The sequence below is a fragment of the Solwaraspora sp. WMMD406 genome, from assembly GCF_029626025.1.
GTDB lineage: Bacteria > Actinomycetota > Actinomycetes > Mycobacteriales > Micromonosporaceae > Micromonospora_E.
In genome coordinates, this window is the sequence record NZ_JARUBF010000001.1 from 2,416,166 (window position 1) to 2,531,508 (window position 115,343).

101 protein-coding genes and 2 pseudogenes (2 of these 103 running past the window's edge) are annotated in these 115,343 nt (G+C 71.1%); 64 read left to right on the top strand and 39 right to left on the bottom strand.

The features are described 5' to 3' along the window. From O7632_RS11030 to O7632_RS11050, 5 genes are all read left to right on the top strand, one after another. Positions 1-1,286, top strand: partial view of a PLP-dependent aminotransferase family protein gene (locus O7632_RS11030; RefSeq protein WP_278113723.1) — the 3' portion only. The gene continues 34 nt to the left of window position 1, outside the view; 1,286 of the gene's 1,320 nt are visible here — the last part of the coding sequence; its start codon lies off the left edge, out of view; the stop codon is at positions 1,284-1,286. Between the two features lie 139 nt (positions 1,287-1,425). Further along, positions 1,426-2,763, top strand: a complete 1,338-nt coding sequence (locus tag O7632_RS11035; protein WP_278113725.1) for an aromatic ring-hydroxylating dioxygenase subunit alpha — start codon at positions 1,426-1,428, stop codon at positions 2,761-2,763. After that, positions 2,756-4,288: a glutamine synthetase family protein gene (locus O7632_RS11040; protein WP_278113727.1), complete on the top strand. Its 1,533-nt coding sequence runs from the start codon at positions 2,756-2,758 to the stop codon at positions 4,286-4,288. Before O7632_RS11035 ends, O7632_RS11040 begins: the two co-directional genes overlap by 8 nt. Before the next feature lie 38 nt (positions 4,289-4,326). Continuing rightward, positions 4,327-5,781 (top strand): aldehyde dehydrogenase family protein, encoded by a 1,455-nt coding sequence (locus O7632_RS11045; protein WP_278113729.1) that lies wholly within the window; start codon positions 4,327-4,329, stop codon positions 5,779-5,781. A gap of 81 nt (positions 5,782-5,862) precedes the next feature. Next, positions 5,863-8,391, top strand: coding sequence for an FAD-dependent oxidoreductase (locus O7632_RS11050; protein WP_278113730.1), 2,529 nt, complete (start codon positions 5,863-5,865; stop codon positions 8,389-8,391). Here the strand turns inward: O7632_RS11050 and O7632_RS11055 are convergent. Further along, on the bottom strand, positions 8,327-9,082 hold the full coding sequence (locus O7632_RS11055) for a GntR family transcriptional regulator (protein WP_278113732.1): 756 nt from the start codon (positions 9,080-9,082) through the stop codon (positions 8,327-8,329). The genes O7632_RS11050 and O7632_RS11055 overlap by 65 nt on opposite strands. A gap of 318 nt (positions 9,083-9,400) precedes the next feature. Between O7632_RS11055 and O7632_RS11060 the strand changes: the two genes are divergently transcribed. The 14 genes from O7632_RS11060 (at position 9,401) to O7632_RS11125 (ending at position 26,008) form a co-directional block, all read left to right on the top strand. Beyond that, positions 9,401-11,443 (top strand): primary-amine oxidase, encoded by a 2,043-nt coding sequence (locus tag O7632_RS11060; RefSeq protein ID WP_278113734.1) that lies wholly within the window; start codon positions 9,401-9,403, stop codon positions 11,441-11,443. A gap of 171 nt (positions 11,444-11,614) precedes the next feature. Beyond that, positions 11,615-13,261, top strand: a complete 1,647-nt coding sequence (locus O7632_RS11065) for an ABC transporter substrate-binding protein (protein ID WP_278113736.1) — start codon at positions 11,615-11,617, stop codon at positions 13,259-13,261. 33 nt (positions 13,262-13,294) lie between these two features. Further along, positions 13,295-14,164: an ABC transporter permease gene (locus O7632_RS11070; RefSeq protein ID WP_278113738.1), complete on the top strand. Its 870-nt coding sequence runs from the start codon at positions 13,295-13,297 to the stop codon at positions 14,162-14,164. Further along, positions 14,161-15,222, top strand: coding sequence for an ABC transporter permease (locus O7632_RS11075; protein WP_278113740.1), 1,062 nt, complete (start codon positions 14,161-14,163; stop codon positions 15,220-15,222). Before O7632_RS11070 ends, O7632_RS11075 begins: the two co-directional genes overlap by 4 nt. Before the next feature lie 7 nt (positions 15,223-15,229). Further along, positions 15,230-15,922, top strand: a complete 693-nt coding sequence (locus O7632_RS11080; RefSeq protein WP_278113742.1) for an alpha/beta hydrolase — start codon at positions 15,230-15,232, stop codon at positions 15,920-15,922. Further along, on the top strand, positions 15,919-16,956 hold the full coding sequence (locus tag O7632_RS11085) for an ABC transporter ATP-binding protein (RefSeq protein ID WP_278113744.1): 1,038 nt from the start codon (positions 15,919-15,921) through the stop codon (positions 16,954-16,956). Before O7632_RS11080 ends, O7632_RS11085 begins: the two co-directional genes overlap by 4 nt. Continuing rightward, complete coding sequence (locus O7632_RS11090; RefSeq protein WP_278113746.1) at positions 16,953-17,969, top strand: oligopeptide/dipeptide ABC transporter ATP-binding protein; 1,017 nt, start codon at positions 16,953-16,955, stop codon at positions 17,967-17,969. Before O7632_RS11085 ends, O7632_RS11090 begins: the two co-directional genes overlap by 4 nt. Continuing rightward, positions 17,966-18,730, top strand: coding sequence for an amidohydrolase family protein (locus O7632_RS11095; protein WP_278113748.1), 765 nt, complete (start codon positions 17,966-17,968; stop codon positions 18,728-18,730). Before O7632_RS11090 ends, O7632_RS11095 begins: the two co-directional genes overlap by 4 nt. Then, a complete protein-coding gene (locus O7632_RS11100; RefSeq protein WP_278113750.1) occupies positions 18,727-19,236 on the top strand; it encodes a hypothetical protein in 510 nt (169 codons plus the stop codon). Before O7632_RS11095 ends, O7632_RS11100 begins: the two co-directional genes overlap by 4 nt. 112 nt (positions 19,237-19,348) lie before the next feature. Then, positions 19,349-20,161, top strand: a complete 813-nt coding sequence (locus tag O7632_RS11105; RefSeq protein ID WP_278113752.1) for a creatininase family protein — start codon at positions 19,349-19,351, stop codon at positions 20,159-20,161. A gap of 70 nt (positions 20,162-20,231) precedes the next feature. Further along, the gene (locus O7632_RS11110) at positions 20,232-20,864 is read left to right on the top strand and encodes a cyclase family protein (RefSeq protein ID WP_278113753.1); all 633 of its coding nucleotides are present in this window, start codon (positions 20,232-20,234) and stop codon (positions 20,862-20,864) included. A gap of 19 nt (positions 20,865-20,883) precedes the next feature. After that, positions 20,884-22,398 (top strand): gamma-glutamyltransferase, encoded by a 1,515-nt coding sequence (locus O7632_RS11115; protein WP_278113755.1) that lies wholly within the window; start codon positions 20,884-20,886, stop codon positions 22,396-22,398. Beyond that, the gene (locus O7632_RS11120) at positions 22,398-24,389 is read left to right on the top strand and encodes an FAD-dependent oxidoreductase (protein WP_278113757.1); all 1,992 of its coding nucleotides are present in this window, start codon (positions 22,398-22,400) and stop codon (positions 24,387-24,389) included. Before O7632_RS11115 ends, O7632_RS11120 begins: the two co-directional genes overlap by 1 nt. Beyond that, positions 24,386-26,008 carry an amidohydrolase family protein gene (locus O7632_RS11125; RefSeq protein WP_278113759.1) on the top strand — a complete coding sequence of 541 codons (1,623 nt, stop codon included), beginning with the start codon at positions 24,386-24,388 and terminating at the stop codon, positions 26,006-26,008. The genes O7632_RS11120 and O7632_RS11125 overlap by 4 nt, the downstream gene beginning before the upstream one ends. Before the next feature lie 127 nt (positions 26,009-26,135). Here the strand turns inward: O7632_RS11125 and O7632_RS11130 are convergent, their stop codons facing one another. Then, positions 26,136-26,360 (bottom strand): antitoxin VbhA family protein, encoded by a 225-nt coding sequence (locus O7632_RS11130; protein ID WP_278113760.1) that lies wholly within the window; start codon positions 26,358-26,360, stop codon positions 26,136-26,138. A 128-nt stretch (positions 26,361-26,488) separates the two neighbouring features. After that, positions 26,489-27,475 carry an alpha/beta hydrolase gene (locus O7632_RS11135; RefSeq protein WP_278113761.1) on the bottom strand — a complete coding sequence of 329 codons (987 nt, stop codon included), beginning with the start codon at positions 27,473-27,475 and terminating at the stop codon, positions 26,489-26,491. A 97-nt stretch (positions 27,476-27,572) separates the two neighbouring features. On the opposite strand from O7632_RS11135, the gene O7632_RS11140 reads away from it, so the two are divergent. The 3 genes from O7632_RS11140 to O7632_RS11150 all read left to right on the top strand — a co-directional run bounded on the left by O7632_RS11140 (position 27,573) and on the right by O7632_RS11150 (position 29,658). Beyond that, a complete protein-coding gene (locus O7632_RS11140; protein ID WP_278113763.1) occupies positions 27,573-28,175 on the top strand; it encodes a TetR/AcrR family transcriptional regulator in 603 nt (200 codons plus the stop codon). 121 nt (positions 28,176-28,296) lie between these two features. Beyond that, complete coding sequence (locus tag O7632_RS11145; RefSeq protein ID WP_255554102.1) at positions 28,297-28,422, top strand: hypothetical protein; 126 nt, start codon at positions 28,297-28,299, stop codon at positions 28,420-28,422. Positions 28,423-28,587: 165 nt separating this feature from the next. Further along, entirely contained in the window at positions 28,588-29,658 is a 1,071-nt protein-coding gene (locus tag O7632_RS11150) for a TauD/TfdA family dioxygenase (protein ID WP_278113766.1), read from the top strand. A gap of 267 nt (positions 29,659-29,925) precedes the next feature. Here the strand turns inward: O7632_RS11150 and O7632_RS11155 are convergent, their stop codons facing one another. Then, on the bottom strand, positions 29,926-30,375 hold the full coding sequence (locus O7632_RS11155) for an NUDIX domain-containing protein (protein WP_278113769.1): 450 nt from the start codon (positions 30,373-30,375) through the stop codon (positions 29,926-29,928). Positions 30,376-30,386: 11 nt separating this feature from the next. Beyond that, positions 30,387-30,869 (bottom strand): AAA family ATPase, encoded by a 483-nt coding sequence (locus O7632_RS11160; protein ID WP_278113771.1) that lies wholly within the window; start codon positions 30,867-30,869, stop codon positions 30,387-30,389. A gap of 67 nt (positions 30,870-30,936) precedes the next feature. Here O7632_RS11160 and O7632_RS11165 point away from each other — a divergent pair, with 67 nt between their 5' ends. Next, positions 30,937-31,236 (top strand): hypothetical protein, encoded by a 300-nt coding sequence (locus O7632_RS11165; protein ID WP_278113773.1) that lies wholly within the window; start codon positions 30,937-30,939, stop codon positions 31,234-31,236. 307 nt (positions 31,237-31,543) lie between these two features. Here the strand turns inward: O7632_RS11165 and O7632_RS11170 are convergent. From O7632_RS11170 to O7632_RS11210, 9 genes and pseudogenes are all read right to left on the bottom strand, one after another. Next, positions 31,544-31,963 (bottom strand): annotated as a pseudogene (locus O7632_RS11170) (class IV adenylate cyclase); the annotation flags it as partial. Next, positions 31,942-32,097, bottom strand: a complete 156-nt coding sequence (locus O7632_RS11175; RefSeq protein WP_278113774.1) for a hypothetical protein — start codon at positions 32,095-32,097, stop codon at positions 31,942-31,944. The pseudogene O7632_RS11170 and the gene O7632_RS11175, both read right to left, overlap by 22 nt. Positions 32,098-32,110: 13 nt before the next feature. Beyond that, the gene (locus O7632_RS11180) at positions 32,111-33,175 is read right to left on the bottom strand and encodes an aldo/keto reductase (protein ID WP_278113775.1); all 1,065 of its coding nucleotides are present in this window, start codon (positions 33,173-33,175) and stop codon (positions 32,111-32,113) included. Then, positions 33,172-33,504, bottom strand: coding sequence for a hypothetical protein (locus O7632_RS11185; protein WP_278113777.1), 333 nt, complete (start codon positions 33,502-33,504; stop codon positions 33,172-33,174). Before O7632_RS11185 ends, O7632_RS11180 begins: the two co-directional genes overlap by 4 nt. A gap of 156 nt (positions 33,505-33,660) precedes the next feature. Further along, the gene (gene amcA, locus O7632_RS11190; protein WP_278113779.1) at positions 33,661-33,819 is read right to left on the bottom strand and encodes a multiple cyclophane-containing RiPP AmcA; all 159 of its coding nucleotides are present in this window, start codon (positions 33,817-33,819) and stop codon (positions 33,661-33,663) included. Positions 33,820-34,270: 451 nt separating this feature from the next. Next, positions 34,271-34,807, bottom strand: a pseudogene (locus O7632_RS11195) (aminoglycoside phosphotransferase); the annotation flags it as partial. Beyond that, on the bottom strand, positions 34,728-35,465 hold the full coding sequence (locus O7632_RS11200) for a hypothetical protein (RefSeq protein WP_278113781.1): 738 nt from the start codon (positions 35,463-35,465) through the stop codon (positions 34,728-34,730). The pseudogene O7632_RS11195 and the gene O7632_RS11200, both read right to left, overlap by 80 nt. Positions 35,466-36,161: 696 nt before the next feature. Further along, positions 36,162-38,384 (bottom strand): cytochrome P450, encoded by a 2,223-nt coding sequence (locus tag O7632_RS11205; RefSeq protein ID WP_278113782.1) that lies wholly within the window; start codon positions 38,382-38,384, stop codon positions 36,162-36,164. Between the two features lie 126 nt (positions 38,385-38,510). After that, the gene (locus O7632_RS11210) at positions 38,511-39,593 is read right to left on the bottom strand and encodes an NAD(P)-dependent alcohol dehydrogenase (RefSeq protein WP_278113783.1); all 1,083 of its coding nucleotides are present in this window, start codon (positions 39,591-39,593) and stop codon (positions 38,511-38,513) included. Positions 39,594-39,666: 73 nt separating this feature from the next. Here O7632_RS11210 and O7632_RS11215 point away from each other — a divergent pair, with 73 nt between their 5' ends. The 8 genes from O7632_RS11215 to O7632_RS11250 all read left to right on the top strand — a co-directional run bounded on the left by O7632_RS11215 (position 39,667) and on the right by O7632_RS11250 (position 50,113). Next, positions 39,667-41,136, top strand: coding sequence for an aldehyde dehydrogenase family protein (locus tag O7632_RS11215; RefSeq protein ID WP_278113785.1), 1,470 nt, complete (start codon positions 39,667-39,669; stop codon positions 41,134-41,136). After that, entirely contained in the window at positions 41,133-42,380 is a 1,248-nt protein-coding gene (locus O7632_RS11220) for a helix-turn-helix domain-containing protein (protein ID WP_278113787.1), read from the top strand. Before O7632_RS11215 ends, O7632_RS11220 begins: the two co-directional genes overlap by 4 nt. Before the next feature lie 188 nt (positions 42,381-42,568). Continuing rightward, positions 42,569-43,588, top strand: coding sequence for a zinc-binding dehydrogenase (locus O7632_RS11225; protein ID WP_278119973.1), 1,020 nt, complete (start codon positions 42,569-42,571; stop codon positions 43,586-43,588). Continuing rightward, the gene (locus O7632_RS11230; protein ID WP_278113789.1) at positions 43,585-45,075 is read left to right on the top strand and encodes an amidohydrolase family protein; all 1,491 of its coding nucleotides are present in this window, start codon (positions 43,585-43,587) and stop codon (positions 45,073-45,075) included. Before O7632_RS11225 ends, O7632_RS11230 begins: the two co-directional genes overlap by 4 nt. 11 nt (positions 45,076-45,086) lie before the next feature. Next, positions 45,087-46,166 carry a BMP family ABC transporter substrate-binding protein gene (locus O7632_RS11235; protein ID WP_278113791.1) on the top strand — a complete coding sequence of 360 codons (1,080 nt, stop codon included), beginning with the start codon at positions 45,087-45,089 and terminating at the stop codon, positions 46,164-46,166. Between the two features lie 94 nt (positions 46,167-46,260). Continuing rightward, positions 46,261-47,901, top strand: a complete 1,641-nt coding sequence (locus tag O7632_RS11240) for an ABC transporter ATP-binding protein (RefSeq protein WP_278113792.1) — start codon at positions 46,261-46,263, stop codon at positions 47,899-47,901. After that, complete coding sequence (locus O7632_RS11245; protein WP_278113794.1) at positions 47,901-49,202, top strand: ABC transporter permease; 1,302 nt, start codon at positions 47,901-47,903, stop codon at positions 49,200-49,202. The genes O7632_RS11240 and O7632_RS11245 overlap by 1 nt, the downstream gene beginning before the upstream one ends. Continuing rightward, entirely contained in the window at positions 49,199-50,113 is a 915-nt protein-coding gene (locus tag O7632_RS11250; RefSeq protein WP_278113795.1) for an ABC transporter permease, read from the top strand. Before O7632_RS11245 ends, O7632_RS11250 begins: the two co-directional genes overlap by 4 nt. Positions 50,114-50,128: 15 nt before the next feature. Here the strand turns inward: O7632_RS11250 and O7632_RS11255 are convergent, their stop codons facing one another. Beyond that, entirely contained in the window at positions 50,129-50,647 is a 519-nt protein-coding gene (locus O7632_RS11255) for a YetF domain-containing protein (protein WP_278113796.1), read from the bottom strand. Positions 50,648-50,835: 188 nt separating this feature from the next. Between O7632_RS11255 and O7632_RS11260 the strand changes: the two genes are divergently transcribed. Further along, the gene (locus tag O7632_RS11260; protein ID WP_278113798.1) at positions 50,836-51,873 is read left to right on the top strand and encodes a sodium:calcium symporter; all 1,038 of its coding nucleotides are present in this window, start codon (positions 50,836-50,838) and stop codon (positions 51,871-51,873) included. 38 nt (positions 51,874-51,911) lie between these two features. Here the strand turns inward: O7632_RS11260 and O7632_RS11265 are convergent, their stop codons facing one another. Further along, on the bottom strand, positions 51,912-52,937 hold the full coding sequence (locus O7632_RS11265) for an aldo/keto reductase (protein WP_278113800.1): 1,026 nt from the start codon (positions 52,935-52,937) through the stop codon (positions 51,912-51,914). Between the two features lie 197 nt (positions 52,938-53,134). On the opposite strand from O7632_RS11265, the gene O7632_RS11270 reads away from it, so the two are divergent. The 3 genes from O7632_RS11270 to O7632_RS11280 are packed head-to-tail and all read left to right on the top strand — an operon-like array spanning position 53,135 to position 54,789. Continuing rightward, the gene (locus tag O7632_RS11270) at positions 53,135-53,581 is read left to right on the top strand and encodes a VOC family protein (protein ID WP_278113802.1); all 447 of its coding nucleotides are present in this window, start codon (positions 53,135-53,137) and stop codon (positions 53,579-53,581) included. Beyond that, on the top strand, positions 53,572-53,979 hold the full coding sequence (locus tag O7632_RS11275; protein ID WP_278113803.1) for a nuclear transport factor 2 family protein: 408 nt from the start codon (positions 53,572-53,574) through the stop codon (positions 53,977-53,979). Before O7632_RS11270 ends, O7632_RS11275 begins: the two co-directional genes overlap by 10 nt. Before the next feature lie 30 nt (positions 53,980-54,009). Next, a complete protein-coding gene (locus tag O7632_RS11280; protein WP_278113804.1) occupies positions 54,010-54,789 on the top strand; it encodes an IclR family transcriptional regulator in 780 nt (259 codons plus the stop codon). Positions 54,790-54,805: 16 nt separating this feature from the next. Here O7632_RS11280 and O7632_RS11285 read toward each other — a convergent pair whose 3' ends face one another. Together O7632_RS11285 and O7632_RS11290 are read right to left on the bottom strand one after the other, a co-directional pair. Then, a complete protein-coding gene (locus O7632_RS11285) occupies positions 54,806-55,666 on the bottom strand; it encodes an IclR family transcriptional regulator (RefSeq protein ID WP_278113806.1) in 861 nt (286 codons plus the stop codon). Between the two features lie 112 nt (positions 55,667-55,778). Further along, positions 55,779-57,110 carry a hypothetical protein gene (locus O7632_RS11290; protein ID WP_278113808.1) on the bottom strand — a complete coding sequence of 444 codons (1,332 nt, stop codon included), beginning with the start codon at positions 57,108-57,110 and terminating at the stop codon, positions 55,779-55,781. Positions 57,111-57,296: 186 nt separating this feature from the next. Here O7632_RS11290 and fdxA point away from each other — a divergent pair, with 186 nt between their 5' ends. The 7 genes from fdxA to O7632_RS11325 are packed head-to-tail and all read left to right on the top strand — an operon-like array spanning position 57,297 to position 62,951. Next, positions 57,297-57,608: a ferredoxin gene (gene fdxA, locus O7632_RS11295; RefSeq protein WP_278113810.1), complete on the top strand. Its 312-nt coding sequence runs from the start codon at positions 57,297-57,299 to the stop codon at positions 57,606-57,608. Further along, complete coding sequence (locus tag O7632_RS11300) at positions 57,608-58,588, top strand: NAD(P)/FAD-dependent oxidoreductase (RefSeq protein WP_278113812.1); 981 nt, start codon at positions 57,608-57,610, stop codon at positions 58,586-58,588. The genes fdxA and O7632_RS11300 overlap by 1 nt, the downstream gene beginning before the upstream one ends. After that, complete coding sequence (locus O7632_RS11305) at positions 58,585-59,601, top strand: fumarylacetoacetate hydrolase family protein (RefSeq protein ID WP_278113814.1); 1,017 nt, start codon at positions 58,585-58,587, stop codon at positions 59,599-59,601. The genes O7632_RS11300 and O7632_RS11305 overlap by 4 nt, the downstream gene beginning before the upstream one ends. After that, a complete protein-coding gene (locus O7632_RS11310; protein WP_278113815.1) occupies positions 59,598-60,785 on the top strand; it encodes a hypothetical protein in 1,188 nt (395 codons plus the stop codon). The genes O7632_RS11305 and O7632_RS11310 overlap by 4 nt, the downstream gene beginning before the upstream one ends. Positions 60,786-60,797: 12 nt before the next feature. Continuing rightward, positions 60,798-61,601, top strand: a complete 804-nt coding sequence (locus tag O7632_RS11315; RefSeq protein WP_278113817.1) for an aldolase/citrate lyase family protein — start codon at positions 60,798-60,800, stop codon at positions 61,599-61,601. Between the two features lie 42 nt (positions 61,602-61,643). Continuing rightward, positions 61,644-62,021 carry a cupin domain-containing protein gene (locus O7632_RS11320; RefSeq protein WP_278113819.1) on the top strand — a complete coding sequence of 126 codons (378 nt, stop codon included), beginning with the start codon at positions 61,644-61,646 and terminating at the stop codon, positions 62,019-62,021. Between the two features lie 9 nt (positions 62,022-62,030). Further along, positions 62,031-62,951 (top strand): ribokinase, encoded by a 921-nt coding sequence (locus O7632_RS11325; RefSeq protein WP_278113820.1) that lies wholly within the window; start codon positions 62,031-62,033, stop codon positions 62,949-62,951. 468 nt (positions 62,952-63,419) lie between these two features. Here O7632_RS11325 and O7632_RS11330 read toward each other — a convergent pair whose 3' ends face one another. From O7632_RS11330 to O7632_RS11340, 3 genes are all read right to left on the bottom strand, one after another. After that, positions 63,420-64,598 (bottom strand): MFS transporter, encoded by a 1,179-nt coding sequence (locus tag O7632_RS11330; RefSeq protein ID WP_278113822.1) that lies wholly within the window; start codon positions 64,596-64,598, stop codon positions 63,420-63,422. 56 nt (positions 64,599-64,654) lie between these two features. After that, positions 64,655-64,984, bottom strand: coding sequence for a hypothetical protein (locus O7632_RS11335; protein ID WP_278113825.1), 330 nt, complete (start codon positions 64,982-64,984; stop codon positions 64,655-64,657). 212 nt (positions 64,985-65,196) lie between these two features. Then, complete coding sequence (locus tag O7632_RS11340; RefSeq protein WP_278113826.1) at positions 65,197-66,303, bottom strand: acetamidase/formamidase family protein; 1,107 nt, start codon at positions 66,301-66,303, stop codon at positions 65,197-65,199. A 285-nt stretch (positions 66,304-66,588) separates the two neighbouring features. On the opposite strand from O7632_RS11340, the gene O7632_RS11345 reads away from it, so the two are divergent. The 6 genes from O7632_RS11345 (at position 66,589) to O7632_RS11370 (ending at position 71,018) form a co-directional block, all read left to right on the top strand. Further along, a complete protein-coding gene (locus O7632_RS11345) occupies positions 66,589-68,010 on the top strand; it encodes an aromatic ring-hydroxylating dioxygenase subunit alpha (protein WP_278113828.1) in 1,422 nt (473 codons plus the stop codon). Between the two features lie 4 nt (positions 68,011-68,014). After that, complete coding sequence (locus tag O7632_RS11350) at positions 68,015-68,539, top strand: aromatic-ring-hydroxylating dioxygenase subunit beta (protein WP_278113830.1); 525 nt, start codon at positions 68,015-68,017, stop codon at positions 68,537-68,539. A gap of 14 nt (positions 68,540-68,553) precedes the next feature. Then, the gene (locus O7632_RS11355; protein WP_278113832.1) at positions 68,554-68,859 is read left to right on the top strand and encodes a Dabb family protein; all 306 of its coding nucleotides are present in this window, start codon (positions 68,554-68,556) and stop codon (positions 68,857-68,859) included. 20 nt (positions 68,860-68,879) lie between these two features. Further along, positions 68,880-69,773 (top strand): VOC family protein, encoded by an 894-nt coding sequence (locus O7632_RS11360; protein ID WP_278113833.1) that lies wholly within the window; start codon positions 68,880-68,882, stop codon positions 69,771-69,773. A gap of 278 nt (positions 69,774-70,051) precedes the next feature. Further along, positions 70,052-70,825 carry a helix-turn-helix transcriptional regulator gene (locus O7632_RS11365; RefSeq protein WP_278113835.1) on the top strand — a complete coding sequence of 258 codons (774 nt, stop codon included), beginning with the start codon at positions 70,052-70,054 and terminating at the stop codon, positions 70,823-70,825. After that, the gene (locus tag O7632_RS11370) at positions 70,812-71,018 is read left to right on the top strand and encodes a DUF397 domain-containing protein (RefSeq protein WP_278113837.1); all 207 of its coding nucleotides are present in this window, start codon (positions 70,812-70,814) and stop codon (positions 71,016-71,018) included. The genes O7632_RS11365 and O7632_RS11370 overlap by 14 nt, the downstream gene beginning before the upstream one ends. A 194-nt stretch (positions 71,019-71,212) precedes the next feature. Here O7632_RS11370 and O7632_RS11375 read toward each other — a convergent pair whose 3' ends face one another. Continuing rightward, positions 71,213-71,647, bottom strand: a complete 435-nt coding sequence (locus O7632_RS11375; RefSeq protein WP_278113839.1) for a hypothetical protein — start codon at positions 71,645-71,647, stop codon at positions 71,213-71,215. 926 nt (positions 71,648-72,573) lie between these two features. On the opposite strand from O7632_RS11375, the gene O7632_RS11380 reads away from it, so the two are divergent. Continuing rightward, positions 72,574-73,227, top strand: coding sequence for a hypothetical protein (locus O7632_RS11380; protein ID WP_278113840.1), 654 nt, complete (start codon positions 72,574-72,576; stop codon positions 73,225-73,227). Positions 73,228-73,231: 4 nt separating this feature from the next. On the opposite strand, the gene O7632_RS11385 is transcribed toward O7632_RS11380, so the two are convergent. From O7632_RS11385 to O7632_RS11415, 7 genes are all read right to left on the bottom strand, one after another. Beyond that, the gene (locus O7632_RS11385) at positions 73,232-74,290 is read right to left on the bottom strand and encodes a serine hydrolase domain-containing protein (protein ID WP_278113841.1); all 1,059 of its coding nucleotides are present in this window, start codon (positions 74,288-74,290) and stop codon (positions 73,232-73,234) included. 301 nt (positions 74,291-74,591) lie between these two features. Beyond that, complete coding sequence (locus tag O7632_RS11390; protein WP_278113843.1) at positions 74,592-74,837, bottom strand: hypothetical protein; 246 nt, start codon at positions 74,835-74,837, stop codon at positions 74,592-74,594. 130 nt (positions 74,838-74,967) lie between these two features. Beyond that, a complete protein-coding gene (locus O7632_RS11395) occupies positions 74,968-76,479 on the bottom strand; it encodes a LamG-like jellyroll fold domain-containing protein (RefSeq protein ID WP_278113845.1) in 1,512 nt (503 codons plus the stop codon). Positions 76,480-76,482: 3 nt separating this feature from the next. Continuing rightward, on the bottom strand, positions 76,483-78,171 hold the full coding sequence (locus O7632_RS11400; protein WP_278113847.1) for a LamG-like jellyroll fold domain-containing protein: 1,689 nt from the start codon (positions 78,169-78,171) through the stop codon (positions 76,483-76,485). After that, on the bottom strand, positions 78,171-79,925 hold the full coding sequence (locus O7632_RS11405) for a pectate lyase (RefSeq protein ID WP_278113848.1): 1,755 nt from the start codon (positions 79,923-79,925) through the stop codon (positions 78,171-78,173). The genes O7632_RS11400 and O7632_RS11405 overlap by 1 nt, the downstream gene beginning before the upstream one ends. Further along, positions 79,925-81,646 (bottom strand): family 16 glycoside hydrolase, encoded by a 1,722-nt coding sequence (locus tag O7632_RS11410; protein WP_278113850.1) that lies wholly within the window; start codon positions 81,644-81,646, stop codon positions 79,925-79,927. Before O7632_RS11410 ends, O7632_RS11405 begins: the two co-directional genes overlap by 1 nt. Positions 81,647-82,025: 379 nt before the next feature. Further along, positions 82,026-82,826, bottom strand: a complete 801-nt coding sequence (locus tag O7632_RS11415) for a TIGR03084 family metal-binding protein (RefSeq protein ID WP_278113852.1) — start codon at positions 82,824-82,826, stop codon at positions 82,026-82,028. Positions 82,827-83,354: 528 nt separating this feature from the next. Here O7632_RS11415 and O7632_RS11420 point away from each other — a divergent pair. The 3 genes from O7632_RS11420 to O7632_RS11430 all read left to right on the top strand — a co-directional run bounded on the left by O7632_RS11420 (position 83,355) and on the right by O7632_RS11430 (position 86,676). Beyond that, complete coding sequence (locus O7632_RS11420) at positions 83,355-83,885, top strand: DUF5987 family protein (RefSeq protein ID WP_278119975.1); 531 nt, start codon at positions 83,355-83,357, stop codon at positions 83,883-83,885. Then, positions 83,882-85,537, top strand: coding sequence for a GMC family oxidoreductase (locus O7632_RS11425; protein ID WP_278113854.1), 1,656 nt, complete (start codon positions 83,882-83,884; stop codon positions 85,535-85,537). The genes O7632_RS11420 and O7632_RS11425 overlap by 4 nt, the downstream gene beginning before the upstream one ends. A 62-nt stretch (positions 85,538-85,599) precedes the next feature. Further along, positions 85,600-86,676 (top strand): carboxymuconolactone decarboxylase family protein, encoded by a 1,077-nt coding sequence (locus tag O7632_RS11430; RefSeq protein ID WP_278113856.1) that lies wholly within the window; start codon positions 85,600-85,602, stop codon positions 86,674-86,676. A gap of 137 nt (positions 86,677-86,813) precedes the next feature. Here O7632_RS11430 and O7632_RS11435 read toward each other — a convergent pair whose 3' ends face one another. Further along, a complete protein-coding gene (locus O7632_RS11435; protein WP_278113859.1) occupies positions 86,814-87,878 on the bottom strand; it encodes an NAD-dependent epimerase/dehydratase family protein in 1,065 nt (354 codons plus the stop codon). A gap of 960 nt (positions 87,879-88,838) precedes the next feature. Between O7632_RS11435 and O7632_RS11440 the strand changes: the two genes are divergently transcribed. From O7632_RS11440 to O7632_RS11475, 8 genes are all read left to right on the top strand, one after another. Further along, positions 88,839-89,585, top strand: a complete 747-nt coding sequence (locus O7632_RS11440) for an AraC family transcriptional regulator (RefSeq protein ID WP_278113861.1) — start codon at positions 88,839-88,841, stop codon at positions 89,583-89,585. Between the two features lie 423 nt (positions 89,586-90,008). Next, a complete protein-coding gene (locus O7632_RS11445) occupies positions 90,009-90,983 on the top strand; it encodes a DUF1702 family protein (protein ID WP_278113862.1) in 975 nt (324 codons plus the stop codon). Positions 90,984-90,987: 4 nt separating this feature from the next. Further along, positions 90,988-92,988 carry a CRTAC1 family protein gene (locus O7632_RS11450; protein WP_278113865.1) on the top strand — a complete coding sequence of 667 codons (2,001 nt, stop codon included), beginning with the start codon at positions 90,988-90,990 and terminating at the stop codon, positions 92,986-92,988. 5 nt (positions 92,989-92,993) lie between these two features. Beyond that, on the top strand, positions 92,994-93,995 hold the full coding sequence (locus O7632_RS11455) for an enediyne biosynthesis protein (RefSeq protein WP_278113867.1): 1,002 nt from the start codon (positions 92,994-92,996) through the stop codon (positions 93,993-93,995). Continuing rightward, entirely contained in the window at positions 93,992-99,799 is a 5,808-nt protein-coding gene (locus tag O7632_RS11460; RefSeq protein ID WP_278113869.1) for a type I polyketide synthase, read from the top strand. Before O7632_RS11455 ends, O7632_RS11460 begins: the two co-directional genes overlap by 4 nt. 6 nt (positions 99,800-99,805) lie before the next feature. Continuing rightward, positions 99,806-100,243, top strand: a complete 438-nt coding sequence (locus tag O7632_RS11465; RefSeq protein WP_278113871.1) for an acyl-CoA thioesterase — start codon at positions 99,806-99,808, stop codon at positions 100,241-100,243. Positions 100,244-100,297: 54 nt separating this feature from the next. After that, entirely contained in the window at positions 100,298-100,804 is a 507-nt protein-coding gene (locus O7632_RS11470) for a flavin reductase family protein (RefSeq protein WP_278119977.1), read from the top strand. Beyond that, complete coding sequence (locus O7632_RS11475) at positions 100,801-102,165, top strand: cytochrome P450 (RefSeq protein ID WP_278113873.1); 1,365 nt, start codon at positions 100,801-100,803, stop codon at positions 102,163-102,165. The genes O7632_RS11470 and O7632_RS11475 overlap by 4 nt, the downstream gene beginning before the upstream one ends. Positions 102,166-102,264: 99 nt before the next feature. Here O7632_RS11475 and O7632_RS11480 read toward each other — a convergent pair whose 3' ends face one another. Beyond that, positions 102,265-103,341, bottom strand: coding sequence for a carboxymuconolactone decarboxylase family protein (locus O7632_RS11480; protein WP_278113875.1), 1,077 nt, complete (start codon positions 103,339-103,341; stop codon positions 102,265-102,267). Positions 103,342-103,647: 306 nt separating this feature from the next. Between O7632_RS11480 and O7632_RS11485 the strand changes: the two genes are divergently transcribed. From O7632_RS11485 to egtD, 4 genes are all read left to right on the top strand, one after another. Continuing rightward, positions 103,648-105,030: a glutamate-cysteine ligase family protein gene (locus tag O7632_RS11485; RefSeq protein WP_278113877.1), complete on the top strand. Its 1,383-nt coding sequence runs from the start codon at positions 103,648-103,650 to the stop codon at positions 105,028-105,030. A gap of 68 nt (positions 105,031-105,098) precedes the next feature. Then, complete coding sequence (gene egtB / locus O7632_RS11490) at positions 105,099-106,421, top strand: ergothioneine biosynthesis protein EgtB (RefSeq protein WP_278119979.1); 1,323 nt, start codon at positions 105,099-105,101, stop codon at positions 106,419-106,421. Then, positions 106,421-107,173, top strand: coding sequence for an ergothioneine biosynthesis protein EgtC (gene egtC / locus O7632_RS11495; RefSeq protein WP_278113879.1), 753 nt, complete (start codon positions 106,421-106,423; stop codon positions 107,171-107,173). The genes egtB and egtC overlap by 1 nt, the downstream gene beginning before the upstream one ends. Next, positions 107,152-108,114 carry an L-histidine N(alpha)-methyltransferase gene (gene egtD, locus O7632_RS11500; RefSeq protein ID WP_278113881.1) on the top strand — a complete coding sequence of 321 codons (963 nt, stop codon included), beginning with the start codon at positions 107,152-107,154 and terminating at the stop codon, positions 108,112-108,114. The genes egtC and egtD overlap by 22 nt, the downstream gene beginning before the upstream one ends. A 32-nt stretch (positions 108,115-108,146) precedes the next feature. On the opposite strand, the gene O7632_RS11505 is transcribed toward egtD, so the two are convergent. From O7632_RS11505 to O7632_RS11540, 8 genes are all read right to left on the bottom strand, one after another. Further along, positions 108,147-108,926 (bottom strand): amino acid ABC transporter ATP-binding protein, encoded by a 780-nt coding sequence (locus O7632_RS11505; RefSeq protein ID WP_278113883.1) that lies wholly within the window; start codon positions 108,924-108,926, stop codon positions 108,147-108,149. Then, positions 108,923-109,747 (bottom strand): amino acid ABC transporter permease, encoded by an 825-nt coding sequence (locus O7632_RS11510; RefSeq protein ID WP_278119981.1) that lies wholly within the window; start codon positions 109,745-109,747, stop codon positions 108,923-108,925. Before O7632_RS11510 ends, O7632_RS11505 begins: the two co-directional genes overlap by 4 nt. Positions 109,748-109,849: 102 nt before the next feature. After that, on the bottom strand, positions 109,850-110,707 hold the full coding sequence (locus O7632_RS11515) for an ABC transporter substrate-binding protein (RefSeq protein WP_278113884.1): 858 nt from the start codon (positions 110,705-110,707) through the stop codon (positions 109,850-109,852). 95 nt (positions 110,708-110,802) lie between these two features. After that, positions 110,803-111,792, bottom strand: coding sequence for an ABC transporter substrate-binding protein (locus O7632_RS11520; RefSeq protein WP_278113886.1), 990 nt, complete (start codon positions 111,790-111,792; stop codon positions 110,803-110,805). Between the two features lie 13 nt (positions 111,793-111,805). Further along, positions 111,806-112,222 carry a ferredoxin family protein gene (locus O7632_RS11525; protein WP_278113888.1) on the bottom strand — a complete coding sequence of 139 codons (417 nt, stop codon included), beginning with the start codon at positions 112,220-112,222 and terminating at the stop codon, positions 111,806-111,808. After that, positions 112,219-113,856 (bottom strand): FAD-binding protein, encoded by a 1,638-nt coding sequence (locus tag O7632_RS11530; RefSeq protein ID WP_278113889.1) that lies wholly within the window; start codon positions 113,854-113,856, stop codon positions 112,219-112,221. The genes O7632_RS11525 and O7632_RS11530 overlap by 4 nt, the downstream gene beginning before the upstream one ends. A gap of 1 nt (position 113,857) precedes the next feature. Next, positions 113,858-114,640 (bottom strand): ABC transporter ATP-binding protein, encoded by a 783-nt coding sequence (locus O7632_RS11535; RefSeq protein WP_278113890.1) that lies wholly within the window; start codon positions 114,638-114,640, stop codon positions 113,858-113,860. A 2-nt stretch (positions 114,641-114,642) separates the two neighbouring features. Continuing rightward, on the bottom strand, positions 114,643-115,343 hold the 3' portion of the coding sequence (locus O7632_RS11540; protein WP_278113892.1) for an ABC transporter permease. 166 nt of this gene lie beyond the right edge of the window; only the last 701 of its 867 coding nucleotides appear in the window; the start codon falls outside the window, past its right edge; its stop codon occupies positions 114,643-114,645.

A 115,343-nucleotide genomic window follows, 5' to 3' on the forward strand; every position in this document is an offset into this window, starting at 1 on the left:
CGGCGGTCGACGACCCGGCGTTGAATTCGATGAATTTCCTCAACGAGGTGGCCCAGCATTACCCGGACGCGGTGTCGCTGGCCGCTGGTCGCCCGTACGAGGAGTTCTTCGACGTCGCGGATCTGCACCGGTATCTGGACCGGTTCTGTCGGCACCTCGCCGACGATCTCGGACAGAGCCGGGAACAGATGCACCGGACGCTGTTCCAATACGGGCGCACCAAAGGCATCGTGCATCACCTGGTGGCCCGCAACCTCGCCATCGACGAGGGGATCGCCGTCGACGAGGAAGCGGTCGTGGTGACCGTCGGCTGCCAGGAGGCGATGTTCCTGGTCCTGCGGGCACTGCGGTCCTCGCCTCGGGACGTTCTGCTCGCCGTGGCGCCCACGTACGTGGGGCTCACCGGCGCGGCCCGCCTGCTGGACCTGCCGGTGCGGCCGGTCGCCAGCGGACCGGCCGGGGTGGACCTGGCGGACCTGCGCGCCCAGGTGCACCGGGCCCGGGCCGAGGGCCTGCGCCCGCGCGCCTGTTACGTGATGCCGGACTTCGCCAACCCGTCCGGGGTGAGCCTTACCGTCGCTGATCGGCGACGGCTACTCGACCTGGCCGCCGAGGAAGACCTGCTGCTCGTCGAGGACAACCCGTACGGACTCTTCCCCGCTGGCGACGGCGAGCGTCCACCCACCCTGAAGGCGTTGGACACCGCACGACGGGTGGTCTACCTTGGCTCGTTCGCCAAGACGGTGCTGCCCGGTGCCCGGGTCGGCTACGTGGTCGCGGACCAGCGGGTGGCCGCGTCGGACGGCACTGTCGGCCTGCTCGCCGACCAGCTCGCCAAGATCAAGAGCATGGTCACGGTGAACACCTCGGCGCTTGCCCAGGCGGTGGTCGGCGGTGCGCTGCTGGAGCACGGCTGCAGCCTGGTGGAGGCCACGGCGCGGGAGCGGGCCGGATATGCCCGGAATCTACGCCATCTGGTCGCCGGCCTGGCCCGGCGCTTCGGCTCCGACTCGCCGGTACGGTGGAACGTCCCGGCCGGCGGCTTCTTCCTGGTGCTCACGGTGCCCTTCGTCGTCGACGACGCCTTGCTGCACCGTTCGGCCCGTGAGTACGGGTTGCTGTGGACGCCGATGGCGCACTTCTACGACGATCGCGTTCCGGTCGACACGCTACGCCTGTCGATCAGCGCGGTCACGCCGGCCCAGATCGACCTGGGCCTGGACCGACTCGCCGCCTTGGTCGCCGACGAACTCGCCCGGGGCGGCGCGGGAGCGTCGACGAACTGAGCCGAGGTGATCTCGGATCGGGGGATGCCGCATCTATCGCTCTGCCGACATCTGTGCCAGGATTGGATCCAATGCAAGCTGGATCGGATGCCTGGCGGGCTGATCGGTGGTCAGCCTCCGTGATCAGGGAAGGGGTGCCATGCTGCGCCGCGAGGAGAACGAGCGGATCACCCGCTCCGGGCCGGGCACCCCACTCGGCCGGCTGATGCGGGCGTACTGGCAGCCGGCCGCCTTGGTCTCGGAGCTGGACCCACAGCGGCAGGTCAAGCCGGTCCGGCTGCTCGGCGAGGACCTGGTGTTGTTCACACGCGCCGACGGCGGCTGGGCCCTGGTCAGCCGGTTCTGCGCCCACCGGGGCGTCGACCTGGCGTACGGCCGGCACGAGGACGGCGGGCTTCGCTGCCTCTACCACGGCTGGCTGTACGGCCCGGACGGGCGCTGCCTGGAGCAGCCGGCGGAGCCGGCGCACAGCACCTTCGCCAGCAAGGTCCGCATCCCCAGCTACCCGTGCGTCGAGCGCAACGGCGTCGTCTTCGCCTACCTCGGCGAGGGCGACCCGCCGCCGCTGCCGCACTACGACTGCTTCCAGGCCCCCGACGAATACACCTTCGCCTTCAAAGGACTGTGGGAGTGCAACTGGCTGCAGGGCGTCGAGGGCGGCATCGACCCCAGCCACGTCTCCTTCCTGCACCGGTTCATCGACTCGGACCCCCGGGACGTCTACGGGCAGCAGTTCAGCGAGGAGGTCGCCGGCACCGGGCAGAAGCTGTCCAAACTGGTCGGCGACGCCTACCGGCCGGACATCGAGGTCGAACAGGCCGAACACGGCCTGCGGGTGTACGCGTTGCGGCAGCTCACTGACGAGATCCGGCACGTACGCATCACGAACCTGGTCTTCCCCAACGCGTTCGTGGTGCCCTTCGGCAACAGCAAGGTCTTCTGCCAGTGGCACGTGCCGATCGACGATTACCACCACTACTGGTACATGATCTTCTACGACTTCGCCGAGCCGACCGACAAGGAGGCGCTGCTCGCCCAGCGGCTCGCCGAGGTCTCCCTGCCCGACTACCGGCCGCTACGCAACCGGGCCAACAACTGGGGCTTCGACCCGGCCGAACAGCGCGACCTGACCTACACCGGGATGGGTCTGGACATCAACGTCCACGACCAGTGGGCGGTGGAGAGCATGGGCCCGATCCAGGACCGGACCGTCGAGCGGCTCGGCGTCTCCGACCGGGCGGTCACCGCCAACCGCCGGCTGCTGCTGCGCGCGATCGACGCCGTCGAAGCCGGCAACCCGCTGCCGGCCCGCCCCGCCGACGACACCGCCGCCGCCGCGCTGACCGGCCCGCTCGCCGTCGACACCATCGCCCCGACCGACGGCTGGGAACAGACCTGGCGCGACCGGGAGGCGCAGCGCCGGGCCGACTCCCCGTGGGCCGCCACCGCGGCGCGGTCGGCGGTCGCCGATGCGTAGCGTCGACGAACGCGCCGTCGCCGACGGCGGCGACGGTCACCGGGCGCTACCGATGCTCGCCGCCGACCGGGGTGGCTTCATCGACCGCCACCAGCTGTGGACCGACGCCCAGTACGCCGCCGCCGGCCAACTACGCCGCGTCGTCGACGAACTCGGCATCGAGCTGATCCGGTTCTCCTTCGCCGACCAGCACGGCGTGCTGCGCGGCAAGACGCTGACCCGTACGGCCGCCAGCGCCGCGCTGCGGTCGGGGGTGACCGCCCCGTCGTCGCTGCTGCTCAAGGACCCGTCCGGGGCGTCGGTGTTCCCGGTCTTCGCCGCCGACCCGCAGGTTCCGGTGACCGGGTTCGCCGGAGCCGGCGACATCGTGCTGGTGCCGGACCCGACCACGTTCCGGGTGTTGCCGTGGGCGCAGCGGACCGGCTGGGTGCTGTGCGACCTGCGGCTACCCGACGGCTCGTCGGTGCCGTTCTGCAGCCGGAGCCTGCTGCGCGGCCAACTCGACCGGCTCGCCGCCGCCGGATACCGGATGACCGTCGGCGTCGAGCTGGAGTTCCACGTCTTCGCCGCCGACGGTCCCGCCGACGGCGGCCTCGACGCCGACCAGGTGGGCCGCCCCACCGCGCCCGGCCGGCCCAGCGGCACCCGACCGCTGAGCCGGGGCGCGCAGCTGCTGCACGAGGACGGCCTGGACCGCGCCGACGAGATCGTCCAGCTGCTGCACCACGGCCTGACCCGGCTCGACCTGCCGCTGCGCAGCCTCGAACTGGAGTTCGGGCCGAGCCAGTTCGAGATCACCATGAGCGCCGGGGACGCGGCGGACGCCGCCGACCAGGTGCTGCTGGCCCGCTCGGCGATCCGGCAGATCTGTCGGCGGCACGGCTACCACGCCACCTTCATGTCCCGGCCGGCCGGAGCCGAGACCGCCTCCACCGGCTGGCACCTGCACCAGTCGCTGCGCGCGGTCGACTCCGGCGCGGCGGTCTTCGACCCGACCGCGCCCGGCGAGGCGCTCTCCCCGCTGGCCGGGCATTACCTGGCCGGACTGCTGGAACACGCCGGGGCGGCGGCCGCGTTCGCCACCCCGACGGTCAACGGCTACAAGCGCTACCTGCCGTTCTCGCTCGCCCCGGACCGGGTGGTGTGGGGGATCGACAACAAAGGGGCCATGGTGCGGGCCGTCGGTGCCGGCTCCGACACTGGCGTACGGCTGGAGAACCGCTGCGGCGAGCCGGCCGCCAACCCGTACCTCTACATCGCGTCGCAGCTGGTCAGCGGCCTGGACGGGATCGAGCGGCAGCTCGCTCCGCCACCAGCGGTGGAGGATCCGTACGCCGCCGACGCGCCCCGGCTGCCGGCCTCGCTGGCCGAGGCGGTGACCGCGTTGGCCGCCGATCCGGCGTTCGCCGCCGCCCTCGGCGACCCGGTGATCTCCTGGTACCTGACCCTCAAACGCCGTGAGTTCGCCCGCTACCTCGCGTACGTCTCCGACTGGGAGCAGCGCGAGTACTTCGACCTGATCTGAACGCGGGCATGTCGACCCGATCTCGAAGGAGCTACCCGATGCCGTCATCCGTCGCCCCGCTGGCCGACCTGGAGCCGTACCACGTCGACGGCGAGTGGATCGTGCCGGGGGAGCGCACCCTGATCGAGGTACGGGACCCGTCGGACGGCACGGTGATCAGCCGGGTCGCCCAGGCGACCGCCGCCGACGTGGACGCCGCCGTGGCCGCCGCCGCTCGGGCGTACGCCGACCGGCGCTGGAGCGGACTGGCCCCGCTGGAACGCACCCGGGTGCTGCACCGGCTGGCCGACCTGATCGAGGCGCATCTCGAAGAGCTGGCGGTGCTGGAGACCCGCGACAACGGCAAACCGATCGAACGATCCCGCGCCGACACCGGCGCGTCGGCCCGCGCCTTCCGACACTTCGCCGGGGCCACCAGCCGACTGACCGGCACTGTCGTGCCGATCGACGGCGGCGGCCACCACGTCTACACCGTACTGGAACCGGTCGGGGTGGCGGCGCTGATCCTGCCGTGGAACTTCCCGATCATGACCGGCAGCTTCAAGATCGCCCCGGCGTTGGCCGCCGGCTGTCCCATCGTGGTCAAGCCGGCCGAGCAGACCCCGCTGACCATGCTGCGGCTGGCCGCGCTGGCCGCCGAGGCCGGCGTACCACCGGGGGTGTTCAACGTGCTGACCGGGGACGGCGAGGTCGGCGCGGCGCTGGTGGCCCACCCCGGCGTGGCGAAGGTGTCGTTCACCGGCTCGACCGAGGTGGGCCGGGTGGTGATGGCCGGTGCGGCACCTACGATGAAGCGGCTCACCCTGGAGTTGGGCGGCAAGAGCCCGAACATCGTCTTCGCCGATGCCGATCTCGACGCCGCCGTGCTGACCGCGATGCGGGCGTCGTTCGGCCACTCCGGGCAGATGTGCACCGCCGGCAGCCGGCTGCTGGTGCAGCGTTCCATCCTGGACGAGATGACCGAACGGCTGGCCGAGGCGACCCGCCGGGTGCCGGTCGGCAACGGACTCGACGGCGGTGTGACCGTCGGCCCGCTGGTCTCCGAGGAGCAGCGGCAACAGGTGCTGTCCTACATCGAAACCGGCATCCGGGAGGGCGCGACGGTCGCCGTCGGCGGCGGTGTGCCGGACCGGCCGGGCTACTTCGTCGAACCGACCCTGTTCACCGGGGTCCGCAACGACATGGTCATCGCCCGGGAGGAGATCTTCGGGCCGGTGACCGGCGTGATCGCCTTCGACGACGAGGACGAGGCGGTCGCGATCGGCAACGACACGGCGTACGGGCTGGCGGCCGGGGTGTGGACCCGGGACCTGTCCCGCGCCCACCGGATGGCCGCCGCGCTGCGGGTCGGCACGGTCTGGGTCAACACCTACAACATCTTCGACCCGGCGTTGTCCTTCGGCGGGGTCGGTGACTCCGGTCTGGGTCGGGACCTGGGCGACGACGCCCTGCACTCGTACTGCGAACGCAAGGGCGTCGTGGTCGCGCTCTGACCGGCGGTACGGCGGTACGCCGGACCGCTGGCGGCACCAGGCCGGTCCGGCGTACCGCCCCGAACACTGATGGGATCCACGTTGGAAGACTCCGCATCCCCGAACGGGTTGGATGTCGCCGCGTTGCGCGCCGCCACCCCCGGAGCCACCCTCGCCCGGCACTTCAACGCCGCCGGCGCCGCGCTGCCCAGCCTCGCCGTGCTCGACACCGTGATCGACCACCTGCGCCTGGAGTCGCGCCTCGGCGGCTACGAAGCCGCCGAAGCCGTCGCCGACCACAGCGCGCGGGTCTACCGACGGGCCGGCGAGTTGATCGGCGCGGCCGCCGACGACATCGCCCTGGTGGAAAGCGCCACCGTGGCCTGGCACCGGGCGATCGACGCGCTCCGCCTCGGACCCGGCGACCGGATCCTCGCCTCGGCCTCCAGCTACGTCAGCTCCGCGCTGCACCTGCTCGAACTGCGCCGGACCCGGGGCATCACGGTGGAGGTGCTGCCGACCGACGACACCGGCGGGGTCGACCTGACCGCCTTGGAGAAGGCCCTCCGCCAGCCGGCGGCACTCGTCACCGTCGCCCACGTACCCACCTCGTCGGCGCTTGTCGAACCGGTCGTCGAGATCGGGGCGCTCGCCGCGTCCCGCGGCGTACCGCTGCTGGTGGACGCCACCCAGTCGGTCGGCCAGCTGCCGGTGGACGTGCGCCGGATGCACGCCGGCGTCCTGGTCGCCACCGGCCGCAAGTTCCTGCGCGGACCGCGCGGCACCGGTCTGCTTTACCTGGACCCGGCGCTGCGCGACATCGCCCGACCGCTCACCCCCGACGTACGAGGGGCCCGGTGGACCGGTGACGAACAGTTCGACCTGCTGCCCGGTGCCCGACAGTACGAGACCTGGGAAGCGTCGCACGCGTTGCGTCTCGGGCTGGGCGCGGCCCTCGGCGAGGTCCTCGCGCTCGGCGTCGCACCGATCGCCCGCTACGTCAGCGGGCTCGCCGACCGGCTGCGGGCCGGGCTTCGTGAGCTGCCCGGGATCACCGTGGTCGACCCGCCCGCCGCCGGCGGCGGGATCGTCACCTTCGTCCGCGACGACCAACCACCGGCCGAGACCGTACGGGACCTGCGCGCGGCCGGGTTCCATCTGGTCGCCGTTCCGGCCAGTCACGGCCAGTGGGACCTCGGCCGGCGCGGCCTACCGGCCGTGATCCGGGCCTCGGTGCACGTCTACAACGAGGCGGCGGAGGTGGACGCGCTGCTCGACCAGCTTTCCCGGCCAGCGGCCACCGCGACCAACGGGTCACCGGTTGCCCCGGTGGCTCGGCCGGTCACGCCGATCGTGGCCGCCGGGTCGGGGCCGACCCCGGTGGCTGGCCCGGCGGTGGCCGCCACCGACCGGCGCGCCGTGGCCACGACGGCGTGGCCGGCCGTGGCCGTCGTGCCCGGTGCCGAGTCGCGGGCCGACGTGATCGTGGTCGGTGCCGGTGTGCACGGGCGGAGCGCCGCCTGGCAGTTGGCCGCCCGCGGCGCGCGGGTGGTCCTGCTCGACCGGTTCCCGGACGGGCACACCGACGGCTCGTCGCACGGCCGGACCCGGATGATCCGCCGTGCCTACCCGTCGGCGGTCTGGGACGGGCTGATCGAGCGGGCCTACACCGCCTGGTCAGACCTGGAGCGGGCGGCGGGACGCCGGCTGGTCACCACGGTCGGCGGCCTCTACGCCCGGCCGGCCCGGGCCAGCGGCGGGCTGCGGGGACCCGGCTGTGTCACCGTCGACGCCAACCAGGCCGCCGGCATCCTGCCCGGCCTGGTGCTGGCCGACGACATGGTCGCCGTACACGACCCGGCGGCCGGCATCATCGACGCCGCCGCCGCGATGTCCGCCCTGACGCGGCTGGGCCAGGCCGCCGGGGTGGACCGCCGCGACGGCTGCCGGGTGCTCGGCTGGGTGCCGGACGGCGCCGGCGTCCGGGTCCGGACCGACGCGGGCAATCTGCTCGCCGACCGGCTGGTCGTTTGCGCCGGACCGTGGACCGCCGAACTGGTCCCGGATTTCGCCGACCTGCTCACCGCCGTACGGATCATCAACATCCACATCGGATCTTCAGTGCCGGCGTTGACGACCCCGCCGGCGTTGGGGCCGTTCTCGGTCGAGGTGTCCGGCGTCGGCCTGCTCTACGGCATCCCCGGCTACGGTCCGGACGCGGTGAAGGTCGGGTTCGACCACGGCCCGGTCGACGACCTGAGCCGGCCGCCCGCCCAGGTCAGCGCCGCCGAACGGGACACCCTGCTGTCGGTGGCCCGCCGCTTCCTGCCGGCGGCCGACGGGCCGGTGCTGGCCGAGGTGGCCTGTCGCTACACGATGGCGCCGGGAAACCGGTTCGCGGTCGGCACGTTGCCGGCACACCCGCAGGTGCTGGTGGCGGCGGCCTGTTCCGGGCACGGGTTCAAGTTCGGCCCGGCGATCGGCGCCGCGCTGGCGGATCTGGCCGCCGGGCAGGCCCGACCGGACCTGGACTTCCTCTCGCCGGCGGTGATGGGGGTGCGCGGAATCATCCCCGGAACACGGTCGCCGATCGCCGCTCGTACCAGCGGGCCAACTGTTCCCCCGCGCTGATCACATGAGCCTGCATCTCGCGGCGCGCCCGCGCCCCGTCCTCGGCGACGAGGGCTTCGATGATCCGTTCGTGCTCGTGGAAGTTGTCGTCGCGGTGTCGCGGATTGTCCTGCAGCACCAGGGCAGACACGTTCCGGGGGAACGCCTCGTTGATTTCCTTGATCACCCGGGCCAGCCAGTCGTTGCCGGCTACCTGGTGGATCAGGGTGTGGAAGCGGTCGTTGGCGGCGTTGGTCGACGTCGCCAGGGCCACCCGCGCACGGGCGACCCCCGGGTCGTCCTCGACCCGCCGGTGCGGGATGTTGCCCCGGGCCGCCTGTTCGGTGCGGCGCAGCAACGAGTTGGCCTCGCGCAGCTCGTCCAGCACGTCGTCGGTGATCCGGCTGACCGCCCGCTCGCAGGCCAGTGCCTCCAGTTCGGCGCGTACCTCGTAGGCCTCCCGGACCTCCCAGGGGGCCGGCACCCGGACCACCGCGCCCCGGTGCGGGACGACCTCGATCAGGCCGCCGGTCTGCAGCTGGCGCAGCGCCTCGCGGACCGGGGTCCGGCTGACCCCGAGCATCTTGGCCAGTTCGGCCTGGCGCAGTTGCGCGCCGATCGGGATCTCGCCGGACATGATCCGGGCGCGGATGGCGGCCGCGGTGGCGTCGACGAGGGCACTGCTGGTGGTTTCGGTCGAGCTGGCTGGCATGCCCGGTGCCCCCGTCTGTTCGGCGTCTGGCGCAGCCGGCCGGATCGGACGCGAGCTGCCATCACATCCACAGTGGTGCGATGTGGCTGTCACGATAGCAAGTCGCCCGTCGGGGCTGCGGGTCCCGACGTACCCGATTTGGATCCAGGTTTTGGATCCAAAGATCCTGCTGTAGTATCCGAGACTACCTTGGCCAGGGAGTTTTCCGAAAGCACCGATGCACCGGAGCCGCACCGAGCCCCCACCGAACGAGTGGGACCACCGTCTCCGGGTCGTCGCCGCCATCGGAATCCTCCCGCGACGGCGACAGGAGCAACCGTGAGCGCGTGCCACCCCAGCGCAGACGTCCGGACCCGACGCACCCATCCGCTCGACCCGCTCGACGCGGCGGAGATCGCCCGCGCGGTCGCCGCCGCCCGCGCCGACGGCCGACTCGGCGAGCGGACCCGATTCTGGGGCGCCACACTCGACGAAGCGCACGCCCGTGCGGTCGTCGCCGGTCAGGCGTCCGCCGACGAGGTACGCGTGGAACTGGTGGCGCTGGACGCCAGCGTCGGTGCCGCCTGGGAGATCGACGTCGCGTTGGCCGGTGACGTCAGGTCGACCAGCGAGCCCGCCTCGGAGCCGGCCGGCGACCGCTGTCTGGACTGGCGTCCGCTCGATCCGCGCCGGCCCGGCATCACCTCCGAGGAAGCCCGCGCCGCCGCCCACGCCTGCCGGCGGAGTCCGCTGTTCCGTGAGGTGCTCGCCAAGCGGGGCATCGACGACGTGTCCCTGGTGATGATCGACGCCGAGTCGATGGGCGGCTTCGAGCCGGAGCGCTACGCCGACCGGCGGCTCACCTGGGGCACCGTCTGGCACCGGGTCGACGAGGGCGACAACGGCTACGTCCGGCCCGTCCAGGGCGTGGTGCCGATCATCGACATGGCCACAATGGAGGTTCTCGACGTCGAGGACCACGGGATGGTGCCGATCTCCGCCGAGGCCGGCCCGTTGGAGGCCGACGCCTGGCCGACCCGGCCCGGCCTCAAGCCGCTGGAGGTGGTGCAACCTGACGGGCCCAGCTTCGACGTCGACGGCTGGCAGGTCTCCTGGCAGGGTTGGCGGCTGCGGGTCGGTTTCACCCACCGGGAAGGACTGGTCCTGCACGACCTGGAGTTCCAGGGCCGGCCGGTGGTCAAGCGGGCCGCCTGCAACGAGATGTACGTGCCGTACCTCGACCCCAACTCCACCCAGTACCGCAAGAACTTCTTCGACTGGGGCGAGTACGGGGCCGGGCCGCTGACCAACTCGCTGGCCCTGGGCTGCGACTGCCTCGGCGTCATCTACTACTTCGACACCGCCTACCTCGGCGGTGACGGCGACCCGGTGACGATCCCGAACGCGATCTGCATGCACGAGGAGGACCACAGCATCCTCTGGAAGCACAACGACCTTCGGCGCGGGGTCAGCCAGGTGCGCCGGTCCCGGCGGCTGGTGATTTCCAACTTCCAGACCGTGGCCAACTACGACTACGGCTTCTACTGGTCGCTCTACCAGGACGGCCGCATCGAGTTGGAGGTCAAGCTGACCGGCATGCTGTCGGCCTCCGGGATCGACGACGGTGACGAGGTCCGTTACGGGCGGGTGGTCGCGCCGAACGTGCAGACCCCCACCCACCAGCACTACTTCGGGCTGCGCCTGGACATGGCGGTGGACGGACCGCTCAACCGCCTCGTAGAGGAGCATGCCGAGGGAGAGACCGATCCGGCGCTCGACCCGTACGGCAACGCGGTGCGCAACGTGCGGACCCCGCTGCTGCGCGAGTCGCAGGCCGCGCGCCGCACCGATCCGGCGTCCGCGCGGCGTTGGCGGGTGGAGAGCGCCACCGAGACCAACCGGTACGGCGAACCGACCGCGTACCGGCTGCTGCTGCCGAACACCACCCGTTCGTTCGCCCGACCGGACTCGGTGATGGCCCGCCGGGCACCCTTCATCCACCAGCACCTGTGGGCCACCCCGTACGACCAGCGGGAGCGGTTCCTCGGCGGGCAGTACCCGAACCACGCCGAGCCCGGCTCCGACGGCGTGCATGTCTGGCAGCGTCGGGACCGGTCGATCGACGGCACCGAGCTGGTGTTGTGGCCGGTGCTCGGCACCCACCACTTTCCCCGCCCGGAGCAGTGGCCGGTGATGCCGGTGGACGCGATCCACATGATCCTGGAGCCGGACGGGTTCTTCGACCGCAATCCGGCGATGGACGTTCTGGATCCGTCGACGGCGACGGCGACGGATCCGGCCATAGCGACGGCCACGGCCGCCGGGCCGGCCGCCGGCAGCACCTGTTGTTCATCCTCAGTAGACACGGCAGCGGCCGATTGACCTGGCCGGTGCGTCGGTCACCGCGCCGGCAACGGGGATCCCCCGCCCGCTGACATCAGACGTTCACATTGGCGATACGGACCCGAATTGGGTACCGATCATCCTGGTTTTGGATCCAATCTTATCGAAATTAAATCCAGCTTCGTCCCATACCCTGCCGAGGAGCGCACTATGTCGGACGATTCACGCAAACTCCCACACCACCTCGTGTCCCGGCGCGCCATGCTGCGCGGAGCCGGACTGCTCGGCCTCGGATTCGGTGCCAGCAGCCTGCTCGCGGCCTGCGGTGTCGCCTCCGACGGTGACGACGACAGCGACGGTTCGACCAGCGGCGGCGGCACGCTGACCCTCGGGATCGACGCCACGAGCGCGGTCAACGATCCCGCCTTCTACACCTCACTGGGCGACTGGATGGCCGTCGACTGCATCTGCCGCGGGCTGACCTTCATCTCCTTCGAGACCAACGACCCGCAACCCGACCTCGCCGAGAGCTGGGACATCTCCGACGACGGGCTGACCTATACCTTCAACCTGCGCCAAGGGGTGACCTTCCACGACGGCACCCCCTTCACTTCGGCCGACGTGCTGGCCAGCCTGGGCCGGCAGTTCAACCCCGACGACCCGACCCTGCCCGAGGGCGCGTCGCGCCCGCTCAACAGCCTCGGCGCCAACGTCGCGTCACTGACCGCCGTCGACGACCACACCGTCGAGATGGTGCTCACCCGACCGGACGCCACCGTGCTCAACCGGCTGTCCGACATCGGTGGCCGGATCATCTCCACAGCGGCCCTGGACGAGTACGGCGCGGACATCGGCAAGAACCTCGTCGGCACCGGACCCTTCCAGTTCTCCTCGGCCACCGCCGGGCAGCAGGTCGTGCTGACCGCGTTCGAGGACTACCGGGGCGGCCGCCCGTCGATCGACCGGCTGGTGCTGCAACAGGTCCAGGATCCGTCGACCATCGTCAGCTCCCTGCTCAGCGGCGACCTGTCGGCCACCCAGTTCACCCCGTACTCGGCGGTCGAGCAGCTTAAGGCCGACGACGCGGTCACCTTCCACGAGACGCCGTACAGCTTCGACGCGATGATGATGATCGACGCCCGGCGGATTCCCGAGCTGGAGGTCCGCCAGGCGATCAACATGGCGATCGACCGGGAAGCGATCATCTCCCAGGCGTTCTTCGGCATCGGCGCGCTACCCGTCGGCTACACCATCCCGCCGTCGCAGAACGGACACGACCCGAGCCTGGCCGACCTGAGCCCGTACGACCCGGACGAGGCCCGCCGGCTGATCGACGCCGCCGGCGCGACCGGGCGGCAGGTCGCGTTGATGGCCGCCAGCGACTCCTGGCACCCCCGGGCCGCGCAGATCGTCGCCCAGAACCTCACCGACATCGGGCTGACCGTGGTCAGCGACTCGGTCGACCCGGCGACCTACTTCAGCCGGCTGCTCGACCCCGACGACCCGTTCCACGAGCTGATGATCTGGGAACGCAACTCCTACATCCCGGATCCCGACAACATGATCGGCGCGATGGGCCTGCCCTCCGGGGTCTACGGCGACTTCACCTCCGGGTTCAACACCCTGCCCGGCTCCGAGGCCTTCGCCGACGATCTCTACGCCGCCAAGAACCTGCCCAACGGTGACGAGCGCACCGCCGCCTACAGCGACATCCAGCGCCGCTTCGCCGAGCAGTACATGGTGCTGTCGATGCTGGCCTACTCCGCCAACCCGGTGGTGACCGGCGCCAACGTCGAAGGCGCCAACGTCGCCGCCCTCGGCAGCCACCGCTGCTTCATGGAGAACGCCAGTGTCTGAGTGGGCCCTTGCACCGACCCCGCCGGAGCGACGGTGACGGTCGCCGGGACGCGGCCGATCGGGCGATGGGCAGCCGCCTACGGGCGGCGGTCCATCGCCCGATCGTGGCTGGCCGCGATCTCCTGGCTGGTGCTGATCGGCTTCATCCTGGTCGCCGTGGTCGGACCACTGCTGATCGGTGCCGACCCGGAGCGGCAGACCAACGTGACCTTGGCCGGGTTCGGCACCGCCGGACACCCACTCGGCACCGACGACCTCGGCCGGGACTTCCTGGCCCGGCTGGTGTACGGTGCCCGGCCCTTGCTCCTGGTCGCCTTCCTGGCCACCGCCCTGGCCGCGCTGCTCGGCACCACGGTCGGGCTGCTCGCCGGCTACCTCGGTGGCCGGTGGGAGCAGCTGCTGATGCGGGTCACCGACATCGGCCTGGCGTTCCCCTCCATGTTGTTGATCATCCTGGTGGTCGCCGCCAGCGGGCCGGGCATGCGCAGCCTCTCGCTCGGCGTCGGCGTGGCGCTCGCCCCCGGCCTGGCCCGCCTCGCCCGCGCCTTGACCGCCCGGGAAGCGTCCCGCGACTACGTGCTCGCCGCCCGGCTCGGCGGCACGCGGTCACCACGGATCATGGTCCAGGAGATCCTGCCGAACATCGCCGGCCCCATGCTCGCCCAGATCGTGATGACCTTGTCGGTCGCGGCCGGATTCGCCGCCGGCCTGTCCTACCTGGGACTCGGAATCCAGCCACCCACCCCGGACTGGGGATACATGGTGCAGGCCGGGCAGGAGTTCATCTACACCGCGCCGCGCCTGGTGGTGCTCCCCGCCGCGCTGACCCTGATCTTCGTGGTCGCCAGCAACTTCGTCGGCGACGACCTGCGCGACGCCCTGGATCCGAGGAGGCGGCGATGACGGCGATGATCCGCCTGCTACGCGGTCGCTCGCTACCCATGCTCACCGTACGGCGCCTCGCCTCGGTGCCGATGGTGCTGCTGATCCTCGCCTCCCTGGTGTTCGTCGCGGTACGCCGGCTCCCCGGTTCCCCGGCCTCCACCCTCGCGGTCAGCGGGACCCAGGGGCTCACCGCCGAGCAGATCTCGGCCAACGAGGCCCGGATCAACGCGGCGTTCGGCCTGGACCGCCCGCTGTGGGAGCAGTACCTCGGCTATCTCGGGGACCTGTTTCGGCTCGACCTCGGCTCCTCCTTCTACGGCGGCAACAGCGTGCTGACCCTGCTCGGCGGAGCGTTGCCGGCCACCATCGAGTTGACCGTCGCCGCCATGGCGATCGCCGTACTCATCGGGGTGATCACCGGGGTGATCGCCGCGCTGCGCAAGGACACCTGGGTCGACACCGCCACCCGGTCGGTCGCCACCGTCAGCTTCTCGCTGCCCTGGTTCGCGCTCGGCGTACTCAGCATCGTGATCTTCGGGGTGTGGCTGCGCTGGATGCCGGTGATCGGTCGGCTGCCCAGCCAGCTCGACTACCGGCCCACCACCAACTTCGTGCTGCTCGACGCGATCCTGCAGGACCGACCCGAACTGGTCTGGCCGTGGCTGCAGTACCTGATCCTGCCGGCCACCACCCTCGCGCTGGCGATGGCCGGCTTCATCACCCGGATCGTGCGCGCCTCGGTGCTGGAGGTCCTCGGCGACGACTTCGTCCGGACCGCCCGGATGAAAGGGCTGCGGGAGCGGACCATCCTGCGCCGGCACGTGCTGCGCAACGCCGGACTGCCGATCGTGACCGTGCTCGGCCTGCAGTTCGGCTCGCTGCTCGGCGGCTCGGTCATCACCGAGACCGTCTTCTCCTACCCCGGCGTCGGCAACCTGCTGGTCAGCTCGGTGCTGCAACGCGACTACCCGGTGGTGCAGGGCGCCGCGCTGGCGATCGCGCTGCTGTTCGTACTGGTCAACGCCGCGATCGACCTGTTCTACCTGGTCCTCGACCCACGCCTGCGAAAGGGATGAGTCCATCATGGATATAGTGTTGGTGCACGGTGCCGGCGGCACCCCGAGCACCTGGTCACGCGTCGCGCCGCTGCTGAGCGCCACCGGCCACCAGGTGCACCTGGTCACCAACCCGATGCTCTCCCTGCACGCCGACGTCGCCAACACCGCCGCCGTCCTCGACGACTGCGCCGGCCCGGTGCTGCTGGTCGGCCACTCGTACGGCGGTGTGGTGATCACCAACGTCGGCCGCGACGACCGGGTGGCCGGCCTGGTCTACGTCTGCGCCTTCGCCCCCGACGAAGGCGAATCGGTGCAGGACATCATCGCCCGCTACCCGCCCGCCGAGGTCAGCCGGCACATGCGGCGCGGACCCGACGGCGAATGGGCCTCCGACCACAGCCCCGAATACTGGGCCGAGATCGGCTGGGACGTACCCGAGGACGAACGGGCCAGCTTCGACGCCGACTCCCGGCCCAGCGCCAACGCCATCTTCGCCGAGACGACCGGCGTACCGGCCTGGCGGACCACACCCGCCTGGTATTTGGTCGCCGCCGATGACAAGACGCTGCGCCCGGACACCCAACGCGACATGGCGGCCCGCGCCGGCGCCACCGTCAGCGAGATCGCCGGCAGCCACTTCACCCCCCGGGTCTGGCCCCGGGAAGTCGCCGACCTGGTCGAACAGGCCGCCGCCAGCCTCACCAAGGTGCCCCGGTGACCTCCCCGCCACCGACCCGACCCGTGCTGACCGTACGCGGGCTGCGGGTCGAGTTCGACGTACCGGCCGGCCGGCTGCCCGCCGTCGCCGGCGTCGACCTCGACCTGTACGCCGGGGAGATCCTCGCCCTGGTCGGCGAATCCGGATCCGGCAAGTCCGCCCTCGCGATGAGCCTGGTCGGACTCAACCGGGCACCCGGCACCCACATCACCGGCGACGTCGACTTCAACGGCCAGAACCTGGTCGCCGCCAGCGAAGCCGCGCTGCGCCAGGTCCGGGGCCGGGACGTCTCGGTGGTCTTCCAGGACGCCCTCGCCGCCCTCAACCCGCTGCACCGGGCCGGCGGACAGGTCGCCGAGATGATCCGTACCCATCAGCGGGTCGGCCGGGCACGGGCCTGGCAGCGGGCCGAGGAGCTGCTGGCCGACGTCGGCATCGCCAACCCGACCCGCAACGCCCGCGCCTACCCGCACCAGCTCTCCGGCGGGATGCGCCAGCGCGTGATGATCGCCATCGGGCTGGCCAACGACCCGACCGTTCTGATCGCCGACGAACCCACCACCGCCCTCGACGTCACCATCCAGGCCCAGGTGCTGGCCACCCTCAAACGGCTGCAGGCCGAACACGGCACCTCCATCGTGCTGATCACCCACGACCTCGGCGTCGTCGCCGAGGTCGCCGACCGGGTCGCCGTCATGTACGGCGGGCGCATCGTCGAGCAGGGCACCCGCGACCAGGTGCTGTACGACCCGCAGCACCCGTACACGATGGGGTTGCTGCACTCGGTGCCCCGTGTCGACGAGCCGGTCGCCGACCGACTGCCGGCCATCCCCGGCAGCCCGCTCACCGGCGTCACCCGCCCGCCCGGCTGCGGCTTCGCCCCGCGCTGCGCCTTCGTCCACGATGCCTGTCACACCGCGCCACCCGAGCTGACCCGCCGGTACGGCGACCCCGCCCACCTCGACGCCTGCCTGCTCGACGCGCCGACCCGCGCCGCCGCGCGCACCCCGGCGCAATCGGGAGGCCCGCGATGACCAGCAGCCTGCCGCTGATCCAGCTGACCGGACTGCGGGTCGAATACCCCGGCCGGGGCGGCGACCCGGTCCGCGCCGTCCGCGACGTCGACCTGGAAATCCGCGACGGCGAAACCCTCGGCCTGGTCGGCGAGTCCGGTTGCGGCAAGTCCACACTCGGCCGGGCCATCCTGCGGGTCACCGAACCGACCGCCGGCAGCATCCGGCTGCTCGGCAAGGAGATCACCGGACTGCGCGGTACCGTGTTCCGGCAGACCCGCGCCGACCTGCAGATGGTCTTCCAGGACCCGTTCAGCTCGCTCAACCCGCGCCGGCGGATCGCCGACATCGTCGCCGAACCGCTGCGGCGCGGTCGGGGCGTCAGCCGGGCCGAGGCCGCCCGCGCCGTCGACGACCTGCTCGACCTCGTCGGACTCGGCCGCGACGCCGGCCGCCGCCGGCCGCACGAATTCTCCGGCGGGCAGCGCCAACGCATCGGTATCGCCCGGGCGCTCGCCCCGTCGCCCCGGTTCATCGTCGCCGACGAACCCGTCTCCGCCCTCGACGTCTCCATCCAGGCGCAGGTGGTCAACCTGCTCGCCGACCTGACCCGCGAGCGCGGCCTGACCATGCTGTTCATCTCGCACGACCTCGGCGTGGTGCGGCACATCGCCGACCGGATCGCCGTCATGTACCTCGGCGAGATCATCGAGATCGCGGACCGGGACGCCTTCTTCGCCGGACCGGCCCACCCGTACAGCGAGGCGTTGCTGTCCGCCGTACCGACGCTGGACCGCGGCCCCGGCCGGGAACGCATCGTGCTCGCCGGCGAATTGCCCGACCCGGCGCACCCGCCGGCCGGCTGCCTGTTCCACACCCGCTGCCGGTACGTCGTCGACCGCTGCCGCACCGAACCCCCGGCGCTGCGGCAGCTCGCGCCGGACCGCACCGTCCGCTGCCACCTGCCACTGGTGCCGGAGAACGTTCCAGCGCCGTCGACCGTCACCACCACCTCCGGAGGCGCACCACGATGATCATCGACGCATACAACACCACCCAGGACGTACGGGGCCGCTCGGACTATCTGACCGGTGCCCGGCCCGGTCAGGCCCCGCCCCCGTACACGCCGTTCGACCCACGCCGCATCCTCGACCGGATGGACGCCGCCGGCGTCGACATGGCGATGGTCTGCTCATTGGCCCAGCGGATCGAGAACGACTTCATCATCGGCCTGACCACGGCCCACCCGGACCGGCTGTTCGGCTTCGGTCAGGTCCGCCCGGCCGACGACGACGCGCTCGACGAGATCGCCCGGATCGCCGACGCCGGCCTCAAAGGGCTCAAACTGCATCCGAGCCTGCACGGCTACCACGTGGCCGACCACGGGCTGCTCGACCCGGTCTTCGACGCCTGTGCCGAACACGGGCTGATGGTGCTGATCAACGCCCTCGACGACGCGTTCTGTGCGCCACTGGCCATCGAGGAGATCGCCAAGGGCCACCCGCAGGTGCCGACGATCATCGCCCATATGGGTGCGGTGTGGAACGTCCCGGAGGCAATCATCGTCGCCGAACGCAACCCGCACATCTACCTGGAGACATCGGCCACGCTGATCAGCGACGTCCGACGCGCCTACGCCCGACTCGGCCCGGACAAGATCCTGCTCGGCAGCGAATGGCCCGGCTCCGACTTCGACCTGGAACGGATGAAGATCGCCAAAGCGATCCCCGACGCCGCCGACCGCGCCCTCGTCGAGGGCGGCAACATGGCCAAACTGCTCGGGATCGCCCCGTGACCAGCGACGACGTCGGGGACGCGGGTCGGCGCCACGACGTCGGGGACGCGGGTCGGCGCGACGACGTCGACCCGGTGCCGCCGCCGGCCGACATGACCCCGGCCGACATCGAACTGCTCGACGTCGCCCAGCGACTACTGCTGCGCGTGTGGGTCGCCGGCCGACACGAAGTCGCCACCGCGCTGCGCACCCCGGACGGTGCCATCCACACCGGCGTCCACCTGGAAGGCTCCTGCCGGCGCAGCTCCATCTGCGCCGAAGGCGTCGCCCTCGGCGCGGCCCGCGCCGCACTCACCGCCGGTGAGCCGTTGACCGTCGACAGCGTCGTGTCCGTGCAGATCAAACCCGCCGGCCGGTTCCGGATCATCGCCCCGTGCGGGGTGTGCCGCGAACTGATCAGCGACTACAGCCCGCAGACCCGGGTCTGGATCACCGGAGTCGACGGTGGCGTCACCGCCATGGACGCCATCGACCTGCTACCGGAGAAGACCCGCCGCGCCTGGTGACCACTGTCCGGTGACCGCCGCTCGGTGACCGCCGACCGTCGATCACCGGAGGGTGACCGCCGACCGTCGATCGCCGACCGCGTGGTCCGGCGACTCGTGAGGAGACAAACCCGTGTCCGTACCGTCCCATCCCGACCTCGACCGAGCGGCGCTCGCCGCCGAACTCGGCGGCCCCGGCACCCCGGTCACCTGGGCCGACCTGACCTGGCCGGACGCCGGTCAGACCGCCACCGCCGTCGACGCGGTGATCATCCCGGTCGGTGCCACCGAACAGCACGGCCCGCACCTGCCGCTCGCCGTCGACACCCTGATCTGTGACGCCATCGCCCGCGACGTCTCCGCGCTCACCGGCGTACCGGTGGTGCCACCGATCGGCTTCGGCGTCTCCGCCTCACACGGCGACTTCGCCGGTACCATCGCGCTGCGCCCGGAAACCCTGATCGCCGTCGTCGAAGACGTCATCGACTCGCTGCACGCCAGCGGCGTCCGGCAGTTCGTTCTGTTCAACGGACACATGTGGAACAGCGGGTCGCTCGACGTCTCGGCCGAAAAGCTGCGGGTACGCCACCGCGACGCGCGGGTGCGGTCCCTGGCATACGTCACCATGTACCCCGGCCCGGAGGTCGACGGGCACGTCTACCACGGGCGCGGACTGATGCACGCCAACTACTTCGAGACCTCGGTGATGCTCCACCTCTACCCGGACCTGGTCCGGATGGACAGGGCCACCTCGCACCGCGACGTCGACTCGTTCTGGGACTACCGGATGGACCAGGTCAGCGACACCGGCGTGTGGGGCCGCGACGTCGCCGACGCCACCGCCGAGCACGGCCGCGCCGAGTACGACCGCTGCGTGGCCACCACCGCGCGGGCGGTGGCCGCAGCCGTACGGGAACCCTGGCCCGACCCCACCCACCGGCCCTGACCGTCTGTCGCCCACCGGCCCTGACCGTCCCGCCCACCGGCCTGACCGGCGTCGCGAAGGAGCACCCCGCGTGAAGATCTACGACATCACCCTGCCGATCCACCCGAAGATGCTGCACTGGGGTCGTAAACCCGAAGTGGAGATCGTCGAGTCGCTGGCCAACGGCGACCCGTCCAACGTCACCCGGTGGCGGCTCGGCGCACACACCGGCACCCACGTCGACGCCCCGGCGCACTTCGTCGACGGCGCCACCCCGATCGACCAGGTGCCGCTGGAGACCCTGGTCGGCCCGGCGACCGTCGCCGACCTGACCGGCGTCGACGGTGACGTCACCGTCGCGCACCTGGTCGCCGCCGGAGTGTCCGGCGCGAAACGGATCCTGCTCAAGACCGCCAACTCGGCCGGGCCGCTGCGCGAAACCGAACGCGCCGAGTCGTGGGTCGGGCTCAGCCCGGAAGCCGCCCGCTGGCTGATCGAGCAGCAGGTGGCCCTGATCGGCATCGACTACCTGACCATCGAAAGCCACCAGCGCACCGACACCTGGGACGCCCACCACGCATTGCTCGGTGCCGGCGTGATCATCCTGGAGAACGCCGACCTGGACGCCGTCCCGGCGGGGGAGTACGAACTCGTCTGCCTACCGACCAAGCTGGTCGACGCCGATGGCGCGTTCGCCCGGACGATCCTGATCGACCGAGACTGACACCGGCGAGACTTGTCAGATGACGCTCGACATCGCGCTCGCCGCACCGCATCCCGCCGCCCTCGACGCCGCCGCCGACATCGTCACGGCCGGCGGTGGCGCGGTCGACGCCGCCCTGGCCGCGGCAGCCGCGCTCACCGTCGCCTACCCGCACCAGTGCTCCGCCGGGGGTGACCTGATCGCCCTCATCCGTACCCCGGCCGAAAGGGTGCGGGCGGTGATGTCGGTCGGCGCGGCCGCCGCCGGCATCGACGTGGCCGCGCTACGCGCTGCCGGGGACCGGATGCCACCGATCGGGCCGCTCACCGTCACCGTGCCCGGCGTCGTGGCCGGCTGGGCGGCGCTCGCCGAACTCGGCGGCCAGCTGCCGTTGGCCCGGATCGTCGCGCCGGCGGTCGAGTTGGCATCCGGCGGCGTACCGGTGAGCCCCGGCCTGGCCGCCGCGATCGTCCGCCGGTGGGACGTGGTCCGTGCCGATCCCGGCCTGGCCGCCCTGCTACTCGACGGCGACGGGGCGCCGCTGCCGGCCGGCGCGGTGCTGCGCCAACCCGCGTTGGCCCGCACCCTCGGCGCGGTCGGTGCCGACTGGCGCGACTACTACCAGGGTGAGCTCGCCGAACGGCTGGCCGTCGGGCTGGCCGCGCTCGGCAGCCCGCTGACCGCCGCCGACCTCGCCGGACACGAAGCCGAGCTGGCCGACCCGCTGCGCCACACCACCGGCTCCGGGGTGACCTGGTCGGTCGCTCCGCCGCCCAGCCAGGGAGCCACCCTGCTGGCAATGCTCACTGCTCCCGACGGCGGACCGGCGGGCACGCTGCACACCGCCTACCGCGCCGCGCAGCGCCGCGACGCCCTGCTCGGTGACCCTCGGATGAATCCGATCGACCTCGACGGACTGCTGCTGCGCGCCGACCACCCGGACCGCCCGGCCTCGCCGGCCTCGCCGAAGCCAGCCGGGGACACCGTCGCCGTCACCGCCGTCGGCAGTGACGGCACCGCCGTCACCCTCATCCAGAGCGTGTTCCAGACCTTCGGTGCCGGCATCTGCGAACCCGACACCGGTCTGGTGCTGCACAACCGGGGCTCGGTGTTCAGCCTCGACCCGACCCATCCTGGCCGGCTGCGCCCCGGAGCCCGCCCGCCGCACACCCTCTGCCCGTCGATCGCCACCGGACCGGACCGGGTCGTCGCCCTCGGCTGCCAGGGCGGCCGGGCCCAGCCGTGGATCCTCGCCCAGGTTGCCGCCGAGGCGCTGACGACCGGCGACCCGGCCGGGCTGCTCGCCCGGTCCCGCTGGGTGATCGGCGTCCGCGACGTCGGCCAGGCCCAGCCGAGCCTGCTGCTGGAACCCGACACGCCGGCCGCCGACGCGCTGGCGGCCACCGCCGCCGACCTCGGCCTGCGGGTGGTGCGGCTGCCGCAGCGCCACGACGACGCCGGGCACGTCCAGCTCGCCCGGCTCACCCAGGCCGGTCTCGACGCGGCCAGCGACCCCCGCGCCGACGGTGCCGCGCGAGTGCTGCGGAGCGGCTGATGGAGCCAGCCGAAACAGCGACACCGGACGCGGCCGCTGCGGCGACGCCAGCCGCGGCCGAAGCAGCCACGGTGCTCGCCAGCCCGTACCGGCTCGGGCCGGTCGCGCTGCGGTCCCGGATCGTCAAGGCACCCACCTCGACCGGGGCGGCCGACGCCGCCGGGTTCGCCCAACCGTGGCACCTCGACCACTACGCGCGGGTCGGCCGGGGTGCCGCGTTGACCATCGTGGAGTTCACCGCGATCGACGACGGCGCCGCCCGTGGCTTCCCCGGTCACCTCAGCATCGCCAGCGACGACCACGCCGCCGTGCTCGCCACCGTCGCCGAGCGGATCACCGCCCACGTCGGGGTACCTGGTCTGCAACTCGCCCACGCCGGCCGACAGCGGACCCTGCCCGGCGAAGCCGTCGCCGCCTCGGCGGTGCCGTGGCCGACCATCGAACGCCGGCTCGGGCTGCGCCCCCGCGCGATCACCGTCGACGAGATCGCCGAGGTCGTCGACAACTTCGGCCGGGCCGCCGGCCGCGCCGCGCGGGCCGGGTTCCGACTGGTGGAGATCCAGGCCGCCAACGGCTATCTGCTCGCCGGGTTCCTCTCTCCGCACACCAACCGGCGCCGCGACGGCTACGGCGGCGACCCGGTCCGACGCCGCCGCATCCTGCTGGAGGTCGTCGCCCGCTGCCGGGCCGCGCTACCCGCCGAGGTGGCGCTGACCGTACGGCTGTCCGACCGCGACCACGAACCCGGCGGCCAAGAGCTCGCCGAAACCGCCGCCCTGGTCCGGACCCTGGCCGCCACCGGCCACGTCGACGCCGTGCACGTGTCGTCGGGCAACCACGAGACGCGGGTACGGCAGGTGCCGCCGGCCGCCGTGCCACCCGGTGCCGCCTGGCGGTCGGCCCGCGAACTGCGGGGCCACGGGCTACCGGTCATCGCCTGCGGCGGCATCACCGATCCGGTGCGGGCCGCCACGCTGATCCGGGACGGCAGCGCCGACCTGGTCGCACTCGGCCGGGCGTTCCTCGCCGACCCCGACTGGGCCGCGAAAGCCCTGGGCGGTGCCACCGAACGGATCCGCCCCTGCGTACGCGGCAACGACGGCTGTCACGCCCGCGCCGCCCTGATCGGCCGTCCGGTCGCCTGCACCGTCAACCCGGCGCTGACCCGGCCGCCCCCCACCCCGCCGCCCCGGTCCACGCTGGATCGTCCGGTGATCGTCGCCGGGGCCGGCCCGGCCGGTCTGGAAGCCGCCAACACCCTCGCCGAGCACGGCCATCGGGTCCGGCTGTACACCGGCGGCCGGCTCGGCGGTGCCCTGCGGGACGCTGTGGACAGCGGAGTGCACGACAGCTTCAATCCGTACCTGAGGTGGCTGACCGGCCGGCTGGCGGCCAGCGACGTCGAGGTCGTCGACGCCCCGCTGCACCCCGGTGAGCTGGGCGGCCAGTGGGCCGGGCTGCTCGTCGCCACCGGCAGCGACCAACTGGTGCTGCCCGGCGTGGTACCGGCGCTCGACGTGCTGCGCGGCACGGTGCCGCCGCCGTCCGACGGTCCGGTGCTGGTGATCGGGGCCGGCCGGACCGGCACCAGCACCGCTGCCGCGCTGGCTCGCCGGGGTGCCGACGTCACGCTGATCGGCGACACCACCCGGGTGCTCGACACCGAACCCCCTGACGACCCGCCGACCTGGACCGACCTGCTCGCCTCCCTCGGCGTCCGGCTCGTGCTCGGCGGCCGGGCCACGATCATCAACACGCGGCGGGTACGGGTGAACGGCGAGGCTCTGCCGGCCGGGCTGATCGTCGCGGCGGTCGGCCGCGAGCCCCGCCACGACCTGTCCGACGCCGCCGGACTGGTCGCCGCCGGGCGTCCGGTGCTTCGCTGCGGCGACGCGCTGCGCCCGGCGCGGCTGCACGACGCCGTGCACGCCGGGGCGGACACCGCCCGTACGCTGCACGAGGCACTGGCGACCCGGCAGGTGGCATCGTGACCGACGGTGACCTGCTCGTCGTCGGCGACGTGCACACGCTGGACCCGGCCGCTCCGCGCGCCGAGGCCGTGGCGGTGCGCTCCGGTCGGATCGTCGCCGTCGGCGACCTGCGCGCCGTCCGAGACGCCGTCCCCACCGGTACGCCGCAGCTCGCTCCGTCCGGCGGGATCGTGCTGCCCGGCTTCGTCGACAGCCACGTGCACCTGATCTGGGCCGGCCGGGCCGCCGCCCGGGTCGGCCTCGACGACGCGACCAGCGTCCGCGACGTCTGCGACCGGATCACCGCGTACGCCCGCCGGCATCCCACTCGCCGGTGGATCGAGGCCGACGCCGGCTTCGACCCAGGTGACCTGGCCGAACGCCGCCTGCCGTCGGCCGCCGAACTGGAGGCCGCCGCCCCGGGCCGGCCGGTGCTGCTGGACCGCAAGGGCCACGACGGGATCGCCAACCTGACCGCGCTGCGGCTGGCCGGGATCACCGCCGCCACCCCGGACCCGCCGGGCGGACGGATCGACCGGTACGCCGACGGCACCCCGACCGGGTTGCTCGTCGAACACCCGGCGGTCGCCCTGGTCCGTGCCGTTGTTCCGGAGCCGGACCAGGGTACGAGGATCGACTGGATCACCGCCGGCCAGGCGGAACTGCTCGCCCACGGCATCACCACCGCCGTCGATCCGGCGGTGCCGGCCGCCGAACTGGCCGCGTACGCCGCTGCCGGGCGCTCCGGTGCGCTGCGGCTGCGTACCGTCGCGATGCCGCTCGGCGGCGACGACGTCGACGACGCGCGGATTCGGCGTACCCTCGATGAACTTGATCTTGACCGCGCCGCACCCGCGTTGTTGCGCGCCGGGCCGACGAAGCTGTTCCTCGACGGCGGCGGGTCCCTCGGCACCGCGCTGCGCTCGTCGCCGTGGCCGGGCACCGACGGCTACCACGGCAACCAGAGCCTGCGCACCGAGACGCTGCGGGCGCACTGCGCGGCGGCGGCCGCGCACGGTCGGGGCGTCGGCGTGCACGCCGTCGGTGACGCCGCGATCGACCTGACCCTGTCGGTCTTCGCCGAGGCTGCGGCCGGTACGCCGATCGCCGGACTGGGCTTCCACCTGATCCACGCCTACCTCGGACCGGGGCCGGTGGCGATGGCGACCGCCCGCCGGCTCGGTGTGCCGGTGTCGGCGCATCCGGCGCTGCAGTGGGCGTTCGGGCTCAACCTGATCGAACGGCTCGGCGAGCCGGCCGCCGCAGCCGCCAACCCCCTACGGTCCTGGCTGGACGCCGGGGTGACGGTCGGTGGCGGCTCCGACGGGCCGGGACCGCCGATGTCGGTGCTGCACGGCATCTGGCAGGCCCGCACCCGTCGGGTCCGGGGCCGCGACGAGCCGCTCGGGCCGGATCAGGCGGTGACCGCCGCCGAGGCCCTCGCCATGTTCACCACCGGTGCGGCGCGGGTCGCCGGCAACCTCCGGGCTGGCTGGGGCGGCGGCGTGCTGCGGGTCGGCGAGCCGGCGGACCTGGCCGTGCTCGACGTCGACCCGCTCACCCCGGACGCCGACGCGCTGCTCACCGGCACCGTACTGGCCACCGTGGTCGCCGGCGAGGTCTGCTACACGGTGGAGTGAGGCGGGCTCTCGCGCAGACCTCGACGACTGTTGACCGCGTCACGGGCTCACCAGCTGCGCCGGGCCTGGGATTCCCGGCCGGTTGCGCAGCACACCCCCGTCGCCGGATCGAGGTACGGATCGACGATCACGCCGCACCGTAGAGCCGCCGGACCAGATCGCGCATCTGCTCATCGCTGATCTCGCCGCGAGTCCACCGCTCCATGACGGTCTCGACGTCGGCGTTCGCCGTCAGCCCTTCAGCCCGCGCTGAGGCCGCCGCCTGAGTCAGTGACCGGGCCCGCTCGCCAGTCAGCTCGTCGAAGACCTCCACCGGGACCATGACAGCCTCGGTCTTACGGTGCGAACCCACGCCTACCAGCGTACGGTCGCCGTTACGGAAGCGTTCGAGAACACTGGGCAGTTGCTCAGTACGCCGGTATCGGTGGCGCAGTAGTGGGTCGACGTGCTGACGCCCGACGCGATGGCCAGGACCACGCCCTACCGGCCGGACGCGGCGAGGAAGTCGGCGATGTCGTTGGCGACCCGGTCCGGGTGCTCGCCGTTGATCGCGTGCGAGGCGTCCGGGTAGACGATCACCGTCGCTTCGGGCAGCGCGCGCTCGGCGACCTCCACCGCCTCGGTGGTGTCGTGCATCCGGGACTCGCTGGCGAGCAGCGCCAGCGTCGGTGTCCGTACCCCGGCCAGGTCTTCGGGTGTGATCCGGTGCGGTGCCGACAGCTTCAGCGCGTACGTCTGCATGCCGGCTTCGATCATCCGGGCGACCGGTACGTCCTCGACGGGCGCGTCGTTGGCGGTCCAGCTGGCGAAGTCGTCGCGCCAGGACTTGGGAAACCAGCGGACGCTGGCCGGGATCGACCGCAGGATCGCCTGCCAGGACAGGTCGGCGAAGACCAGGACCGGGTCGAGCAGCGTGACACTGGCGATCTTCTCCGGCTGGTGCACGACGAGGTTCGTCGCGGTCCAGCCGCCGATCGACAGCCCGACCAGATGGACGGCCGGCTCCGGCAACTCGACCAGCACCTCGTGCAGCCACTGGGCGTGGTCTTCGGGCGTGTCGATCGGCCGCTGTTGGACGCTCATGCCCGGCTCGCCCAGCAGGTCGATGGTGTAGACGCTGCGCAGCCGCAGCAGCGCGGGCAGGTTGTCCGCCCAGATCGGTGCGGCCGAGGCCCGCCCCGGCACCAGCAGCAGCGGATCGGCGTCCGGGTCGGCGCCGGTGAACCGGTAGAGCCGCACCACGCCGTAACTGGTTCGTACGTCGAGGGTCTGATCAGGCTGCGGCAGCTCCGCCATGGCCTGCCGGTAGGCGGCGAGGAAGCGGTCGTGTGCGGCGGTCGAGGTGAAGTAGCCGACCGGTGCGGGGGTCCGCATGGCGAAGGCGGCGATCAGGAGTACGGCGGCGATCAGGGCGGCTCCGCCGACGACGAGCCAGCGGCGGCGCGGGCGGGGGAGTGGACGGCGCATCGGTGTCCTCCGGGCAGGGCTCGGGTCAGCTACTTACCGTACGGTCAGAAGTCTAACCAAACGGTAGAATTTTTGCCCGTTGGGTAAGCTCGGCCCCATGGCAGCAACCGGTCCCGACCTCGTCGGCAAGCCGTTGACGATCACCGAACGGGCGCGGCGGGCGCAGTTCGTCCAGGTGACCATCGACCTCGTCGCCGAGCACGGGTATCCTGGCGCGTCGCTGGCCCGGATCGCCGAGGCCGCCGGCGTCTCCAAAGCGGCCGTGCTCTACCACTTCCCGACCAAGGACGCGGTGGTCCGAGCCGCCTACCAGACGGTGATCGGCGCACTCACCACCGCGGTCGGCGCGGCCGTGGCGGACCATTCGAGTGCCGCCGCCCTCTACGCCTACGTCCGTACGCTGGTCGGCCACCTCGCCGCCCGGACCGACCACGCACGCATGATCATCGAGGCGATCACCGCTGGTGCCGGGATCACCGACAGCCCGGACGACCGGGGTCGCCGGGCGGCGGTCGCGGGGCTGATCGACGCGGCGAAGGCGGCCGGCGACTACCGCGCCGACGTCGATTCCCGCAGTACGGCCGTGATCGTCAACGGGGCGATCGACGCGATCGTGGCCCAGCGGCTCGCGGATTCCGGGTTTGACGCGGTCGGGGCCGCCGACACCCTCGTCGACCTGCTCGACAGGTCGTTGCGCTAGCGGCCCGGTACACCCGCCGACTCGACCAGAGCGATCATATTGCGAGACGGCGTCTCTGTTGACGGTCGAGGCGGTGCTGGCTTAGGCTGGCGGTACGACCACATAGCCGCAGGAGAACGCCATGATCCGAGTTCCGCAAGGCTCTGGATTGCTGGTGCGCGGTTACGAGGAGCCGCTGCGGGTCCACCCGCCGCGCGAGGGCATGCGCCCCGGGACCGCTGCCGGGGACCCGCAGACCCCGTTCTGATTTCCAGAGTCCCGCCGACCCGTCGCCCACCCGTCACGTGTGCGCCGCCGGTCCGGCGGGAAGCCACCCTGTCTGACACACCGGTACAGCGGACGCCACCCGCGTCGCACCGGGACACCGGCAACTCTCTTCCATCAGAATCGACGACCCTCGGAGCGCATCACCATGACGACCGCAATCGACCTCGCCCCGATCTCCGGCCCGTCCGCCTGGCGCGGCGACGAGCTGGCCACCACCACCGAATGGATCTACCAGCTCAGTGACGCCGAGCGGACCGAGTTGGAGACCGTCGGCCGGCAGTTCGTCGCCGACGACCCCGACCTGCGTACGGTCACCGCCGCCGACTACCCGCTGCCGGTCTGCGCCGGCCTCAACGCCGAGTGCGCGCAGCAGATGGACTCCGGGCGCGGCTTCATCCTGGTGCGCGGGCTGCGCACCGAGGAGTACGGCGACACCCTCGCCGGTGCCATCTTCTTCCTGATGGGCCTGCACCTCGGCGTACCGATGGCGCAGAACCAGATGGGCGACGTCCTCGACCACGTCATCGCCACCTCCAACAAGACCCTCGACGACCCGTCGGCGCTGCCGTCGCGGGTCCGGGACCGGCTGCCGTTCCACTCCGACAGCTCCGACGTGGTCGCGCTGATGTGCCTGCGCGCGGCGAAGGATGGCGGGGCGAGCAGCCTGGTCAGCGGCACCACCATCTACAACGAGATCCTGCGCCGCCGGCCGGACCTGGCGCCGCTGCTGTTCGAGCCGTGGCATTGGGACTGGTACAAGCAGGACCACGACGCCCCGGCGAACACCTACCTGTCGCCGATTTGCAGCTACGTCGACGGCATCTTCAGCACGTACGCCGGCAGCTCGATGATCTTCTCGGCGCAGGACTACCCGGAGGTGCCCCGGCTCACCGAGGCACAGATCGAGTTGCTGCACCTCTACGACGAGATCGCCCAAGAGCCGGGCCTGGCCCTGGACATGGACTTCCAGCCCGGCGACGTGCAGTGGCTGCTGAACTACGCCGCCCTGCACTCGCGGACCGGCTACGTCGACTTCCCGGAGCCGGAGCGCCGCCGCCACCTGTTGCGGCTGTGGCTCAAGCGCGACGTCGGCCGGCCGCTGGTGGACGGCTTCGGCAAGAACGTCGTCACCGACCGGGGCGCGGCCGACGTGGTGCCGGGCGGTCGGTTCCAGATCGCCGAGGCGGTCGTGCCGAACTTCGAGTGGGGCAACTGACCACTTCCGATACGTGGACGGTCCGCCGCGCTCCAAAGTCGTAGCGCGGCGGACCGCCCGCATTTCTGCAACCCTGCCATCCGCTCTACGGGCCATGAAATTTGAGTGGCGTGAACGGGCTGGAGTGCGGTTACGCGCCAATGGGGACGATCTATCCGTCGCTTGTGCCTTGCGGTCTGCCAGCCGTCCGTTCGGTGCCGGTGGCTTTGCTCCGGCCAAGCTGGGCGGCCACGACTGCGCCTGCATGGGCTGCGCAAGTAACCCAAACTATGACCAGCCGCTGAGTGCGAAAGGTGCCCGGTCCTGGAACGCATTTACGCAGGCGGCGGTGTACGGGTAGGTGTTGGTCGGCAGCATGTCAGCGGGAAACCATGCGATCTTGGCGCACTTGTGCGGTTCGGCGTTGACCGGCTCGCCGTGCCGGCTTTGGTCGAAGGCCACGGCGAAGGCGAGGCCGACGCGGGCGAGGCCGCTGGAGTTGCGGTGGTGCACCGTGGTGACCAACTGTGGCTCCGAAGGGCTGAGGCGCACACCTATTTCCTCATCGGCCTCGCGGACGATGGCGGTGACCGCGTGTTCGCCTTGCTCCAGCTTCCCGGATGGAAGATTCCACTGGCCGTCCGCGTAGCCGGTTCCTTCGCGCAGCGCGAGTAAGAGATGGTCGGCGCGGGTGAGTAGGAGCAGCACATCAACCGGGTGCGCGGGGAGGGCGGTCACGCTGGCCGAGGTTAGCCGGTCGTGCCAGGTAGTAGTGGGTCGACCCGCCGGGCGATCCATGCCACGCGGGCGGCGGTGTCGATCCCGGTGGGCACGTCGGTCAGCGGTAGGTTCACGTTGGCGCAGGTTGCGCGGAGTGCCTCGGCGGTTTCGGCTTGGAGGTGGGCGACCTTGGCTCGCATCGGGTCGTTGGGATGGTCGAAGCGGTCGGATAGGTAGAAGACCGCGTCGTAGGTAGTAGGTGCCCATGTGCGGCAGAACGTAGCTATCGCGTCGAGTACGGCGGCGTCAGGGCTGCCGGGTGCGGGGGCGAGGATCATGCGGGCGTAGGCGAGAACGTCGACCACCGTCTTGTCGCAGATGAGGAGCTGTTGATGGCGGGCGGCGCGCAGCGTCGTGGACAGGTGCGCGGCGAACAGGTCCACTTCGCAGGTCAGGTCGAAGTTGCCCTTGCCGTGAATGACGTTTCCTCGATGAAGGGCCCTCCCTGTCACGCTTAGATGAGACAGCCCGTTGACCGTTGACACTCTTCCTGGACGGTCGCGAGGAGAGATCATCAGCATGACGTCGAAGCCCAGTGAGAGCCCTGATCCGGACGCCCGGCCCCAGCGGCGGACATTCAGCGCGGAATTCAAAGCCGGGATCCTGGACGAGTACGACGCGGCCCCGGACGCGGCGGCTCGCGGGGCGATCCTGCGCCGGGAACGGCTGTATGGGTCACCCATTCTGGACTGGCGCAAGGCCCGGGACGCCGGAGCCGCGGCCGGCCTGACGGACCGCCGTCAAGCGGCCGCGCGGGCGGCGAAGAAGACCGAGAACGCTGAACTTGCCCGGCTGCAACGGCAGAACGCCCGACTGTAGGCCGAACTGTCCAAAACCAAGACAGCTCTGAACATCATGGGGAAACCGCACGCGCTCTTGGAACTGCTCTTCGAGAGCGCGGATTCCCCGCCGATGCCCAGCCCGTCCTCGTCGAGGCGTTCGAGGCGTTGACACCGGTGTGGGGCATCGCCCGAGCGTGCCGGCAGGCACCACGAGTCGGCCGCTTAGCTCCCCGGAAGAGCATCCCGGCTGGTCGCGAGGGCGGCGGCGCGTTCGTCGAGCCGGCTCATCAGAAGAACGCGTGGGCGGCGAACTCGGCGTGGGTGGCCGCCGCAGGTCCTGGCGGTCAGTGGTCGCGGCCGAGAAGGATGTGTGGATAGCCCTTGTTCACCGGTTGGCCCAGTTCGATATCGAGGGAGGCGATGAACGCGTCCAGGCGCTGCGTGGCGTCGCCGACGTCCACGGCCTCACCCTTGAACTCGAACTCGACGAAGTCGCCAGCGTCCACCACGTGGTCGAGGACGATCTCCACGTCGGGCAGGGTCCATGCCTCGCGGGTCTTGTCAACAGTCACGAGAGGTTGGAAGTCCAGCGATTCCAGCAGGAGGCGGACGGCCTCGGCATCCCCGACGCGGGTCTCGTACTCGTCGGCATGGGTCTTGACGATGGCAGCAACGGGGTGCCAGCGCTTGAAGTTGATCGATGCTCCGTGGTCTTCGTTGCGGATACGCAGCCACTCGGAGATCACCGTCGGAGCGAGAAAGTCGCGGTGCGGGGCGTTGTAGTAGGCGTCGACCTGTCGGGTGGGCTCGGCGGGTTCGCGCCGAGTTCGGTGAGCCTGGCCCTGAGGACCTCGGCGTCGGCCAGGCGGTACTTCTTCTCGACCTCGATGTAGCGCACGGTGTTGTTCCTATCAGTCGATGTACGGGTTGTCGTGGAGCACGGCGCGGATCTGCGTGATGTCGTCGGCGTGGAGTGGATGGTCTAGGGCGGTGAGGACGGTGTCGATCTGCTCAGCGTTCCGGAAGCCGACGAGGATCGCGGCGTCAGGGGAGTGGTGCAGGGCGTACTGCACGCAGAGCCGCGCCATGTTGGCGGGGCTGTGTCCGTATCGGTGGCGCAGGGGCGCGAGGCGGGCGTGGAGCTGACGGCGGTTGTCCGGCGTGAAAGTTGGGTCGGCGCGGCGGTGGTCGCCAGTGCTGTACTGCCGCTGGTCAGGGTCGGACCCGGCTTGGAGCAGAAGGCCCTGCCCGAGGACTTGCTTGATCAGGACGCCCAGGCCGTCGCGGCGGGCGAAGCGGAAGATGTCGGTCTCATGGTCGGCGTAGAGCGGGCTGAGGAGGTTGTAACGGGTGGTGATCACGTCGGGGCGCAACTGGTCGTACAGGTGCAGCCAGCGGCGTGTCTCGGCCGCTTGCGGCCCGTCGGTGGCGGCCCATTCCTCGGCGAATCGGTGTGGTGCGCGCATGCCGACCGCGTGGATCACTCCCTGGGCCCGCCAGGTCTGAATGAGGTCGGCCGCGTCAAGCAGGTACCGGTCGTCAGGGCCGAAGTCGCTGCTGTGGAGGAAGTAGATGTCGAGGTGGTCGGTGCCGACGTTGTCCAGGGTGGTGGCGAGTTGCGCGCGCATCTGCGCAGGGTGGTAGGCGTGGCGGGCGGTGCCGGCGAAGTAGCCGACCTTGCTGGAGATGGTCAGGTCCTGCCGAGGGACGAGGCGGAGAAGCCGGCCAAGGAGGCGTTCGGAGTGGCCAAGGCCGTAGACGTCGGCGGTGTCGTAGAGCGTTACGCCTCGTTCCAGGGCGTGTACGAGTCCGGCGAAGGCTGCGTCGGGGTCGACGTCGTCCCAGCCGATCGGGGCGCCTCGGTTGGTGATGGGGCCGCCGATGGTCCAGCAACCGGCCCCGATGACGGAGACGTCGGCGTTGAGGCCGACGAGAAGGCGGCGCGGTAGGAGGATCATGGTGTCGGATCCGCTCATGTGCCGCACGGATCGGTTGCGTTGATCAGCTGCCAGCTGCGGGTGGCGGTCCAGCGGCGGTGTTCGTGCCGGAGGACGTCCCGGCGGTCGGCTGGGAGGGCTGCGGCGACTGCGGCGACGACCGGTTCCAGGTCGCTGCGCAACTGGATCAGGCGGGCATCGGCTGCGGCTTGGCATCGCGCGTCGAGCTCACCATCGTCTGCGTCGTACGGATCGGTGCTGGGCAGGTCGTCGAGCATCGCGCCGAGTAGCTGGTAGGCGGCGTCCTTCAGCAGCCGGCGCAGGTCGCGGACCATGGTGTAGGGCTGGCCGGTGAGGATCTTCTCCAACGACTTGAGGGTGTAGTCCAGCGCGAAGTGCGAGCCGCGCCTTTCCGCAGGGCCACGGCTGCCCGCAACGGCGGCACAACCAGAGCGGACGCAGCGGCAGATGCTCCGTCGGTACTGCCCGGCCCAGTTCCGCCGGGCTTGCTCCGTTGCCGATCATCAGCGGTCGCGCTTCCGCGCCTGCTGCTCGAACACGATTCGCCAGACGTGCGTCAGCAGCGGCAGATCGGCCACCGGCCGTTCCACCGGTTGATCGCAATCCGTGAGGTCGCGGGACAGTTCACCGGTCGCGGCATACCGCGAGATATACACGGTCATGGCCGACCCCGGACCGGCGCTGGCCCCGGTGCGTGGTGGGCTTGCCTACGCGCCGACAAGCCCACCACGGTCGGCCAGCGGCAGGGAGCGGACCGCCGGTCACCAGCCCTCGCAGCCTCGGTGGCAGTACGCGAACGGGGAGTCACCCGTGCGGCCGACGGGGTGCCGGGCGTGAGCACTTGCCGGTGGGTCGGGTCGCCTTCCGACCTGCCGCCCAATGGCACGTCCATCTGGATCTCCCTGGCGTGTGAGTGCCGCTGGCCCGTCGGCGTGCCATGGAGTCGAGGTGAACCTGGACTGGCCCGCCGACGTGTTCTGCGTTAACGATCGCCGGAATGTCAGGGCGGAAATAGACGCACGGTGGTGGGCCACGGTGCACATCACCGTGTCTGAACTGGGCTGACGCCTAGGGGACGGGCGGCACACGTCCCCTAGACCTGGAAGGCTCGCTTCAGAGGATCCGCCACTGGCGCAGATCCGCCCCGTCGTCAACGAGGCCGGCAATCCGGCGATGCACTTCGTAGGCGGCCTCGGTTCCGGGGCGGGACTTTCGGGCGTTGGTAGCGATCATTTGCAGCTCGCGTAGCTGGCACAGCTCCTCGAACTGGGACCAGGAGGTGACATCCCAGCCGTAGGCGGCGGTGAAATCGGCGAAGGCTCCCTGGCCGGGCGGGTCGAATCGGCGGCAGTGGACAGCGACCGTAGCGATGTCCCACTCCCTGGGTCCGAGGGCGGCACCGTCCCAGTCAGCCAGTACGGGCGTACCGTCGAAGCGCCGCAGCGCGTTACGGATCTGCGGATCAGCCTGGATCAGGCTCGTACCCAGGGGAAACCGCATTGCTTCCCAGCTCACCGCCAGCGTCTCAAGCCGGCCCATCAGCAGATCCTGTTCCTTGCCGTTCAGGACCTCAGACCGGGCGACGGACCATTCGATGCTGCGGATCGGTCGCAGTACCGGCAGCGGCACCGGCGGAGCCGGCAGGGCGTGCCTCAGCCACATCTCCGAGCCGCATCAACGCATCAGCGCACATCGTCGCCAGCAACGCCGCCACCCCGGACAGCCGGGACTGGACCGCCGCCGGCTGCCGCCGCAGCGACAGCATCTGAACCTCGCGGCAGTCGGCAGCCAGAAACGACAGCATGACCTCGGGCGAAGCCGAGGGGTAGACCCTCATGTGCTCGCTGGCGGACTCTTCGATCAACTCTAGTTGTGGAGGAGCGACGCTCGACGCCGCCAGAGCCTCGTCCAATCCCAGACGAAGTCTCACCATATCGCTGACCTCCACGCTGGTACCCACACCGGCCAGCGACCGGTCCGCTCCACCCTCCACGGCGACACGGCCAAGGTCAACAGGCACAACAGCGTCCTCGTCGCGGCCGAGCCCCATCGCCGGACGCGGAATGCTCAGACCGTCGGCTATCCGTTCCAACACCTCGTAGGCCGTGACCTGCCGGACGCCCTTGGCTATCTCAGCAGCGCGGTTGGACGAGACACCGACAAGAGCTGCGATCCTGCCGTACGACACGCCCCGCGCGTGGAGGAAGCGGAAGACAGCAGTGACATCGCGCCGCCGCAGAGACTCGCTGATCGGTCGGCCGTTCCACAATCCCGAGTTCCACCACTCAGGGTCCACCTGCACGGCCACGAGCACCCCCGATCAAACGACGGCCACTCGCCAGCACAGCGCATCCGCGCCGTCACATCAAGTCAAGGCGGCCAAGTCGACGGCATCCACCCCAGTGTCGGCACATGCAGCAACACCCGGAACACCCACGATGGGCCCTCACGATGTCGCCACCTGGAATCAAGCAACCAGCCTGCCCTACATCGAGCGCAGGACCTCCCTAACTGGACGTGTCATCCTGATTCACCTTTGCCGTTTTGAAGCTCTTGACCCCATATGGGCGGGCCAGCCGGGCGACGCATGAGGGTGCCGACCCTGTGGTTGTGCCGGCACCGTTAGCGACTTGTAGACAAACCCAACCAGACACTCATAGCGATCTAAAAGCTCTAAAGTTGGACGTTCGCGAATGCTGTCGATCGGGGTGGAATCATAATGAAACCGCAGTTGTATCAACGATCTTCACTTATCGGGCCGGGCTAATCGGGCGCAACGTGAACAAGACGTCCAGCAATTCAGGGGTCGCTGTTGTGGGGTAACGATTGGTGAGTCACAGGTGTCGGCACTGGCTGAGTTGCTGTGGCGCGAGTTATCGATCTCATTGCCGTCGATGAACTTGGCCGGAGGGCTCGACGTTGACCTTGACGACGCCGTAGCCCTCACGGCCCTCCAAAGAGCCGCTGGCAGCTCGCTAGGAACGCTCTCCGTACTCGGCTTTGGTCAGAGGTCGAGCACCAAGCGGTCGGAGCCGCACCGGCCGACGCAGATCATCATGCTGCGGCCGGCGGCCCGTTCGTCGGCGGTGAGCAGCGAGTCGCGGTGCTCCGGCGTGCCAGCGAGCACCCGGGTCTCGCAGGCGCCGCAGTAGCCCTTCTCACAGTCGTAGGTCAGGCCGGGCACCGCCTCGCGCAGCACCTCGATCATCCGCTTGTCCTTCGGCACCCGCAGGGTGACCCCGGTGCGGGCCAGGTGCACGTCGAACTCGGTGTTGGCGGCCGGGTCGAACGGCACCTCCAGGTCGTCGCCGGCGGCGAAGCGTTCCACGTGCAGTTGCCCACCACGGCCGGCCTCGGCGCACACTCGCTCCACCGCGTCGATCATCGCGCCGGGTCCGCAGCAGTAGACGGCGGTGCCGTCGCCGGTGCCGTCGATCAGCGCGGCCAGGTCGGGCAGTCCGGCCTCGTCCTGCGGCAGCAGGACGGCCCGGTCGCCGGCCAGGGCGACCAGTTCGTCGGTGAAGGCCATCGAGGCCCGGCTGCGGCCCCCGTATACGACGCGGAACGGTGTGCCGCGTCGGACGGCTTCGCGGATCATGGCCAGGATCGGGGTGATCCCGATGCCGCCGGCCAGGAAGAGGTACGCGGGGGCGTCGACCAGTGGGAAGTGGTTGCGTGGGCCCCGTACGGTCAGCGTCGCGCCGGTGGCGGCGACGGTGTGCAGCTCGACGGATCCGCCCCGGCCGGCGGCTTCCCGCAGCACGCCGATCCGGTAGTGGCCGGTGTCGTCCGGGTCGCCGCAGAGCGAGTACTGCCGCACCCGGCCGGACGGTAGCCGTACCTCCAAATGGGCGCCGGGTGCCCAGGTCGGTAGCGGGGCACCGTCGGCGGCGGCCAGCCGTACCTCCCGCACCTGCTCGGCGACGGCGGTGACCGCCTCGACGACCAACTCCCGGTCGCCACCCGGGCGGCTCGCCACCGGGGTACCCCCGGTCGCCGCGTCGGCGGCGCGGCGACCGGGGGTGAACACGGCCGGGATCGCGTCCCAGCCGGTCTGGTTTCCCTTGGTGGGGTAGCCGACGAGGCCGTCTTCGACGACCTGGTAGTCGGGCAGTCGGGTCAGCACCTGGGTGATCATCTCGCGGAACATCAGCCGGGCCAGGTGCGCGCCGGCGCAGCGGTGGCTGCCGATGCCGAAGCTGAGGTGGCGGGTGGCGTCGCGGTCCAGCCGGACCTGTTCGGGCTCGGGGAAGACCGCCGGGTCGTGGTTGGCGGCGACCCAGGGGATCAGCACCCGTTCGCCGGCGCTGACCGGGCAGCCGCCGACCTCGGCGTCGGTACGGGCCGTGCGGGCCATCGACTGCGACGGTGCGAAGACCCGCAGGAACTCCTCGGTGGCGCTGTCGAGCAGGTCGGGGGAGTCGATGAGGCGCTGCCGCTGCTCCGGGTTGCGGCTCAGGTGCACCAGGGTCGACCCGGTCAGCGACGTGGTGGTGTCCACGCCACCGGCGACCAGCAGGCCGATCACCGAGACGAGCTCGTCGACGCTGAAGGGTTCGCCGTCTGGGCGGCGTTGGGCGACAAGGTAGCTGACCGCGTCGTCGGCGGGCTCGGCCCGCCGGTCCCGGATCAGGTCCCGAATCCGTTCGTCCAGGTACGCCAGGCCCTGCGCGCCACGGACGGCGCGGTCGCTGCCGGGCAGCGCGGCGAAGATGTCGTGGATCGGCTTGGCCAGCTTGGCCCAGTCGGATTCGGGGAAGCCGAGCCAGTCGAGGGTGACGGCGGCTGGCAGCGGGTTGGTCAGGTCGCGGACGAAGTCGACGGAGCCTTCGGTGATGAAGGCGTCGATGACTCGGGTGGTGTGTCGGGCGATCATCGGCGCGAGTGTCGCCACCGCGTCCTGGGTGAGCAGCGGGTTGATCAGGTCGCGGTAGCCGCTGGCGGCCGGCGGGTCTAGCTCGATCGGGTACTGCTCCAGGCCGGGTCCGCGCGGGATGACGATGGCGGTGCCGTCGCCGCCGGCGGTGGCGCGGGCGGAGGAGAAGGTGTCGTCGTCGCGGGCGACGCGGACCACGTCGGTGTAGCGGGTGGTGTAGACGAATCCGCCGTGTGCGGCGGTTCGCCCGACCGGGCATTTTTCCCGGTACGTCCGGTAGTAGCCGACCGGGTCGGCGTTACACGCGGCGGAGTGGTGGTCGAACTCCGTCATCTGGTCGAAGTCAGTCATGGCGCACGAGCTCCACGGATGCTGGCTGCCGCGCGGTGTTTCCCAGCCGCGCCACTGGGTGTCTGTGGCCGAGGGTAATCCCGTTCACATTACGAGACAACGTTTCGCTTCGAGTCGCCGAACGGGTCAGAAGGTGAGGACGGCTTTGCCGACCGTACCGCTGCGGACCGCCGCCACCGCGTCGTTGATCTGCCCGAACGGGTAGTGGCTGAGCAGTTTGTCGACCGGGAACCGCCCGGCGGTGTGCAGGTCGAGCAGCTTCGGCAGGAACACCTGCGGCAGGCTGGCGCCACCGATGATGCCGGTGACGGTGCGCCCGTTGAGGATGCTGCGCCAGTCGAAGCTCATCTGCTCGCTGGGGCCGACGCCGACGACCCCGCACCGGCCCAGCGGACCGAGCGCCTCGACCGCGGTCCGCGCCACCTCCTCGCGCCCGGTGGCGTCGATGGCGAGGTCGAAGCCGTCCGGGGCGATCGCGGCGAGCCGTTCCGTGGTGTCGCCGTCGCGCGAGTCGACGCCGTGGGTGGCGCCGAGCAGCCGGGCGGTGTCCAGCTTGTCGGCGTTGACGTCCACGGCGGCGATCGTGGAGCAGCCGGCGACCCGGGCGGCGAGGATCGCCGCGACGCCGACCGCGCCCGCGCCGAACACCACGATCGACGACCCGACCGTCGGGCGCAGCACGTTGAGCACCGCGCCCGCGCCGGTGCCGAACCCGCAGCCGAACGGACCCACCACCCGCAGGTCGATCTCCTTGCTGATCGGCACCACGGCGCGAGCCGGGGCGACGACGTGGCTGGCGAACGACGACTGGCCGAGGAAGTGGCCGTTGACCGGTTGACCGTCGCGCGACAGCGCGCTGCTGCCGTCGGGTCGGCGGCCGGTGAAGTTGACCGCGTCGAAGCTGCGGCAGTAGGCCGGGCTGCCGGTCAGGCAGAGCGAGCAGGTGCCGCAGGAGGTGAAGCTCATCGCCACGTGATCGCCGACCGAGATGCCGGCGACCCGGTCGCCGACCTGTTCGACTACTCCGCTGCCCTCATGGCCGAGGACGGCCGGGGTGGGGAAGAAGGTGGCGAACTCCAGGTCGGTGCCGCAGATGCCGACGCTGTGCACGCGGACCAGCACCTCGTCCGGGCCGGGCTCGGCCAGGTCGATCTCCTGCAGGGTGAACGGCCCACCCGCGTTGTCCAGAACCGCTGCCGTGACCCGCACACACCCTCCCCGGTAACTCACAAAGCGAGACTGCATCTTGACATGCGGAACATGAAGGGTCAAGGATTCCACCATGGCTGACCTGCGCGTTCCCGCTGCCCGCCAGCTGATCGACGGTGCCTGGGAGGCCGCCGCCGACAACGGCGAACTACCTGTCCTGGACCCGGCGACCCGCCAGGTCATCCAACCGGTGGCCCGCGCCCGGGCCGCCGACGTCGACCGGGCCGTGGCCGCCGCCCGCCGGGCCGCCCCCGCCTGGGCCGCCACCTCGCCGAGCGAACGGGGCGCGACGCTGCGCCGGTGGGCCGACCTGATCGCCGCGCACGTCGAGGACCTCGCCGCGTACGAGGCCCGTGACGTGGGCAAACCCCGCTCCGGCGGCCGGCTCAACATCTACATCGCGCACGGCATCGTCGACTACTTCGCCGGTGCCGCCGACAAGCTCACCGGCGTCACGCTGCCCACCCGTACCCCGGACTACTTCGGTTACACCCGGCCGGAGCCGTACGGGGTCTGCGCGGTGGTGATCCCGTGGAACGTGCCGGCCGTACTGACCGCCGCGAACGTCGCGCCGGCGTTGGCCGCCGGCAACACGGTGGTGCTCAAGCCGTCGGAGATCGCGCCGCTGGCCCCGTTCGCCCTGTCTGAGCTGGGCCTGCGGGCCGGCCTGCCGCCGGGGGTGCTCAATGTCGTCACCGGGCTCGGCCCGGAGGCCGGGGTGGCGCTCACCGGCCACCCGGACGTCGATCACATCAGCTTCGTTGGCTCCACGGTCACCGGCCGCGCGGTGATGCGGGCCGCCGCCGAGCACCTGGTCCCGGTCAAACTCGAACTCGGCGGCAAGTCGCCGAACGTCGTCTTCGCCGACGCCGACCTGGACGCGGCGATCCCGGCGATCGTCGCCTCGATCACCGAGAACGCCGGCCAGAACTGCTACGCCGGGTCCCGGCTGGTCGTCGAGGAGTCGATCCGCGCCGAGGTGGTCGAGCGGGTCGCCGCCGCGATGGCCGAGATCCGGGTCGGCTCCTGGGACCAGGATCTCGACATGGGTCCGCTGGTCAGCCAGGCTCAGTACGAGCGGGTCCGGGGCTTCCTGGCCGAGGCGCCGGCCGCCGGGGCGCGGCTGGTCACCGGCGGGGAGCCGGCCACCACCAGGTTGGGCGACGGCTGGTACGTCGCCCCGACGGTCTTCGACGACGTCGATCCGGGTGCGCGGCTGGCCCGCGAGGAGATCTTCGGACCGGTGCTGGCCATCCAGGGTTTCCGGGGCACCGACGAGGCGGTGGCGATCATGAACGACACCGACTTCGGCCTGCTGACCTGCGTCTGGACCTCGGACGTCTCCCGGGCGCTGCGCCTGGCCGGTCAGGCCCGCAGCGGGCAGGTGGCGGTCAACCAGTTCCACGACGCGGGGGTGATCGGCTTCCCGTTCAACATGCAGAAGGAGAGCGGGTTCAGTCGGGGCGGCGGCTACGCGGCGCTGCGCGAGTACACCCAGGAGAAGGCCGTCGCGGTCCGGCTGCTCGATCGACCGCCGACGTGACCGGCCCGGCCGAACGCCCGATGCCGGCCCGGCCCCGGCTGTCGGTGGCGGCCGAGCCGACACCCGGGCAGTTCGCCCAGTGGCTGACCGACCTGGCGTTCGGCGGAGCGGGCTGGCCGGTGCTGCTGGCCCGGCTGGCCGAGGCCACCGGTGTCGGATGTCGGCTGCTCGCCGTCACCGGTGAGCTGCTGGCCGGCAGCGACGACAACCCCGGCGACCGGTCGGACGGCGCGTCGGGGGCGCGGAGAGCGGACCAGTCGGGGGCGCGGGGTGCGGACCCGGCCGCGTTGCGGGCCGAGCGGGTCCGCTGCGCCGACGGCTGGGTCGGCCGGTCGGTGCCGGTCGGCACCGGTAGCCGCCGGCTCGGCGTACTGCTGCTGGCCGAGCCGGTCGACGGACGCCAGCTCGACTACGCCCGCGCGGCGGTCACCGCGCTGCTGATCGAGGCGGTACGCCGTGAGCCGCCGCAGCCGCCGCCACCGGTGGGTGCCGAGGCGGTGCTGCGGGCGTTGCGCGACGGCACCGGTACGGCGTCGCCGGCCGAGCAGGCCGACCTGGTGCGGGCCGCCACGGCGTACGGCTGGCGGCTGGACCAGCCGCACGTCGGGGTCGCCCTGGCGTACACCGGGTCGCAGCACCGGCGCTGGGCGTCGGCGATCACCTGGCTTGACCGCCCGGTGCTGGCCGATGGCCGCCACGGCTGGACGCTGCTGCAGGGCGACGCCCAGCGGGAGGTGACCCGGCTGCGCCGCCGGTTGGAGCAGATCGTCGGCACCGGCCAGGTACGGGTGGCGTGCGGCCGGTCGGTGACCGGGCCGGGCGGTACGCCGGAGTCGTTCCGCGACGCCCGCCGGCTCCTGCGGTTGCTGCGGCACCATCCGGGTGGGCCGGTGGGCTCGGTACCGGACGCGGCCGACGCCGAGTTGCCGTTCGACCGGGCCGGCCTGGCGCAGCTGCTGCTGGCGGTGCCGGACGAGCGGCTGCGCTGGTACGTGGACCGGCATCTGGGCCCGATCGTCGAGCGGGACGACCTGCTGCGCACGCTGGACCATTGGCTGGCCAGTGGGGGAAGCAGGCAAGCTGTCAGTGAGCAACTGCATTTGCACCGTAACTCGGTCGGTTACCGGGTGGGGTTGATCAAGCGGCTGCTGGGCGTGGATCCCCTCGATCCGCCGACCGCCGCGGTGCTGCGCGCCGCGCTGGTCGCCCGACAGCTGCTGATCACCGCTCCGGATTGCGAATAACCGCAGGTCGATAGCTGTCCGACGGTCGTTCGGGTGTCGGCGGATCACAGGCACGTTACGTCGCTGAGCCAGTTTCGGTCGAGGCGTTGACAGGTCGCCGGCCCGCAGGCAAAGTACGTCGCTAAGCAACCTGAATCACAATGCAAGACGCCATATCGTTTGGTAGACCGGAGGGTGTTGTGCGAGCGATGGTCCAGACCGGCTTCGGCGGGCCCGAGGTCGTGCGCCCGCACGACCTGCCCGACCCGGAGCCCGGTCCGGCCGACGCCGTCATCGCCGTCGACACCGCCACCCTCAACCGCCTCGACCTGCTGCAGCGTCGCGGCCCCGGACTGCTGCCCGGCTTCGCGCTACCACACATCGCCGGCATGGACGTCGCAGGCCGGGTGGTCGCCACCGGAGCCGACGTCGGCGACGTACGCGTCGGCGACCGCGTCGTCGTCGACCCCACCATCGGCTGCGGGCGCTGCGCCAGCTGCCTCGACGGCGCCCCCGGCTACTGCGCGTCGCTGCGCGTCGTCGGCGGCAACCGGCCCGGCGGATTCGCCGAGTACGTCGCCGTACCAGCCGCCGTCACCCACCGCGTCCCCGACCACGTCGACCTCGCCGACGCCGCCGCCCTGCCGACCGCCTGGGTGGTCGCGTGGCACGCCCTGCACCGGGTCGGCCGGCTACGCGCCGGCGAGACCGTACTGATTCCGGCCGCCACCAGCGCGGTCAGCATCGCCGCCCTGCAACTCGCCCGCCGGGCCGGGGCCACCGTCATCGCGCTCGCCCGCACCGACGCCAAGCGCTCCGCCGCCGCCGACCTCGGCGCCCACGTCGTCCTCGATCTCGACGACCACACCGCCGCCACGGTCCGCGACCACACCGACGGCCACGGCGTCGACCTGGTCCTGGACCACGTCGGCGCGGCCACCTGGAACACGTCGCTGACCAGCCTGCGCATCGAAGGCCGGCTGGTTCTGCTCGGCAACACCAGCGGCGACCAGGTCAACCTGTCCCTGGCCAACGTCTACCACCGGGGCCTGCGGCTGCTCGGCGCCGGCGCCTACGCCCCGGCCGACTTCGCCGCCATGCTCGACGCCTTCTTCGCCGGCGGCATGCGAGTGGTCCGGGCCGCCGAATACCCGCTCGCCGACCTCGCCGAGGCGTACGCCCGGCAGGAATCCGGCGACCTCGTCGGCAAGATCCTGGTCCGGCCATGACGACGACGCCGATCCCCGCCCCGACCCCGGATCCGACCCTCGCCGGCACCGGAGCCAGCCGCGGCGTCGCCGACCTGCTGATCGTTGACGCCGACATCGTCACCATGGCCCCCGACCGGGCGGTCGTGACCGGCGGCGCGATCGCCATCGCCGACGGCCGGATCGCCGACATCGGGCCGGCCGACGCGCTGCGCGTCGGGTACCCGCACACCCCGGAGCTCGACGCCGCCGGCTGCCTGGTCGTCCCCGGCCTGGTGAACGCCCACCAGCACACCACCGCCGACCCGCTGATCCGCAGCGGCATCGGCGACCACGTCCCCGCCCGGCAGGCCATCTTCGACTGGATCGTGCCGCTGCACGCCTCCGTCACCGGAGACGATGACGAACTCTCGGCCACCCTCACCGCCGTCGAGGCGCTCAGCTACGGCGTCACCACCCTGCTGGAGCCGGGCACCGTCGCCCACCCGCTGCGGGTCGCCGCCGGACTGCGTACCGCCGGAATCCGGGCCCGGGTCGGCCGCTGGGGCTGGGACGCCCCGGACGCCCCGTACGCGATGCCGGCCGCCGACACCCTCGCCGCCCAGGCCGAGACGGTCACCGCCCTGGCCGGCGACCCGCTGGTCACCGGCTGGATCACCCTGGTCGGCCACGACCTGGTCAGCGACGACCTGTTCACCGGCGCGGCCGAGCTGGCCGAGCGGCTCGACGTACCGATGACCTGGCACCTGTCGCCCAGCGCCGACGACCCGGCCGCGTACGCCGTCGCCGGCCGCCCCCGGCCGGTGCTGCACCTGCGCGACCTCGGCGTACTCGGCCCCCGGCTGCTGCTCGGTCACGCCGTCTGGCTCGACGACGACGAACTCGACGCGCTCGCCGCCAGCGGCACCGCCGTCGCCTCCTGCCCCGGTGCCTACCTGCGCCTCGGGCAGGGCGTCACCCGGGCCGGCCGGCACACCGAACTGCTGCGCGCCGGCGGCCGGCTGGCCCTGGGCTGCGACTCGCACAACGCCGGCGACACCCCGGACGTGTGGCGGGCCGCCCGACTGTTCGCCGGACTGGACCGCGACCGGGGCGCGCCCGACCCGCTGCGCGCCGACGAGGTCTTCGCCCTGGCCACCATCGACGGTGCGACCGCCGTCGGGCTCGGGCGACTGACCGGCTCGATCGAGGTCGGCAAGGCCGCCGACCTGGTCGTGCTGGACACCCGCACCATCGCGTGGACCCCGCGCGGTGACCTGGCCACCCAGCTCGTCTGGGGCGCGGCCAGCCACACCGTGCGGGACGTACTGGTCGACGGCCGGCCGGTGGTCCGGGATCACCGGATCACCACCGTCGACGTCGACGCCCTGCGGACCGAGGTCGCGTCGCGCGGCGCGGACCTGCTCCGCCGGGCCGGCATCGACATCCCGCATCGCTGGCCTGCCGTGCCGGCGACCGAGTACCGCGCGCACCGGACCGGACCGGCCGGCGTGACGCCCCCACAGTGAGAGGAACCGCAGTGACAATACGGATCGGAAAAGGCGCGGCGGCGTTGCTCGCCGGCGCCGTCAGCCTCGCCCTGGTCGGTTGCGCCGACAACGACGCGACCGCGCCGAGCCCCTCCGGCAGCGAAAGCGGCGGCACCGTCATCGCCGGTCAGCCCGACGTCAACGGCGACGGCAAGGTGCTGATCGGGGTGCTCAGCCCCGGCGACATCAACGACAACGGCTACTACGAGAGCTTCGTCGCCGAGGCCGAACGCTTCGCCACCGAAGAGGGCTGGGAGGTCATCAAGCGCGGCTCGGTGCCGCCCACCGAAGCGCTCAGCGCCGCCCGCGCGCTGTGCCAGCAGGGCGTCGACATGGTCGCCCTGGGTGCCTCCGAGCTCAAGGACGCCATCCCGGCCTCCGAGGAGCCGGCCTGCGAGAACGTCGCCTGGTACGTGCCGTCGTCGGAGAACATCCCGCAGACACCGAAGATCGTCATCTCCAGCGACGACCCCAACCAGAGCATGCTCGCCGCCGGCTACGCCACCGGCCTGCTGATGCAGGAAAACGGTGACACCAAGGCCGGGTTCGTCACCGGCATGGAGGTCGACTTCGCGATCAACGCCGCCCGCGCCTTCCAGGCCGGCATCCGGATGGTCGTGCCCGAGGCCGACCTGGTGATCACCTACACCGGTGACTTCAACGACTCGGCGAAGGCCCGGGAAGCCGTGCAGGCGCAGATCGACCAAGGCGTCAGCGTGGTCTACCCGTACCTCGGTGGTGCCACCGACGCCGCTGCCGCGCTGGCTAACGAGAACGGGGCGCTGACGCTGACCCCGGGCACCGACCGGTGCGAGTCGACCGAGCCGGAGTTCGACATCTCCGTCATCTTCGACCCGGGCGCCTACTTCGCCGCCGCGCTGACCCTGTTCGCCGACGGTGAGCTGGAGATGGGCACCACCAAGGTGTGGCAGATCGGCGTCGACCCGTACCCGGCGATCAAGATCTGCGACCCGACGCCGGAGCAGACCGAGAAGATGGACGCGTTCGTCGCCGACGTGGCGGGTGGCACCATCGACACCGCCGCCGAGGTGGAGCGACTGGGCAACTGACGCCCGACCGTCCGACGTACGCCCTCCTGCCACCCCGCCGCGATCCCGCTGCCAGAGCCGACAACCCAGAGCCGACAACGAGGTGAAACGGACTGTGCACACCGACGGCCAAAAGGCGCCGGCGCTCACCCTGCGCGGAGTGAGCAAGCGCTACGGTCCGGTCGTCGCCTGCGACGCCGTGGATCTCACCGTACGACCCGGTGAGATCCACGGCCTCCTCGGCGAGAACGGGGCCGGCAAGTCGACGTTGATGAAGATCCTGCTCGGGCTGGTGCACCGCGACGGCGGCACGATCGAGCGGGACGGCCGACCGGTGGAGATCGACACCCCGCAGGCGGCGGCCGACCTCGGGCTGGGCATGGTGCACCAGCACTTCAGCCTGATCGAGCCGCTCAGCGTCTGGGAGAACGTCATCCTGGGAGACACCGGCCGGGTCGACAAGGCGGCGGCCTGCGCCCAGGTCGAGACCGTCGCCCAGCGGTACGGCCTGCCGATCGATCCGCTGACCCGGGTGGACCGGCTCTCCGCCGGTGAACGGCAACGAGTCGAACTGATCAAGTGCCTGCGTCGGGATCCGTCGGTGCTGATCCTCGACGAGCCGACCTCGGTGCTCACCCAGGCCGAGTCGGCCGAGTTGTTCACCGTGCTGCGCCGGGTGGTGCAGGCGGAGAACCGGGCGGTCATTCTGATCAGCCACAAACTGGCCGAGATCGTCGCGGCCACCGACCGGGTGACCGTGCTGCGTCGCGGCGCGGTCGTCTTCCACGGTGCCACCGCCGACACCACCCCGCAGTCGCTGGCCCGGCAGATGGTCGGCCGGGAGGTGTCGCTGCGGGCCGAGAGCGCCGCGCTGGGCCTGCTGCCGGTCGAGCGGACGTCCGACGAGTCCGCAACGCCCGCCGAGCCCGCCACATCCGACGCGGCGGCGGACCGGCCGGCGACCGTACCACCGGACCAGCCGGCGGCGGACGGTTCCGCGTCGCCCGCGACCCCACCGGCCCTGCGGCTGCGCGACGTCACCGTTCTCCTCGGTGACCTGCCGATCCTCGACACCCTGAACCTCGACGTGGCAGCCGGCGAGATCGTCGGACTGTACGGCGTCGAAGGCAACGGCCAAGCTACCCTCGGTGACCTGCTTTCCGGCCTGGTCGTCCCCGACTCGGGCGGCGTCGAACTCGCCGGCGCACCGGTCGATCTGGCCGCGCCGGGCGCGCTGCACCTCGCCGGCCTGGGCATCGTGCCCGAGGACCGACACCGATCCGGGGTGGTGCTCGACATGACGATCGCGGAGAACCTGGCGATGAAGTCGCTGGCGGCCGTCTCCGGCTCCGGCGGGCTGCTCAACCGGCGCAGGATGCACCAGATCGCCCGGCAGCGGATGGCCGAGTTCAACATCGTCGCGCCGTCGCCGGACACCCCGGTGCGCAGCCTCTCCGGCGGCAACCAGCAGCGGGTCGTCCTGGCCCGGGAGCTGTCCGCCGGACCGAAGGTGCTGGTCGCCGCCCAACCGACGCACGGCCTGGACGTCGGCGCCATCGAAGACATGTACGTGCGGCTACGTGCCGCCGCGGCGGAAGGAGTGGCGGTGCTGCTGATCTCCACCGAACTGGAGGAGGTGATGGCCCTGGCCGACCGGATCGCGGTGATCTCCTCCGGCCGCATCGTCGGGGTGCTCACCACCGAGCAGGCCACCGCCGAGCGTCTCGGCATGCTGGTCGGCGGGGTGAGTCACTGATGGCCGTGACGACCGGAGGCGACGCCGCCGGCCGGCGGCTGCTCGCCCGGCTCAACCCCGGCGTCGGCGGCTGGCAGGTCGCCGCCGCGACAGTGGTCACCGTGGCCGCCGCGCTCGGCCTGTCCGCGCTGCTGATCGCCGTCACCGGCGGTTCCCCGTCCGCCTCGGTCCAGGCGCTCTACCAGGGCAGCGTGTCGAGCCCGGCGGCCTGGAGCAACTCCCTGCTGTACGTCGCGCCACTGCTGCTGGTCGCGGTCGGTGCCTGCGTCAGCGCCCGGTCCGGCTTTTTCAACATCGGCCAGGAAGGGCAGGTGCTGATCGGCGCGCTGGCCGGTGCCTGGGTCGGTCTGCGGCTCGCGCTGCCCGGCCCGCTGCTGCTGGTCGTGGTGCTGCTCGCCGCGTTGCTCGCCGCCGGCGGCTGGGCCGGGCTGAGCGCGCTGATGTACCGCTTCCGGGGCGTCAACGTCGTCGTCAGTACGCTGCTGATGACCTTCCTGGCCCAGCAACTCGTGGCTTTCGCCGTCAACACCCCGTGGCTGCTGCAGGAGTCCCGGTTGGGCAGCGGCGTCGTCTCGCCGCAGTCCAACCCGCTACCGGAAAACGGCCGGCTCGCCTCCCTCGGCGACTACCCGAACCTGCAGGTCAACGGTGGCCTGATCCTGGCGATCCTGGTCGCGGTCGCGCTCAGCCTGGCGATGACCCGTACCCGATGGGGGTTCCGGCTGAAGATGCTCGGCCTCAACCCGGTCACCGCCCAGCACGCCGGCGTACGGGTCGGTGCGCTCGGCGGCATGGCGTTGGCCATCTCCGGCGCGTTCGCCGGGCTCGCCGGCGCGCTGCTACTGACCAGCCCGGTCGGCAGCCACCGCCTGCAGCCCGGCATGTCGCTCAACATCGGCTGGGACGGCCTGCTCGTCGCGCTGGTCGCCCGGAACAATCCGCTGCTGGCCATCCCGGTCGCGGTCCTGTTCGGGGTGCTGCGGGCCGGCGGAAGCTTCCTCGCCGCCACCGGCGTCCCGTCGTTCCTGGTCGACGTGGTCAAGGCGCTGCTTGTCCTGGCCTTCGTCGCACCGCCGGTGGTGATCGGCATGCTGCGGCGGCGTCGGGCCGGCGGGCAGTCGGCCGGCACCCCGCCGCCCGCCGCCGGCCTGCCTGTCCCGACCACGCCGTCCGACGACCCGGCCGCGCCGGGCCGCGACGTACCGGCGATCGACGTACCGCCGGCCGACCGATCCCACGACGGGGCTCGCCGTGGCACCAGCGGCAACGAGGAGAACGCCATGGAAGGGAAGCCGGCATGAGCGCCGCCGACAACATCGCCACCATCCTGTCCAGCGGCGCGCGGTTGACCATCCCGCTGGCCTTCGCCGCCTGCGGCGAGTACGTCGCCCAACGGGCCGGCACCCTCAACATCTCGGTCGAGGCGATGATGCTCGGCGCCGCGTTCGGATCGATCGCGGTGGCCAGCGCCACCGGCAGCGCCACGATCGGGTTGGCCGCCGGTGCCCTGGTCGGGGTGGTGATCGCCGTGGTGCACGCCAACCTGTCGCACCGGGCGCAGATCAACACCTTCGTCGTCGGCTTGGTGCTCAACGCGCTCGTCCTGGGTCTGACCAGCTATCTGATCACGGTCAGCACCTTCACCGGCCACCAGGTGTGGCGGGTGGACATCCCGGTGCTGCGCGACATCCCGGTCATCGGGCCGGTGCTGTTCGTCCAGCGCTGGCCGGCGTACCTGCTGCTGATCGCTATCCCGCTCACCTGGTGGTTGGTGGAACGCAGCCGGTGGGGTCTGGAACTGCGGGCGGTGGGGGAGAACCCGCAGGCCGCCGACGTCAGCGGCATCAAGGTCAACCACCGGCGGCGGCAGGCGCTGCTGTTCTGCGGGCTGCTCGCCGGCCTCGGCGGCGCCTACCTCGCGGTCGGTGAGGTCGGCTCGTTCAACCAGAACATGACCGCCGGCCGCGGCTACCTGGTGATCGCGGCGGTGATGTTCGGTGCCTGGCGACTGGGCCGGACGATGATCGGCTGTGCCGTCTTCGGCCTGGCCGACGCGATGCGGCTGGCGCTGCCGGCCCTGGGCGTGACCATCAACTCGCAACTGCTGATCGCGGCGCCGTACCTGCTGGCCTTGCTCGCCATGCTGGTCTTCGCCACCCAGCACCGAGAGCCCAGAGCCCTGGCCCAACCGTTCCAACGCGGCACCACCTGACGGCACCCGCCCGACTCAGCGGGTCGCGCCGCGCGTGACGTCTTCCAGCGCGGTGCCGTCGCCCAGCTGCTGACGCGTGATCACGCTGAACGAACCGTCGGTTTCCAGCACCACGGCGGCCACCTGGGCGATGTCTCCGACGCCCTGCGATCGGACCGCCTGGCGGATCTCGTTGTCGGTGACCCGTTGCCGGCGCATCGACGCGGTGAGCAGCTCACCGTCGCGCAGCAGCAGCGTCGGAGTGGACTTCAGCGCCGACCGCAGCGGTGCCCACCGCACCGACAGCCAGGTCGCGGCGAACTGGAGAGCCACCAACAGGATCAACGCCGCCGCGCCTTCGGCGAACGAGACGTCGCCGGAGAGCAGGATGGTCGCCAGGGTGGAGCCGAGCGCGACCGTGACGACCAGGTCGAAGGCGTTCATCTTCGCCAGGGTCCGTTTGCCGGACACCCTGAGCACGCCGACGAGAAGGACATAGGTCAGGACACCGACGGCGGTAACTCGCCACAGGTCTCGCGGGTCGTCGAGTAACATGCCGCTCGGATACCCGAGACGGCTCCCCGCTACCCCGGCGACCGGCTCACCGGCCGGACTCCTGGGCCGATGATTCGCCGCGACGGCGATCGGGTAGCGATGGCGGTCATGGGATCTGATCGGACGAAAACGGCTCGGCTGTGCGCACCGTCACCGGGTCACCCACGAAGAGGTGGCGGTGTGCTGCGGTGACCGGCTCCGTCTGGCCGCTCGGTCCGAGCGTCGCCGCACTCGTGGTCGCCCTGGTCATCATCGTGGCCGCCGGCAAGTCGCTGGCCACGACCGCTGACACCCTGGCCGACCGGACCGGCATGGGCGAAGCGGTCGCCGGCGCGCTGTTGCTCGGCGCGGTCACCTCGCTGCCCGGGATCGCCACCACGGCGCTCGGCGCGTGGCAGGGCGACGCCCAGTTCGCCATCGCCAACCCGATCGGTGGGATCGCCGTACAGACGGTCTGGCTGGCCATCGCCGACCTGCTCTACCGCCGGTCCAACATCGAGCACGCCGCCGCCTCGCTGGAGAACATCATGCAGGCGTTGGTGCTGGTGGCGCTGCTCTGCCTGCCGATCGTCGCCTACGCCACCCCCACCCTCACCGTCGGCTGGATCCATCCGGTGAGTCTGCTCATCCCGGTGTTCTATCTCTACGGGCTGTACCTGGTGCGGCGGCTGCGCGACAACCCGATGTGGCGGGCCGAGCAGACGCCCGACACCCGTCAGGACGTGCCGGACGAGGCCAACGGCGAATCCGAGGGCGGGCCGAGCACCCGCCGGCTGTGGCTGCGGCTGGCCGCGCTCGCCGTCCTGGTCGGTGGCACCGGTTTCCTCATCGGGCAGGGCGGGCTCGGGGTGATCGCGGCGACCGGGCTGCCCAGCGGCTTCGTCGGCTTCACCATCACCACCGCGATCACGTCACTGCCCGAGTTGGTCACCTTGATCGCGGCCGTACGCATCGGCGCGTTGACCCTCGGAATCGGCAACATCCTCGGCGGCAACGCCTTCGACTCGCTGATGATCTTCCTTGCCGACGCCACGTATCGGCCCGGCTCCGTCTATTCCGACGCCGCCAGCGCCGGACTTCTGCTGGCCGGGTCCACCGCCCTGATGACGGTCACCCTCGCCGCCGGGCTGATCATGCGGGAACGCCGGGGCGTCGGGTTCGAAGGCGTCGCCATTCCAGTGATCTATCTGGCCGCCGTCGTGCTGCTGCTGATCCGGGTGGCCTGACAGCGGTCCACGTCAGCGCCGCCGCAGCGCCGGCTCGGTCAGCGCCGGCGCAGCGCCGGCTCGGTCAGCGCCGGCGGCTGGTAGCCGGCGTCGACCGGATTCACGTTGCTCCCCGGCGGCACCAGTTCGTCGATCCGGTCCAGCACGTCGCCCGGCAGGGTCGGCAGGTCACCGGCACCGAGCTGGCTGCGCAACTGCGGCAGCGTACGCGGGCCGATGATCGCGGACGTGATGGCCGGATGGCTGAGGACGAAGCCCAGCGCCAGCTCGATCAGGGTCAGCCCGGCCTGCGTCGCCAGCGTGTCCAGCTCGCCGACGACGTCCAGTTTGCGCTGGCGGGCGGCGGCGTCGCGGAAGTCGAAGTGGTCGCCGTTGCGCCCGGCCCGCGAGTCGTCCGGCACGTCCGCCGAGCGGTACTTGCCGGTCAGCCAGCCACCGTTGAGCGGGCTGAACGCGAGCACCCCGAGCCGGTGCCGCTGGCAGGTCGGCAGCACGCCGGCCTCCACCCCCCGAGCCATGATCGAGTACGGCAGCTGCTCGGTGGTGAACCGCTCCCGCTGCCGCCGCCGCGCCACCCACTGCGCCTCGACGATCTCCTCCGCCGGGAACGCCGAGCTGCCGATCATCAGCACCTTGCCCTCCCGTACCAGATCGGACAGGGCACCCAGGGTTTCGTCGACGTCGGTGTCCGGCGCCGGCCGGTGCACCTGGTAGAGGTCGATCCGGTCGGTGCCGAGCCGCCGCAGGCTGCCCTCGACGGCCTGGCGGATCCAGCGCCGCGAGTTGCCGCGTCGGTTACGGTCGTCGCCCATCGGCTCGTGGAACTTCGTCGCCAGCACCACGTCTTCGCGGCGACCACGCAGCGCCCGGCCGACGATCTCCTCCGACTCGCCGTGCGCGTAGACGTCGGCGACGTCGACGACGTTGATCCCGGCGTCGAGCGCTTCGTCGACGATCCGGTGGCATTCGGCCTCGTCAGTATTGCCCCAGGCGCCGAACATCATGGTGCCGAGGCAGAGCGTGCTGACCTCGACTCCGGTGGCACCCAGCTTGCGATAGCGCATGACGACGACCTTCCCGATCCGGTGCCGACCACACCGGCACGGATGCCACGCTCGCACGCGGGGTACGTCGCCGGCACCGTACCGCCGGATCGAAGCACGGTCGCCGGGTTTGTGTCCCCGGCACATGGCCGCCGGCTACCGTGCTGAATAGCCTGGTAGACGCGGTAGTACAGACTTTTCGGCAACTGGAGGTTCCTGTGGCGACCGGCCTGACCCACGCCCGATGGACGCACGTGGCACTGCCCACCGGCGACCTCGACAAGGCCATCTCGTTCTACACCTCGCTCACCCCGCTGGTGGTGGTCGAGCGGTTCGCCGACGCCGACGGTGAAAGCGTCTGGCTCTCCAACGACAAGCAGGTCGAGACGCCGTTCGTGCTGGTGCTGGTGTCGTTCAACAAGGACAAGGGCGGCCAGCTCGGGCTGCTGCACCCGTTCGCGCACATCGGCATCGAGGTGCCGAACCGCTCCGACGTCGACGAGATCGCCGATCGCGCCCGCGAGCTGGGCTGCCTGCACTGGGAGCCCCGGCAGATGCCGCCGCCGGTCGGCTACATCTGCGCGTTGAAGGACCCGGACGGCAACGTCATCGAGATCTCCCACGACCAGCAGGTGTTCGACACCGTACGGCGGCTGTGGGCCTGACCGACGAGCGCACCCGCGAGGCGGTGCTGCGCTACCTGGCCGCGCTCAACGCGCGGGACGCCGACGCGGTCGCCGGCTGCGTCAGCGTCGGCTTCGTCAACGAGCACACCGCCGCGTTGGGGCGTACCGTCACCGGCCGGGCCACGTACCGGGCCCGACTGGACGGGTTCCTGGCCGAGTTTGCCGACCTGCGCTACGAGGTCGAGGAGCTGCTGGTCGACGCCGACCGGGCGGCGGTGGCGTACCGGATGTCGTTCCGGCTGGTGTCGGCCGGCAAGGCACCGGTACGCATCCGGGGCATGTTCCGCTTCCGGGTGGACGTCGACGGGCTGATCGCGCATCGGGTCGACTACTGGGACAGCGCCGAGGTGCACCGGCAGATCGCCGCCGCCAGCTGATCCCGGCCCGGGGGTGGGTAGAGTGGCGCCGTGGTGGTCACGGGGCGACCGGCGAGCGCGACCGACGAGGTGACCGGCGACGGGCCGGCCATCCAGACGGTGCAGCGCGCCGCGACGATCCTGCGGGCGTTCACCGTCGAGCGACCCCGGCTCACCCTGGCCGAGCTCACCGCTGATCTGGCCATCAGCCGGGCCACCGCGCACCGGTACGCGCGGGCGTTGCGGGCCGCCAACCTGTTGCGCTTCGACGTCGCTACCGCCACCTACACTCTCGGCCCGCAGATCCTGGCGATGGAGGCGGCGGCCCGCGCCGCGCTGCCGATCGTCACCGCAGCCGAGCCTTATCTTGATCGGCTGACCCGGGCGACCAATCTGACGTCGGTGCTCAGCGTCTGGAACGGCGAGGCGCCGACGGTGGTCCGCTGCATGGACAACACCAGCGGCGACGTCCGGCTCAGCGTCCGTACCGGCTCGCCGTTGGACCTGACCCGGTCGGCGCAGGGCCGGGTCTTCTGCGCGTTCCTGCCGCCGGGGGAGAACCCGGTGGTGGCCCGGCAGTTGCGGTTGTCGGCCGCGCTGCGGGAGGTGGTCGCGCAGGTCCGCCGGGACGGCGTCGCGGTCAACTCGCCGGAGGATTTCGGGGTACGGGTGATCGCCGCCCCGGTGTTCGAACGGACCCAGGTGGTGGCCGCGCTCGCGGTGCTGGGCACCAGTGTGGCGTTGGGCGGCGCGGCGGAGACCGCCGCGGCGGACACGCTGCGGCGGTTGTCCGGTGAGCTGTCCGAGGCGCTCGGCGCGATCGCCGGTTAGCTGGCGCGACATCCGGTCAGCGGCTGCCGTTGCCGTTGCCGCCCTGACCCCGGCCGCTGCCCTGGCTCCGGCCGTTGCCGTTGCCGTCCGGACCGCCGGCGACGCTGCCCAGCTCGGCGGTGACCACGCCGGCGGTCCGTTGCAGGGCGGCGGCCAGCGGGCTGTCCGTACCCTCCGGCACCGACGTGGTGGTGCCGACGATCGCCATCGCGGCGATCAGCGTCTGGCCCCGGAAGATCGGCGCGGCGATGCTGCGGACCCCGTTGACCGACGGGGTGTTGGCGGAAATGCCGGTCCGCCGGATCTTGTCGACCTCGTGGCGCAGCTCGGCCGAGGCGGCCAGGTCGGCGGCGAGTCCGGGTACGTCGTCGGCCGGCAGGAAGGCGCAGAAGACCCGGCCCTGGGCGGATTCGGTGCGCGACAGCCGGGAGCCGGTGCGGACGCTGACCCGGATCACCCGGTCGGTGTTGTCGTCGGCGCGGACCACCACCGCCGTGTCGCCGTCCCAGACGCTGAGCACCACGGTTTCGTCGACCTCGCGGACCAGCTGCTGCATGTGCGGCCCGGCGATGCTGATCACCGGCATCGCGGCGCGGGCGGCGGCGGACAGGGTGAGGATCTGCGGGCCGAGGGAGTAGAGGCCCTCTCGTTCGTCGTAGCGCAGCAGGTTGCTCTCCCGCAGCGCTTTGGTGTAGCGGTGCGCGGTGGCCTTGCTGGTGCCGAGGCTGGCTGTCAGCTCGTTGAGGCTCAGCCGGGGGCGGGCGGCGGTGAACGCGTTGAGGATCACCGCGGCGCGCTGCACGGTCTGGATCGCCGGCGTGCTCGGCTCGACCGCCGCCGAAGGGCTCGGCTCGACCGAGGGGCTGTCATCCGCCATCTGGCTTTCCTAACGGGAGGCGGGGCACGCACGGCGGGCGAAGCGTCGGGTGGAGCGTCGAGGATGCCGTAACGTGCGCGGAGAATGAGACAGCATCATGGCATACGGTACCTTACGTTGTCGATGAGCCCGAGTGCCGTACCGCCACATCGGCGTAGAGGTCGGCGAACCGGACCAGATCCGCGACGGCGTACCGGTCGAGCCGTGGGTCGTCCGGGTCCGGCCCGCGTGACGGCGGTCCCAGCCGTACCGTGGGCACCCCGCGACCGCGCAACACCACCCCGTCGGTCGACCCGGTCCAGCCGGTGACCGGGCGGGGCGGCTCGCCGTGGGCGGCCGTCCAGGCGGCGTACGCGTGTCGGGCGATCGGCGCGTCGGCGGCGGTGGCGGCGGCCGGGTGGACCAGCCGGCCGTCGACGGTCACCGGGCAGTCCCGCAGCGGCGTACCGGCCAGCGTCTCGTCGAGCACCGCCCGAAGCCGGGCGCGGATCTCGCCTGGATCGTCACCGGGCACGGTCACCAGGTAGAGGTGCAGCTCCAGCCGGCCCGGGAGCAGATCCGGCTTGCCGGGCGAGCCGGCGGCCACCGCGCCGATGCCGACTTCGGCGCCGACCGGCGCCGCCGGGTCGGTCCGACGGTCTGCCAGATGCCGTCGCCGGAACTCTTCCAGCGCGGCGATCACGGTGCCGAGGTGGGCGATCAGACCCCCCGGCGGTACGGCGGACTCACGGGCCAGCGCCGGATGGAAGCTGCTGGTCAGCCGTACCCGCAGGAACATCGCCCCGGGTTCGGCGGTGAGCACGCCGGCCGGGCCGGTCTTGGCCACCACCGCGGCGGCCGGCGGCGGGTGCCGGTCCAGGTGGTGGGTCACGCCGCTGGGGGTGAGGCCGGACGGGTGGTGCCGGTGGGTGCCGGCGGCGGCCAGCAGCAGGGTCAGCCGGTGGGGACGGCCGGTGGCGCGGAGTCGGTCGGCGGCGAGGGTGAAGCCGACGAGGGCCGACGCGGCGGCGGCCCGGGCAACGCCGAGGCCGAAGCCGGTGACCAGTGCGGCGTCGTCCGGGGCGGTGGCCTGGCGCAGACCGGCGAGTTCGGCCCGGGACCCGGTGACCGGCTCGTCGGCGTCGGGGTCGCCGGTGAGCGAGGTGTCGAGGTGGGAGTAGATCAGCAGTTCCGGCGCGTCACCGAGGTGTGCGGTGGCGAGCAGGTTCGCGGCGTTTGGGGCCTCGGCGGTGGCGGGTAGCGGATCGACCCGCCAGGTGGATCCGGGCCAGCGGTCCGCCGCCCAGGCGGCGACCCGCTCGGCGGTGGGCCGTTCCCGCCCGTACGGGGTCGGTCCGGCGGTCAGCACCGTCAGCGCGTCGACGATCCGCTCCGGCGCGGCGACGCTCCGGCGCGGCGCGATGGCGGTCCGCTCCGGCTCCGTGCTCGTCGAGTCCTCGCTCATCGCCTCATCCCACCAGTCTGGGTGACAGTTATACAAGATGACATCTCGCATGTTGACATAGCCGGGGCATGGTCTCTAGCGTGACGGGACATCAAGAGGTCACCCGCCCGTCTCGATAAGCGCAGGTCGCAGGGGGGTCAGGCCTAGGCAGGCCGGACGACGGCCGACTGCGACGCAGGAGGACCGATGACCTACGTGGTCACCGACGAATGTGTGGACGTGCAGGACCGCTCGTGCGTCGAGGAATGCCCCGTGGACTGCATCTACGAGGGCGACCGGATGATGTACATCAACCCGGACGAGTGCGTCGACTGCGGCCGCTGCGAACCGGTCTGCCCGGTCACCTCGATCTTCCACCTGGACGACCTGCCCGCCGACCAGGCCCACTTCGGCCCGATCAACGCCGAGTTCTTCACTGAGATCGGCACCCCCGGCGGGGCTCGCAAGATCGGCCGGGTCGGCCACGACCACCCGGCCGTCGGCGGGAGCGCCGGCTGATGACCGTCGAGCACGACGTCGACCTCGCCATCGTCGGCGCCGGCCCGACCGGGCTCTACGCCGCCTACTACGCCGGCTTCCGAGGCATGACCGTAGCGATCGTCGACTCCCTGCCCGAACCCGGTGGGCAGATCGCCGCCCTCTACCCGGAGAAAGACATCTTCGACATCGCCGGCCTGCCGGCGATCAAAGGACAGCAGCTCGTCGACGCCCTGCTCACCCAGGCCGCCACCGCCAAACCCGCCTTCGTGCTGGGCGAGAGCGCCGTGGAGCTGACCAACGCCGACGACCACGTCCGGATCGGCACCGATGCCGGCAGCCAGGTCCGCGCCAAAGCGGCCCTGCTGACCGCCGGCATCGGCACGTTCACCCCCCGCGAGCTGCCGGTCGGCTCCGACTACCTCGGTCGCGGACTGCGCTACTTCGTGCCCCGGCTGGAGGAACTAGCCGGCCAGGACGTCGTGGTCGTCGGCGGCGGCGACTCCGCCGTCGACTGGGCGCTGGCCTTGGAGCCGTACGCCACCAGCGTCACCCTGGTGCACCGCCGGCCGCAGTTCCGCGCCCACGAACGCAGCGTCGAGCAACTGCACGCCTCGACCGTGCGAATCGTCACCCCGTACGAGGTCAGTGGCATCGCCGGCGACCCGCAGCTGACCTCGGTCACCATCAGTGAGGTACGCGGTGACGGGCGCGAGGAACTGCCCGCTCAGGCGGTGGTCGCCGCCCTCGGCTTCATCGCCGACCTCGGCCCGATGCAACAGTGGGGGCTGGAGATGACCAACCGGCACATCGCCGTCGACCGGTCGATGCGGACCAACCTGCCCCGGGTCTTCGCCGCCGGCGACGTCACCGACTACCCCGGCAAGGTACGGCTGATCTCGGTCGGCTTCGGCGAGGCCGCCGCCGCCGTGAACAACCTGGCGCCACTTGTCGACCCGGCGTTGAGCACCGTTCCCGGCCACTCCTCGGACGCCGCGTGAGCGCCCCGGCCGCCGACGCCCGGCGCAACCCTGACAGCGTCCCGGCCGCCGACGCCCGGCGCACCCCCGACAGCGCCCCGAACGCCGACGCCGAGGCGGCGGCCGGGCCTCATCTGCTCGCCACCCGGCGCGGCCTGGCCCGGGTCTGCGGCGACGGCACCGCCGAACTGCTCGACCTGCCGTACCGGGACGTGGCCGAGCTGCTGCGGGCCGGTGCCGGGCTCGCTCCGGCCGCCGCCGCGCCGGCCCGCGACCGGCTGCCGCTGGACACCATCACCGCCGAGCTGGTCGCCCCGCTGGGCAGCACCCGGGCGGTCTGGGGAGTCGGCCTCAACTACCACTGCAAGGCCCGGGTCGCCGGCCGGGCCGCCCCCACCGAACCGGTGCTCTACCTCAAGTCGGCCAGCGCCGGCTCCGGCCCGGACGCCACCGTCGCGCTGCCCGACTCGGTCAGCGCCCAACCCGACTACGAGGGCGAGATCGCCCTGGTCATCGGGGCACGGATGCACCGTACGCCGGCCGAACAGGCCTGGTCGCACGTTGCCGCGATCACCGCCGCCAACGACCTGACCGCCCGGGACGTGATGGCCGCCTCGGCCAACCCGACGCTGGCCAAGAGCTTCCCCGGGTACGGCGCGCTCGGTGCCTCGGTGCTCGACATCGCCGCCGTCGCCGACCGCGACGCCATCCCGGTACGGACCACGGTCAACGGCGAGGTACGCCAGGACGCCACCAGCGCCGACCTGATCTTCCCGGTGCCGCAGCTGCTCGCCTGGATCACCCGGTACGTGATCCTGGAACCGGGCGACGTGGTGCTCACCGGCACCCCGGCCGGCACCGGCCAGGACCGGGGCTGCTTCCTGCGCCCGGGTGACCTGGTCGAGGTCTCGGTCGGCGGGGTGCTGCCCCTGCGTACCCGGTTCCGCGCCGAATCGTCCGCCGACCAGCCCGACGGGAGATCCCACGCGGTGCCGCCGTCCGCTCCTTCGCACAGAAAGTCCGCTGACCGATGACTGACAACGCTCCCCGCTACGACCTGGTGCTGGCCGGTGGTGAGGTGTTCGACGCCGCCACCGGGGCCAGCCAGATCGCCGACGTCGCGGTGACCGGCGACCGGATCGCCCGGATCGCTCCCGGCCTCGCCACCGACGCCCGCGAGGTGATCGACTGCGCCGGCCGGTACGTGCTGCCCGGCCTGGTCGAGGGGCACACCCACATCTTCGCCGAGGTGTCCAAGGTGGGTGCCCCGCCGGACGAGGCGCACCTGCACCGGGGTGTCGTCGCCGCCTGCGACGCCGGCACCGTCGGTGCCTCCACCTTCGCCGCCTTCGAACGCTACGTGGCCGCCCCGGCGCGGATGCGGCTGGTCAACTTCCTCAACGTCAGCGTGCTCGGGCTGATCGACTTCCGGTTCGGCGAGCTGATGAACCCGGACACCCTGGTGATCGAGGACGCCCTGGCGGTCGCCGCCGACAACCCGCACCGGGTCCGGGGCTTCAAGATCCGGCTCTCCGAGGACGTCGTCGGGCACCACTGGCGGCCACTGCTCAAACGCTCCCTGGAGCTGTCCGCCGACGCCGACCTGCCGCTGATGATCCACATCGGGGAGACCCCGGAGCCGCTGCCGGCCGTGCTGGAGATGCTGCGTCCCGGCGACGTCGTCGCGCACTGCTATACCGGCAAGCCGTACGGCATCATGGCCGACGGCAGGGTGCTGCCCGAGGTGTACGCGGCCCGCGACCGCGGCGTGCTGTTCGAGTCGGCGCACGGCAAGAGCAACCTGAGCTTCACGGTCGCCGAGCCGGCGATCGCGCAGGGCTTCTACCCCGACGTGATCACCTCCGACACCTCGGCCCGCAACTGGCGCGGCCCGGTGTTCGACCTGGTCACCAGCATGGCCAAGCTGCGGGCACTGGGCATGACCATGGCGCAGATCGTGCCCCGGGTGACCAGCGCCCCGGCCCGGCTGACCGGCCTGGACGCCGAAGGCTACGGCAGCCTGGTCGAAGGCGGCCCGGCACACGTCACGGTGCTCGCCGACGCCGACGAGGCGGTGCTGCCCGACGCGGCCGGCAACCAGATCACCGCGCCCCGGCTGGAGCCGGACGTGGTGCTGCTCGCCGGTGAGCGGGTGCCGACCGTACCGTGGCGCGGCCTGCCCGCCGGCCAGGCGGGCGCTACCGGCCGGGCCGGCTGAGGTCGGACACTGATGGGTACCGGCACCGGGGTGCACACCGGCCGGGCCGCGCTGCGCGAGCGGCTGCGGCGCGGCCGGCGGGTGGTGGGCACGTTCTGCAAGCTGCCCGGCACCGACGCGATCGAGCTGGCAGCCCAGGCCGGTCTCGACTTCGTCGTGGTCGACCTGGAGCATTCCGGGTTGGACGAGCGGACCGCCGCCGGGCAGCTGCGGCACGCCGCGCTGCTCGGCCTGCCGGCCCTGGTACGGCTGGCTGCCGTCGATACGGCGCAGGTCAACCGGCTGCTGGAGGCCGGCGCGGCCGGGGTGCAGCTGTCCACCGTACGCGGTCGGGCGCAGGTCGCCGCGCTGCACGCCGCCGTCCGGTATGCCCCCGCCGGTCGGCGCAGCATCAGCCTGGCCCACCCGGCCGCCGGGTACGGGGCCACCGGCCTGGACGCCTACCTGGCCGCCGAAGCCGCCGACCCGCCGCTGCTGGTCGCCCAGATCGAGACCGCCGACACCGACGACCCGCTGTCCGACCTGCTGACCGGCGCCCACGGCGCGCCCGGCGTCGACGTGGCCTTCGCCGGCACCACCGACCTGGCGGTCAGCCTCGGCCTGGCCACCACCGACGACCCGGCACCGCTGCTGCGCCGGGTCGGTGAGATCACCGACGCCGCCCGCGCCGCCGGTGTCACCCTGGGCGGGTGGGTGCCGGGCCGCGCCGACGACACCCTGCGGCGGTACGGGCTGACCAGCGCCACCTACCTGGTCGCCGGCTCCGACCTGCAACTGCTCGGTGCCGGACTGCGCCAACTCGCCACCGACAGCTGAGGCCACCGACGACTGAACCAGCCCCTCGAAGGGAGTCCGGACGTGCTGAACCCGCTGCTCTACCGCACCTCGGTCAACTGGGACGACATCCCGGCCACGCAGGTGCGTCCCGGCGTGCGACGCAAGGTGTACGCCACCGACGAGGTGGTGCTCGCCTGGCACGAACTCGCCGTCGGCATGACGCTCAACCCGCACACGCACGACGACTTCGACCAACTGGTGATGATCCTCGGCGGCCGGTGCAACTACTACGTCGACGGGGTGCCGCACGACCTGGGCGCGGGTGCGATGCTGCTGGTGCCGCGCGGCGCCGAGCACTACGTCGAGCCGACCGAGGGTCCGTGTATCAACCTGGACGTGTTCGCCCCGCCGCGCGCCGATTTCCTGGCGCACGCCTGGCGTCCCACCGCGCAGGGCTGAGCGGCCGCGATGACCGACATCGTGGTGGTGGGCAGCCTCAACGTCGACGTGGTGGTGCCCCTCGACCGTCTGCCCGACCCCGGGCAGACGGTGCTCAGCGCCGCCGACCATTCCCGGGCCGGTGGCGGCAAGGGCGCCAACCAGGCGGTGGCCGCCGCCCGGTTGGGCCGTTCGGTGGCGATGGTCGGCGCGGTCGGTGACGACCCCGAGGGAGAGTGGCTGACCGGGCTGCTGGCCGCCGAAGGCGTCGACACCTCGCCGGTGCTGCGCGCGCCCCGCCCCACCGGGCAGGCGATCGTCCTGGTCACCGCCGACGGCGACAGCACCATCGCGGTCAGCTCCGGGGCCAACATGTGGCTCGCACCGGAGCATCTGCGGCCGTACGCCGACCTGATAGGTGCCGCTGCCGCCGTACTGCTGCAGCAGGAGATCGACGCGACGGTGGTGGACGCGGCGGTGGCCGCCGCCCAGGGCCTGGTCGTGGTGAATCCGGCACCGGCCCGACCGATCGACGCGGCGACCCTGGCCAGGGTCGACGTGCTGGTGCCCAACCGGGGCGAACTGGCGGCGCTGGCCGGTGCGGCCGTGCCGGCCGGCGGCGGGACCGACGTCACCGGCGAGGTCGCCGCGCTGGCCGCGATGGCCCGGGCGCTGGGCACCCGGGGGCCGGTGGTGGTGACCCTCGGCGCAGACGGCGCTCTGGTGGTGACCGCCGACCGGGAGCAGTTGGTGCCGGCCGAGCAGGTCGACGCGGTGGACGCCACCGGGGCGGGGGACACGTTCTGCGCGGCGTTGGCCGACGCGTTGCTCGACGGGGCGTCGATCGAGGTCGCGGCCGGCTGGGCGTCCCGGGCGGCGGCGGTGACGGTGACCCGGCCCGGCGCGATGGCCAGTGCCCCGCGCCGGCCCGAGGTGCTCGCCGTCGGCTAGGTGGTCAAATCTGGTCGGTCGTCGGTGGCCCGTCGTCGGTGGCTGCCACGGGGCGGACGGCATAGCGCGACGATGACTGTCGCGGCGGCGGCGACGAGGATCGTCGGGGCGAGGAGCAGCAGTCCTTCGTCGCCGGGGACCGTCCACGACCAGATCGGTCCTTCGTGCAGGTGAACCCGGCTCGATCCGGCGGACCGAGACCTCGAACCAGCCGCCACCGGTCGGCTCCAGCGCCTGGTAGGCATTGGCGAAGGTCAGCAGCCAGCCGGCTTTCGTCGCGGTCAGGATCTCGGCCGTACGGCGGTCGGCGTGTCCCGGGTAGGAGACCGGGCCGAGTCGCCAGCCGGCGGCGGTCAGCCGCTCGGTCTCGGCGGCCAACCGGTCCAGCGCGGCGTAGAGCGTCGCGGCCAGCAGCCGCGTTTCACCCCCGGACAGCTTGGTGACCTGCTGAATAAACAAATGATTTGACTATCGTGCCAGTGGGTCGACCGCAACGAGCGCGTGCCGCCGGCCCACCACCCACAGGGTCAGGGCGAAGCAACTCAGCCCCACCCCGGCCAGCGACACCGCCGGCCAGCCGCCCGCCGACCAGAGGATCGCGGCAGCGGCCGAGCCGGCGGCGCCACCGAGGAAGTTCGCCGTCATGTACGCCGTGTTGAGCCGACTGCGTGCCTCATACGAGACGGCCAGCACCCGCAACTGGTTGAGAATCCCGTTCGCCTGCAACGCCGCGTCGAGCACGATCACCACGACGATCACCAGCAGGACGCTGCGCCCGGCGAAGAACGCCGTGATGAACGAGGCCAGCACCAGGACCCAGGCCGCGCCGGTCGCCGGCAGCGACCAGCCCAGGTCGTGCAGCCGGCCGCTGCGCTGCGCGGCGACCGCGCCGGCCAGCCCGGCGAGGCCGAACAGCCCGATCACCGACACCGGATAGTCGAACGGCGGACCACTGAGCAGGAACGTCAACGCCGTCCAGAACATGGTGAACGCGGCGAAGCCGGTGGCGGACAGCACCAACGTCCACCGGACCGAGCGGTCGCGGGCGACCACCACGGCGACGGACGCGATCAGCGCCGGGTACGCCAGCCGGGTCTTCGGCGCCAGCGACGGGATCGCCCGGTACATCACCACGGCGAAGCCGACCGCCACCACCGCCGCCAACAGGAAGATCGCCCGCCAGCCCGCGACGTCGGCGACCAGCCCGCTGATGGTCCGCGAGGCCAGGATGCCGGTCAGGATCCCGGCGACGACCGTACCGACCGCGCTGCCGCGCCGGGCGTCGTCGGCGAGATCGCTGGCGAGCGGGGTGAGCAACTGCCCCGAGACGGTCGCCACCCCGAGCACGCTGATCGCCACGAGCAGTACACCGAACGACGGCGCGAGCGCGCACAGCATCAGCGCGCCCGCCGCGCAGAGCATCAGCACCGGTACCAGCTTGCGCCGGTCGAGAAGGTCGCCCAGCGGCACCAGGAAGAGGATCCCGACCGCGTAGCCGATCTGGGTGGCGGTGACCAGTAGACCGGCGGTCGCGGTGGTGACGTCGAGGTCGGCGGCGATGAGGTCGAGCAGCGGCTGCGCCCAGTAGAGGTTGGCGACGGCGGCACCGGCGGCCACCGCGAACAGGAACGTCAGCCCCCGGCGCACGGCGTACCCGGGTCGTCGTCGAAACAGATCACGCCCGACCGTACGCCACGAGTGGATCAGATCAGCGTGACCGGGTTGGTGAGGGCGGCCAGCCGCCCGTCGGGGTGGCGCACCTCGACCCGGACGGTGGCCGTGGCACCGCCGGTGTCGAGTCGCTCGCCGGTGTCGGCGCTTCGGTCGCTGGTCGAGACGGTCAGCGACAGGTCGACGTCGGTCGAACCGGCGATCCAGCTGTGGCCGGCCGCGATGCCGGCCAGTAGCGCCTTCACCGTGTGCTCACCGGCGCGGACGACGGTGTGCGGAGTGCCGATCTGGCCGGCGAGGTGGGTCGAGCCCGCTCGTGGGGCCGGCTCCCGGCCTGGCGACGATCCGTCCGAGGTGGGCACAGGCCCACCCTAGTGAACGGTCGGCCACCCGTGAGAAACGGACTGAGCGTTACGGACTGAGCGTTCGCGGGCGGGCGGTGACGTGTCCGGGACCGATGTCCCGCCGGAGGCGAATGTCCCGCCGGGCGTGATCCCGTACGGGGATCATGATCCCCGTACGGGATCACGCCCGACAGCATTGGGTGCCAGGGGCAGGCCGTGGGCACACCACCTCAGATCTGGGTCGGGAAGTCGGCCTTGCGGATCATGCAGTGCACGCCCTTGACCGCGTCGACGACCTGACTGACCTCGAAGTCGGCGGCGGCGCTCAAGTACGCCAGGGCGGTGTCGCGGGGCATGCCCTGGGTCCGGGCCAGGAAGTCGACCGCTGCCCGGACCGCCCGGCGCATCGCCTCGTTCAGGTCGGCGTCGAGCCCGACCGGAATCCAGTGGGTCGCGGTCTCGGCCAGCGGGGCCTCACCGGCACCGACCAGCGTCGCGGCCTGCGCCGCCGGGATCACGGTCAGCCGTACGGTGGCCCGCAGCGGTGCTTCGAGGGCGGTCAACGCCACCTCGCCGTCGCCCTGCGCGTAGTGCGGGTCGCCGGCGTAGAAGCCGGCATCGGGCAGCTGGACCGGCAGGTAGAGTCGGGAGCCGACCTGTAGTTCGTTGATGTCCAGATTGCCGCCGTGCCCGCCGGGCGGCACCGAGTGCACCATGTCGTCGGTGTCGACGGCGACGCCCATCAGGCCGAGGAACGGCGCGAGCGGGAACCGGGCGGCCCGGCCCTCGCCGAACGGCAGGACGCCGTACAGCCGGCCGCCGCTGGAGACGACCTCGGTGAAGTGGCAGACGCTGCCGTACTCGCGGGGGTCGCTGTCCGCCCCGGTGTCGATCGGGGTGAGCGGGAACTCGCCGGGCAGCGCGCCGTAGCCGTGCCGGCTGCTGACGAAGCCGTACGGAGCGCGGATCGTCAGGTCGAGCACGTCGACGCGGAGCAGATCGCCGGGCTCGGCACCGTCGACGCTGATCGGGCCGGTGACCACGTGCGGGCCGTCGTCGTCGTAGTCGTGCGCGACGTCGGAGGCGGCCAGGTCACGGGCGTCGGTGAGGACCTGATCGGCCGGTACGTCGTACTGCTTGAGGTAGCCGACCGGGTCGCGGCCCTGGTCTTCGAGGATTCCTTCGTGGCTGAGGGTGTCGATGGTCACGGTCTCGCCGGATCGCACCCGCAGCACGGGGGCGTGGGTGCGGTTGGGTAGCCGACCCCACAGGCAGGTGTCGGGCGTGGTCGGCAGGTAGTGGGCACCGGCGATCGGGCCCTGGTGCGGCTGGAGCATGGCTTCCTCCGGGAGGGGTACGCGACCGGACGTTCGGTGGCGCGCGGCCGGGTCGGACGTTCGGAAGCGTTGCCGGTGAAACCGCCGCTGAATATTGCTGTCCTGTTAACAGTCGGTAACCCGCCTGTGGTGTATTCCCTGGTCTTGACAGGTGCGCTGCCTGGTAGCAGCATCGTAGGACGAGATGCTGTCTCGCATGACGTGGATCGGCCGAAGCGGGCAGAACCACTGAAACGGGCGGAACCGCCGAGCTCGGCGGACAGACGAGAAGAGGGCGGTGGGGTGATGACGCAGCAGACGCCGGTGCGACCGCTCGGCGGAGCCGACGGTGGCGCGCTGATCGACGAGGACTGGGAGGCGATGCGCTTCCGGGTGCACCGCTCGGCGTACCGCGATCCGGTCGTCTTCCGCGACGAGATCGCCCGCATCTGGGGACACACCTGGCTCTACCTCGGCCACGAGACCGAGATCCCCACGGCCGGCGACTTCAAGACCCGTACCCTCGGTGGTCGGCCGTTGATCTTCTGCCGCGACTCCGCCGGCGAGGTCAAGGTGTTCCTCAACGCCTGCACCCACCGCGGCACCATCCTGTGCCGGCACAACGAGGGCAACACCAAGTTCTTCCAGTGCTTCTACCACGCCTGGGCGTTCAGCAACTCCGGTGACCTGGCCGCGCTGCCCGGCGACGAGAGCTACCCCGACGACCCCGGCTTCCGTGAGTCGATGCGGCTGCGTGAGGTGCCCCGGCTGCAGATCCACGAGGGCTTCGTCTTCATCGCCTTCGACCCCGACGTGCCGGATCTGCTCACCCACCTCGGCCCGGCCGCCCACTACATGTCGCTCACCGCCAAGATCGGCCCGCATGGCATGCAGACCCTGCCCGGCGTGCAGCTCTACAGCGTCAAGGGAAACTGGAAGCTCGCCGTCGAGAACGCCATGGACGGCTACCACTTCGCACCCACCCACAACACCTTCGTCGGCTACCTGCGGGAGACCGGCTTCGCCGTCACCGACGACGACCAGTACGCCTACGACCTCGGTGGCGGCCACGGGCTGCTCGTGCTCACCGGACACAACGGCCGGATCGGCATGGTTTGGGAGCCGCGCTTCGGCGACGAGGAAAAGGCCCGTACGGTCGCCAAGCGCAACGAGATGATCGCCCGCCTCGGACCGGACCTCGCCGCCGAGATCTCCGACGCCAGCCGGATCCTCTTCGTCTTCCCCAACCTGCTGCTGTTCGACCTGGAAGCGCTGACCATCCGCCAGCTCGAACCGGTCGCCCCGGACCGCACCGACGTGCGGGCCTGGCAGTTCGTCGAGACCGGCGAGCCGGAGTCGGTGCGCGCGCTGCGGATCAAGACCATGGTCAGCTTCGTCGGACCGGGCGGCCTGGCCACCCCCGACGACATCGAGGCGTACGAGGCGGTGCAGCGCGGCATCGTCGCCACCGCCGACTCGGCCGACCCGGCCCACGACTGGTCCGACATGTCCCGTGGCATGGCCAACGAGAAGCAGGGCAACCAGGGCCGTTCGATCGACGAAGGCGCGATGCGCAGCTTCTGGCGGCACTGGGCCGACCGCCTCGGCGTGGCGACCGCCGTCGCCGGTGACCCACCGGCCGACCCCGGGGCCCCCGGCCCGTCCACCGTCTTCGCCACCGGATCCGCGCCGGCTGGCGAATCCGCCGCCACCAGCGGGAAGGAGTGACCCGATGTCCTCGACGACCAGCGGAGCAGTGGTCAGCGTCGGCCCCCGCGAGGTGACCCGGGCGCAGGTGGAGGACTTCCTCTACCGGGAGGCGCAGCTGCTCGACGAGTGGCGACTCGACGAGTGGTTCACCATGTTCGAGGAAGACGGCCGGATGGAGGTGCCGACCACCGACTGGGCCGGCTGGGACGCCACCACCGCCGGGTTCTTCGTCTGCGACGACTACGACCTGATCCGGGCCCGGGTCAAGCGGCTCAAGAGCCGCAAGGCGCACGCCGAGAACCCGCACTCGCGTACCCACCGGATGGTTTCCAACGTGATCCTGCTGGAGGCCGGCGCGGAGACCGTGTGGATCAGCGCCAACTTCCTCATCCACCGCTACCGCGACAACGGCGCCTACACCTACGTGGGCCGCTACGAGCACGTGCTCAAGGTCGACGACGACGGCGGGTTGCGGTTCCGGGTCCGCCGCTCCATCCCGGTGATGGAGTCGATGGACCCCGGTGCCCGACTCAGCTTCATCCTCTAGCCGGGGCCGCCGTCGTGATCACCCACATCCTCGCGTTCGCGTTCCGCGACGACCTGGAGCCCGGCGTCGCCGAGTCGGTCCTGGCCGAGCTGGACACCTTCCCGCAGAAGTATCCGGCGATGCGCAACTGGCGCAGCGGGGTCAACGTCAGCACCCGCGACACCACGATGACGCACGGCTTCGTCGTGGAGTTCGCCACCGAGCAGGACCTGCTCGACTACCTGCACAGCGAGTCGCACGAGCGGTTCGTCCGGGAACGCTGGCGTCCGGTCGTGCAACGCCAGGTCATCGTCAGCCTCCCCACCGCCGGGGACGCGTAACCATCATGAAGGGGTCGCAGATGTCCACCGAGGCCACCACCCGCCGTCGCGGGCCCTACGGCATGGAGTACGCCCGGATCGAGGTGCCGGATCTGGCCGCCTCCATCGAGTTCCTGCAGTACCACGTCGGGCTGCAGTTGGAGCAGCACGACGACGAGTACGCGTACCTCCGCGCCGACATCGAGCATCACAGCATCGAGCTGATCGCCGCACCGCAGCGCACCGAGTCGTGGACCACCGCGATCGGGTTCAGCGTCGAATCCGACGAGGTCCTGGACGACCTGCGGGAGCGGGTGGTCGCCGCCGGCCACGAGGTGCTCGAACTGCACGAGCGGATGAAGGGCCTGTGCCAGCGCGGGTTCGCCGTACGGGATCCCAACGGGCTGATCGTGGAACTGTTCACCGAGTTCGTCGAGTACGCCGAACCGCCGCTGATCGAGCTGCGCCCTGAGGATCTGGTGCACCCGTTCCTCGCCACCGACAAATATGAAGAGTCGCTCGACTTCTACACCAACGTCCTCGGTTTCCTACCGAGTGACTACGTCGGTGACGTGACCGTGTTCCTGCGCTGCGAGGACCGCTACCACCACAGCCTGGCGTTGCAGCGCAACAAGGAGTTCTACGTCGCGCATCTGTGTTTCAAGATGAAGAGCTTCGATCACGTGATGCGGGGTCGGGCGCGGGCGCAGTACAAGAAGGTGCCGATTGCCTCCGACCTGGTCAACCATTCGGCGTCGACGTCGATCGCGTTCTACATGCACGATCCTAGGCACGGGCCGCGCTACGAGCTGTGTGACCGGCACCGGGTGTTCACGCCGGAGGAGCACGCGACGCACCGGGCCCGCCGGATGGCCGTCGACCCGCGCAACATCGACGTGTGGCGGCCGGCCGCCGACGACTGGGGTCGTTTCTGACCGTCGCCGTACGCAAAACGTGAACGACCCTCGGGAATCACTCCCGGGGGTCGTTTTTCGCGTCGGTCGTCGCCGGACTGGGTGTCCGAGCAGCCCGGAGGTTACGGGCGATCCTTGATCCCGTGTCGTTGCCAATTCCATCGTCGTTCCTCACTGGGTCCCCCTTGGAGCAATCGTTCGAACGAGTTGTCCTTCCGCCCTGGACTGTTCGCCTCGATCGGCGGAGGATGACTACCGCCTGCAACCACCACACCAAGACACCTCAGGGATGATCGAACGTGAGTGAACTCAGCGTCGAGATCCGGCGACTTCGTCTCGCCGGTGGAATGAATCAGACTCAGCTTGGCGCCGCGCTGCGCGTGTCCAAGTCGCTCATCGCGGGATTCGAGACGGGGCGGCACATCCCGCAGGCGGACACCGCGACCAACCTGGACCAGCTCTTCGGCACCGATGACAAGTTCGCCAAGTTGTCGTTGGAGGCACGGGAAGACCGATACCCGTGGATGCGTCCGTGGGTCGAGCACGAGCGCCGCGCGCTGCTGTTACGCACGTACGAGCCGCTGCTCATCCCCGGACTGCTGCAGACCGAGGGCTACATGCGGGCGGTGTTGGCGACCTCCACGATGAACGACGGGCGGATCGACGACCTGGTGCGCACCCGGCTGGAGCGCCAAGCCGCGACATTGGGCCGGGACAACCCGGTGGTGATCTCGGCCATCATCGGGGAATTCGCGCTCAGCCGTAGCCCCCGCGAGGTGATGAAGGACCAGCTGGGCCACCTGGTCGACCTCGGCCACCGGCCGTCGGTCAAGGTCCGGGTACTGCCGGATGAGGCCGGACTGCACCTTGGCCTCGGCGGCGCGTTCGTGATCGCCAGCCTGCCGGACGGTCGGCGCTGTGGCTATCTGGACAACCAGTTGAAGGGCACCGTGGTGTCCAGCCATGGCGAAGTGACCGAGCTGGAACTAGCCTGGGAATCCGTGGACGGACTCGCGCTGCCGGTGGTGCAGTCCCGGGATCTGATGCTGAGGATGATCGATGAGCGCAAGTGAACCGCGCTGGCGGAAGTCCAGCCGATCGGCCAACGGCGGTAACAGCTGTGTTGAGGTGGCCGACAACCTTCCCGGTCGGGTCCTGGTCCGGGACACCAAGGACCGTGCCGGCGGTACGTTGACCTTCGGCCCGGCCGCCTGGTCGTCGTTCGTCGAGTCGACCAAGGACACGAGCACCACCGCCACCGCCTGACCCGCTTCCCGCAATGCTCCCCGGAACCCCGGTCACCCTCGTACGAGGTGGCCGGGGTCTCTTCGCTGCGTCGCTCGTGGACCTGCGATGGAAGCTCGCCGGGAACCATATTGTCGTTCGTGGTTGATCCCGTAGGGGGATCATGATCCCCCTACGGGATCAACCACGAACGCACTACAGGTCCGTACGGGCGCTCAGGTGCTGTGGGCGGGAACCTTAGTGTTGCCGCCCTGAATCTCATACGTTCCGTCGCCGCCCAGGTCACGCGAGTTCAGCAGAGCCTGTGCCCGCCACTCGTCCGACGGCCATGTGGTGGCCATCGACCATCGGACACCAGCGAGAGACACCCCACCCAGATCCACATCGCTGAGATTGGCATCCGTGAAGTCGCTCCGGACGTGGTCGAGGGCGCGGCTGAGGTTGCGAGTGAGGGTGCGGTCGCTGGTGGGGACGCGGTCGAGGTTGAGGGAGCGGGTGAGGCCGACGGCACGGGTGAGGTCGAGGGTGATGAGATTGCGGTCGATGGCTCGGTTGGTTGCCGCTGCATTGGTGATCGCCAGGATGAGAACGAGGGCGACAATGGCCGGGTGGTTGCGGAGAGCTAGGCGGCTGGCGATGTCCAACGACATCAGTCGAGCGGCGACCGCACCCTGAAAAATCTGACCGGTCGGGAGTCGCGCCGGGCTGTTCGGGATCTACGGCCGGTGAACAGATCGTCGTGGTTCATGTGGCACCCCCCGCTCGGCGGAGGTGTTCGGCGAGCGCGCGGCGGACGAGCTTCAAGCTGGCCCGTACCGCCTCGGGTGTGACGTTCGACGGCGATCTCCTGCGGCTGGTAGCCGTCGAACGTCCACGCCATGACCTGCCGTTGTCGCCAGGGAAGTGTGGCCGGCAGCCGTAGGACGTCATGTCGCTGCTCCCAGGCGGAGATGTCGGCGGAGGCCGAAAGCAACGGGCTGAACAGCTCCGGCTCGGTAGCCACCTCCTGGCCGAATTGTCGACGGCCGTACCGGCGGGACGCGACCCGCCGGGCCACGCGCGCGGATGCCGGATCGACGGCCAGCTCTGGTACGCCTCGATCATCGTCTCTTGGGCGATGTCGGTGGGGTCGGCAAGTCCGGCACCCATCCAGAGCAGGAAGTTGACCAGGGCTTTGACCTCTGCCCGGTAAAGGCGCTGTAGGCGGCGACATCGACCCGGGGTGGGTCCGGGTCGTGGTGACCCGGCACGCCGGTCGCGGTCGTGGGCAACGTACGTCCCGGTTCGTCGGGAGGTTCCAGCACGTGATTCATCAGCACTCGTTTCGGGTTAGCGCGGTAGCCGTCTGCAGGTAGTCGCGCAGCTCCCGCTCCTGGCGCAGTCGGGAGTGCAGCCATAGCCTTTCGCCTGTCTGCTGTGCTCACTGCTAAGTGGCGCGAGGACAGCCCTGGCGTGAACTTGAAGCCAAGAACTTTACGGCCTGCATGCACGCACGGCCGCGCTCGATGACGTCTGCTTTGGATCCGTGGTTAGATGCCGGACCATGGGTGGGATCTGGCGTTGGATCGTCGGCTTCGTGGGACTGGTCCTGCTCGTTGCGGGGGTGTGGCAGACCGTGCGGGTCCCGGACAGCGGCGGTGGTGTCATCGCCGTCATCGCGGCGGGCGGGTTGTTGGCCGTCAGCCCGCTCGTGGTCGAGCGGTTGACCGTGTTGGCGATCGGACCGGACGGAGTGAGCGTCGGCCTCGTCTCGGACATCGAGAACGTTGCGCCCCAATCGGCAGAAATCATGCGACAGACCGAGCTGATCGGTCTCGCGGAGTCCTACGCGCTCGTGCACGAGGAGCTGCGTGGCGCGGAGCACTATGCGGCCAGGGTCGCGTTGCAGGGTCTGCTCGTGAAGCGCGCGGCGTCTCTGGCATTGCGCCGGAAGTTCGACCCGCTTGAGGTCAGGCGGCTGTTCGCGGAAGGGGCTCCGGTCGTCCGGGTTCTCGTGCTCGGGTTGATGAGAGGCGACTCGTCGTTGACTGATGTGAACACCATTCGCGCGGCTGTCACCGAGTCCCGGTCGCGCAACGAGCAGTATCAGGGCCTGCTGCTCGCCGAAGCGGAGTGGCGCCGATTGAGCGCGTCTGACAAGTCCTTGATCTTGGCTGCCATCGACGCTGCCCGGCTCGAAGCGGGCAGTGACCGAGCGTCCATCGCTGAACGGCTACGGTCGCGTACCTGAGGTCTCAGGTGTGCGGCATCGATTCGTCGAACAGCCGGACCAGCGGCCAGATGGTGTCCTCGCCGACGCCGAGCATGGCCAGCGTGACGCCGTCGCCCGTGCCGTGGCCAGGGTAGTGCCGCAGTAGCGCACTGACGCCGACGTTCACGCCCTCCTTCTCGTAGTAGCGGACCCGGCCCTCGGCGTCGGTCCTGAACTCCAGCCCGTACCCGGTCGCCAGGTAGCCCTCTGCCTGCGCGTACGGGATGAACATCGCGGCGGTCGACTCCGGTCCCAGCAGCCGGCCCTCGGCGAGCGCCCGGTGGAACGCGGTGAGGTCACCGACGGTCGTGTACGCGCCGCCGGCCGGGTCGCCGACCGGCGGGTACGAGAAGATGTTGCGCCGCCAGCCGGTGATCTCGCCGTCGGCGTCCCGGATCGCCTCCACACCTTCGGCGACGTCCGAAGCGACGACATCCATGCGCAGAAACGCCGACCGGCTCATGCCGGCGGGCTCGAAGACGTTGGCGTGCACGTACTCGCGGTAGGAGCCGCCGGTGGCGCGCTCGACCATGAGGCCGAGCAGGAGGTAGCCGACGTTGCAGTACCGGCAGGCCTCGCCCGGCGCGAACCTGGGCGGTTTGGTGACGAAGTGCGGCAGGTGGTGCGCGGTCTCGGTGAACGCGTACGTCGGCTCGTCGACGAACAGGTCCTCGTACCGCTCGCCGTCCGACTCGTCGGCGTCGTCGGCGATCCCGGAGGTGTGGGTGAGCAGGTGGTACGGGGTGACGTCCGGCGAGATCGTGGTGCCGGTAAGCCCGAGGTACTCGACCGCCGAGGTCTCCAGCGCGAACGCGCCGCGCTCGATCTGTTGCAGTACGGCGACGGCGGTGAACAGCTTCGTGACCGACGCGGTGTCGAACCGGGTGTCCAGGGTGCACGCTGTGCGGCAGGCCCGGTTGGCGTACCCGTACGCGCCGGCGAGCAGCCGTTGGTCTCCCAAGGTGACCAGGACCGAGCCGGTGAACTCGTCGCGCGCGGCACGTTCGCCGAGCGCGGCGGAAAACGTCGAGAGGTCGGGCACGGTGGTGAGCATCGCAACCGGAGACCGGTGCCGCCACCGATTTGCCGGGGTACGGGCGACACCTGCGCTGCCGGCTGGTCCGCGACCAACCGGTTCGTGATCGGCCGCCCGGCCTTCGTCTGGTCAACCGCCTCCGGCTCGCCGTACCCGGTCGGCTGGTCGACTACGTCGTTGCCCTGCTGCTGGCCGTCTTCGGGACCGGGCCGGTCGTGGCCTTCGCCGGCATGCTGGGACTGCTCGTCGCCCTCGATCGGGTCGGCGGCCTGCCGGGTCGGCGGCCGCTGTGGCACGCCGGTGTCGGTCACGCCGCTTCCGGGTCCAGACTCGGTACGTCCAGCCCGGCGGCACGCAGCGCCGACGTCCGGTCGTCGCGGGTCAACTCCTCGCGGGCGAGCAGGCTGGCGTACTCGGCGACGCCGGCCGGGTCCGGTACCGTGCCCATCCGGTCGAGGAAACGCGCGATCTGGGTGGCTGCGTCGGCGTGGGCCCGCGCCGCCCGTACCGCCTGCGCGAGCGCGGCGTCGCCCGCTCCGTCGTCGTCAGTCATGTGACCCCCCGGGTACGTCGCTCCTCAGCCAGTCGAGGCTCTACCCGTTCGCCGGCCGATCATGCGGGCCCGACCGCGCGGGCGGCCGGGAGGTGCCGTGGCGACACCTCCCGGCCGGGGCGGGGCCGGATCAGCCGAGCATGCCGGCGCCGGCTCCCGCGCGTACCAGGGCTGGCACGTCTGCCGCCGGATCCAGCTGGTACGGGTAGTAGGTGCGCGGTTCGACCACCGAACCGGTGGTCTCCGGCACGCCCGAGTCGACGAAGATGTTGGCGCGTTGCACCGCCCGGCCCGGTCCGCTGTCGGCGTAGCCGCTGGCGGAGAAGATCGGGAACGGCACGTTCTCGAAGTAGTTGCCCTCGACGAGCACGCCGGCGTTCTCGGTCGACGCGACACCGTACAGCTCGTTGTCGAGGAAGTAGTTGTTGTAGACGTGCACCGGTTCGGCGAAGCGCACCCGAGGGTGGCGTTGCCGGCTGTGGTCGAAGAAGTTGTGGTGGATGCTGACCTTGAGTTTGCCGGTGTCGGTCGACCCGGCGCCGTCGGAGTGGCTGATCAGCATGCTCTTGTCGGCGTGGTCGAAGTGGTTCCAGGAGATGGTCACGTAGTCCGCGCCGCGTACGACGTCGATCGAACCGTCCACCGCGCCGGAGAAGGTGTTGTGGTCGATCCAGATGTGGTGTGACTCCTGGCCGACGTTGATCGCGTCGTCCTCGGCGTCGGTGAAGTGGATGTTGCGCACGATCACGTTGTACGAGCGGTAGAAGTCCAGCCCGCCGCCGGTGATCTCGGCGTCGTCGCCGAGCCCGACGATGGTCTTGTTCGGCCGTACGCCTTTCTTGCTGCTGATCTGGATGGTGCCCCGCACCTGGATGACCAGCGGGCCGATGGTGTCGATGTAGGACAGGAAGTCCGTGGTGTTGGTGGCGGTCACCACCGGTCCGCCGGTGCCGCCGGTGGTGCCGGCCTGACCGAGGGCGTCGACGCTGGCGAACCCGTTCGGTCGGTCACCGGCGACCGGCGGCGGGCTGGTCGGTGGCCCGGTTGTCGGTGGCCCGGTCGGGGTCGGCACCGGGTCGATCGTGCTCACCACGACGTCGTCGACGTTGGCGCTGGCGTTGAAGGTTGCCACCCCGACACCGCCGCTGACGTACCGGGTGTCGGTCGCGGTCAGCGTCGGACCGCCGTCGACCTGTCCGGTCAGGGTGGTGCCGGCGACGGTGAGCCGCAGCGTGTACCAGGTGCCGGTGTCGACGGGCAGGCTGGCGCTGGCCAGCGTGGTGCTGGACCCGCCGACCAGGCGTTTCAGCTCGACCCGGTCACTGCTGCGCAGCGCCAGGTAGTAGTAGCTGGTGGTGGAGGCGACTCGGGCGAGGACGGCCACGAACCGGTCACTGCCGTTGAAGGCGGTCGGCTTGACCCGTACGGCCACTGTGTAGTCGGTCCAGCCGGGGTCGCCGGCCACCGCTCGGGCGTTGGCGCTGGTGCCGCCCTGGCGCAGCACCGGTCCGGCGTCGTCGGTGAAGTCGTCGGCGAGCAGGGTCGCCGCCTGCGCGCTGCCGGCGATGGTGAGCGTGGCTGCGGCGACCAGCGCGGCCAGTCCGCCGGCGAGCAGGGTGCGGGTCGCGGTGCGTGGGCTCATCGGTCAGCCCAGCTTTCCGGCACCGGCGCCGGCCGGGACGATGGTCGGTACGTCGGCCGCGTCGTCGAGTCGGTAGCCGTAGTACTGACTGGGCTCGGGGACGGTGCCCCGGGTCTCGATCGGGTGGTTGCAGTCGACCAGGATGTTGCCGCGTTCGACGATGCGGCCCTGGTCGCCGCTGAAGATCACCCGGCCGGGGTTGTTGACGCTGTAGAAGTAGTTGTTCTCGATCAGCACGGCCGCGTCGTAGGTGGAGGCGACGCCGTAGCTGTTGTCGAAGTAGTAGTTGTTGTAGACGTGGGTGGAGGCGGAGAAGCGCACCCGTGGATTCCGCTGGTCGGACCGGTCGAAGAAGTTGTGGTGGTAGGTGACCCGTAGCCGGCCGATGTCCTGCGGGCCGGCGTCCTCGTCGTGGCCGAGCAGCAGCGTCTTGGCATGGTCGAAGAAGTGGTTCCAGGAGACCGTCACGTAGTCGGATCCCCGCTTGATGTCGACCGCGCCGTCGTCGCCGTTGGAGAACGAGTTGTGGTCGATCCAGATGTGATGGCTGAACATCTGCACGTTGATCAGGTCGTCGGTCGCGCCGGTGAGGTGCAGGTTACGGATGATCACATTGTGCACCGCGTTCGCCGGGGGTGCGGTGACATCGTCGTCGATCGGCAGGCCGATGTTCAGCCCGCCGCCGGAGAGCGTGGCGTCGTCGCCGAGGCCGACGATCGTCTTGTCCGATGCCACGTCGTACATCCCGTCGCTGGTGCCGGTAGGCAGCGTGATGGTGCCGGCGACCTGGATGACGTACGGCCCGGGGCGGGCGATGTGATCGAGGAAGCCGGCGGTGTCGCGGACGGTGACCACCGGCCCGCCGGCACCTCCGGTGGTGCCGGCGGTGCCGAGGCCCGCGACGCTGGCCCAGCCGTCCGGTTGCCCGGCCGGCGGTGGCGTGACGGTCGGGGGTGGCGTGACGGTCGGCGTGGCCGTCGGTGACGTCGAGGGCGAGGGAGTCGCGCTCGGAGTCGCGCTCGGAGTCGGGCCGGGACTGGCTGTCGGGCTGGGCCCGGGTGGTGCGCTGACGACGGTGACGTCGTCGAAGGCGGCGGCCGTGTAGCGGGACAGCAGCGCGATCTGGCCGGTGCCGTAGCTGTCGTCGGCGGCGGCCACGGACGGCCCGCCGTCGACCGCGCCGGTCAGGCCGCTGCCCGACACGGTCAGCCGGAGCGTGTACCAGGTGTCGGTCTCCACCGGCAGCGTGGCGCTGGCCAGTGGGATCAGCGTGCCACCGGCCCGTCGGCCCAAGGTCAGTGTGTCGTCGCCGCCCAGCGCCAGGTAGTAGTAGCTGGTGCTGCCCTGGGCTCGGGCGGCCAGCCCGGCGAAGCCACCGGTGCTTCCGTGGTCGGTCGGCCGCACCCGGGCGGACACGGTGTAGTCGGTCCAGGTCGCCTGCCCGTCGCGCATCCGGGCGTCGGCGCTGGTGCCGCGCTGCGCGAGCGCCGGGTCGCCGTCGATCGGCTCGACCCGCCAGGACCCGCCGGAGGAACTCCAGCCGTTGTGGTTGCCGTCGGTGAAGTCGTCGGCGAACAGGGTCGCCGCCTGGGCCGGCGTGGTGCCGGTCAGGACCGTCGCGGTGAGGAACGCGGTGGTGAGCAGGCCGGCCAGGCCGGCGGCGGTCAGCGGACGCCAGTGTCCGATTCGCATCAGTTGATCCTTCCCACGCCGGCACCCGCCGACACGATCTGCGGCACCTGGGCGGCGTCGTCCAGGGTGTACGAGTAGTAGCTGCCGGGTTCGGCGACGGTTCCGTTGGTCTCGCAGACCCCGGACCGGACGAAGACGTTGTGCCGTTGCACCAGCCGGCCGGGACCGGAGTCGGCGTACCCGCTGGCCGAGTGACACGGGTAGGCGACGTCGGCGAAGTAGTTGCCTTCGACGAGCACGCCGGCGTTCTCGGTGGAGACCACGCCGTAGAGTCCGATGCCCCGGTAGTAGTTGTTGTAGACGTGCACAGGCTCGCCGAACCGCACCCGTGGGTGCCGCTGGTGGGACCCGTCGAAGTAGTTGTGGTGGTAGGTGACCTTCAGGTATCCGATGTCGTCGGTGAACGAGTCGGAGTGGCCGAGCAGCATGCTCTTGTCGGTGCCGTGGAACCGGTTCCAGGAGACCGTGACGTAGCTTGATCGTCGTTTGACGTCGACCGACCCGTCGTAGCCCGGGTAGAACTCGTTGTGGTCGATCCAGACGTGATGGGATCCGTTGTGGACGCTGATCGAGTCGTCGTCGGCGTCGCGGAAGGTGATGTTGCGGACGATCACGTTGTTGCCGGGCCGGGTGGTGGTGCCCAGCTGCAGCCCACCGCCGACGATCTCGGCGGTGTCGCCCAGCCCGACGATCGTCTTGTCGGCCACCACGGTCACCATCCCGGAGACCTGGATCCGTCCGGACACCTCGATCACGTACGGGGTGTTGGCCCCGGCGTACTGGGCGAGTTCAACCGCGGTGGTGACGGTGACGGTCGGGCCGCCGACCCCGCCGGTGGTGCCGGGAAGACCCATCGCCGGTACGGCCGCGTACCCGTCGGGCTGGCCGGGTCGCGGCACCGGCGGCGGGCTGGTCGGTGTCGGCGATCCGGTCGGAGTCGGAGTCGGGGTTGGCGGTCCGGTGGGAGTCGGTGAGATCGTCGGTGCGGGGGTCGGCGACGGCGTGCCGCTCGGCTCGGGCGTCGCGCTCGGCGACGGACCCGGTCCGGCGCTGTCGGTGACCGTGACGTCGTCGAAGGACGCGCTGGCGTAGTAGGTCACCAGCCCGACCCGCCCTGATCCGAGGGTGCTGTCGACCGTGCTGAGCAGGGCCCGGCCGTCGACGTAGCCGCGCAGATCGGTGCCGAACGCCTCCAGCCGTACGGTGTGCCAGCTCCCGGGCGTCACGGTGGTCGGCGCGCTGGCCAGTGTCGTGTAACCACCCGAGCCCCGGCGGCCGAGCACGACCTGCCCGTCGGCGCGCAGCGCCAGGTAGTAGTAGGTGGTCATGTTCCGGGCCCGGGCGGCGACGCCGACGAATCGGTCGCTTCCGCCGAAGGCCAGTGGGTTGACCCTGGCCTGTACGGCCTGGTCGGTCCAGGTCGCGCCGGCCTGGGCCTTGGCGTCCGAGCCGGTGCCGGACTGCCGGTAGACGCCGGATCCGTCGGTGACCACCGACCAGCTGCCGCCGGAACGGGTCCAGCCGGCGGCCGAGCCGGTGTCGAAGTCGTCACTGAACAGCGTCGCCGCGTGTGCCACGCTCGCCAGCGAAACGGCGAGGACGATGGCGAGCGAAACGGCGAGGGCTGCGGCCAGCGCGGTGGCCACAGCCGTGGCCGGTGTGGTGGCACCGTGCCCGGCGGTGACCCGCGATCCGGTACGGCCGGCGCGCGGCCGGATGTCCGTCCGGGTGGACGTCGTGTTCCGCCCGGTCATCAGATCCTGCCCACGCCGGCACCGGCGATGACGATCGTCCGCACGTCTGCCGGATCGTCCATCTGGTAGCTGTAGTAGTCGCGGGGTTCCTGCACGGTGCCGCTGCACACCGGTTGGCCCGGTTCGTTGCCGGCGTACACGTTGTCGCGGGCCACGCAGCGGCCGGACGGCCCGGCGTACCGGTTGGTGATCGGTTCTTCGACGCTGTCGAAGTAGTTGCCCTCGACCATGCAGCCGGCATTGGCCTGACAGGCGACTCCGGTGTCGGTGTTGCGGTAGAAGTAGTTGTTGTAGATGTGCACCGGCTCGCCGAAACGGACCCGGGGGTTGCGCTGCGGGGCGTCGTCCAGCCAGTTGTGGTGGTAGGTGACCTTGAGCCGGCCGATGTCCTGGGCGCCGTTGTCGTCGTCGTGGCCGAGCAGCATGTTCTTGGTGTGGTGGTGGAAGTGGTTCCACGAGATCGTGACGTACGACGAGCCGCGTTTGACGTCGAGTAGACCGTCGTAGCCGTGGGCCAGGTCGTTGTGGTCGATCCACACGTGATGCGAGAACATCTGGATGTTGATCGAGTCGTCGGTCGCGCCCCGGAAGATCATGTTCCGGATGATCACGTTGTGGACGGCGTCAGCCGGTGGGCTGGTCATGCTGTTGTCGATCGGCAGGCCGATGTTGAGGCCACCCCCGGTGATGCCGGAGTTCGCGCCGATGCCGACGATCGTCTTGTCCGAGGTGACGTCGTGCATCTGCGGGGTCGACGGCAGTTGGATCATGCCCCGTACGCAGATGTTGAGCGGTCCGGCCTGGCCGATCGCGGCGATGAACTCGGCGGCGGTGTCGACCTCGACGGTTGGTCCGCCGGCCCCGCCGGTCGTGCCGTCCTGCCCCCAGGCGTCGACCGAGGCGAATCCGGTCGGCCGGCCCGAGGTGTCGCAGGTTCCCGACGGCGGCGGAGACACGGTCGGGGAGACCGACGGTGACGGAGACGGAGACGGGGTCGGGGTGACGGACGGGCTCGGTGTCGGCGTTCCGGGTCCGCCGGGTGCGGCGTCGTCGGTGACCAAAAGGTCGTCGAAGGAGGCGCTGGCGTAGCGGGTGTAGAGCCCGACCCGGCCGTTGGCCAGGCTGGCATCGGTGGCGTCGATCACCTCGGTGCCGTCGAGGAAGCCGCGCAGACTGGTGCCGAACGCTTCCAGCCGCAGCGTGTACCAGGTGCCGGGGGTGACGGTGGCGGCGCTCGACGCGATCACCTGTGGACTGCCGCCGGTGCGTTTGCTGAGCTGGATCCGACCGGTGTTCGTCAGGCCGAGCTGGTAGTAGCTGGTCATGCTCTGGGCTCTGGCCAGCACTCCGACGCTGCGGTCGGTGCCGTTGAACGCGGCCGGTCTGACTCTGGCCCGCACGCTGTAGTTCGTCCAGGCGCTCGATCCGCTCTGCGCTTTGGCGTCGCTGCCGGTGCTGGACTGGTGGTAGACCCCGGAGCCGTCGCTGATCACCGACCAGCTGCCACCGGATCTGGTCCACGAGTTGCTGGTGCCGTCGTCGAAGTCTTCGGAGTAGAGGGTGGCCGCGTGCGCGGTGCTCGCGCTGACGGCGATCACGGCGACGGCGATCACGGCGACGGCGATCACCGCGGCGATCGCGCCGCCGGTGCGGGCCGTGTCGAGTCCGGCGGCTGTGATCGGCCGACGGCGGGAGAACCTCGATCGTCTGGGCAAAGGCATGGATGTCGCCCTTTCCGCTGCCCACCGGCTGCGCGGCGGGGTGGGGGTGGGGCCGGTGGCGTGGGTGCCGGGCCGCCGGCCGACCGGTTCGCGGGTACGCCGAGCACCCCTGTCGGTGTCCGGGAGGGTGCGTGTCCCGAACGGTGCAGGGGTTGGTGGTGGGGGTGGGATAAGCGGTTGTAACAGCGACGTAACCGACTGTTCTCAACGTAGGGAAAGGGCTTTCCTTGCGTCAAGGGGATCGATGTGCAGGAATTTTGCAGCGGTCCGGACCGCGCCACCTACCGCCCAGACGGCGACAGCCGTACGGGCCCGTGGTCCCCGATGGATCTCGGGAACCACGGGCCCGTACGGCCTGATGGCTCTGGTGCGGGCGGGCTCAGCCCAGGTCGGCGAACTGGCCGGGCTTGCGACCGGGACCAGCCGGACCACGGTAGGCCTGGGCGATGTCCAGCCACTGGTCGGCCTGCGCGCCCTCGGCGGTCAGCGCCAGGTCGGCCCGGTGCCGGCGACGGGTGACCAGCAGACAGAGGTCCACGGCCGGCCCGGTGATCCGCTGGGTGGAGTCGGCCGGACCGTGTTCCCACAGCCGCCCCGACGGGCCGGTCAACTCGAAGCGCAACTGCACGTCCGGCACCTCCAGACCCCGCGCCAGGTAGCCGAAGTCCCAGGTCCGGACCGCGAAGCCGACCAGGAAGCCGACCCGTTCGGTGCGTTCGATCCGAACCTTGAGCGCGTCGGCGATGTCCTGACCGTGGCCGAACAGCTCCATCATGCCCGCCATTGCCAGCACTCCCGGCGGCAGCGGGCGGACCAGCCACGGCACGACCTGGTCGGCAGGTACGGCGGCCAGCGCCTTCTCCGCGGCTTCCCGTTCGCTCCGCCACCGGGCGAGCAGCCCCGACGGCGTCTCCACCAGATATTCGGTCAGGGCCCGTTCCACGTTGGCGTTGAAGTCGGGGCCGAGTCGGGCGGTGAGCGCGGTGAAGCCGTCCGGGTCGGCGGCGGCCATCCCGGCCAGGCGGAAGGTTGCGGCGAGGTGGGCGATCTGGTGGGCGATCGTCCACCCCGGAGCGGGGGTCGCCATCCGCCACTGTTCGTCGGTCAAGCCACTGACGAGTCGGTCGACGACCGCGCCCTCGGCGGAGAGCGCGGAGATCACGTCCGGTTGCTGGGCCATGCCATTTCCCTTCATTGCGGTCTCCGGCGCACCGGCTGATGCATTCACGGCGTTTTCCGATACGTTGCGGTCAACGGCCAACGGCCAACGGCCAGCGACCCGGCCCGGGTCGTGGCGTACGTGTCCGGTGCCGAGTCCGGATGTGTGCCACGCCGGCACCGGGGCTTTCCAGAGCCGACCGTGCGGATCGAGCGTAAACGAGTCTCGGATAGACGTACGTCTCCCAGCGTGCGGACCCGAAGGGCCGTATGCCGGTCCTGGGTCGATCGATCGCTACATGCGACGGTGATCCGTCGTTGCCGATATTGCGGTTCTCTTCCTTGTTAAGTACGGCTGGAGCGAAGCAATCACGGAGATGCCGGCCTCGGTCGGCGGCCCGCACGATGGATGGCGGACGAGTGGAGGAATGTGTCCGCGTGGAGCTCGACGACCGCCGGAGACGACTGCCGGAAATGAAGACAACGCCAGGTATCCAGAGATTACGGGAGGCGCATCGTGCATTCAGATCCGGCGGCCGACGAGACGACCATGACGTTGGAGGCGTACGCCGACACCATCCTGCCGGGCGAGAAGCGGTGGCCCGGCGACCGGGCGATCGCGGGCGTTTCCGTCGGCGGTGGGGCCGTGGTCTGCGGTGCGTTGGAGGTGTTGCGCGGTGAGGAAGGCGGCATGGCGCCCCTGCTGGAGGAGCTGGCTGTCGGCCTCAACGACCACGCAGGCGAGTACGCCGAGACCCACGGCCGCACTCTCGACGACGACGTCCCGCCCTTCGTCGCCCTCGACTATCCCGACCGGGTCGCGCTGATCCAGCAGCTCACGTCGGTCGACTTCGAGGAACGCGAACTGTGGATCAGTTTGGCGATGTTCAACACCATCGCCTTTGACGCGGCCTCGCACATGCACACCACCGACGCGTTCGCCCAGGGGCATCCAGGCCTGTTGACACTCGGCTACTTTCCGCCGGACCAGGATGGCCTCTGGCGTTTTCCTGCCTATTCGTACGGGCGGGCCTTGGCCGATCTGCACCCCGACACCACCCCCTCAGGGAGCCCGGCATGACGAGTATCGAATCAACTGACGTCCTGGTGATCGGAAGTGGATTCGGCGGAGCGATCACCGCATATCATCTGGCGGCCGGGGGCGCTCGCGTCGTCATGCTGGAACGCGGTCCGTGGCTGACCGGACCGGAATTCGACCAGGATTTCAAGTTCGGTTCGTCGACGACCCGGGCGTTCGACTTCGTCATCGGTGACGGCATGAGCGTGCTCGGCGGCAACTGCGTCGGCGGCGGCAGCGTGGTGTACTTCGCGGCGATGCCGCGCGCCCCCCGGTTCACTTTCGACCGCCAGGGCAGCATCGGGCGCCGGATGTGGCCGGCGGCCATCTCCCGCGACACGCTCGACCCATGGTACGACCGGGTTGCCGAGGCGTTGCCGATCACGCAGACGACCTGGGACAAGGTGCCCTACGCCGGTGGCCTGTTCGCCGCCGCCTGCCGGCACTCCGGCCGGACGGCCAACCCGGTCCCGGTGGCGATCGACGACGCCAAGTGCACCAACTGCAACTGGATGATGTCCGGGTGTCGCTTCGACGCGAAACGGTCGCTGCTGCTCAACTATCTGCCGGCGGCGATCAGCCACGGTACCCAGATCCGGCCCATGCACGAGGTACAGCATCTGACCCGCAACGACGACGGCGGCTACCGGGTGCATTACTCGGTGATCGACGACGTCGACTACCGGGTCGAGGTCGGCAGTGGAGCGATCGACGCCAAGATCGTCATCGTGGCCGCCGGTGCCGCCGCGACCCCGGTGATCCTGCAGCGGTCCGCACCGCATCTGGGCACCATGCCGGCAGCGGTCGGCCGCTACTTCTCCGGCAACGGCGAACGGCTCAACACCGCGATCATGAACGAGGACCGGATCCGTGACGTGCTCGGCCTTTCCCGCGCCGAAGGGATCGCCTACCAGGCGTACCAGATTGGTAAGGGGCCCACCGTCGCCAACTGGGACCGGTTGGACGGATCGCTCCCCGAATACCACCGCTACTCGCTGGAGCAGCTCTATTTTCCGCCCGGCTTCGGCACGATCCTCGCCCAGGTGCCGGACGCGACCGGTCCGACCTGGTTCGGTGCCGAAAAGAAGGAGATCCTGCGGCGCTGGCAGTCGTGGCTGACGGTGTTCACGATGAGCGAGGACGACAACGAGGGCGAATTCGGCACCCCGCCGCCGTCGGGCAACGCGGTACGGCTGTCCCAGCAGATGCTGTCCCGGGGGCCGCTGCGGTACCGGCCGACCGCCAATACGCTGCTCGGCTGGCAGAAGTCCGACGCCGAGGTGCGCGACATCCTGGAGCGCGACGGCCTGTCGCGGGTGCTGCCGTGGACCAACGAGCTGGTGGGCGCCTACACGGTGCACCCGCTCGCGTCATGTCGCATCGGCGACGACCCGGCGACGTCGGCCTTGGACGATCGGCACGAGCTTCGGGGCCATCCGGGAATCTTCGTCACCGACGGTTCGGCGGTGCCCGGCGCGTTGACCGTCAACCCGGCGATGACGATCAGCGCCCTCGCAGAGCGGGCGGTTCCCGGCATCGTCGAGGCCGCCCGGCAACGGGGTGTCCAGGTGACCTACGGCGCGCCGGCACCGAGCGGGGAGACCGCCGGCCGTCGCGGTGTGCTTCAGCACGCGGTCACCTCGACCGCCCACTGAACAGGGCCGAGTCCACCACTCAGGACGGCCGTCGCGGCGGTGGTCCAGGTAGGCAGGAGCGCATGCGCGGCTGGTTGATCCGTACGGGAGTCAAGCGGTCCTTCACCGACGTGCGGTACGTGACACCGGTGGCACCGGGGGCGGCCGTCGGGCTCGTCGCCGATGTCTACCGGCAGGTGGAGCGGGAGTTCGGCATCCTGGCGCCGCCGCTGGCGCTGCATTCGCCGGATCCCCAGGTGTTGGCCGCCTGCTGGGCGATGCTGCGCGCGACCCTGGTCGCCGACGGTCACCTGGAGCGGGCGGAGAAGGAAGCGATCGCCGCCGCCGTATCGCTGGGCAACTCCTGTCCGTACTGCGTCGAGGTGCACACGACGGTGTTGGCGGGGTTCGGCGGCGGCGAGGCGGCGCAGCTCATCTCCGCCGGCCGGCTCGACGCGGTGCCCTCGGCGCGGCTACGGGCGCTCGCCGAGTGGGGCCGGCACAGTGGCAGCGTCGGCGGGCCCGCTCTGCCGGCTACCGGCTCGTCAGCGGCCGACGCCGAGGCGATCGGTGTGGCCGTCACGTTTCACCTGCTCAACCGGATGGTCAACGTGTTCCTCGGGTCGTCGCCGATCCCGGCGGCGGCCCCGGCGCCGGTCCAGCACACGATCCGTCGCCTGCTCGGGCAGGTGATGCGGGCGGTCGCCGAACGCGGTGGCGATCCGTCCCGGTCGCCGCTGTTGCCACCGGCGCCGTTGCCGGCGGACCTGGGCTGGGCCGCGCCGGCGCCGCTGATCGCCGACGCGTTCGGTCGGGCCGCTGCAGCGATCGAGGCGGCCGGTGTCCGGAGCGTGCCGGCGCCGGTCCGCGACCACGTCACGACCGGGTTGGCCGGATGGGACGGCCAGAGCTTCGGACTCAGCCGGGCCTGGGCCGACCAGGCGGTACGTGAGCTACCAGTGGAGCATCGGCCGCTCGGGCGGTTCGTCCAGCTGGTCGCGTTCGCCGCGTACCAGGTGGATGAGACCGTGGTCGAGCCGGCCCGATCGTCGGCCGGCGGCGACGAGGCGTTGATCGGCGTCGCCGGGTGGGTCAGCTGGCGTGCGGCCCGCCGGATCGCCAGCTGGTTGTCCCGCTCGGTGCCTCCACTGCCGCGCTGACCTTTCTGGCTGACCTTTCTGGCTGACCTTTCTGGCTGACCTTTCTGGCTGACCTTTCTGGCTGACCTTTCTGGCTGGCGTCGACCCTTCGTAATGGTGCTGCCCGGGCGACTCGACCGCCCGGGCAGCACCAATGCCTACCGGGGGCTGACGTCCGGTTCGGGAGTGGAGTGCGGATCGCCGAGTGCGTCGGCGACTCTGGCGTCGCCGGCCTGCCGATCGGATATCGCCCCGGTGGCGTGCAGCCACCGGACGGTGTCGGCCATCGACTGGCGTAGCGGAATCGCCGGCTGGTCGAGCAGATCGTCGGTTGCCGACCCGTCCACCGGGCGGCCGATCCGGCAGATGTAGACCGCACCGTACTGCACCGGCAACGGGGTGGGGAGCAGCCGCTGAGCGGCGCTGGCCAGCCGACCGACGGGCAGCACCGCCGCCGACGGCAGCACGATGGTCGGTAGCCGCCGGCCGGTGACCTCCCGCAAGGTGCCGACGAACTCCCTGGTGGAGACGTAGCGTCCGGGGGCGAAGTAGCGTCGAGGTCCTTGGCCGGCGCGCAGTAGCGCGGCGTGCAGGCGGGCGACGTCGCGTACGTCGCCGACCGGGAAACCGCCGTCGGGCCAGATCGGCAGCAGACCCCGGAGGACGTCGCGGACCCTGCTGGCCTGGTCGCCGAGGTGCGGATCGTGTGGACCGAGCGAGGCCATCGGATAGGTGATGACGACCGGCGCGCCGTCCGCCTGGTGCTGCCGGGCGATCGTGTCGGCCCGTGCTTTGGTCCGCAGGTACGTTTCCCGAGGTGCCCCGACCGGCGACTGTGGGGTGATCGACGTGTCCCGGCTGGGCAGCAGCGCGCCGAAGGTCGACACGTGCACGATGGGATCCGCTCCGGCCCGCCGGGCGCGGGACAGGACGATCTCCGTACCTCGGATGTTGCTGGCCGCCATCGAGCGGTGTCGGCGGGAGTCGAAGCTGTAGACCGACGCGGCGTGCAGCACGGCGTCGCATCCGTCGACTGCCGCGTCGACGGTACTCGGGTCGGTGACGTCACCGACCACCACCTCGACGTCGTCGGCCGGTACGCCGAGCGGCACCAGCGCGGGCGCGAGCCGACGTGGATCGCGGACCAGCAGCCGCAGGCGGTGGCCGGCGTGATGGATGGCGGCCGCCGAGTGCGCGCCGATGAAGCCGGTACCTCCGGTCACCAGGACAAGCACGTCTCCTCCTCAGGATGGCTGCGCCGGGCCGCGGTGCTCAGGATGACCGCGCCGGGTTCGGCGCTCGGGTGGGCGTCGCGGTAGTCGATCGACATCGCATCGATAGCGACCCAGTGCCTCTCGGTCAGTGTTCCACGGCGGTGGGCCCCGGTTCAGCTTGTCGGATGCGCGATGGTCTCGATCCGTAGGCCTTGGTGGCAGCGACGTGGATCGTGGTCGCACAGGGCATATGACGGTGGTTGCCGGCATATCCGAAGGAGGCAGACTATTCCTTTTAGCCATGTTGAGGAGGCTGCCGCTCCGCCCGCTGCTTTCTTCGATATTGCCGAAGGTGTAACTACGAGTTACCTTGGGTCACTTTTTTTGGGCCAGGACCACTGCGGAGTGTGAAGCGGTGACGGCGGTGTCTGGTTTCGGCAGTCGGGTCGCCGAGGGTTGACGAGCGGTCGGTGAGGGCTCCGGTAGGCAGCCCTGGATGGGCGGAATTTCGGGAAAAGCGGTGGATGCCGGCGTGCGGTTGAGTGCTGCCGGGTGGACCGCGTGATTCGCGTAAATCAAGGCTCTTGTCTGATCTGTTGCGATATACCGCCGTGACCGTTCGGGTTGCCGGACGTTTGCTTGGTCAATGACCGAGCGGATAGCGGGAATCTCTACCAACCATTATCCAGACGGCATTGACCGCAGCAAGTGATGTCTTCCCTGGTAGTGGTGTCACTCATGGTGATCCGGCCCTCGATCAATCGTTGCTAGGGGTGGAGTAGGTGGGCTAGCATCGACTCGGTCGCGGTTAGTCATTGCAGATGGTGCACCTGTTCTGGTGAGGATCAGGGTGTTCGCGTGCGATTAGTTGACATGTCGACGACAGATCTTTTGATTGGCGGACCGCTGGGGCCGCCAATCCGCAACCTTCTTGGCAGAACGAGTTGGATTTCTTGACGTCACTGACAGATGGGAGTCGCGGTGGAAGGTGCAATCGAGAAGGCTGCGGTGCGGGCTATCGACTACATGCGAGCGCATCTCGGTGAGCAGTTGACCGTTGATGACATGGCCCGCGCGGCGCTGTTCAGCAAGTTCCATTTCTCCAGGACGTTCCAGCAGGTCACCGGAGTCTCGCCGGGCCGCTTCCTCTCCGCGTTGCGGATCCAGCGGGCCAAGCAGCTCCTGCTCGCCACGTCGATGAACGTGGCGGACATCAGCATCCAGGTGGGGTACGCCAGCGTCGGCACCTTCAGCTCAAGATTTTCCCGAAGTGTCGGACTCTCGCCGACTGCCTTCCGACGCACCGGGGGCTACGCCATAGATGTTCCGACAGTCGATCGGATGGTGCTGGCCCGCCGGATGACCGGCGGAGCACGGGGCCGCATCCGGGCGCTCGACGCCGGGCAGAGTGGGCCGGTGTTCATCGGTCTCTTCCCGGAGCGGATCCCCGAAGGGCGTCCGGCTCAGTGCGCGGTCTTGGACGGGCCGGGTGAATACCGGCTGGACAAAGTCCCGGTCGGCGCCTGGTATCTGCTCGCCCACTGGATGACCGACCCCGACGACCCCGGTGCGGCCTGGGTGGGCAGCTGTGGCCCGCTGGTCGTACGGCCCGGCATGGTGGTCGAGGCGGACGTCCAACTCGACCCGATGACCAGCCTGCATCCGCCGGTTCTGCTCGCCCTGCTGGACATCCGGCAGGACGCGCTGGCCGCCTGACCCGACCGAACACGTATATGTGACGGGGGAGTGGGCGTCGCCCTCGGTGTCATTCGTCCGACGACGGACGGCACCGACACGGCTGGCGCCCTTGTCCTGTGGCCCTGACGCCGTTGTCCGTGGGCTGACCTCGTTCGTGGGCTGCCCTTGTCCGTAGGTCCCGACACCGCCGCCGACCCGGCATAACGGAATCCGGCCGGCATTCCGGAATTCGGCCGGCGTCACGCGTACGGGCCAGCACCGCGCATCCCGTATCGCGCTCGTCGCATCTCGCGTGACGCGGCGCGCGCCCGATGGTACCGGTCTTCCTTCTCCTCTCTGAAACATGCCGAGTCACGGCAATCTGCGAGAACAATACCGCCACCGGCGCTGGCAGTATTCACGAATATCGCTGGTGTCCGTTGATCTAAGTGGGGGATAGAATTGGCCACACTCTGGCGCGCCATGCGCCGCCAAATCCTCACACCAAAGGTGTCCGAGACCACGTTGGAAACCCGTGGTTTCTACGAGAAGGACGCCGCCGCCCGAGATGTTCTCGAGACTGTCGGCCAGTCCTTTCTCGCCGGCTACGCGGCTGCGATGGAAGCCCCTACGCCCGAAGCCGTAGCCGGTCCCCTCGACGACCTTCCGGTGCGGTTCCGGGGCTTCGCCTACGAGGGTGCGGCCATGGCGTTCGGTGTCCTGGACGGTCTCCCCTTCGGGGGTGGCGGCCGGCTGGCCCGATTCCTCGACGGTCCCGGATCCGCGCACGTCTACATGGCCTACGTCGGCATCGGCTGGGCGATGGCCCGGCTGCCCCGGTTCCGTTGGTCCACCCTGGCCGCGCCGGACCCGCTGCTGCGCTGGCTCGCGCTCGACGGCTATGGGTTCCACCAAGCCTACTTCCACACCGACCGGTACGTCGGCGGACAGTACGAGGAGACGAACTTCCCGTGGCCGGTCGGCGGCCCCCAGTGGTACGCGGCGCGCGCGATCGATCAGGGGGTGGGCCGGGCGATGTGGTTCGTCGGCGGCACCGACCCGGACCGGGTGGCCGGACTGATCGACGCCTTCCCGGCCCGCCGCCGGGCCGACCTGTACAGCGGTGCCGGGCTTGCCGCCACCTACGCCGGTGGTGCCAGCGAGGACGAACTGCGCCGGTTCTGGGAGCGCGCCGGCGACCATCGGCCGCAGGTCGCCCAGGCCAGCGCCTTCGCCGCCGAAGCCCGGATCCGGGCCGGGCTGCTCGTACCGCACACCGCGCTGGCCACCGAGGTCTTCTGCGGCATGTCACCGGCAGACGCCGCCGAGGTCAGCCGACGGTCCCGCCCGGACGTCGCGGCCCGCAGTCAATTGCCGTCCTACGAGATCTGGCGGGAACGCATCGCCAGCGAGTTCGTGTCCCTTGGGAGGTGTTAGTTCCGTGTCGTCGACAGTTGGTTGGCTTCGCCGGCAACTTGCTGGAATCGTCGCCGTACTGCTCGTGGTGACGTTGTTCTTCATCGCACGTCAGCCCGGTGCCGCAGCCGATACACGATCGGAGCTGGCGAGCGGGTACTCCTTCACCCCGATGTCGATCGCGATGCCGGGCGGGTTCCCGCAGCAGTCGATCCGCAAGGTCAACCAGGCGTACCGGCACATCGACGCCTGGATCTCCTCGGTCGGTGCCGGCATCGCCATGAACGACCTGGACGGCGACGGGCTCGCCAACGACCTGTGCGTCACCGATCCCCGGATCGACCAGGTCGTGGTCACCCCGGTCCCGACGGAGGGCACCCCCCGGTACGAGCCGTTCGCCCTGCGGCCCGACGGACTGCCGATGCACGAGGCGATGGCGCCGATGGGTTGCGTACCCGGGGACTTCAACGCCGACGGCCGGATGGACCTGCTGGTCTACCTGTGGGGCCGGACCCCGATCATCTACCTCGCCCGAGCCGGCGTCGACGAGCTCAGCATGGACCGCTACCTGCCGACCGAGCTGATGCCGGGCTCCGGCGGACGGGGCTACACCGGACCGGAATGGAACACCAACGCGGTCACCGTCGCCGACTTCGACGGAGACGGCTACGACGACATCTACGTCGGCAACTACTTCCCGCACTCGCCGGTGCTCGACGACACCGTCGACGGTGGCGTGCAGATGAACCACTCCATGTCCTACGGCCTCAACGGCGGGCCTGACTACATCTTCCGCTGGACCGGCGCGACCGCCGGCACCAACCCGACGGTCAGCTACGAACGGGTCGACGACGCCATCCCGGAAGAGGCCTCCAACGGGTGGGTGCTCGCCTCCGGCGCCAACGACCTCGACGGCGACCTGCTGCCCGAGCTCTACCTGGGGCACGACTTCGGCCCCGACCGCCTGCTGCACAACAGGTCCACCCCGGGCAACATCGACCTGGCCATCGTACGGGCGGTACGCAAGCCGAACGTACCCAAGTCGTTGCACCTCGGTCGGGACTCCTTCAAGGGGATGGGTGTCGACTTCGGCGACATCGACGGTGACGGCATGTACGACATGTTCGTCAGCAACATCACCACCACGTTCGGCATCATCGAAAGCAACTACGCCTTCGTCAGCACCGCCGCCGACCACACCGACATGCGTCGGCGGCTGACCGCCGGCGAGGCACCGTTCGAAGAGCGCAGCGCCGACATCGGCCTCGCCTGGTCCGGCTGGGGCTGGGACACCAAACTGGCCGACTTCGACAACAGCGGACGCACCGTCGTGACCCAGTCACTCGGCTTCGTCAAGGGCGAGGTCAACCGCTGGCCGCAGCTGCAGGAACTGGCCACCGCCAACGACCAGGTGCTGTCCGACCCGCGCTGGTGGCCGCATGTGACGGCCGGTGACGACGTCGCCGGGGGTCAGACGCTGCGGTTCTTCGTGCCCGGCGAGGACGGCCGTTACATCGACCTCGCGCACGAGTTGGGCCTGGCGATCCCGGTGCCGACCCGGGGCATCGCCACCGGCGACGCCGACGGTGACGGTCTGCTGGACTGGGCGGTCGCGCGGCAGTGGGCCGAGCCGGTCTACTACCACAACGTGAGCCCGTCGCCGGGGGCGTTCCTCGGGCTGCGGCTCGTCCACCCGGTCGACGCGGCGGCAGCCGGCGGCGAGACCCCGGCCGGCGGCGAGACCCCTCCCGGCGGCGAGACCCCGGCCGCCGGGACCCCGGCGACGGGTGCCCAGGTCGTCGTCACCACCCCGGACGGACGCACCTTCATCTCCCGCGTGGACGGTGGCAGCGGCCACTCCGGCAAGCGCAGCCACGAGGTACACATCGGTCTCGGCGACGTGTCCGGACCAGTGCAGGTGCGGGTGACCTGGCGTGACCGCACCGGCCAGGTCCACGAGGCGAACCTTCAGCTGACCCCGGGCTGGCACGACGTGCAGCTCGACTCCCAGGCAACGGTGAGGTGACCACGATGACCACGACCACTCTCGATCAGCCGCGCACCGCGCCACGCCACGACCCGAAGGTCACCACGGCGCTGCGACGCTTCGCCATCTCCATCTCCGTGTTCAACATCCTCGGCTACACCGTGCTCGGGTTCGAGCAACCCTGGATCTGGCCGTTCATCGCCCTGGCCACCGCCTACAGCATCGAGATCGGCCTGGAGGTACTGGGCGCCCGCTCCGAGGGCCGCGCGCCGCGCTTCCTCGGCAACGGCGTCCGGGGCCTGGTGGAGTTCCTCTACCCGGCACACATCACCGCTATCGCGGTCAACATGCTGACCTACGTCAACGACCAGGTCTTCGCGATGATGTTCGGCGTCGCTGTCGCCATCGGTGCCAAGTGGGTGCTGCGCGCCCCGGTACGGGGCAAGCTGCGGCACTACATGAACCCGTCCAACTTCGGGATCATGGTGATCCTGGTCGTCTTCCCGTGGGCCAGCATCGCGCCGCCGTACCACTTCACCACCAACGTCGACGGCATCATCGACGTGGTGATCCCGCTGGCGATCATCACCCTCGGCACCATGCTCAACGCCAAGCTGACCGGCCGGATGTGGCTGATCGCCGCCTGGCTGAGCGTCTTCGCGCTGCAGTCGATCGTCCGAGGCGTCATCCTCGACACCTCGATCATCGGCGCGCTCGCCACGATGACCGGTGTCGCCTTCGTACTGTTCACCAACTACATGATCACCGACCCGGGCACCACCCCGTCCAAGCCGGCCTCGCAGATCGCCTTCGGCGGCGGGGTGGCCCTGGTCTACGGCCTGCTCACCGGTGCCGGCATCGCGTACGGCCTGTTCTTCGCCACCGCCGCCGTCTGCGCGATCCGGGGCGGCTTCCTCTGGTCGGTACACATCGTCAACAAGGTGCGCGAGGAACGGGAAGCGGCGATACCCGTCTCCCCGGCCGTCGAGGCCACCCCGCCGGCCGCCGCGCCGTCGTCGAACACGAAGGAGGTGGTGGTGGCATGACCAGGATCGCCGTCGTCGGCATGGCCTGCCGCTATCCGGACGCCACGTCACCACGTGAACTCTGGGAGAACGCGCTCGCCGGCCGCCGGGCGTTCCGCCGCCTCCCCGACGTGCGGATGCGGCTGGACGACTACTGGGACGCCGACCCCGCCACCCCGGACCGGTTCTACGCCCGCAACGCCGCCGTCGTCGAAGGCTACGAATTCGACCGTATCGCCTACAAGGTCGCCGGCAGCACCTACCGATCCACCGACCTGACCCACTGGCTGGCCCTGGACGTCGCCGCCATGGCGCTGGCCGACGCCGGTTTCCCGATGGCTGAAGGGCTGCCCCGCGAACGCACCAGCGTGGTCGTCGGCAACAGCCTCACCGGCGAGTTCTCCCGGGCCAACCAGATGCGGCTGCGCTGGCCGTACGTGCGGCGGATGGTCGCCGCCGCGCTCAAGGAGCAGGACTGGGACGACGAACAGCTGGCGACGTTCCTGGCTGACCTGGAGACCAGCTACAAGGCGCCGTTCCCGGCGATCGACGAGGACACCCTGGCCGGTGGGCTCTCCAACACCATCGCCGGTCGGATCTGCAACCACTTCGACCTCAAAGGCGGCGGGTACACTGTCGACGGTGCCTGCTCGTCGTCGCTGCTGTCCGTCGCCACCGCCTGCAAGACGTTGCTCGACGGTGAGGCCGACGTGGCGATCGCCGGCGGCGTCGACCTGTCCATCGACCCGTTCGAGATCGTCGGGTTCGCCAAGACCGGCGCGTTGGCCCGGGGCGAGATGCGGGTCTACGACAAGGGTTCCAACGGGTTCTGGCCCGGCGAGGGCTGCGGCATGGTCGTGCTGATGCGCGAACGCGACGCGGTCGAAGCCGGCCACCGCAGCTACGCGACCATCGCCGGCTGGGGCATCTCCTCCGACGGCAAGGGTGGCATCACCCGCCCCGAGATCAGCGGCTACCAGCTCGCGCTGCGCCGGGCGTACGACCGGGCCGGTTTCGGCATCGACACCGTCGGCCTGTTCGAAGGCCACGGCACCGGGACGGCCGTCGGTGACACCACCGAACTCAAAGCGCTGACCCTGGCCCGGCGGGCCGCCGACGCACGGGCACCCCGCGCCGCGATCAGCTCCATCAAGGGCATGATCGGGCACACCAAGGCCGCCGCCGGCGTCGCCGGTCTGATCAAGGCCGCGCTGTCGGTGCACCACGAGGTGCTGCCGCCGGCGATCGGCTGCGTCGACCCGCACGACGAACTCACCCGCGACGACGCGATGCTGCGGGTACTGCGGCAGGCCGAACCGTGGCCGACCGAGGTGCCGGTGCGCGCCAGCGTCACCGCGATGGGCTTCGGCGGCATCAACACCCACGTGGTGCTGGAGAAACGCGAACCCCGGCTGCGGGCCCGGCTGGACAGCCGGACCCGCTCGCTGGCCACCTCCGGGCAGGACGCCGAACTGCTGGCCGTCGACGCGTTCTCCCTGGCCGAACTGCGCGACCGGCTGCAGCGCCTGATCGACTTCGTGCCGACCGTGGCGTACGCCCAACTCGCCGACCTGGCCGCCACCCTGCACCGCGAGCTGCGGGACCTGCCGTACCGGGCCGCCGTCGTGGTCACCTCACCGGAGGACGCGCACCGGCAGCTGACCCGGATCATCGACGCGGTCGACGCCGGCGACACCCGGCTGCTCGCCGCCGACGGACGGGCCTTCCTCGGCTACGTCAGCGGGCCGGGCCGGATCGGTTACCTCTTCCCCGGCCAGGGATCCGGGCGGGGCACCAGCGGCGGGGCGCTGCGCCGCCGGTTCGTCGAAGCGGACCAGGTGTACCGGCGGGCGGCGCTGCCGGTGACCGGCGACATGGTCGCCACCGACGTCGCCCAGCCCCGGATCGTCACCGGCTCCATGGCCGGTCTGACCGTGCTCGGCAACCTCGGCCTGGAAGCCACCGTCGCGGTCGGCCACAGCCTCGGCGAGATCGCCGCCCTGCACTGGGCGGGCGCCATCGACGAGGACACCCTGCTGCGGATCGCCCGGGTCCGGGGCCGCACCATGAGCGAACACGCCTCGTCCGGCACCATGGCCAGCGTCAGCGCCGCCCCGGACGCCGTCGACCCGCTGATCGCCGGACGGCCGGTGGTGATCGCCGGCTACAACGGCCCGCAGCAGACGGTCGTCGCCGGCCCGGTCGACGAGATCGAGGCGGTCTGCCAGGCCGCCCGGCGCTCCGGCGTGGCCGCCACCCGGCTGGCCGTGTCGCACGCGTTCCACTCGCCGCTGGTCGCCGCCGCGGCCGACGCGTTCGGCAAGCGGCTCGTCGGGGAACGGCTCACCCCGGTCGCCCGTACGGTGATCAGCACCGTGACCGGCGACGCGCTGCCCGCCGAGACCGACCTGCCGGCCCTGCTGCACCGGCAGATCACCGACCCGGTGCTGTTCGCCCAGGCGGCCACCATCGCCGCCAAGGACGTCGACCTGCTCGTCGAGGTCGGCCCCGGCCGGGTGCTCAGCAACCTCGTCGCGCAGATCACCGACGTGCCGGCCTTCGCCCTCGACACCGACGACCAGTCGCTGGTCGGACTGCTGCGCATCGTCGCCGGCGCCTTCGTCGTCGGTGCCGGCAGCATCCACAGCGGACTGTTTCACGGCCGGCTCACCCGCAACCTCGCCGTCGGCACCGAGTTCAAGTTCTTCACCAACCCGTGCGAATCCGCGCCGACCGTACCGGCCTCCCTCGTCGCCGTGGCGGCACGGCCCGGCGCCGGTGCCGGCACCGACACCGAGGCACCGACCGGCGGCGGGCCGGCCAGCACCGTCGCCGACGGCGCCGAAACCAGCCTGGAGCTGCTGCGCCGGCTCGCCGCCGAACGCGCCGAACTTCCGGTGGAGATGGTCCGCGAGGACAGCCTGCTCCTCGACGACCTGCATCTGAGCTCGATCACCGTCGGCCAACTGGTCAACCAGGCGGCCGCCCAGCGGGGCATCGCCGCCAGCGCCACCCCGACCAACTTCGCCACCGCCACCCTCGCCCAGCTCGCCGAAGCACTCGACGAACTCAGCACCACCGGCCAGGGCGAGGAGCGCGGCACCGCCGCCGTGGCCGGAGCCGCGGTCTGGGCGCGCGCCTTCCAGATCGACTACGACCTGGTCGCGGCACCGGCCGCACCGGCCGCACCGGGCGGTGCCGGCCCGGCCGGGACCTGGCAGGTGTACGCCCGCGACGACCATCCGCTGGCCGAGCCCCTTCGGCTGGCTCTGGAACAGGCCGGTGTCGGCAGCGGGGTGCTGGTCTGCCTGTCGGCCGGCAGCACCGAAGCGGAACTCGAACTCGCCCTGCGGGCGGCCAAGGCGGTTCTGAGCGGCACCCACGGCGACCGGTTCGTCCTCGTCCAGCAGGGCCGGGGAGCCGCCGGGCTGGCCAAGACGCTGCGCCTGGAAGCCCCACAGGTACGGGTCACGGTGCTCGACGTACCGCTGATCCGGGAAGCCCTGCCCTGGGTCTGCGCCGAAGTCGCCGCCACCGACGGCTTCACCGAGGCCCGCTACGACGCCGACGGCGCGCGCCGGGTGCCGGTACTGCGCCCCATGCCGGTCCGGCCGGCGCGCACCGAAGCGGCGCTCGGCTCCGATGACGTGCTGCTGGTCACCGGCGGCGGCAAGGGCATCACCGCCGAATGCGCGCTGGCGTTGGCCGGCGACAGCGGTGCCCGGCTGGCGGTGCTCGGCCGATCCGACCCGGCCGACGACCAGGATCTGGCCACCAACCTGCGGCGGATGCGCGACAGTGGAGTGACGGTCCGCTACCTGCGGGCCGACGTGACCGACGCCGGGCAGGTCGCTAACGCCGTCGCCGAGGTGGTACGGGAATGGGGTCCGGTCACCGGCGTGCTGCACGGCGCCGGCCGCAACGAGCCGGCCGCGCTGACCAACCTGGACATGGCCCGGTTCCGGGCCACCTTCGCCCCCAAGATCGACGGGCTGGACGCCGTCCTCGACGCCGTCGACCCGCAGGCGATGCGGCTGCTGGTCACCTTCGGCAGCATCATCGGCCGAGCCGGGCTGCACGGCGAAGCGCACTACGCGACCGCCAACGAATGGCTCGCCGCCCGGACCGCGTCCTTCGGCGAGCAACATCCGCAGTGCCGGGCCATCTGCATGGAATGGTCCGTCTGGTCCGGCGTCGGTATGGGCGAACGCCTGTCGGTCGTCGAGACACTGCACCGCGACGGCGTCATTCCGATCTCGCTCGACGACGGGGTGGCCCTGATGCGCCGGCTCGTCGTTGACCCGCAGGTGCCGCCGGTCGTGGTGATCAGCGGGCGGACCACCGGCATCGACACCGTCGCCTACGACCTGCCCGAACTGCCGCTGCTGCGGTTCGTCGACAAACCACTGGTCCACTACCACGGAGTCGAACTGGTCAGCGAGACCATCCTCGACCCCGGCGGCGACCTCTACCTCAACGACCACCGGCTGGACGGCAACCTGCTGTTCCCCGCCGTGTTCGGCATGGAAGCCATGGCCCAGGTGGCGACCGCCGTCACCGGCGCCGACACCGTACCCCGTATCGAACAGGCCGAGTTCATCCGGCCGATCGTGGTCCCCCCCGACGGCAGCACCCCCATCCGGGTCGCCGCCGTCGTCACCGACGACGACACCGTCGAGGTCGCCATCCGCAGCGCCGAGACCAGCTTCGCCGCCGACCACTTCCGGGCCACGCTGCGCTTCACCGACGACGCCGCCCCCGCCGGAGCACCCGACCAGGTCGCCGACGACCTGCCGGTGGTGCCGCTCGACCCGGCCCGTGACCTGTACGCCGACACCATGTTCCAAGGGCCCCGGTTCCAGCGGCTGCGCCGCTACCACCGGGCCGCCGCCCGACACATCGACGCCGACGCCGAAGCCGTACCGCAGACCGCGTGGTTCGCCGGCTACCTGCCGGCCGACCTGCTCCTCGGCGACCCCGGCCTGCAGGACACGCTGATGCACGCCAACCAGGTCTGCGTGCCGGACGGCACCCTGCTGCCCGCCGGCATCGACCGGATCCACCCCGGCGGCCGGCGGCTGACCGGCCCCGGCGACTTCCGGTTCTGCGCCAGCGAACGGAGCCGGGACGGCGACACCTACGTCTACGACATCGCCGTCCGCGACGGCGACGGCACCGTGGTCGAACGGTGGGAAGGTCTGCGGCTGCGGGCGGTACGCAAGAAGGGCGGCGCCGGCCCCTGGGTCGCGCCGCTGCTCGGCTCCTACCTGGAACGGTCGGTGCAGGACCTGCTCGGTGGCGACACCGCCGTCGTCGTCGAACCCGGACCGGACGCCGACGAACCCGCGGTACGCCGGACCCGTACCGCGCTGGCCGCCGGCCGGACCATCGGAGCGCCGGTGACCGTCGACCACCGGCCGGACGGGCGTCCGGAACTGGCCGACCGGGCGATCTCCGCCGCCCACGGCGCCGGAGTCACCCTCTGCGTCACCGGCAGCGGCCCGCTCGGCTGCGACGTCGAACCGGTGGCGCAGCGCTCCGCCGCCGACTGGGCCGGCCTGCTCGGCGGACACCTGCCGCTGGCCGAACTGCTCGCCACCGAACTCGGCGAAAGCCTCGACACCGCCGCGACCCGGGTATGGACCGCCATCGAATGCCTGCAGAAGGTCGGCCGGCCCCAGCCCGTACCGCTGACCCACCTGGCCGACGGACCCGTCGGCTGGACGATCCTCGGCAGCGGGGGGATGCGGATCGCCTCCCTCGTCACCTCGCTGCGCGACCACGCGGGCCCGGTGGCGTTCGCCGTGCTCGTCGAAGGGCGGTGAACGAACGTGTCTGACTACTTCGAGTACCGCCACGTGGTCGGCTTCGAGGAAACCAACATGGTCGGCAACGTCTACTACGTCAACTACCTCCGGTGGCAGGGCCGGTGCCGCGAGATGTTCCTCAAGCAGCACGCCCCGGACGTCCTGGTCGACCTGCAGGCCGACCTGAAGCTGTTCACCCTGCGAGTGGACTGCGAGTTCTTCGCCGAGATCACCGCGTTCGACGAACTCGCCATCCGGATGCGGCTGGTCGACCTGGCCCAGACCCAGGTCGAGTTCAGCTTCGACTACGTACGGCTGGACGCCGGCGGCGAGCTGCCGGTGGCCCGGGGACGGCAGCGGGTCGCCTGCATGCGCGGACCCAACACCCGGACCGTTCCGACCCGGGTACCCGAGGCGTTGCTGCGCGCCCTGGCCCCGTACAGCGCCCTGGCGCGGGTGTAGCCACGGCCGTTGAAGGAGGACGACGTGAACGTCGATCATCAGCCATCGCACGAGCTGCTGGATCCCACGCTGCTGCGTCAGGTGTTCGGCACCTTCGCCACCGGCGTCACGGTGCTGACCGTCGGAGGCGCGCAGCCGCACGGGATGACCGCCAACTCCTTCACCTCCGTGTCGCTCGACCCGCCGCTGGTGCTGGTCTGCGTCAACCGGCAGGCGGTCATGCACGACTCGCTCGTGGCGGCGGGCACCTTCGGGATCTCGGTACTCGCCGCCGACCAGGAAAAGGTGGCCCGACATTTCGCCAACCGGTGGCGGCCGCTCGGCCGGGCCCAGTTCGACGACGTCGACTGGCAGCCCGGCCGGGTCACCGGCGCGCCCCTGATCGACCGGGCCGTGGCCCACTTCGAGTGCGGGCTGTGGCGCACCTATGACGGCGGTGACCACAGCATCTTCACCGGTCACCTGCTCTCGGCCCAGCAGTACAGCGACGACGAACCGGTGCTGTTCCTGCACGGGCGGTTCCGCCAGCTCAGTCCGGAGCGAAAGGAGGTACCGACGTGACCACCACCCCCATCACCGCGGTCCCACCGGGGCCGACCGGCGCGGCGTCGCTGGGCACCCTGTGGAAGTTCGGCCGCGACCGACTCGGCGTGATGAGCTCGTCGGCGAGCCGCCACGGCGACGCGGTACGGCTGGCCACCTGGCCGTGGCCGTTCTACTTCTTCAACGACCCGGAGCACGCCAAACACGTGCTTGCCGACAACAACCAGAACTACCACAAGGGCATCGGCCTGGTGCACGCCCGCCGGGCGCTCGGCGACGGGCTGCTGACCAGCGAAGGCGAACTGTGGCGGGAGCAGCGGCGGGCGATGCAGCCGGTGTTCCAGGCCAAACGGATCGCCGGCCAGGCCGGCGTGGTTGCCGAAGAGGCCGCCGGGCTGGTCGAACGGTTACGCGCCCGGGCCGGCGGCCCCCCGGTGGACGTCGTACGGGAGGCCACCGCGCTGACCCTCGGCGTCCTCGGCCGTACGCTGCTCGACACCGACCTGGCGGAGTACTCCTCGATCGGGCAGTCGTTCGAAGCCATGCAGGACCAGGCCATGTTCGAACTGGCCACGATGAGCATGGTCCCGATGTGGGTGCCACTGCCGCAGCAGCTGCGGTTCCGCCGGGCCCGGCGGGAGCTGCAGACCATCGTGGACCAGATGGTCGCCGACCGGACCCGACGCGACGGTCCCGGCGGCGGCGGTGACGACGCGCTGTCCCGACTCATCCAGTCCACCCGCAAGGAGGCCGACCCCCGCCGTGGCCAGCAGCGGATGCGCGACGAGCTGGTCACCTTGCTGCTCGCCGGACACGAGACGACGGCCAGCACGCTGAGCTGGAGCTTCTACCTGATCGACCAGCATCCGCAGGTACGTCAGCGGTTGCACGAGGAAGCCGTCGACGTGCTCGGCGACCGACTGCCCACGTACGAGGACCTGCGCCGGCTCACCTACACCTCGATGGTGATCGAGGAGGTGATGCGACTGTATCCGCCGGTGTGGATGCTCTCCCGCATCGCGCAGGGCCCCGACACCATCGGCGGGTACGAGGTACCGGCCGGGGCGAACGTGCTGATCTGCCCGTACACCCTGCACCGCCATCCCCGCTTCTGGCCGGACCCGGAGCGGTTCGACCCGGAGCGCTTCGACCCGGGCCGCCCCACCGACCGCCCCCGGTACGCCTACGTGCCGTTCGGCGCGGGTCCCCGGTTCTGCGTCGGCAACCACCTCGGCATGATGGAGGCCGTCTTCGTGCTCGCCCTGGTCAGCCGCGAGCTGCGGCTGATCAAGCCGACCCGTTACCGGGTCGTGCCGGAGCCCATGCTGTCGCTGCGGATCCGGGGCGGGCTGCCGATGCGGGTCGAACCCGCGCGCTGAGCCACGGCACGACAGAGTCGACCCCGGCGGCCAAGGCCGCCGGGGTCGACGTCGTGGTGCGTCGTACCGTCGCAGGTGGTGTCGGCGGCGCGGCGGCGGTCAGTGGGCCGGATGCGGTAGCGCGGCCGGCACCTGCCACCGACCGACCTGGCGGGCGGCCAGGAAGCTGGCCCACGCGGCCACCTCGACCAGTTGGCTGTCGTCAGGATGGTGGCGCCGGAACTCGTCGACCACCTCGGCGTCCACCTGGTACGAGGCGAGCGCGGTGAGCAACGCCAGCCGGGCAGCCGCCCGATCGGCGTCGGGCAGGCCGTCGATCAGGTCCTCGCACCACTGCCGGCTCAGCCCGGTCTCCTCACCCCGCCAGCGGGACAACCGGTTCTCCACCACGTCGCGCACCTGCGGGGAGACCGCCTGCCGCCCGACGGCGTCGAACGCGGCGTAGGCCCGGGCCACGGCGTCGGCGACGTTCGGATCGGCGGCGGCCCAGGCCGCGTCCGGCGGCAGTACGGCGGTCGGCAGCAGCGGCAGCGACCGTCCCGGCGTCGGCTCGTCGCGCAGCGCCGGATCGAGCCGTCGGCTGATCGCCCGCTTGAGCCGCCGGCGGGCCGGCGGATGCAGCCCCGGCGGCAGCAGGAAACTGGACAGGAAGACGTTCACCATCCGGGTCAGGTAGTGGAACGCGACCACGACACCGACGAGTTCCGGCAGCTCCGCCGCCGGGTACGGCGAACGGCTGGCCGGGTCGTCCGGCAGATGGGCTGCCCGGGCCCAGGCGACCAGTTCCCGTACCCGGGGATCGGCGACGTCGTCCGGCCGGTCGGCGACCACCGCTTCGGCGTCGTTCTCGTCCGCCAGCGCGTACATGCCGGTGCTGTGCATGTCCACGCAGTACGGGCAGATGTTGGCCACCGAGACGCCGGCCGCGACCGCTTCCTTCGCCAGTCGGTCGACCCGGCCGACGACCAGCAGCGGCTCCCGCATCAGCATCCAGAAGGCGCTGAGCGTCCGGGGGGCGGGGGAGTGCAGCAGCACCGGCGGGATGACCAGCCGCATCTCCTGCGCGCACTGGGCGTACACCTCGGCGACGCTGCCGGTCGCGGCCCCTTCCGGTACCGGGCGGACGTGACGCACCTGGCGTCCGACGACGGAGGCGACGACCCGTCGGATGACCATGACGATTCCCTTTCGCTCGACGTGGCGCTTCCGGTGCCGTTCCCTTTCCGGGCAGGACGCCGCCCGTCGGTGGTCTGCTGCCCCCAGCATGGCCAGCGGGTCGGACGAGGGGGAACTTCCAGAATGCCGAGCGGTCGGTCGTGCCGGTGCGCGCCGGCCGCTCGCGCGCCGTTTGCCCAACCGTTTCTGAGATGTCAGCCGGTAGGCATACTCTGGAATCGTCGACGTCGATCCCGACGATCCTGGCCAGCGCTGATCCCTCCGCGCCGACTCGTCACGTCGGCGCAAGTGACGAGAGGAGTAGCCGTGTCCCATTTTCAACCCCGACATTCCAGACCGCCCTGGCCGGTGCTGATCGGACCCGTCGGTGACACGTCGTCGCCCGGCGGCGACCCGACCCTGGGCGGCGGCGACCTGACCCTGGGCGGCGGCGACCTGACCCTGGGTGGGGACGGCACGATCGCCGACCTGGCGGCGGCAGCCGGCTACGTCGCCCGGATCTGCTTCAAGACCGGCCCGCCGAGCCGCGCCGGCCTCGAACTCGAATGGACCGTCCATCACCGCGACCAACCCGCCCGCCCCCTCGATCTGACCGTCCTGGCCGACGCGCTCGGTGACCACGCCCCGCGGACCATCCGGCCGGACAGCACCCACACCCCCCTGCCGTACGGCGGCGTCGTCACCGTCGAACCCGGCGGCCAGGTGGAGATCTCCACCGCACCGAATCGATCCCTGGCGACGCTGTGCCGCCACGCCGAAGCAGACGCGCGGACCTTGACCGACCGGCTGACCAAGGCCGGCCTGCGAATCGGGCGATGGGGTAGCGACCCGCACCGGGCGCCGCGGCAGATCCTGCGAAACCGACGATACGCCGCGATGGCCGGCGCGTTCGCCCGACAAGGCACCGTCGGAGCCGACATGATGTGTGGCACCGCCGGCCTGCAGGTGTGCCTCGACGCCGGCACCCAGCAGCAGTTGTCGGCCAGATGGACCGCGGCGCACGCCGTCGGTCCGGTGCTTGTCGCACTGTTCGCCAACTCGCCGTACCGGGCCGGACGACGGACCGGATGGGTGTCCAGCCGGATGGGCACCTGGTTGGCGCTCGATCCGATTCGCACCGCCCCGCCAGACCTCGGCCGGACCGATCCGGTCGACGCCTGGATCGACCGGGTACTGGACACCCCGCCGTTGTTCGTGGCCGAAGGCGCCGACGCCTGGCGACTGCCGGGACCGGTCAGCTTCGGGGAATGGATCCGGACCGGCTCACCGCGCCCGCCGACCTACGCCGACCTGGACCTGCACCTGAGCACCCTCTTTCCGCCGGTACGTCCGCGTGGCTACCTGGAAATTCGCTATCTCGACGCCCAGCCGCGCAGCGAGTGGATCCTGCCGGCGGCGGTGCTGTGGGCACTGTTCGCCCGGGACGAGACCGTCGAGGCCGCCATTTCGTACGCCGCCCCGGTTGCCGACCGGTGGCTTGCCGCCGCCCGTCACGGTCTCGCCGACCCGGATCTGGCCGCTGCCGCCCGGTCCCTGGTCGACCTGGCCTGCGGCGCGCTGCCCGACACGGACCTCCCCACCGACACCGTCGAGATGGTGATACGCGCGCTGGGTGACCGGCTGCGCGATACCGACCCCGGTCGGCCGCACCGGCTGAGCGTGGCGAACCACGAAGGAGAACTGCCGTGACCGAAATCGACCCCGTCCGGAACCAGCCACCGGGCGTCGCGGCTTCCGGCGACGACCCGCGCGCCGTGCTGGCCGACGACCTACGCACCGTGCTGGCCGATGACCTACGCACCGTGCTGGCCGACGACCTCGACCGGGCGCGACGACGCAGCCAGCTGCTGACCGACGCGGTGGACGACGACGACCTGGTCCGCCAGCACTCCCGCTTGATGTCGCCGCTGGTGTGGGACCTGGCGCACATCGGCAACCAGGAGGAGCTCTGGCTGGTCCGCGACGTCGGCGACCGGGAGCCGGTCCGCGACGACATCGACCACCTCTACGACGCGTTCAAGCATGCCCGTGCCGACCGGCCCGCGCTGCCGCTGCTGGACCCGGCGCAGGCCCGCGCCTACACCCGTACCGTCCGGGACAAGGTCCTGGACCTGCTCGACACGGTCGCCTTCGAGGGGCGGCCGCTGGTCGAGCACGGGTTCGCCTTCGGCATGATCGTGCAGCACGAGCAGCAGCACGACGAGACGATGCTCGCCACCCACCAGCTGCGGGTCGGGGCGCCGGTGCTGACCGCGTCGCCGCCGCCGGCGACGACGGTGCCGGTCGAGGGTGAAGCGTGGATCCCCGCCGGCCCGTTCACCATGGGCACCTCGACCGAGCCGTGGGCGCTGGACAACGAACGGCCCGCGCACACCGTCGACGTACCGGGCTTCTTCGTCGACCGGGCCCCGGTCACCAACGCCCAGTACCAGCGGTTCGTCGCCGACGGCGGCTACCACGACCAGCGGTGGTGGAGTGCCGACGGGTGGGCGCACCGGCAACGGGCCGACCTGACCGGACCAATGCACTGGCACGGCGACGGCAGCTACACCCGGTTCGGCCGGCGCGGCCCGATCCAACCCGACGAGCCGGTGGTGCACGTCTGCTGGTACGAGGCCGAGGCGTACGCGGCCTGGGCCGGTCGCCGGCTGCCCACCGAGGCCGAATGGGAGAAAGCGGCCCGCTTCGACCCGGCGACCGGCCGGTCGCGCCGCTTCCCGTGGGGCGACGACGACCCCCGCCCGGAGCACGCCAACCTGGGACAGCGGCACCTGGCTCCGGCCCCGGTCGGTGCCTACCCGGCCGGCGCCTCTCCGGCCGGCGTGCACCAACTGATCGGCGACGTGTGGGAGTGGACCGGCACCTGGTTCGACGGCTACCCCGGCTTCACCGCCTTCCCGTACCGGGAGTATTCGGAGGTCTTCTTCGGCCGCGACCACCGGGTGCTGCGCGGCGGGTCGTTCGGCACCGACCGGGCAGCCTGCCGGGGCACCTTCCGCAACTGGGACTATCCGATTCGCCGCCAGATCTTCAGCGGTTTCCGGACCGCCCGCGATCCGTTGCCCGGCGAGGCTGCCTGATGTGCCGCCACCAGGTCTATCTGGGGCCGCCCGCCAGCCTCGCGGCGCTGCTGATCGACCCGCCGTACGGGCTGCACCGCCAGTCCTGGGCACCACGGGACATGCGCGGCGGCGGCACCGTCAACGCCGACGGGTTCGGTATCGGCTGGTACACACCCGACGGTCCGGTGCGCTACCGCCGGGCCGCCCCGATCTGGGCCGACGCCGGCCTGGCCGAGCTGGGCCGGGCCACCAGCGCCGGCGCGGTGCTCGCCGCCGTCCGCTCGGCCACCCCGGGAATGCCGGTGACCGAGGCGGCCTGCGCGCCGTTCACCGACGGCCGCTGGCTGTTCAGCCACAACGGAGTGGTATCCGGCTGGCCGGGCAGCGTCGCCGGCCTGGCTGCCACGCTGCCGGTGACCGATCTGCTCACCCTCGAGGCGCCCACCGATTCGGCGCTGCTGTGGGCGATGGTCCGTCACCGGTTGCACCGCGACGCCGACCCGGGCGCGGTACTCGCGGGCGTGGTCGCCGACGTGCTCGAAGCGGCCCCGCGATCCCGGCTCAACCTGGTGCTGACCGACGGCGAGCGCGCCTGGGCCAGCGCCGTCGGCCATTCCCTGTCCGTCTTGCCCGGCCCGGGCCGGTTGATCGTCGCCTCCGAGCCGTTCGACGACGACCCGGCCTGGGCACCTGTCCCGGACCGGCGGCTCGTCGTCGCCGACCGCCACGCCTACACCCTGGAGGACCTGTGCGGATCGACATCGAGCTGACCGAGGCCGACCAGCAGCGGGCGCTGCGGGCCGACGCCCGGACCGGGCTCACCGCCGACCCGAAATGGCTGCCCCCGAAGTGGTTCTACGACAAGTACGGCAGCGAGCTGTTCGAGCGCATCACCACGCTGCCGGAGTACTACCCGACCCGGGCCGAACGGGCCGCGCTCACCGCGTACGCCGCCGACATCGCGGCGGTGACCCAGGCGCGGACCCTGGTCGAGCTGGGCTCCGGGTCGTCGGAGAAGACCCGGCTGCTGCTCGACGCGCTCCGCCGGCAGGGCAGCCTGCGGCGGTTCGTGCCGCTGGACGTGTCGGAGTCGGCGCTGCGCGACGCCGCCACCGCGCTGCACCGGGACTACCCGGGGCTGACCGTCCACGGCATCGTCGGCGACTTCACCCGGCACCTGGACCGCGTCCCGTCCGGCGACGGCCGGCTGGTCGCCTTCCTCGGCGGCACCATCGGCAACCTGGTGCCGGCCGAGCGGGCCGAGTTCCTGGCCGGGCTGCGGGACGTGTTGCGGCCCGGCGAGTGGCTGCTGCTCGGCACCGACCTGGTCAAGGACCCGGCGACCCTGGTCGCGGCGTACGACGACGCCGAAGGGGTGACCGCCGAGTTCAACCGCAACGTGCTGTACGTGCTCAACCGGCAGCTCGGTGCCGACTTCGACCCGGCCGCGTTCCGACACGTCGCCCACTGGGACACCGAACGGGAGTGGATCGAAATGCGGCTGCGCGCCGAGCGGGACATGACCGTACACCTGGCCGACCTGGACCTGGTCGTGCCGTTCGCGGCCGGGGAGGAGCTGCGGACCGAGGTGTCGGCCAAGTTCCACCGCCCCGGGGTGACCGCCGAGCTGGCCGCGGCCGGGTTCGACCTGACGCACTGGTGGACCGACCCGCAGGGGAGGTTCGCGATCAGCCTGTCCCGCAGCCGCTGACCTCAGCAGCTGGCTGGGGCCGGCGACCCGCCTCAGCCGGCCCCGGCGCCGGTGATCCGGCGCAGGAACTGTCGGGTACGCGGGTGCTCGGGCGCACCGAGCACCCGCCGCGCCGGGCCCTGCTCGAGGACGGCGCCATCGGCGAGGAAACAGACCCGGTCGGCGACCTCGCGGGCGAAGCCCATCTCGTGGGTGGCGATCAGCATGGTCATCCCGTCGGCTTTCAGCTCCCGGATCAACGTCAGCACCTCGCCGACCAGCTCCGGGTCCAACGCCGAGGTGACCTCGTCCAGCAGCAGCAACCGGGGCGCGTTGACCAGGGTCCGGGCGATCGCCGCCCGTTGCTGCTGGCCGCCGGAGAGCCGGTCGGGGTACTGCCTGGCCTGATCGGCCAGGCCGACCCGGTGCAGCAGTTCCATCGCCCGCCGCTCGGCCTGCGCCCGTCCGGTCCGGTGCACCGTGCGCGGCGCCAGGGTGACGTTGTCCAGCACGGTCAGGTGCGGAAAGAGGTTGTACGACTGGAAGACCAGCCCGATCCGCTGGCGCACCTGATTCGGATCGATCCGTGGATCGGTGATGTCCCGTCCGTCGAGGTGGATCGTGCCGTCGTCGACGGTCTCCAGCAGGTTGACGCACCGCAGCAGGGTCGATTTGCCGGAGCCGCTGCCGCCGATCAACGCGACCACCTCGTGCTCGGCCACGTCGAGCGTCAGGTCCCGCAGCACCACCCGGTCACCGAAGACCTTCCGGACCCCGGCGCAGGCCAGCACCGGCGTCGTGCCGTGCCCGCCCGGGTCTGCCGCCGACGTCACGCCGTGCCGGCCCAGGTCTGCCGCCGGGCGGCCCGCATCGTCACCCAGTCGGTCACCGCCACCAGCGGAATGGCCATCAGGATGAACAGCACCCCGGCCACCACGTACGGGGTGAAGTTGTAGCTGGTCGCGGTCTCGATCTGGGCGGCCCGGATCGCGTCGATCGGACCGGCCAGCGAGATCAGACCGACGTCCTTCTGCAGCGCCACCAGGTCGTTGAGCAGCGGCGGGGCGACCCGCCGGACCGCCTGCGGCAGCACCACGTGCCGCATCGTCTGCGCGTGGCTGAGACCCAGCGACCGGGCGGCGGCCCGCTGCGCCGGATGCACTGACTCGATCCCGGCCCGGAACACCTCGGCCAGGTAGGCGCCGTAGGTGATCACCAACGCGCAGCCGCCGAGCACCAGCACCGACGGGGTACCGGCCAACCGCAACCCCGGTACCCCGAAGGTGAACAGGTACAGCACGATGATCAGCGGCGCGCCCCGGAACACGTACGTGTAGGAGGTGGCCGCCGCCCGCAGCGGGAAGAACACCGCCGGGCGCAGGGTGCGGGCGATCGCGATCGCCAGACCCAGCGCGAGCGCCCCGAGCGCGCAGAAGAACAGCAGCCGTACGTTGAGCCACAGTCCGCGCAGCACGGCGGGCAGCGCGTCGAGTGCCACCTCGGGGTCGAAGAAGGACTGCTGGACGCGCGGCCAACCGGGCGAGTTGGCGATCGCCACGACCAGCAGGGAGCCGACGACCGCGGTGGACGCGGCGGCGACGACGACCGACCGGACGCTCTGCCGGCGGCGGTACGCGTCGCGCCGCCGCTGCAGCTCACTCGGCTGGTGACCGTCGTCGCCGACGTGCTCCGTGGTCGCCGGCTGCCGCGTGGTCGGCGGCTGAGCCGCCGGTTGATGGTTCGCTGGCACGGGCGGTCAGGACAGCACCGGCGCGCCGGCCACGTCGGCCAGCCACTCCGCTTCCAGATCGGCCAGGGTGCCGTTGCTCCTCAGCTCGTCGACGGCGGCGCTGACGCAGCTGGTCAGCGGCGATCCCTTGTCCAGCACCAGCCCGAACTGTTCCGGCTCCCCGGACGGCTGGGCGAGCTGACCGACGATCCGGGCGTCGTCGATCTCGGCGGCGGTGACGTAGAACGCGGTCGGCAGGTCCAGCACCAGCGCGTCGATGGTGCCGTTGCGCAGCGCCGCCTTGGCGTCGTCGTTGTTGTTGAACACCGCCGGCTCGGTGTCTGGGGCGACGACCTCGGTGATCGCCCGGTAGCTGGTGGTGCCGACCTGGGCACCGAGTGCGATCCCCTTCAGATCGGCCAGGCTCGTCGCGGCGGCGGCCGGCGTAGCCTCCAGCGCGATCACCGCCTGCGTGACGTCGTAGTACGGGCTGGAGAAGTCGACCGCCGCCCGTCGCTCCTCGGTGATCGAGAACTGGTTGATGTCGAAGTCGAACGACTTCGGCCCGGGGGCGATCGCGGTGTTGAACGGCACCCGTACCCAGGTCACCTCGTCGGGTTCGTAACCGAGCTGGTTGGCGACCGCGTACGCCACCGCCCCCTCGAAACCGGCGCCGCTTTCCGGGGCGTCGTCGACGAACCACGGCGGGTACGCCGGCTGGTCGGTGCCGACTGTCAGTGTTCCGGGGACGATGGTGTCCAGCCACTGCGGGTTGCAGGCGTCGGGGGTCGGCGCCGCCGTCGGCGGGTCGTCGTCCTGCGGCGAGCAGCCGGCGACCACGATCGCCGTCAGCACAGCTGTCGTCGCGCCGAGCAGGCCAGTCATTGGATGTGACCGGTGCATGACCGCTCCTCGATGTTCGGTGGGTACGCCGGGCCGGCGGTTACATTCGATCAGCCGCCGGCCCGACGATCAACGGGCTATCTCGCGCCCGGAGCTATCCATTCGTCGAGGTCGAAGTCGTTGCGGAGGAACTCCTGGTCGGTGAGGAACTCCTTGGTGCCGGCCAGCAGCGTCAACCCTTCCTCGGTGAACGGCTCGGCCGGCCACTGATCCGGCGAGGTCGTGGCGCGGACCACCTCCGGTGGGAAACCGTTGATGCTGATCGTGTAGTCGAGGAAGCCCGCCCAGTCCTCGCCGACCTGTTCGGCCGCGCCGCGTTGGGCCCGTTGCCACACCTGCACGATCTCCGGGCGGGCGGCGAGGAAGCTCTCGGTGACGACCGCCGCGCTCGTGCCCAGGTACTGCCGGTGGTCGACGGAGGCGACCGTCAGCACAGGGTAGCCCCGGGCCCGGAGGAACTCGACGTTGGCGGCGGGTACGGCGGCCGCGTCGACGTCACCGCGTTCCAGCGCGGCCTCGACCTCGGAGGCGTAGACGTGCAGGATCTCGGCCGGTTCGACACCGGCGTCGGCGAGCGCGCCGAGCAGGTATCGGTGAATGTACGAACCGGTCTGTACGGCGAGCTTCTTCCCGGCCAGTTCGGCGACCGAGGTCGGTCCGCCGTTGGCCTTGGCCACGATGCCGGCGTCGAGGTTGACGCTGGCCTGGGCGATCAGCCGGGTCGGCTGGTTCGCGCCGCGGGCCACCAGCGCCGGGGTGTCGCCGTAGACGGCGAGGTCGAGTTCGCCGGCGGCGAGCGCCTGATTGAGGTCTGGCCCGTTGGGGAAGGTCACGACGGCGACGTCACCGACGCCGGCCTCGGCCAGCGCCGGCACCAGTTCGCCGCGTTCGTGCAGCCAGCCGACCGGTCCGGAGAGCTTGTTGCTGTTGCCGATCGCCCCGATCCGCAACGTGTAGCCGTCGGTCCGCGCGGCAGAGGCGTCGGATCCGCAACCGGTCGTCGCCAACAGGCCGGTCAGGGCCAGCGCGACCAGTGGCGTGAATCGACGGCGAAGTGCGGTACGCATGTGCTTCGTTCTCCTATGTCTTCTTCGCGGTGGCGGTTGTGCCGGCCACGGCGCTGGGTGCCTCTTGGGTCGGTGCGGTGTCGGCCGGCGTGATCCGGGCACGACCGAGTTCGGGGCCGACGGCCCTCCGAGCCCCAGGTCTGCGGCCACGGCCCCAGCCGATCTCCTTGCGGTAGCTGCCGAGCAGCCCGGCGTCGGTGACGTGCTGTTCATCGGTCAGCGGCGATCCGGGTGGCGCCGGGTGGGTCAGTGGTGCCACGAACAGGGCGTCGGCGGGGCAGTGCGCCTCGCACATGAAGCAGGTCTGGCAGTCACCCTGCCGGGCGATCACCGGCACCCCGTCGGTGCCCCGGTCGAAGACGTTCGTCGGGCAGACCGCGACGCAGACGTCGCAGGTGACGCAGCGGGACGCGGAGACGATCTCGATCACGACGCCACCGCTGTCAGCCGGCGGTCGGAGTCGGCGCGGGTCGGTTCCGGCCGGATCCACAGTTCGTCGAGCCCGCCGACGGTGAGCCGGTGCCATTGCGCCGGATCGAGCTGCGGGTGGTCCTGCCGCCGGGCCATGCCACGGCTCTCCGTACGGGCCAGCGCGCTGGTGTACATCCACCGGGCGTGGGCGAGCATCGCGGCGGTCTGCCGGAGTCGTACGGCGGCGGCCCCGGTCGCGGCGGCCCCGGCCCGCAACTGCCGCCAGGCCGCGTCCAGTTCGGCCAGCGCCGGCGTCAACCGTTCGCCGTGGCGCAGGTAGTTCTTGTCGTACGGATGCACCTGCTCGCCCAGCACCCGCTCGGCCTGCGCCCAACCGGCGTACCGCTCGGGGTTGCCCCGCACGACGGACCCGGTCGGGCGCAGCCCGGCGCCACCGGTGGCGGCGAGCCGGCGCCGGTGCCGGGCCGGTCCGAGCCCGGCCGCGAACCGGGCCGCGCCCTGCCCGGCCCAGGTGCCCGACGACATCGCCCAGGCCGAGTTGTGGCTGCCGCCGCCGGTGAAGCCGCCGCAGATGAGTTCGCGGGTGGCCGCGTCGCCGGCGGCGTACAGGCCGGGCACCGTGGTGGCGCAGTCGTCGCTGACGACCCGGATGCCGCCGGTGCCGCGTACGGTGCCTTCGAGTAGCAGGGTCACCGGGAACTTGTCGGTGAACGGGTTGATGCCGAGCCGGTCGAAGGTGAGGAAGAAGTTGGGTTGGCCCTCGCGCATCTGTCGCTGCTGCTGCGGGGTCGCCTGGTCGATCTGGCAGAGCACGGTGCCGCTGCGCAGCAGTTCGGCGGCGATGACCGAGCGGCCGCCCTGACTGCCGGCCCCGGCCAGCGGGGTGCCGTCGCCGTGGAAGAAGGTGGCGAATCCGTAGTAGGCGGTCTTCGTTACGGAGGTGAACGCCGGGGCGATGGCGTAGGAATTGGAGAACTCCATCCCGGACAGTTCGGCACCGGCCTCGGCGGCGTACAGCGCCCCGTCGCCGGTGTCGACGTCGCAGCCCAGCGCCTTGCTGAGGAACGCGCAGCCGCCGGTGGCCAGTACGACGGCGCCGGCCCGGACCCGGTACCCGGTGTCGTGCTGGCGCCGGTGGCCGGCGACTCCGGCGACGGCGCCACCGGGGTCGACCAGCAGTTCGAGCACCGGGCTGTGGTCGAGGATCCGGGCACCGGACCGCTTGACCCAGGCCCGCATCCGGCGCATGTACTCCGGCCCCTGCACGCCGCGTTTGTACGGTTGCCCGTCGACCACCGGAAACGGGTAACGCGCCTGGGTGGCCAGCCGGTTCATGTTCTCGTACGTCTGGTCCAGCACCCGGGCCATCCAGCGCCGGTCGGCGAGGTAGCCGCCGAGCGCTTCCCGGCTGGCCATCGCCTTGTCCCGCGCCTCGGGATCGGGTGCGACGTACCAGACGCCGGTTCCGCCGGAGGCGGTCGGGCCGCTGGTGCCGCAGTAGCCCTTGTCGAGCAGGACCACGTCGGCCCCGGCAGCGGTGGCGGCCAGCGCGGCCCAGGTGCCGGCCGGGCCGCCGCCGACGATGACGACTTCGGCGGTCAGGTCCAGGGTGGTGGTGTCGGTGGCGGGCATGTCAGTGCTCCTGTCCGTCGGTGGAGTCGGTCGGGGCGTCGATCGGGGCATCGGCGGGTGCGTCCGTCGGTGCGATCTCGGTGACGCCGAGTGCGCGCAGCAGTGCGCGCCGCAGGGCGAGCAGGCGGGGCTGGTCGAGGGCGCGCGGCCGGGGCACGTCGACGTCGAAGGCCTCGGCGATGTGTCCGTCGCGCAGCACCAGTGCCCGGTCGGCGAGTAGCAGCGCCTCGTCGACGTCGTGGGTGACCAGCAGGACGGCCGGCCGGTGGTCGGTCCACAGTTGGGCGACGAGCGCCTGGACCTTGATCCGGGTGAGCGCGTCGAGGGCACCGAACGGTTCGTCGAGCAGCAGCAGATCCGGGGTACGGACCAGCGCGCGGGCCAGTGCGACCCGCTGCGACTCCCCGCCGGACAACGTGCGTGGCCAGGCGTCGGCGTGCCCGGCGAGGCCGACCTCGTCCAGCGCGGCCAGTGCCCTGGCCCGCAGGTCGCGGCCGGACAGGCCGAGGGTGACGTTGCGCCAGACCCGGCTCCAGGGCAGCAGCCGGTGTTCCTGGAAGACGATGGCGCGTCGAGCAGGTACGTGGAACCGGCCGGTGGCCTCGCGGTCCAGTCCGGCGACCGCCCGCAGCAGGGTGCTCTTGCCGGATCCGCTGGCACCGAGCAGCGCCACGAATTCACCGGGTGCGATGTCGAGGTCGACGCCGTGCAGGACGGTTCGTCCGGCGTACGCGCGGCCGGCGTCGCGGACGCTGACGGTCGGGGCGAGCGTGGTGCTGGTCATGATCACTCTCCGGAGAACCCGCGGCGCCAGGCGAGCGCCGGACGTTCGATGAACCGGACGAACAGGTCGGTGCCGAGTCCGAGCAGGGCGTAGATGACGAGGACCACGAAGATCACGTCGGTACGGAGGAACTCGCGGGCGTCGTTCATCAGGAAGCCGACGCCGGAGATGGTGGCGGTCTGCTCGGCCACGACCAGGCTGAGCCAGCCGATGCCGAGCGCCTGGCGCAGGCCGACCAGGATCTGCGGCAGGGCACCGGGCAGGATGACCCGACTGATCAGCCCCCACCGGCCGACGCCGCAGGAGCGCGCCGATTCGACGAGCCGTTCGTCGACGTTGCGGATGCCGTGCAGCACGTTGAGGTAGAGCGGGAAGACCGGCCCGATCGCGATGAGCGCGATCTTCGAGGTCTCACCGATGCCGAACCAGATGATGAAGATCGGCACCAGGGCGAGGTGCGGCAGCATTCGCAGCGACTGGATCGGTGCGTCGACGATGTCCTCGGCCAGTCGGATCAGCCCGGCGGCCAGACCCAGCGCCAGCCCGGCGCTGAGGCCGATGGCGAGTCCTTTCGCGACCCGCCCGAGGGAGACCCCGAGGTGGTGGGCGAGCGCGCCGGAGCTGATCAGCTCGACCGCTGCGGCGTAGACCTCGGTGGGGGAGGGCGTCGTGTTGCCCAGCCAGCCGGCGCTCGCCCCGGCCT

Bases quoted from the DNA above. Each gene is read 5' to 3' on its own strand.
- O7632_RS11095 (WP_278113748.1), top strand. From the start codon at position 17,966: ATGATCATCGACGCATACAACACCACCCAGGACGTACGGGGCCGCTCG.
- O7632_RS11315 (WP_278113817.1), top strand. From the start codon at position 60,798: ATGGGTACCGGCACCGGGGTGCACACCGGCCGGGCCGCGCTGCGCGAG.
- O7632_RS11255 (WP_278113796.1), bottom strand. From the start codon at position 50,647: ATGTTACTCGACGACCCGCGAGACCTGTGGCGAGTTACCGCCGTCGGT.
- O7632_RS11215 (WP_278113785.1), top strand. From the start codon at position 39,667: ATGGCTGACCTGCGCGTTCCCGCTGCCCGCCAGCTGATCGACGGTGCC.
- O7632_RS11520 (WP_278113886.1), bottom strand. From the start codon at position 111,792: ATGCGTACCGCACTTCGCCGTCGATTCACGCCACTGGTCGCGCTGGCC.
- O7632_RS11440 (WP_278113861.1), top strand. From the start codon at position 88,839: ATGGGAGTCGCGGTGGAAGGTGCAATCGAGAAGGCTGCGGTGCGGGCT.
- O7632_RS11400 (WP_278113847.1), bottom strand. From the start codon at position 78,171: ATGCGAATCGGACACTGGCGTCCGCTGACCGCCGCCGGCCTGGCCGGC.
- O7632_RS11370 (WP_278113837.1), top strand. From the start codon at position 70,812: ATGAGCGCAAGTGAACCGCGCTGGCGGAAGTCCAGCCGATCGGCCAAC.
- O7632_RS11075 (WP_278113740.1), top strand. From the start codon at position 14,161: ATGACGGCGATGATCCGCCTGCTACGCGGTCGCTCGCTACCCATGCTC.
- O7632_RS11535 (WP_278113890.1), bottom strand. From the start codon at position 114,640: ATGACCAGCACCACGCTCGCCCCGACCGTCAGCGTCCGCGACGCCGGC.
- O7632_RS11425 (WP_278113854.1), top strand. From the start codon at position 83,882: ATGACGAGTATCGAATCAACTGACGTCCTGGTGATCGGAAGTGGATTC.
- O7632_RS11420 (WP_278119975.1), top strand. From the start codon at position 83,355: ATGACGTTGGAGGCGTACGCCGACACCATCCTGCCGGGCGAGAAGCGG.
- O7632_RS11090 (WP_278113746.1), top strand. From the start codon at position 16,953: ATGACCAGCAGCCTGCCGCTGATCCAGCTGACCGGACTGCGGGTCGAA.
- O7632_RS11055 (WP_278113732.1), bottom strand. From the start codon at position 9,082: ATGCCAGCCAGCTCGACCGAAACCACCAGCAGTGCCCTCGTCGACGCC.
- O7632_RS11245 (WP_278113794.1), top strand. From the start codon at position 47,901: ATGGCCGTGACGACCGGAGGCGACGCCGCCGGCCGGCGGCTGCTCGCC.
- amcA (WP_278113779.1), bottom strand. From the start codon at position 33,819: ATGACCGTGTATATCTCGCGGTATGCCGCGACCGGTGAACTGTCCCGC.
- O7632_RS11285 (WP_278113806.1), bottom strand. From the start codon at position 55,666: ATGGCGGATGACAGCCCCTCGGTCGAGCCGAGCCCTTCGGCGGCGGTC.
- O7632_RS11150 (WP_278113766.1), top strand. From the start codon at position 28,588: ATGACGACCGCAATCGACCTCGCCCCGATCTCCGGCCCGTCCGCCTGG.
- O7632_RS11115 (WP_278113755.1), top strand. From the start codon at position 20,884: ATGACGCTCGACATCGCGCTCGCCGCACCGCATCCCGCCGCCCTCGAC.
- O7632_RS11515 (WP_278113884.1), bottom strand. From the start codon at position 110,707: ATGACTGGCCTGCTCGGCGCGACGACAGCTGTGCTGACGGCGATCGTG.
- O7632_RS11180 (WP_278113775.1), bottom strand. From the start codon at position 33,175: ATGAGCGGATCCGACACCATGATCCTCCTACCGCGCCGCCTTCTCGTC.
- O7632_RS11430 (WP_278113856.1), top strand. From the start codon at position 85,600: ATGCGCGGCTGGTTGATCCGTACGGGAGTCAAGCGGTCCTTCACCGAC.
- O7632_RS11480 (WP_278113875.1), bottom strand. From the start codon at position 103,341: ATGGTCATCCGACGGGTCGTCGCCTCCGTCGTCGGACGCCAGGTGCGT.
- O7632_RS11230 (WP_278113789.1), top strand. From the start codon at position 43,585: ATGACGACGACGCCGATCCCCGCCCCGACCCCGGATCCGACCCTCGCC.
- O7632_RS11460 (WP_278113869.1), top strand. From the start codon at position 93,992: ATGACCAGGATCGCCGTCGTCGGCATGGCCTGCCGCTATCCGGACGCC.
- egtC (WP_278113879.1), top strand. From the start codon at position 106,421: ATGTGCCGCCACCAGGTCTATCTGGGGCCGCCCGCCAGCCTCGCGGCG.
- O7632_RS11145 (WP_255554102.1), top strand. From the start codon at position 28,297: ATGATCCGAGTTCCGCAAGGCTCTGGATTGCTGGTGCGCGGTTACGAG.
- O7632_RS11225 (WP_278119973.1), top strand. From the start codon at position 42,569: ATGGTCCAGACCGGCTTCGGCGGGCCCGAGGTCGTGCGCCCGCACGAC.
- O7632_RS11205 (WP_278113782.1), bottom strand. From the start codon at position 38,384: ATGACTGACTTCGACCAGATGACGGAGTTCGACCACCACTCCGCCGCG.
- O7632_RS11340 (WP_278113826.1), bottom strand. From the start codon at position 66,303: ATGCTCCAGCCGCACCAGGGCCCGATCGCCGGTGCCCACTACCTGCCG.
- O7632_RS11345 (WP_278113828.1), top strand. From the start codon at position 66,589: ATGACGCAGCAGACGCCGGTGCGACCGCTCGGCGGAGCCGACGGTGGC.
- O7632_RS11415 (WP_278113852.1), bottom strand. From the start codon at position 82,826: ATGGCCCAGCAACCGGACGTGATCTCCGCGCTCTCCGCCGAGGGCGCG.
- O7632_RS11360 (WP_278113833.1), top strand. From the start codon at position 68,880: ATGTCCACCGAGGCCACCACCCGCCGTCGCGGGCCCTACGGCATGGAG.
- O7632_RS11250 (WP_278113795.1), top strand. From the start codon at position 49,199: ATGAGCGCCGCCGACAACATCGCCACCATCCTGTCCAGCGGCGCGCGG.
- O7632_RS11135 (WP_278113761.1), bottom strand. From the start codon at position 27,475: ATGCGCCGTCCACTCCCCCGCCCGCGCCGCCGCTGGCTCGTCGTCGGC.
- O7632_RS11310 (WP_278113815.1), top strand. From the start codon at position 59,598: ATGACTGACAACGCTCCCCGCTACGACCTGGTGCTGGCCGGTGGTGAG.
- O7632_RS11395 (WP_278113845.1), bottom strand. From the start codon at position 76,479: ATGAGCCCACGCACCGCGACCCGCACCCTGCTCGCCGGCGGACTGGCC.
- O7632_RS11530 (WP_278113889.1), bottom strand. From the start codon at position 113,856: ATGCCCGCCACCGACACCACCACCCTGGACCTGACCGCCGAAGTCGTC.
- O7632_RS11265 (WP_278113800.1), bottom strand. From the start codon at position 52,937: ATGCGCTATCGCAAGCTGGGTGCCACCGGAGTCGAGGTCAGCACGCTC.
- O7632_RS11080 (WP_278113742.1), top strand. From the start codon at position 15,230: ATGGATATAGTGTTGGTGCACGGTGCCGGCGGCACCCCGAGCACCTGG.
- O7632_RS11350 (WP_278113830.1), top strand. From the start codon at position 68,015: ATGTCCTCGACGACCAGCGGAGCAGTGGTCAGCGTCGGCCCCCGCGAG.
- O7632_RS11325 (WP_278113820.1), top strand. From the start codon at position 62,031: ATGACCGACATCGTGGTGGTGGGCAGCCTCAACGTCGACGTGGTGGTG.
- O7632_RS11120 (WP_278113757.1), top strand. From the start codon at position 22,398: ATGGAGCCAGCCGAAACAGCGACACCGGACGCGGCCGCTGCGGCGACG.
- O7632_RS11455 (WP_278113867.1), top strand. From the start codon at position 92,994: ATGACCACGACCACTCTCGATCAGCCGCGCACCGCGCCACGCCACGAC.
- O7632_RS11035 (WP_278113725.1), top strand. From the start codon at position 1,426: ATGCTGCGCCGCGAGGAGAACGAGCGGATCACCCGCTCCGGGCCGGGC.
- O7632_RS11040 (WP_278113727.1), top strand. From the start codon at position 2,756: ATGCGTAGCGTCGACGAACGCGCCGTCGCCGACGGCGGCGACGGTCAC.
- O7632_RS11290 (WP_278113808.1), bottom strand. From the start codon at position 57,110: ATGAGCGAGGACTCGACGAGCACGGAGCCGGAGCGGACCGCCATCGCG.
- O7632_RS11390 (WP_278113843.1), bottom strand. From the start codon at position 74,837: ATGACTGACGACGACGGAGCGGGCGACGCCGCGCTCGCGCAGGCGGTA.
- O7632_RS11065 (WP_278113736.1), top strand. From the start codon at position 11,615: ATGTCGGACGATTCACGCAAACTCCCACACCACCTCGTGTCCCGGCGC.
- O7632_RS11300 (WP_278113812.1), top strand. From the start codon at position 57,608: ATGACCGTCGAGCACGACGTCGACCTCGCCATCGTCGGCGCCGGCCCG.
- O7632_RS11140 (WP_278113763.1), top strand. From the start codon at position 27,573: ATGGCAGCAACCGGTCCCGACCTCGTCGGCAAGCCGTTGACGATCACC.
- O7632_RS11375 (WP_278113839.1), bottom strand. From the start codon at position 71,647: ATGTCGTTGGACATCGCCAGCCGCCTAGCTCTCCGCAACCACCCGGCC.
- O7632_RS11165 (WP_278113773.1), top strand. From the start codon at position 30,937: ATGACGTCGAAGCCCAGTGAGAGCCCTGATCCGGACGCCCGGCCCCAG.
- fdxA (WP_278113810.1), top strand. From the start codon at position 57,297: ATGACCTACGTGGTCACCGACGAATGTGTGGACGTGCAGGACCGCTCG.
- O7632_RS11410 (WP_278113850.1), bottom strand. From the start codon at position 81,646: ATGCCTTTGCCCAGACGATCGAGGTTCTCCCGCCGTCGGCCGATCACA.
- O7632_RS11045 (WP_278113729.1), top strand. From the start codon at position 4,327: ATGCCGTCATCCGTCGCCCCGCTGGCCGACCTGGAGCCGTACCACGTC.
- O7632_RS11405 (WP_278113848.1), bottom strand. From the start codon at position 79,925: ATGACCGGGCGGAACACGACGTCCACCCGGACGGACATCCGGCCGCGC.